Annotated in this window: 82 protein-coding genes and 6 pseudogenes; 39 read left to right on the forward strand and 49 right to left on the reverse strand. The window is 73.3% G+C overall.

What is annotated here, in order from left to right:
- The 16 genes from ACGFYH_RS26505 to ACGFYH_RS26580 all read right to left on the reverse strand — a co-directional run.
- Positions 1-239, reverse strand: a 239-nt coding sequence (locus ACGFYH_RS26505) for a flavodoxin-dependent (E)-4-hydroxy-3-methylbut-2-enyl-diphosphate synthase (protein ID WP_393805674.1), incomplete at its 3' end; no start/stop codon positions are given.
- Positions 240-243: 4 nt separating this feature from the next.
- Entirely contained in the window at positions 244-1,266 is a 1,023-nt protein-coding gene (hpnH, locus tag ACGFYH_RS26510) for an adenosyl-hopene transferase HpnH (RefSeq protein WP_393805675.1), read from the reverse strand.
- A 6-nt stretch (positions 1,267-1,272) separates the two neighbouring features.
- Positions 1,273-1,914 carry a 1-hydroxy-2-methyl-2-butenyl 4-diphosphate reductase gene (locus ACGFYH_RS26515; protein WP_393805676.1) on the reverse strand — a complete coding sequence of 214 codons (642 nt, stop codon included), beginning with the start codon at positions 1,912-1,914 and terminating at the stop codon, positions 1,273-1,275.
- Positions 1,911-4,016, reverse strand: coding sequence for a squalene--hopene cyclase (gene shc, locus ACGFYH_RS26520; protein WP_393805677.1), 2,106 nt, complete (start codon positions 4,014-4,016; stop codon positions 1,911-1,913). Before shc ends, ACGFYH_RS26515 begins: the two co-directional genes overlap by 4 nt.
- Before the next feature lie 118 nt (positions 4,017-4,134).
- The gene (locus ACGFYH_RS26525; RefSeq protein WP_393805749.1) at positions 4,135-5,199 is read right to left on the reverse strand and encodes a polyprenyl synthetase family protein; all 1,065 of its coding nucleotides are present in this window, start codon (positions 5,197-5,199) and stop codon (positions 4,135-4,137) included.
- A gap of 68 nt (positions 5,200-5,267) precedes the next feature.
- Positions 5,268-6,704, reverse strand: coding sequence for a hydroxysqualene dehydroxylase HpnE (hpnE, locus tag ACGFYH_RS26530; RefSeq protein ID WP_393805678.1), 1,437 nt, complete (start codon positions 6,702-6,704; stop codon positions 5,268-5,270).
- On the reverse strand, positions 6,701-6,859 hold the full coding sequence (locus ACGFYH_RS26535; protein ID WP_393805679.1) for a DUF6380 family protein: 159 nt from the start codon (positions 6,857-6,859) through the stop codon (positions 6,701-6,703). Before ACGFYH_RS26535 ends, hpnE begins: the two co-directional genes overlap by 4 nt.
- Positions 6,859-7,809 (reverse strand): presqualene diphosphate synthase HpnD, encoded by a 951-nt coding sequence (gene hpnD / locus ACGFYH_RS26540; RefSeq protein WP_393805680.1) that lies wholly within the window; start codon positions 7,807-7,809, stop codon positions 6,859-6,861. Before hpnD ends, ACGFYH_RS26535 begins: the two co-directional genes overlap by 1 nt.
- The gene (hpnC, locus tag ACGFYH_RS26545) at positions 7,806-8,708 is read right to left on the reverse strand and encodes a squalene synthase HpnC (protein WP_393805681.1); all 903 of its coding nucleotides are present in this window, start codon (positions 8,706-8,708) and stop codon (positions 7,806-7,808) included. The genes hpnD and hpnC overlap by 4 nt, the downstream gene beginning before the upstream one ends.
- 358 nt (positions 8,709-9,066) lie before the next feature.
- The gene (locus ACGFYH_RS26550; protein WP_393805682.1) at positions 9,067-9,855 is read right to left on the reverse strand and encodes an ABC transporter ATP-binding protein; all 789 of its coding nucleotides are present in this window, start codon (positions 9,853-9,855) and stop codon (positions 9,067-9,069) included.
- The gene (locus ACGFYH_RS26555) at positions 9,848-10,777 is read right to left on the reverse strand and encodes an ABC transporter permease (protein ID WP_393805683.1); all 930 of its coding nucleotides are present in this window, start codon (positions 10,775-10,777) and stop codon (positions 9,848-9,850) included. Before ACGFYH_RS26555 ends, ACGFYH_RS26550 begins: the two co-directional genes overlap by 8 nt.
- 95 nt (positions 10,778-10,872) lie before the next feature.
- A complete protein-coding gene (locus ACGFYH_RS26560) occupies positions 10,873-11,745 on the reverse strand; it encodes a glycosyltransferase family 2 protein (protein ID WP_393805684.1) in 873 nt (290 codons plus the stop codon).
- Between the two features lie 8 nt (positions 11,746-11,753).
- Positions 11,754-12,533: a CDP-alcohol phosphatidyltransferase family protein gene (locus ACGFYH_RS26565; protein ID WP_393805685.1), complete on the reverse strand. Its 780-nt coding sequence runs from the start codon at positions 12,531-12,533 to the stop codon at positions 11,754-11,756.
- Complete coding sequence (locus tag ACGFYH_RS26570) at positions 12,511-13,572, reverse strand: iron-containing alcohol dehydrogenase family protein (protein WP_393805686.1); 1,062 nt, start codon at positions 13,570-13,572, stop codon at positions 12,511-12,513. The genes ACGFYH_RS26565 and ACGFYH_RS26570 overlap by 23 nt, the downstream gene beginning before the upstream one ends.
- Positions 13,560-14,312: a sugar phosphate nucleotidyltransferase gene (locus ACGFYH_RS26575; protein ID WP_393805687.1), complete on the reverse strand. Its 753-nt coding sequence runs from the start codon at positions 14,310-14,312 to the stop codon at positions 13,560-13,562. Before ACGFYH_RS26575 ends, ACGFYH_RS26570 begins: the two co-directional genes overlap by 13 nt.
- On the reverse strand, positions 14,309-16,195 hold the full coding sequence (locus tag ACGFYH_RS26580) for a DUF5941 domain-containing protein (RefSeq protein WP_393805688.1): 1,887 nt from the start codon (positions 16,193-16,195) through the stop codon (positions 14,309-14,311). Before ACGFYH_RS26580 ends, ACGFYH_RS26575 begins: the two co-directional genes overlap by 4 nt.
- Positions 16,196-16,671: 476 nt before the next feature.
- Here ACGFYH_RS26580 and ACGFYH_RS26585 point away from each other — a divergent pair, with 476 nt between their 5' ends.
- Together ACGFYH_RS26585 and idi are read left to right on the forward strand one after the other, a co-directional pair.
- The gene (locus tag ACGFYH_RS26585) at positions 16,672-17,610 is read left to right on the forward strand and encodes a cation diffusion facilitator family transporter (protein WP_393805689.1); all 939 of its coding nucleotides are present in this window, start codon (positions 16,672-16,674) and stop codon (positions 17,608-17,610) included.
- A gap of 409 nt (positions 17,611-18,019) precedes the next feature.
- On the forward strand, positions 18,020-18,613 hold the full coding sequence (gene idi / locus ACGFYH_RS26590) for an isopentenyl-diphosphate Delta-isomerase (RefSeq protein ID WP_393805690.1): 594 nt from the start codon (positions 18,020-18,022) through the stop codon (positions 18,611-18,613).
- Positions 18,614-18,622: 9 nt separating this feature from the next.
- On the opposite strand, the gene ACGFYH_RS26595 is transcribed toward idi, so the two are convergent.
- The gene (locus tag ACGFYH_RS26595) at positions 18,623-19,075 is read right to left on the reverse strand and encodes an ATP-binding protein (RefSeq protein WP_393805750.1); all 453 of its coding nucleotides are present in this window, start codon (positions 19,073-19,075) and stop codon (positions 18,623-18,625) included.
- Between the two features lie 204 nt (positions 19,076-19,279).
- On the opposite strand from ACGFYH_RS26595, the gene ACGFYH_RS26600 reads away from it, so the two are divergent.
- The gene (locus tag ACGFYH_RS26600; RefSeq protein WP_393805691.1) at positions 19,280-20,035 is read left to right on the forward strand and encodes an enoyl-CoA hydratase/isomerase family protein; all 756 of its coding nucleotides are present in this window, start codon (positions 19,280-19,282) and stop codon (positions 20,033-20,035) included.
- Here the strand turns inward: ACGFYH_RS26600 and ACGFYH_RS26605 are convergent.
- A pseudogene (locus tag ACGFYH_RS26605) lies at positions 20,025-20,171 on the reverse strand (DJ-1/PfpI family protein); the annotation flags it as partial. The gene ACGFYH_RS26600 and the pseudogene ACGFYH_RS26605 sit on opposite strands and share 11 nt — an antisense overlap.
- 65 nt (positions 20,172-20,236) lie before the next feature.
- On the opposite strand from ACGFYH_RS26605, the gene ACGFYH_RS26610 reads away from it, so the two are divergent.
- The 3 genes from ACGFYH_RS26610 to ACGFYH_RS26620 all read left to right on the forward strand — a co-directional run bounded on the left by ACGFYH_RS26610 (position 20,237) and on the right by ACGFYH_RS26620 (position 23,870).
- Complete coding sequence (locus ACGFYH_RS26610; RefSeq protein WP_393805692.1) at positions 20,237-21,106, forward strand: hypothetical protein; 870 nt, start codon at positions 20,237-20,239, stop codon at positions 21,104-21,106.
- 120 nt (positions 21,107-21,226) lie between these two features.
- Complete coding sequence (locus ACGFYH_RS26615; RefSeq protein ID WP_393805693.1) at positions 21,227-21,358, forward strand: LPFR motif small protein; 132 nt, start codon at positions 21,227-21,229, stop codon at positions 21,356-21,358.
- 145 nt (positions 21,359-21,503) lie between these two features.
- Complete coding sequence (locus tag ACGFYH_RS26620) at positions 21,504-23,870, forward strand: Tex family protein (protein ID WP_393805694.1); 2,367 nt, start codon at positions 21,504-21,506, stop codon at positions 23,868-23,870.
- Between the two features lie 147 nt (positions 23,871-24,017).
- On the opposite strand, the gene ACGFYH_RS26625 is transcribed toward ACGFYH_RS26620, so the two are convergent.
- Complete coding sequence (locus ACGFYH_RS26625) at positions 24,018-25,664, reverse strand: ABC-F family ATP-binding cassette domain-containing protein (RefSeq protein WP_393805695.1); 1,647 nt, start codon at positions 25,662-25,664, stop codon at positions 24,018-24,020.
- 877 nt (positions 25,665-26,541) lie between these two features.
- Here ACGFYH_RS26625 and ACGFYH_RS26630 point away from each other — a divergent pair.
- A complete protein-coding gene (locus ACGFYH_RS26630; RefSeq protein ID WP_393805696.1) occupies positions 26,542-27,492 on the forward strand; it encodes an FAD-dependent oxidoreductase in 951 nt (316 codons plus the stop codon).
- Between the two features lie 30 nt (positions 27,493-27,522).
- On the opposite strand, the gene ACGFYH_RS26635 is transcribed toward ACGFYH_RS26630, so the two are convergent.
- Positions 27,523-29,256, reverse strand: a complete 1,734-nt coding sequence (locus tag ACGFYH_RS26635) for a BCCT family transporter (RefSeq protein WP_393805697.1) — start codon at positions 29,254-29,256, stop codon at positions 27,523-27,525.
- Positions 29,257-29,335: 79 nt separating this feature from the next.
- A pseudogene (locus tag ACGFYH_RS26640) lies at positions 29,336-29,957 on the reverse strand (carboxypeptidase); the annotation flags it as partial.
- Between the two features lie 181 nt (positions 29,958-30,138).
- Here ACGFYH_RS26640 and ACGFYH_RS26645 point away from each other — a divergent pair.
- Positions 30,139-30,861, forward strand: a complete 723-nt coding sequence (locus ACGFYH_RS26645; RefSeq protein ID WP_393805698.1) for a MerR family transcriptional regulator — start codon at positions 30,139-30,141, stop codon at positions 30,859-30,861.
- Between the two features lie 75 nt (positions 30,862-30,936).
- On the opposite strand, the gene ACGFYH_RS26650 is transcribed toward ACGFYH_RS26645, so the two are convergent.
- From ACGFYH_RS26650 to ACGFYH_RS26660, 3 genes are read right to left on the reverse strand one after another with little or no spacing between them, the layout of a single operon-like run.
- Positions 30,937-33,117 carry a 3-hydroxyacyl-CoA dehydrogenase NAD-binding domain-containing protein gene (locus ACGFYH_RS26650; protein WP_393805699.1) on the reverse strand — a complete coding sequence of 727 codons (2,181 nt, stop codon included), beginning with the start codon at positions 33,115-33,117 and terminating at the stop codon, positions 30,937-30,939.
- A gap of 34 nt (positions 33,118-33,151) precedes the next feature.
- Positions 33,152-34,366 carry an acetyl-CoA C-acetyltransferase gene (locus tag ACGFYH_RS26655; protein WP_393805700.1) on the reverse strand — a complete coding sequence of 405 codons (1,215 nt, stop codon included), beginning with the start codon at positions 34,364-34,366 and terminating at the stop codon, positions 33,152-33,154.
- A gap of 11 nt (positions 34,367-34,377) precedes the next feature.
- A complete protein-coding gene (locus tag ACGFYH_RS26660; RefSeq protein WP_393805701.1) occupies positions 34,378-35,541 on the reverse strand; it encodes a CaiB/BaiF CoA transferase family protein in 1,164 nt (387 codons plus the stop codon).
- A 228-nt stretch (positions 35,542-35,769) separates the two neighbouring features.
- On the opposite strand from ACGFYH_RS26660, the gene ACGFYH_RS26665 reads away from it, so the two are divergent.
- Complete coding sequence (locus ACGFYH_RS26665; RefSeq protein WP_393805702.1) at positions 35,770-36,948, forward strand: saccharopine dehydrogenase family protein; 1,179 nt, start codon at positions 35,770-35,772, stop codon at positions 36,946-36,948.
- A gap of 227 nt (positions 36,949-37,175) precedes the next feature.
- Entirely contained in the window at positions 37,176-37,370 is a 195-nt protein-coding gene (locus ACGFYH_RS26670; RefSeq protein ID WP_393805703.1) for a hypothetical protein, read from the forward strand.
- A gap of 7 nt (positions 37,371-37,377) precedes the next feature.
- On the opposite strand, the gene ACGFYH_RS26675 is transcribed toward ACGFYH_RS26670, so the two are convergent.
- A complete protein-coding gene (locus ACGFYH_RS26675; protein WP_393805704.1) occupies positions 37,378-38,076 on the reverse strand; it encodes an endonuclease V in 699 nt (232 codons plus the stop codon).
- Between ACGFYH_RS26675 and ACGFYH_RS26680 the strand changes: the two genes are divergently transcribed.
- The gene (locus ACGFYH_RS26680) at positions 38,075-38,365 is read left to right on the forward strand and encodes a YciI family protein (RefSeq protein ID WP_393805705.1); all 291 of its coding nucleotides are present in this window, start codon (positions 38,075-38,077) and stop codon (positions 38,363-38,365) included. The two genes, ACGFYH_RS26675 and ACGFYH_RS26680, sit on opposite strands and share 2 nt — an antisense overlap.
- 322 nt (positions 38,366-38,687) lie before the next feature.
- Positions 38,688-39,104 carry an SsgA family sporulation/cell division regulator gene (locus ACGFYH_RS26685; protein ID WP_393805706.1) on the forward strand — a complete coding sequence of 139 codons (417 nt, stop codon included), beginning with the start codon at positions 38,688-38,690 and terminating at the stop codon, positions 39,102-39,104.
- A gap of 32 nt (positions 39,105-39,136) precedes the next feature.
- Here ACGFYH_RS26685 and ACGFYH_RS26690 read toward each other — a convergent pair whose 3' ends face one another.
- Positions 39,137-39,805, reverse strand: a complete 669-nt coding sequence (locus ACGFYH_RS26690; RefSeq protein WP_393805707.1) for a GPP34 family phosphoprotein — start codon at positions 39,803-39,805, stop codon at positions 39,137-39,139.
- Between the two features lie 370 nt (positions 39,806-40,175).
- Between ACGFYH_RS26690 and ACGFYH_RS26695 the strand changes: the two genes are divergently transcribed.
- The 5 genes and pseudogenes from ACGFYH_RS26695 to ACGFYH_RS26715 all read left to right on the forward strand — a co-directional run bounded on the left by ACGFYH_RS26695 (position 40,176) and on the right by ACGFYH_RS26715 (position 44,407).
- On the forward strand, positions 40,176-41,801 hold the full coding sequence (locus ACGFYH_RS26695; RefSeq protein WP_393805708.1) for an ABC-F family ATP-binding cassette domain-containing protein: 1,626 nt from the start codon (positions 40,176-40,178) through the stop codon (positions 41,799-41,801).
- 10 nt (positions 41,802-41,811) lie between these two features.
- Positions 41,812-42,088: pseudogene (locus ACGFYH_RS26700) on the forward strand (excinuclease ABC subunit UvrA); the annotation flags it as partial.
- A gap of 17 nt (positions 42,089-42,105) precedes the next feature.
- Entirely contained in the window at positions 42,106-42,369 is a 264-nt protein-coding gene (locus ACGFYH_RS26705; protein ID WP_393805754.1) for a hypothetical protein, read from the forward strand.
- 80 nt (positions 42,370-42,449) lie between these two features.
- Complete coding sequence (gene ddaH / locus ACGFYH_RS26710; RefSeq protein WP_393805709.1) at positions 42,450-43,226, forward strand: dimethylargininase; 777 nt, start codon at positions 42,450-42,452, stop codon at positions 43,224-43,226.
- A 206-nt stretch (positions 43,227-43,432) separates the two neighbouring features.
- On the forward strand, positions 43,433-44,407 hold the full coding sequence (locus ACGFYH_RS26715) for an acyl-ACP desaturase (protein ID WP_393805710.1): 975 nt from the start codon (positions 43,433-43,435) through the stop codon (positions 44,405-44,407).
- Between the two features lie 656 nt (positions 44,408-45,063).
- Here ACGFYH_RS26715 and ACGFYH_RS26720 read toward each other — a convergent pair.
- Complete coding sequence (locus ACGFYH_RS26720) at positions 45,064-45,309, reverse strand: WhiB family transcriptional regulator (protein ID WP_393805711.1); 246 nt, start codon at positions 45,307-45,309, stop codon at positions 45,064-45,066.
- 204 nt (positions 45,310-45,513) lie between these two features.
- Here ACGFYH_RS26720 and ACGFYH_RS26725 point away from each other — a divergent pair, with 204 nt between their 5' ends.
- Positions 45,514-46,299 (forward strand): VOC family protein, encoded by a 786-nt coding sequence (locus tag ACGFYH_RS26725; RefSeq protein ID WP_393805712.1) that lies wholly within the window; start codon positions 45,514-45,516, stop codon positions 46,297-46,299.
- 392 nt (positions 46,300-46,691) lie between these two features.
- On the opposite strand, the gene ACGFYH_RS26730 is transcribed toward ACGFYH_RS26725, so the two are convergent.
- Together ACGFYH_RS26730 and ACGFYH_RS26735 are read right to left on the reverse strand one after the other, a co-directional pair.
- Positions 46,692-47,759, reverse strand: a complete 1,068-nt coding sequence (locus ACGFYH_RS26730) for a LacI family DNA-binding transcriptional regulator (protein WP_393805713.1) — start codon at positions 47,757-47,759, stop codon at positions 46,692-46,694.
- 253 nt (positions 47,760-48,012) lie between these two features.
- A complete protein-coding gene (locus ACGFYH_RS26735) occupies positions 48,013-49,029 on the reverse strand; it encodes a multicopper oxidase domain-containing protein (RefSeq protein WP_393805714.1) in 1,017 nt (338 codons plus the stop codon).
- A 200-nt stretch (positions 49,030-49,229) separates the two neighbouring features.
- Here ACGFYH_RS26735 and ACGFYH_RS26740 point away from each other — a divergent pair, with 200 nt between their 5' ends.
- The gene (locus tag ACGFYH_RS26740) at positions 49,230-51,707 is read left to right on the forward strand and encodes a ThuA domain-containing protein (protein WP_393805715.1); all 2,478 of its coding nucleotides are present in this window, start codon (positions 49,230-49,232) and stop codon (positions 51,705-51,707) included.
- A gap of 14 nt (positions 51,708-51,721) precedes the next feature.
- Entirely contained in the window at positions 51,722-53,908 is a 2,187-nt protein-coding gene (locus ACGFYH_RS26745) for an OmpL47-type beta-barrel domain-containing protein (RefSeq protein WP_393805751.1), read from the forward strand.
- A 40-nt stretch (positions 53,909-53,948) separates the two neighbouring features.
- Here ACGFYH_RS26745 and ligD read toward each other — a convergent pair whose 3' ends face one another.
- Positions 53,949-54,974: a non-homologous end-joining DNA ligase gene (gene ligD, locus ACGFYH_RS26750; RefSeq protein ID WP_393805716.1), complete on the reverse strand. Its 1,026-nt coding sequence runs from the start codon at positions 54,972-54,974 to the stop codon at positions 53,949-53,951.
- A gap of 255 nt (positions 54,975-55,229) precedes the next feature.
- Between ligD and ACGFYH_RS26755 the strand changes: the two genes are divergently transcribed.
- Positions 55,230-56,297 carry an ATP-dependent DNA ligase gene (locus ACGFYH_RS26755; RefSeq protein WP_393805717.1) on the forward strand — a complete coding sequence of 356 codons (1,068 nt, stop codon included), beginning with the start codon at positions 55,230-55,232 and terminating at the stop codon, positions 56,295-56,297.
- Positions 56,298-56,318: 21 nt separating this feature from the next.
- Here the strand turns inward: ACGFYH_RS26755 and ACGFYH_RS26760 are convergent, their stop codons facing one another.
- Complete coding sequence (locus ACGFYH_RS26760) at positions 56,319-57,509, reverse strand: zinc-dependent alcohol dehydrogenase (RefSeq protein WP_393805718.1); 1,191 nt, start codon at positions 57,507-57,509, stop codon at positions 56,319-56,321.
- 202 nt (positions 57,510-57,711) lie between these two features.
- On the opposite strand from ACGFYH_RS26760, the gene ACGFYH_RS26765 reads away from it, so the two are divergent.
- Positions 57,712-58,704, forward strand: coding sequence for a DUF3048 domain-containing protein (locus tag ACGFYH_RS26765; RefSeq protein ID WP_393805719.1), 993 nt, complete (start codon positions 57,712-57,714; stop codon positions 58,702-58,704).
- Positions 58,705-58,920: 216 nt separating this feature from the next.
- On the opposite strand, the gene ACGFYH_RS26770 is transcribed toward ACGFYH_RS26765, so the two are convergent.
- The gene (locus tag ACGFYH_RS26770; protein WP_393805720.1) at positions 58,921-59,385 is read right to left on the reverse strand and encodes a MarR family winged helix-turn-helix transcriptional regulator; all 465 of its coding nucleotides are present in this window, start codon (positions 59,383-59,385) and stop codon (positions 58,921-58,923) included.
- 247 nt (positions 59,386-59,632) lie between these two features.
- Between ACGFYH_RS26770 and ACGFYH_RS26775 the strand changes: the two genes are divergently transcribed.
- The 7 genes and pseudogenes from ACGFYH_RS26775 to pcaD all read left to right on the forward strand — a co-directional run bounded on the left by ACGFYH_RS26775 (position 59,633) and on the right by pcaD (position 65,214).
- Entirely contained in the window at positions 59,633-60,415 is a 783-nt protein-coding gene (locus ACGFYH_RS26775; RefSeq protein WP_393805721.1) for a CoA transferase subunit A, read from the forward strand.
- The gene (locus ACGFYH_RS26780; RefSeq protein ID WP_393805722.1) at positions 60,415-61,074 is read left to right on the forward strand and encodes a CoA transferase subunit B; all 660 of its coding nucleotides are present in this window, start codon (positions 60,415-60,417) and stop codon (positions 61,072-61,074) included. Before ACGFYH_RS26775 ends, ACGFYH_RS26780 begins: the two co-directional genes overlap by 1 nt.
- Positions 61,071-61,277: pseudogene (locus ACGFYH_RS26785) on the forward strand (3-oxoadipyl-CoA thiolase); the annotation flags it as partial. The gene ACGFYH_RS26780 and the pseudogene ACGFYH_RS26785, both read left to right, overlap by 4 nt.
- 93 nt (positions 61,278-61,370) lie before the next feature.
- Positions 61,371-62,144 carry a protocatechuate 3,4-dioxygenase subunit beta gene (pcaH, locus tag ACGFYH_RS26790; RefSeq protein ID WP_393805723.1) on the forward strand — a complete coding sequence of 258 codons (774 nt, stop codon included), beginning with the start codon at positions 61,371-61,373 and terminating at the stop codon, positions 62,142-62,144.
- A 6-nt stretch (positions 62,145-62,150) separates the two neighbouring features.
- Positions 62,151-62,756, forward strand: a complete 606-nt coding sequence (gene pcaG, locus ACGFYH_RS26795) for a protocatechuate 3,4-dioxygenase subunit alpha (RefSeq protein WP_393805724.1) — start codon at positions 62,151-62,153, stop codon at positions 62,754-62,756.
- Entirely contained in the window at positions 62,753-64,096 is a 1,344-nt protein-coding gene (pcaB, locus tag ACGFYH_RS26800) for a 3-carboxy-cis,cis-muconate cycloisomerase (RefSeq protein WP_393805725.1), read from the forward strand. The genes pcaG and pcaB overlap by 4 nt, the downstream gene beginning before the upstream one ends.
- A 2-nt stretch (positions 64,097-64,098) precedes the next feature.
- Entirely contained in the window at positions 64,099-65,214 is a 1,116-nt protein-coding gene (gene pcaD / locus ACGFYH_RS26805; RefSeq protein ID WP_393805726.1) for a 3-oxoadipate enol-lactonase, read from the forward strand.
- A gap of 222 nt (positions 65,215-65,436) precedes the next feature.
- Here pcaD and ACGFYH_RS26810 read toward each other — a convergent pair whose 3' ends face one another.
- Positions 65,437-68,115 (reverse strand): ATP-binding protein, encoded by a 2,679-nt coding sequence (locus ACGFYH_RS26810; protein WP_393805727.1) that lies wholly within the window; start codon positions 68,113-68,115, stop codon positions 65,437-65,439.
- Between the two features lie 265 nt (positions 68,116-68,380).
- Here ACGFYH_RS26810 and ACGFYH_RS26815 point away from each other — a divergent pair, with 265 nt between their 5' ends.
- On the forward strand, positions 68,381-69,415 hold the full coding sequence (locus tag ACGFYH_RS26815) for a DUF2510 domain-containing protein (protein WP_393805728.1): 1,035 nt from the start codon (positions 68,381-68,383) through the stop codon (positions 69,413-69,415).
- Between the two features lie 281 nt (positions 69,416-69,696).
- Here the strand turns inward: ACGFYH_RS26815 and ACGFYH_RS26820 are convergent, their stop codons facing one another.
- A complete protein-coding gene (locus ACGFYH_RS26820; protein ID WP_393805729.1) occupies positions 69,697-70,311 on the reverse strand; it encodes a TetR/AcrR family transcriptional regulator C-terminal ligand-binding domain-containing protein in 615 nt (204 codons plus the stop codon).
- Positions 70,312-70,517: 206 nt separating this feature from the next.
- Here ACGFYH_RS26820 and ACGFYH_RS26825 point away from each other — a divergent pair, with 206 nt between their 5' ends.
- Both ACGFYH_RS26825 and ACGFYH_RS26830 read left to right on the forward strand, forming a co-directional pair.
- Positions 70,518-71,324 carry a phosphatase PAP2 family protein gene (locus ACGFYH_RS26825; protein WP_393805730.1) on the forward strand — a complete coding sequence of 269 codons (807 nt, stop codon included), beginning with the start codon at positions 70,518-70,520 and terminating at the stop codon, positions 71,322-71,324.
- Entirely contained in the window at positions 71,321-72,295 is a 975-nt protein-coding gene (locus tag ACGFYH_RS26830) for a hypothetical protein (RefSeq protein WP_393805731.1), read from the forward strand. The genes ACGFYH_RS26825 and ACGFYH_RS26830 overlap by 4 nt, the downstream gene beginning before the upstream one ends.
- 10 nt (positions 72,296-72,305) lie before the next feature.
- Here ACGFYH_RS26830 and ACGFYH_RS26835 read toward each other — a convergent pair whose 3' ends face one another.
- Together ACGFYH_RS26835 and ACGFYH_RS26840 are read right to left on the reverse strand one after the other, a co-directional pair.
- Positions 72,306-74,360 carry a phosphocholine-specific phospholipase C gene (locus tag ACGFYH_RS26835; RefSeq protein ID WP_393805732.1) on the reverse strand — a complete coding sequence of 685 codons (2,055 nt, stop codon included), beginning with the start codon at positions 74,358-74,360 and terminating at the stop codon, positions 72,306-72,308.
- A 195-nt stretch (positions 74,361-74,555) separates the two neighbouring features.
- Complete coding sequence (locus ACGFYH_RS26840; protein ID WP_393805733.1) at positions 74,556-75,347, reverse strand: hypothetical protein; 792 nt, start codon at positions 75,345-75,347, stop codon at positions 74,556-74,558.
- A gap of 424 nt (positions 75,348-75,771) precedes the next feature.
- Here ACGFYH_RS26840 and ACGFYH_RS26845 point away from each other — a divergent pair, with 424 nt between their 5' ends.
- Complete coding sequence (locus ACGFYH_RS26845; RefSeq protein ID WP_393805734.1) at positions 75,772-76,377, forward strand: LuxR C-terminal-related transcriptional regulator; 606 nt, start codon at positions 75,772-75,774, stop codon at positions 76,375-76,377.
- 55 nt (positions 76,378-76,432) lie between these two features.
- Here ACGFYH_RS26845 and ACGFYH_RS26850 read toward each other — a convergent pair whose 3' ends face one another.
- The 4 genes from ACGFYH_RS26850 to lanKC all read right to left on the reverse strand — a co-directional run bounded on the left by ACGFYH_RS26850 (position 76,433) and on the right by lanKC (position 83,131).
- Entirely contained in the window at positions 76,433-78,274 is a 1,842-nt protein-coding gene (locus ACGFYH_RS26850; RefSeq protein ID WP_393805752.1) for an ATP-binding cassette domain-containing protein, read from the reverse strand.
- Between the two features lie 143 nt (positions 78,275-78,417).
- Positions 78,418-80,193 (reverse strand): ATP-binding cassette domain-containing protein, encoded by a 1,776-nt coding sequence (locus tag ACGFYH_RS26855; RefSeq protein ID WP_393805735.1) that lies wholly within the window; start codon positions 80,191-80,193, stop codon positions 78,418-78,420.
- Positions 80,194-80,357: 164 nt separating this feature from the next.
- On the reverse strand, positions 80,358-80,486 hold the full coding sequence (locus ACGFYH_RS26860; RefSeq protein WP_006130296.1) for a SapB/AmfS family lanthipeptide: 129 nt from the start codon (positions 80,484-80,486) through the stop codon (positions 80,358-80,360).
- Between the two features lie 38 nt (positions 80,487-80,524).
- On the reverse strand, positions 80,525-83,131 hold the full coding sequence (lanKC, locus tag ACGFYH_RS26865; RefSeq protein ID WP_393805736.1) for a class III lanthionine synthetase LanKC: 2,607 nt from the start codon (positions 83,129-83,131) through the stop codon (positions 80,525-80,527).
- Positions 83,132-83,382: 251 nt separating this feature from the next.
- Between lanKC and ACGFYH_RS26870 the strand changes: the two are divergent.
- A pseudogene (locus ACGFYH_RS26870) lies at positions 83,383-83,705 on the forward strand (oxidoreductase); the annotation flags it as partial.
- Positions 83,696-83,914: pseudogene (locus ACGFYH_RS26875) on the forward strand (ABC transporter ATP-binding protein); the annotation flags it as partial. The pseudogenes ACGFYH_RS26870 and ACGFYH_RS26875, both read left to right, overlap by 10 nt.
- On the opposite strand, the gene ACGFYH_RS26880 reads toward ACGFYH_RS26875, so the two are convergent.
- The 7 genes from ACGFYH_RS26880 to ACGFYH_RS26910 form a co-directional block, all read right to left on the reverse strand.
- Positions 83,895-84,596, reverse strand: coding sequence for a GntR family transcriptional regulator (locus tag ACGFYH_RS26880; protein ID WP_393805737.1), 702 nt, complete (start codon positions 84,594-84,596; stop codon positions 83,895-83,897). The pseudogene ACGFYH_RS26875 and the gene ACGFYH_RS26880 sit on opposite strands and share 20 nt — an antisense overlap.
- Positions 84,593-85,594: a proline racemase family protein gene (locus ACGFYH_RS26885; RefSeq protein WP_393805738.1), complete on the reverse strand. Its 1,002-nt coding sequence runs from the start codon at positions 85,592-85,594 to the stop codon at positions 84,593-84,595. The genes ACGFYH_RS26880 and ACGFYH_RS26885 overlap by 4 nt, the downstream gene beginning before the upstream one ends.
- 10 nt (positions 85,595-85,604) lie before the next feature.
- Positions 85,605-86,495 carry a dihydrodipicolinate synthase family protein gene (locus tag ACGFYH_RS26890; RefSeq protein ID WP_393805739.1) on the reverse strand — a complete coding sequence of 297 codons (891 nt, stop codon included), beginning with the start codon at positions 86,493-86,495 and terminating at the stop codon, positions 85,605-85,607.
- Entirely contained in the window at positions 86,492-87,874 is a 1,383-nt protein-coding gene (locus tag ACGFYH_RS26895) for an FAD-dependent oxidoreductase (RefSeq protein ID WP_393805740.1), read from the reverse strand. Before ACGFYH_RS26895 ends, ACGFYH_RS26890 begins: the two co-directional genes overlap by 4 nt.
- A complete protein-coding gene (locus tag ACGFYH_RS26900; RefSeq protein ID WP_393805741.1) occupies positions 87,864-88,163 on the reverse strand; it encodes a (2Fe-2S)-binding protein in 300 nt (99 codons plus the stop codon). Before ACGFYH_RS26900 ends, ACGFYH_RS26895 begins: the two co-directional genes overlap by 11 nt.
- Positions 88,160-89,311 (reverse strand): NAD(P)/FAD-dependent oxidoreductase, encoded by a 1,152-nt coding sequence (locus tag ACGFYH_RS26905; protein ID WP_393805742.1) that lies wholly within the window; start codon positions 89,309-89,311, stop codon positions 88,160-88,162. Before ACGFYH_RS26905 ends, ACGFYH_RS26900 begins: the two co-directional genes overlap by 4 nt.
- A gap of 79 nt (positions 89,312-89,390) precedes the next feature.
- Complete coding sequence (locus ACGFYH_RS26910; RefSeq protein WP_393805743.1) at positions 89,391-90,050, reverse strand: hypothetical protein; 660 nt, start codon at positions 90,048-90,050, stop codon at positions 89,391-89,393.
- A gap of 232 nt (positions 90,051-90,282) precedes the next feature.
- Here ACGFYH_RS26910 and ACGFYH_RS26915 point away from each other — a divergent pair, with 232 nt between their 5' ends.
- The 3 genes from ACGFYH_RS26915 (at position 90,283) to ACGFYH_RS26925 (ending at position 91,896) form a co-directional block, all read left to right on the forward strand.
- Positions 90,283-90,939: a helix-turn-helix domain-containing protein gene (locus ACGFYH_RS26915; protein WP_393805744.1), complete on the forward strand. Its 657-nt coding sequence runs from the start codon at positions 90,283-90,285 to the stop codon at positions 90,937-90,939.
- A 43-nt stretch (positions 90,940-90,982) separates the two neighbouring features.
- On the forward strand, positions 90,983-91,522 hold the full coding sequence (locus ACGFYH_RS26920) for a toxin-antitoxin system, toxin component (protein ID WP_393805753.1): 540 nt from the start codon (positions 90,983-90,985) through the stop codon (positions 91,520-91,522).
- A gap of 137 nt (positions 91,523-91,659) precedes the next feature.
- Positions 91,660-91,896: a hypothetical protein gene (locus ACGFYH_RS26925; protein ID WP_393805745.1), complete on the forward strand. Its 237-nt coding sequence runs from the start codon at positions 91,660-91,662 to the stop codon at positions 91,894-91,896.
- 100 nt (positions 91,897-91,996) lie between these two features.
- Here the strand turns inward: ACGFYH_RS26925 and ACGFYH_RS26930 are convergent, their stop codons facing one another.
- Complete coding sequence (locus ACGFYH_RS26930; protein WP_393805746.1) at positions 91,997-92,677, reverse strand: 4'-phosphopantetheinyl transferase; 681 nt, start codon at positions 92,675-92,677, stop codon at positions 91,997-91,999.
- Positions 92,674-93,543: a metallophosphoesterase family protein gene (locus tag ACGFYH_RS26935; RefSeq protein ID WP_393805747.1), complete on the reverse strand. Its 870-nt coding sequence runs from the start codon at positions 93,541-93,543 to the stop codon at positions 92,674-92,676. Before ACGFYH_RS26935 ends, ACGFYH_RS26930 begins: the two co-directional genes overlap by 4 nt.
- Positions 93,544-93,827: 284 nt before the next feature.
- On the opposite strand from ACGFYH_RS26935, the gene ACGFYH_RS26940 reads away from it, so the two are divergent.
- Positions 93,828-95,027, forward strand: a complete 1,200-nt coding sequence (locus ACGFYH_RS26940; RefSeq protein ID WP_393805748.1) for an ATP-grasp domain-containing protein — start codon at positions 93,828-93,830, stop codon at positions 95,025-95,027.
- Positions 95,028-95,053: the final 26 nt, after the last annotated feature.

The raw sequence follows: 95,053 nt of genomic DNA on the forward strand, positions 1-95,053 counted from the left end.
TCGGCGTCGTCCTGCGTGGGACAGGCCACCCGGACGATCTGGCAGCCGGACGCCGTCAGCTCGGCGATCTGCTGGAGCGTCGCCCCGATGTCGGACGTACGGGTGGTCGTCATGGACTGCACCGACACCGGGGCGTCGCCGCCCACCGCCACCGGCCCGACCTGGATCCGCCGCGACACGCGCCGCTCGGCGATCGGCCGGGCCGGTACCTCGGGCAGGCCCAGCCGGATGGCGGTCATGCCGTCACCCCCGGTTCGAGGAGACGGTCTCGCGCATGGCCCGCAGGGACTCCTTGAGCGAACCCATGGTGGCCAGGACAGCGGTGGGCTCGTAGCCGCAGTGCGCCATGCAGTTGGCGCAGCGCGGGTCCTTGCCGCGGCCGTACTTGTCCCAGTCGGTGTCCTCGATCAGCTCCCGGTAGGTCGGGACGTACCCGTCGCTCATCAGGTAGCAGGGGCGCTGCCAGCCGAAGAGGGAGTAGTTCGGGATAGCCCACGCGGTGCACGGGAAGTCGACCTTGCCCTCGAGGAAGTCGAGGAACAGCGGGGAGTGGTTGAGCCGCCAGCGGGCCCGGTTGCCGCCCGAGAATGCCTTCTTGAACAGCTCGCGGGTCTGCTCCACGCCCAGGAAGTGCTCCTGGTCGGGCGCTTTCTCGTAGGCGTAGGCGGGCGAGATCATCATCTCGTCGACCTGGAGGTCGTCGTTGAGGAAGTTGAGGACCTCGACGATGGTCTGCGGGGTGTCGGTGTTGAAGAAGGTCGAGTTGGTGGTCACCCGGAAGCCGCGCCGCTTGGCCTCCTTGATGGCCTCCACGGCCTCGTCGAACACTCCCTCCTTCGCCACCGACTCGTCGTGCCGCTCGCGCAGCCCGTCGATGTGCACCGCGAAGGCGAAGTACGGCGAAGGCTTGAACTTGTCCATCTTCTTGCGCATGAGCAGCGCGTTGGTGCAGAGGAAGACGTACTTCCGCTTGGCCACCAGCTGCCGCACGATCTCGTCGATCTGCGGGTGCATCAGGGGCTCGCCGCCCGCGATGGAGACCATCGGCGCACCGGATTCCAGCACCGCTCCCACGGCCTGCGCGACCGGCATGCGCTGCTTGAGCACCCCGGCCGGGTGCTGGATCTTGCCGCACCCCTCACACTTCAGGTTGCAGGCGAAGAGCGGCTCCAGCTCCACGATGAGCGGGAACTTGTCCCGTCGGCGAATCTTCTGTTCGGCCAGGTATGTAGCGACCTTGATGGACTGGCGCAGCGGCATGGCCATCTGGACTCACCTCCGGGGGAGCAACAAAGAACGGTGCCATTCGAAAAATGCGGGAAGAACGGATCGAAGGACGCGGAAAGCCGATATTCCACCGCGCACCGTACCGATCCGGACGAGTTCGTGTTCTGGAGCGTCCACGACCACCCGGACGGCCGCAACCGGGCGCGGGCCCCCGCGGACGGCGCTCAGGAGCGTGGCCGCGGACTCCATGTCCACGGCGATCGCGCCGGTGGCGAGCAGGTCGGCCCGTTCGGGGCCGCGGACGACGTGGTCCGAGCCGGTCAGCGGCCCGGTGTGGACGGTGCGCCCCGGGACGGCTCGCGCGAGTTCTTCGACGAGCCGGCCGGTCGCCACGCATGCGACGGTGCAGCGCGGATCCCGGGTCTCCTCGGCGACGACCAGGTCGCCGGGGTGCATGCCGGGGGCGAGTCCCGCGCAGAAGCCCGTGGCGAGCACGGCGGCGGTGTCGAGCTCCGGGTCCGCGAGGACCCGGGCGACCGAGCGCTCGGCCGCCTTCGGGCCCATTCCGGTGCGCAGGACGGTGACCGGCCCGCCGGCGCCACCGCGGTCGCCGGTGCGCAGGGCGAGGTGCTCGATGCCGAGCGCGCAGGCGATCAGCAGCGGCGTCGGGCCGGTCTGCGGGTTCATCGGCCGCCCTTCACCTCCGTCACGGAAGCCTCGGCCACGGAAGATTCGGCCGCGGCAGGGGCGGTGGCGACCGGGGCGGTGGCGGGCCGCTCGGTGGGGGGCTTCGCCGCCCGGGACCTGTCGGCGAAGGGTTCTCCGTGGAGGTACCGGCCGAGGGCGGTGAGCGGGAACACCTGGCGGTAGAGGTGGTAGTTGATGGAGAAGTCCCACGGGAAGCCGGTGCCCGTGAAGTACGGCTCGTCCCAGGAGCCGTCCTCCCGCTGAGTGGCCGCGAGCCACCCGATGCCGCGCTCCACGGCCTTGGACTCCCGCTCCCCCGCCGCCAGCAGGGCCATCAGCGCCCAGCCCGTCTGCGAGGCGGTCGAGGCGCCCCGGCCGCTCCACTCCCGGACGTACCGGTAGGAACGCAGGTCCTCGCCCCAGCCGCCGTCCTCGTTCTGGACGGACTCCAGCCAGGTCACCGCGCGGCGGATGGCCGGGTGCGAGGTGGGAAGACCGGCGGCGGTCAGGGCGGGGATCACGGACCCGGTGCCGTAGACGTAGTTGACGCCCCAGCGGCCGAACCACGAGCCGTCCGCCTCCTGCGCGTCGAGCAGCCACCGGATGCCGCGCCGGGTGCGCGGGTCGTGGGCGAGGCCCTCGACGGCGAGCATCTCGACGACGTGCGCGGTGACGTCCGCGGACGGCGGGTCGATGACCTCGCCGAAGTCGCAGAACGGCAGCCGGTTGGGGAAGGCGCTGGTGTTGTCGGCGTCGAACGCGCCCCAGGCGCCGTTCTTCGACTGCATGCCGAGGTTCCAGCGCACCCCGCGGCCGATCGCCTTCTCCACCCGCTCCGGGTCGTGGTGCTTGACGCGGCGCAGGGCGAGGACCACCTCGGCGGTGTCGTCGATGTCCGGGTAGTTGTCGTTGTGGAACTCGAACGCCCAGCCGCCGGGCGGGAGTCCGGGGCGCTTCACCGACCAGTCGCCGGGGCGCACGATCTGTTCGCCGAGCATCCAGTCCGAGGCCTTCACCAGCTGCGGGTGGTCCTCGGGCACTCCTGCGTCGGCCAGCGCGATGGTGGCCAGGCAGGTGTCCCACACCGGGGACTGGCAGGCCTCGATCATCCGGGCCCCGTCCTCGCGCCACACGGCGAAACGGTCCAGCGACTCCAGGCCCGCGCGCATCACGGGGTGTTCGAGGTCGTAGCCGAGCAGGTAGAGGGCGATGACGGAGTAGACGGCCGGGGGCTGGATGCCGCCCCAGCAGCCGTCGTTCTCCTGCCGCTCGATGATCCAGCGGGCGGCGCTGTTCATCGCGGCCCGGCGCAGCCGGCGCGGGGCGACCTTGCGGTAGGTGTGCAGGGCCCTGTCGATGCGCTGGAAGGCACCGTCCCAGCTGGCCGCCGGTGCCAGGGGGCGCTGGGGGTTGGGCCGGGCCGGGTCGGTGTGCAGTTCGTCCAGCGGGAAGGGCGCGGGACGCACCGGCCGCTTCGCGGAGACGATGGTGAGCGGCACGATGGTCTGCCGGGCCCAGCAGCCGAAGTCGTAGATGTTGAGCGGGAACCAGGTGGGGAAGTAGATGAGCTCCGGCGGGAGTTCGGGCAGGTCGTCCCATTTCCACCAGCCGAAGAGGGCCAGCCAGATCCGGGTGAAGACCCGGGCGGAGGCGATTCCGCCGCGGGACCTGATCCACTCGGAGGCCCGCGCCATGTGCGGCGCGTCGGGCGTGTCACCGGCCAGGCGGAGGGCGACGTAGGCCTCGACGGTGGCGGACAGTTCGCCGGGCCCGCCGTAGAAGGTGGCCCAGGTGCCGTCCTCGCGCTGCTCGCCGCGGATGAACAGGGCGGCGGCGCGGGTGGTCTCCTCGTCCTGGATGCCGAGGAACTGACGCAGGAGCAGGTCCTCGGCGTCCATCGTGACGTTGGTCTCCAGGTCGCCCTTCCACCAGCCTTCCGCGTCCTGCCTGGAGAGGAGGAAGTCGGTGGCACGCCGGGTGGCCCGTGCGGCGGCTTCGGGTACCCCGGCCGCCGCGGCGGGGATCGTGATGTCGGTGTCGCTGGCCGAGGGCGCCAGGGGCCGCAGGGAGGCCCCGGTGCTTCCGTCGGTCGTCGCTGTCATGGCTTCCCCTTCGTGCAGTGTGCATACGGTGCGTCTGCTGTGGGTCCGCCGTCGGCCGGTGCTCGTGCGTTCACGACACCGGCCGGCGACTACGCGAGGGCTATTCGACCGATAATGATCATCTCTTTCGTACGACGACGAAGTCCGCGAGCGCCGTGAACCGGTCCCGCACCCGGTCGGGCATGTCGACGGCGTCGAGGGCTTCGATGGCGATGGTGTGCTGGCGGCGCGCCTCGTCGGCGGTCCACTCCCGCCCGCCCGCTTCCTCGATGAGGGCGGCGCGGGCCGCGAACTCCTCCTCCGAGAAGTTCGCGAAGTCGCTGGCCTTGGCGTCGGCGGCGAGGATCTCGCCGAGCCGCTCCGAGGCGGGCCCGCCGGCCGCGAGGGCGGCCACGACCGGCAGCGACTTCTTGCGCTGGCGCAGGTCGCTCCAGGTCTGCTTTCCGGTGGCGTCCGGGTCGCCCCAGACGCCCAGCAGGTCGTCGACGGCCTGGAAGGCGAGGCCGAGGTGGTAGCCGTACTTCTCAAGGGTGTCGGCGGTGTGCTCGTCGGCGCCGCCGAGCACCGCGCCGATGGAGCTGGCGCAGGCGAGCAGTGCGCCGGTCTTGTTGCCCTCCATCTCCAGGCACTCCTCGACGCTGACGCGGTCGCGGTGCTCGTAGGAGATGTCCTGGGCCTGACCGTCGATCAGGGAGCGGCTGGCCTTGGTCAGCCGGCGGGTGGCGCGGCCGGCCTCGGCGGTGCCCAGTTCGAGGAGCACCTCGTTGGCGAGGGCGAACAGGGCGTCGCCGACCAGGATGGCCTGGGCGGGGCCGTGCACCTTCCAGACGGTGTCGCGGTGGCGGCGCTGCTCGTCGCCGTCCATCAGGTCGTCGTGCAGGAGGGAGAAGTTGTGCACCAGTTCCACGGCCACCGCGCCGGGTACGCCGGCCTCGGGCGCGGCGCCCGTGACCTCGGCGGAGAGCACGGCGAGGGCGGGGCGGACGGCCTTGCCGCCGTCGCCGTCCGCGGGGTTGCCCTGGGCGTCGATCCAGCCGAAGTGGTAGGCGGCGACGGTGTCCATGGGAGGGGCCAGCCGGTCGACTGCAGCCCGCAGGACCGGCGTGGCCAGGGTCCGGCCGCGCTCCAGAAGCGCGGTCACGTCCACCGTGGTCCGTCGGTCGGCCTTCGGGGCCGGGGGCACAGTGGGCACAGTCTTTCCTCCAGTTGCGGTACCGGGAGTGCGGGAGTCGGCCCCCCGCGGATCGGCTCTCACGCCGCCTCCTCGAAGAAGTCGGGGAGGAGGCCGCGGGACCGGCCCAGGGCACCGAGCGCGGCGGCCGCCGCCCCGACGCCGCTGCGAACCGCACTCTCCATGGTCGCGGGCCACCCGGTGGCGGTCCACGCTCCGGCCAGGTAGAGGCCGGGTGCCTTGGTGCGGGCGCCGGGCCGGAGGCGGCCGACGCCGGGGGCGGGGGCGAACGTCGCGGTGCGCTCCCTGGTCACGAAGAAGTCCCTCACCTCGGCGCCCCGGGTGCGGGGCAGCAGCCGCTCCAGTTCGGGCAGGTACCGCTCGCGCAACGCGGCCACGGGCTCGTCGATCTCGTGCTGCGCGGTCGACTGGGACAGCGCCAGGTACTGACCCTCCTTCAGTCCGGAGGCCTCGGTACGGTCGAACACCCACTGCACCGGGGTGCCGAGGGCCGTGAGGAACGGCGTGGCGAGCACCTTGCGGTCGTAGATCACGTGGATGTTGAGGATCGGCGCGGTGCCGATCCGCAGAAGACGGTCGGGGGCGTCGAGCGCGCCGTCCGGCAGCAGGTCGTGCGCCTCGCGCTGGGGCACGGCGAGGACGACCGCGTCCGCGTCGAGCGCCTCCCCGGGAACCTGAACGCTCCAGCCGCCGTTCTCGTTCATACGGAGGGAGGTGACGCGTGTACGGACCTCGGTACGCACGCCCGCGGAGTCGAGCGCCTTGCGGGCCAGCCGGTCGTGCAGTTCACCCAGCGGGACCCGGGCCCAGCCGATGTCGGCCGCGCCCGGGTCGGAGAGCAGACCGGTCTTGAACACCATCGCGGCGAGCCCCAGCGAGGCGTCGCCCGCGACCGCGTTGAGGGTGGCGACCCCGACCAGGTCCCACAGGGCCTCGATGGCACGCGCGGACTGGCCGTGCGCGGTCAGCCAGCTGCCGAAGTCCTGGGTGTCCAGGGTCGGGTCGGCGAGGTCGAGCCCCTTGAGCGCGAGCGCGGCCCGCCCCACCGAGGCGCGTTCGGCGAGGGAGAGGTGCGGGTAGACCGCCAGGCTGCGCCCCAGGTGCAGGGGCACGGGCAGCGCGTCGCGCCGCAGCCTGCCGAGCCGGCGTCCCTCCGGCCGGGCCAGGTCGAGTACGGGCACGTCGAGACGGTCCTGCACCGGCGCGAGTGCCGCTGCACCGATCCGGTCGAGGAACCAGCGGTAGGCGGTGCAGCAGCGCAGGTAGACGTGCTGGCCGTTGTCGACGGTGAGGTCACCGCGCTGGAAGGAGAAGGCGAGTCCGCCCAGCCGCGGGCGTCCTTCGAGCAGGGTGACGCGCACCCCGGCGCCGGCGAGCGCGAGCGCGGTGGTGACCCCGGCGAGTCCGCCGCCGACCACGACGGCGTGCCCGCCGGGCCGGAGGGCCGAGACGTCGGCGAGCCGCCCGCCGTCGCGCGTGCCGTTGCCCTGCGTCATGGTGCGCCCTTCCCTGTCCGGTCGCCGTGGTGTGTGAACGGCGTACGGCCGACCGTCTCAGTCAGGGACGCCGACCGCCACCGCAGGGTTGCCCGTCGTTCCGCGCCGGTGCTCTTGTGCGAATCCGGTCTGTCGAGTGTGCCGGGTGTGTCCATCAGGCGCGCCTCCTGACGGTCCGCCGGGTGACGTGCCGGGTGTCGAGGCCGGACAGGCCACGCACGGCGACGTACGCCTTCTCGTGTCCGGGCAGGGAGACCCGGCCGCGCAGCACGGCCTCCGGATCGCGCTCGATGCGGTCCAGGAGACGGCGGTAGATGCCGGCCATGGCCGCCACGCAGGCGCCGCTGCGCCGGTCGAGCATGGGCAGCAGCCGGTAGCCCTCGGCGAAAAGGGCGCGGGCCCGACGCACTTCGAAGTGCACGAGGCCCGCGAAGTCGGATCCCTCGGGTGGTGTCGGCCCGTTGAACCCGGTCGAGCAGCCGAACTTGGCGAGGTCGTCGGCGGGCAGGTAGGTGCGGCCGCCCTGGGCGTCCTCCCGGACGTCGCGCAGGATGTTGGTGAGCTGCAGTGCGAGTCCGAGCGTGTCGGCGTACTCCGGCGCGCGCTCGGCGCCGCGCGGCCCCGGTTCGGTGCCGAACACGCCGAGCGAGAGACGGCCGATGGCGCCCGCCACGCAGCGGCAGTAGACCTTCAGATCGTCCCAGGTCTCGTAGGTCTCGCCGCGCAGGTCCATCTGAACGCCGTCGATCAGCTCGTCGAGGCCGCCGAGCGGGATCGGGAACTGCCGGGCAGCGTGGGCGAGGGCGACGGCGACCGGGTCGGTGTCGTCCTCGTCGACCTCACCGTCGTGGATCCGGGCGAGCACCGCCCGGGTGTCGTCCAGCCGGGCGACCTTGACGTCGTCCGCCAGCACGCCGTCGCCGATGTCGTCGACACGGCGCGAGAACGCGTACAGCGCCGACATCGCCCGCCGCTTGGGCGTGGGCAGCAGCCGGATGCCGTAGGCGAAGTTGCGTGCCTGCCGACCGGTGACGGCCTCGCAGTAGCTGTAGGCGGCGAGCACCGGTGCCGGCATGTTCGCTGACGACTCCACGGACCCGATCACCCCTCTCCTCGCAGGACCACGCCCGCCTCGCGCAGCAACTGGACCTTGCCGGGCTTGGGCGGGCCGGGAAGTACGTCGTGATCCGCCGCGGCGATCGCCCGGAGCGCCGCCCTTCCCCCCGCCACGAACCCCGCCAGCAGCAGCCGCAGCCTGCCGCGGACGCTACCCACCAGGGGGGCGCCCTGGTTCAGCAGGTCGCGGGCGCGCTCCGCCTCGTACGCGATCAGCGCGCGTACGGACGCGTTCGCGGTGGGCGCGGCAAGGTCCGTCCGACGGACGTGGAAACGCCTCATGTCCTCGGCGGGCAGATAGATCCGGTCCCGGCCCAGGTCCTCGGCGACGTCCTGCAGGTGCTCGACGATCTGCAGGGCGGTGCAGATCTCGTCGGAGCGGCGGATCCGTTCGGGGGTCGAGGTGCCGGTGACGCCGAGCACGAGCCGGCCGACCGGGTTGGCGGACAGTTCGCAGTAGGCGAGGAGGTCGTCGTAGGTCTCGTACCGCGTGACCAGTTGGTCCTGGCGGTTGGCGGCGATCAGGCCGAGGAACGGCTCGGGGGTCAGCGAGCGGCGGCGCACGGTGGGGCGGAGGCGGCGCAGCAGCGGGTGGCGGGGCGTGCCGTCGAAGACCCTGCGCAGGTCCTCCTCGAAGGCGTCCAGCATCAGCAGCCGGTCGCCGGCGTGGTCCGAGGGGACACCGAGGAGGCGGGCGTCCGCGCCGCCGGGGGCGAGGTCGCCGTCGCCGATGTCGTCGACGAGACGGGCGAAGCCGTACACGGCCATGAGGTCGGTGCGCCAGTCGCGGGGCAGGAAGAACGGCGCGACGGGGAAGTTCTCGTCCGCGGCCTTGGCGAGGGTGCCGCGCTCCGGATCGGCGGCCCGCGCCGCGTCGGTGACCGTCATCGCGGGCTGCCCTGGGCGGGGACGGCGCATGCTTCGCGGAGCCGGGGAGTTTCCGTAGCCATTGCCGTCACATCTCCCGTTCTACACTGCCGACCCAATACACACTATTTCGGACACGCCGCTTCGCCACCCGCGCGGCAGCCGTGCTCAAGGGTGTCGGGCATTATCGCCCCATGTGCCGCGTTTCGGGACCGGTACAGCTTACGTTGTACAACCAACGGCCGTCCGTCGGGGTGCACCGCGCATCACAACAACACACCGATTGAGTTCAAGATTCCTGAGAACGCCAGGAGTTGACGTTTCCTTTGCAGACGCGGGGCCTCGCCGGGCCGGTTCCGGCGAGGCCCCGCGGGCCGGGTCACTTGCCCGTGAACTTCTCGTACTCCTTGAGCACCTCGTCCGTCGGGCCGTCCATGCGCAGCTCACCGCGCTCCAGCCACAGGACCCTGTTGCAGGTGTCGCGGATGGACTTGTTGTTGTGGCTGACCAGGAAGACGGTACCGGCCTCCTTGCGCAGTTCCCGGATGCGCTCCTCGGAGCGGGTCTGGAACTTGCGGTCGCCGGTGGCCAGCGCCTCGTCGATCATCAGGACGTCGTGGTCCTTGGCGGCGGCGATGGAGAAACGCAGCCGGGCGGCCATGCCGGAGGAGTAGGTGCGCATCGGCAGGGTGATGAAGTCGCCCTTCTCGTTGATGCCCGAGAAGTCGACGATGTCCTGGTAGCGCTCCTTGATCTGTTCGCGGGTCATCCCCATGGCCAGGCCGCCGAGGATGACGTTCCGCTCGCCGGTCAGGTCGTTCATCAGGGCCGCGTTCACACCGAGCAGGGAGGGCTGGCCGTCGGTGTAGACCTTGCCGCGCTCGGCGGGCAGCAGGCCGGCGATGGCCCGCAGCAGGGTCGACTTGCCGGAGCCGTTGGAACCGATCAGGCCGATGGCCTCGCCCCGGTAGGCGGTGAAGGAGACGCCGCGCACGGCGTGCACCTTGCGCACGCCCCGTGCCGCGTCGTCGGAGCCCCGCTTGATCATCCGGCTCAGGGCGGCGGTGGCACTGCCCTTGCCGGTCCTGGTGCCGTTGACGCGGTAGACGATGTGCAGCTCGTCCGCGATGACCGTCGGCACCCGCTGGTCCTGCTGCTGTTCAGCCACGGCCGTACCTCTCCTCCGCCTTCCAGAAGTACACGAAGCCGCCCGCGGCGAGGAGCACGGCCCAGCCGAGCGCGACCGCCCACACGTGCGGCGGCAGGTTCTCGGAGCCGTACCCGTCGATCAGCGCGAAGCGCACCAGGTCCATGTAGACGGCGGCGGGGTTCCACTGGAGCACGTCGGCGAGCCAGGCGGGCTTGTCCTTCAGCATGACCGGGATGGAGAACATGACGCCCGACGCGTACATCCAGGTGCGCATGATGAACGGCATCAGCTGGGCCAGGTCCGGTGTCTTGGCCCCCATCCGGGCCACGATCAGTGACAGCCCCACGTTGAAGAGGAACTGCAGGACGAGCACCGGGACGACCAGCAGCCAGGACAGCGAGGGATAGCTGCCGAAGCCGATGACCACCGCGAACATGACGATCATCGAGGCCAGCAGTTGCTGGAGCTGCTGGAGCGCGAACGAGACCGGCAGCGAGGCGCGCGGGAAGTGCAGCGCCCGCACCAGTCCGAGGTTGCCGGCGATGGCCCGCACGCCCGCCATCGCGGAGGACTGGGTGAAGGTGAAGACGAACACACCCGTCACCAGGAACGGGATGTACACGTCCTTGGACATGCCCCGGCCCGCGTTCAGGATCAGACCGAAGATCAGGAAGTAGACGCACGCGTTCAGCAGCGGGGTGGCCACCTGCCACAGCTGGCCGAGCTTGGCCTGGCTGTACTGGGCGGTCAGCTTCGCCTGGGAGAAGGCGAGGATGAAGTGCCGCCGTCCCCAGAGCTGACGGACGTACTCCATGAGGGACGGCCTGGCACCGCTCACGGTCAGCCCGTACTTGGCGGCGAGCCGGGCCGGTGTGAGGCCCTCGTCGGGCGACACGGGCTTGGTCATGGCGACCGTGCCGTCGTGCGTTGTCTCACTCACTGGTGGAAACTTTCGTCTTCGGAATGCTCGGCCGCGTGGGCCTGGCACGGACCTTTGACCCCGGACGGGGCCCGAACGCTCTCGGTACGAGCTTGTCAGATCACCGGGGGGCGGCCCAGCCGGGTCAGGCGCCACACCGTACGCCACCTCATGGGCCGACGTGGGCCACAGGAAGTGGCCCAGCCCTCCCGGAACCCGCCGAACCAGGCCTTCAGCGCCGGTCGCGACGGGCGGCGCAGCAGGGTGAGCAGCATCCAGACGCCGAGGTAGACCGGGACCAGGAGCGCGGGGAGGTTGCGGCGGGCGAGCCAGACGCGGTTGCGGGCGACCATGCGGTGGTAGACCGCGTGCCGGGACGGCGCGGTCGTGGGGTGGTTCAGCACCATGTCGGACCGGTAGTCGATCATCCAGCCCGCGTCGAGTGCCCGCCAGGCCAGGTCGGTCTCCTCGTGGGCGTAGAAGAAGGCGTCCGGCAGACCGCCGACCTGGGCGAGGACGCGGGTGCGGACGGCGTTGGCCCCGCCGAGGAAGGTCGTCACCCGGGAGGAGCGCATCGGGTCCGAGGCGCGCAGCCGCGGGACGTGCCGCCGCTGGGTCTCGCCGGTGTCCGGGTCGGCGATGCGGAAGCTGATGATGCCCAGCTCGTCGTCGGCCGCGAACGCCTCGCGGCACAGCTCGGCGGTGTCGGTGCGGGCGAGCAGGCCGTCGTCGTCGAGGAAGAGCAGGATGTCGACGTCCCGGCCGCCGGGACCGAAGGCCTCGATGCCGACGTTGCGGCCGCCGGGGATGCCCAGGTTCTCGGGCAGCTCGACGGTGCGCACGCCCTGCGGCACCTCCGGAACGGGCGAGCCGTTGCCGACCACGACCACCTCGACCGGGTCGCCGTCCTGCCCCGCCACCGAGTCGAGCAGGGCGCGCAGCTCGTCGGGGCGGTTGCCCATCGTGATGACGACGGCGCCGACCTTCATGGCCGCGCTCACCTCAGCCTGCTGGAGGCGAGGATGGACACCAGGTGCAGCAGGGTCTGCAGCAGCGCGATGCCGGCGAGTACGGCGGTGCCGAGGCGGGTGAAGAACAGGTCGCCGCGGCTCTCGTCGACGATCGCGAGGACGAGGATCAGCAACGACGCCTCGATGCCGAGGATCAGCCGGTGGAACTTGAGCGCCCCGGCGGCCCGGCGGGCCAGCGCCATGCCGGAGGAGCGCGGCTCGGAGGCCGCCTCCTTGACCGGCGCCAGTCCGGTCTGGTGCCGGGCGACACCCACCAGGTCGGTCTCGGCCTTGATCAGGATGGCGCCGAGGGCGGCCAGGGTGCCGAGGAAGGCCCACAGCCAGTCGATCCGCCCGGTGCCGAACACGTCGGCCGCGCGCAGACCGAGGCCGACCAGGACCGCGGCGTCGGTCAGGTAGGCGCCGACCCGGTCCAGGTAGACGCCGGCGAGCGAGTACTGCTTGCGCCAGCGGGCGATCTCGCCGTCGACGCAGTCCAGCAGCAGGTACAGCTGGACGGCGACCACGCCGAGTACGGCGCCCGGGATGCCCGGCACGAGCAGCGCCGGGGCCGCGAGCACGCCGCAGACGGTCATCAGGTACGTGAGCTGGTTGGGCGAGATCCTGGTGTTCACCAGGTAGCGGTCGATCCGCAGCGAGACCTCGCGCATGTAGAGGCGTCCCGCCCAGTGCTCGCCGCTGCGCCGGTCCTTGACCCCCGCGGGATGGACGACCGGGCGTAGTTCAGCTACCGATGGCCTTGACATAGTCGGCGTACAGGTCCTTGATCTGGTCGGGGTTGAGGGCGAGGTGCTCGAGGATCGTGTAGCGGCCGGGCCGCGTCTGGGGGGCGAACTCCACGGCCCGGAAGAACTCCTCGGGCGTGAACCCGATCTCCTCGGGCAGCACCGGCAGCCCGTGCCGGCGCAGGACCCCGGCCATGTGGGCGGACTCCTCGTGGGCGCCGCGCAGGTACATCGCGAAGGCCGCGCCCAGGCCGCACTGCTCGCCGTGGGCGGCCGCGCGCTCGGGGAAGAGCAGGTCGAAGGCGTGGTTGATCTCGTGGCAGGCGCCCGAGGACGGCCGTGAGTCGCCGGAGACCGACATGGCGATGCCGCTGAGCACCAGCGCCTCGGCCAGGACCTGGAGGAACTCGTTGTCGCCGATGCCGCCCGGGTGCCGGAGCACGGCCTCGCCGGCCTGGCGGGCCATCGCGGCGGCCAGGCCGTCGATCCGCTCGCCCTTGACCCGGTTGGCCAGCTCCCAGTCCGCGATCGCGGAGACGTTGGAGACGGCGTCGCCGATGCCGGCGCGCACGAAGCGGGCCGGTGCCGCGCGGATGACGTCCAGGTCGATGACGACGGCGATCGGGTTCGGCACACCGTAGGAGCCGCGGCCGGCGTCGTTGTCGAGGGTGGCGACCGGGGAGCACAGTCCGTCGTGCGCGAGGTTCGTGGGCACGGCGACCAGCGGAAGGCCGATGCGGGCCGCGGCGAACTTGGCGCAGTCGATGATCTTGCCGCCGCCGAGTCCGACGACCGCGTCGTAGTGGCCGCCCTTCATGGCGCCGGCCAGCTTGATCGCGTCGTCCAGGGTGCCGCCGCCGACCTCGAACCAGTCGGCGCCGGGCAGGGACGGGGCGACACGCTCGCGCAGCCGGGCGCCGGAGCCGCCGCTGACGGCGACGGCCAGCTTGCCCGAGTGGGAGATGCGCTCGTCGGCGAGCACACACCCCAGGTCGTCGAGAGCACCCGCGCGGATGTCCACGACGACCGGCGACGGGATGAGCCTCGTCAGTACTGGCACGCGATCTCCCTGCCCCTGGCGAGGTCGTCGTGGTTGTCGATCTCGACCCACTTGACGTCGCCGATCGGCGCCACGTCGACCTTGAAACCGCGGTTGACGAGTTCCTGGTAGCCGTCCTCGTAGTACAGCTGCGGGTCGCGCTCGAAGGTGGTCTTCAGCGCGTCGGCCAGGTCGGCGGCGGCCTCGCCCTCGATGAGGGTGACGCCGATGTACTCGCCGGTCGCCTCGGCCGGGTCCATCAGCTTGGTGATGCGCTGGACGCCCTTGTCGGGGTCGACGACGACCTTCATCTCCTCCTCGGCGAGGTTCTTCACCGTGTCGAGGGCCAGGATGATCTTCTTGCCGTCGCCGCGGGCGGCGAGCAGGGTCTTCTCGACGGAGACCGGGTGGACGGTGTCGCCGTTGGCGAGGATCACCCCGTCGTCGAGGGCGTCACGGCCGCACCACAGGGAGTAGGCGTTGTTCCACTCCTCGGCCTTGTCGTTGTCGATGAGGGTGAGCTTGACGCCGTACTTGCGTTCCAGCTCGTCCTTGCGGTCGTACACGGCCTCCTTGCGGTAGCCGACGATGATCCCGACCTCGGTCAGGCCGACCTCGGCGAAGTTCGCCAGCGTCAGGTCAAGGACCGTGATGCTGTCCTCCGCGCCCTCGGGGCCGACCGGGACCAGTGCCTTGGGCAGGGTGTCGGTGTAGGGGCGCAGACGGCGTCCGGCGCCGGCCGCCAGCACGAGGCCGATCATGCGGGTTCTCCTTCGTCGTGTACGGCGGGTGCGCCGACCTGATGGGCGGCGACCCAGAAGCGGATGCTCTCGACGAGCACCACGAGTGCCACAGCCACGGCGAGGACCGTGAGCGCGACCTTGAACTGCGGGGCGGTGAGCAGCACGGCGAGCACGGTGATCACCAGGGTGCGGCCCTCGTGCCCCCCGATCGTCCGCACCAGCCACCGGGGCGGCGTGCCCGCGCCGCCGCGGATGCGGTAGACCGTGTCGTAGTGATGGTAGGCGACCGCGGCAACCAGCCCGAAAGCCGCCGGAAGGGCCCCGTTCACGTCGGCTTCCGCCGCCAGTACCAGGACGGTGAGGTACTCGGCGGCACGGAAGAACGGCGGGACCAGCCAGTCGAGGGCGCCTTTGAGGGGGCGGGCGACGGCGAGGGCGGAGGTCAGCACGTGGACGATGGCGGCGACGAGCGGCCACGGACCGCCGAAGCCGGTGAGCGCGGCCGTGGCGACGACGGCCGCGCCGCCGAGGAGGGCGACGGCGGGGGCGGTGAAGCCGGGCATCCGGAGGGCGGTGTTCCGCAGGCCCTCGGCCGCGGCCTCGGCGAGCGGACCTGAGTCGGCGAGGTCGGCCAGCGCCGTCGCCGCCCGGTCGGTCCGGGTGGCCCGGCGGGTCAGCGAGCGCAGGACGCGGCCGGCGGTGGTGTACGTCGCGGCGAACGCGCAGCCGACCAGCAGCGCGTAGAAGGTGACGCGGGGCGTGGTGAGCGCGGTCAGGACGGCGATCATGGCCCAGCGTTCACCGATGGGCAGCACGATCATGCGGCGCACCCAGACCGTCCAGCCGACGCTGTCGAGCCGGTCGGAGAGGGCGGCGGTGGGGCTGGTGTCGGCCGCGGCGGCCGTGCTGTCGACGTTGGCCTCGTTGAAGGAGAAGTCGACGACGTGCCGGCAGGTCTGGAGGACCATCGCGCCGAGGGCGAGGGCCCATACGTCGTCCCCGCCGCGGGCGGCGCCGAGGGCGAGGCCCGCGTAGTAGGCGTACTCCTTGGCGCGGTCGAAGGTGGCGTCGAGCCAGGCGCCGAGCGTGGAGTACTGCAGGGAGTACCGCGCGAGCTGTCCGTCGGTGCAGTCGAGGACGAAGGAGGCGACGAGCAGGACGCCGGCGGCGACGAAGCCGCCGCGGGTGCCGGTGGCGGCGCAGCCCGCCGCTATGAGCGCGGTGACGAGCGAGGCGGTGGTGACCTGGTTGGGGGTCAGGCCGCGGCGCGCGCACCAGCGGGCGATGTAGCGGGAGTAGGGGCTGACGAGGTGGGTGGTGACGAAGCCGTCGCGGGCCTTGACCGCCGACTTCAGGCGTACGGCCTCGTCGTCGACGGCGGCGACGGCCTGCCGTGCCTCGTTGCGGGCCTGCGGGTCGGCGGGAACGGCTGCGACGAGGCTGCCGAGTTCGGGGAGGTGCACGTCGGCGCCGTCGGCGCCGAGGGCGGCGGTGATCCGGTCGGCGAGGCCGTCGGCGTCCGCCACGCTCGGCATCGCGCGCGAGGACGCGCCCGCACCGCCCTGCGCGATGCCGCCGCCCTGCGTGATGCCGCCGCCGACGGAGTTCTCGCGGGCCATCGCGCGGGTCAGCGCCTGGCGGGCGGCGGGCTGGGCGGTCACGGCGCCCGGGATCGCGGCCAGCGGGAAGCGGGGGTCGGTGAGGCCGAGGCGCAGGGCGTGCGGGTGGCCCACGAAGCGGGCGTCGACGACGGCGACCCGCTCCTCGCCCGGGACCCGGGCGAGGAGGGTCCCGGTGTCGGCGGCGCCGGAGGCGAGGTGCACGTCGAAGCCCAGGGACCGCAGCTCGCTCTCGATCGACGAACCGGGGACCGGCTGACCGGTGAGGATGGCGGTCGGCAACCGAACTCACTCCCTGGTGCCGACGCCTGGACGCCGGGCCTGTGCATGGTGGAGCGCCCGTGCCTGGGGCACCCGGGCGGTATGTCGGCAGAGGCTATCGGATACCTGGAACGCCGTGTTCACCGCCCGTTTCACGGTCGGTCGACGCCGCTTGCACCCGCCTTTGCCGCGATCATCATCGTGGATGCGGGGCCCGCCTCACAAACCGCGCTCGCAGACCGGGCATCGCGGACATCGCGCACCACCCCCGGACGCCGGCACAGGGTCGGCGCGGCCCTCGGCGGCCTCGTACCCCACTTGGCGGAGGCAGCGCTTCCGGATGCCTTCCAGCGCTCTGACCTGCATAACGTTTCCGCAGGTCAGGGCATACGACAACGGTGTTCAGTGCCGCGTTGCCGGGTACCCCCTGCCCGTAGTTGACTGTCAACCGGGCGCCGGGCACCGGACGCCGGAACACACAGGGAGGCGGCTTTCTCATGGGGGCTGGGCACGATCACGGGCACACGCACGGGGCGCACGCCGGCGGGACGGCGACCGCCGCGTACCGCGGCACGCTCCGGGTGGCGCTGGCGATCACCCTCACCGTCATGGTCGTCGAGATCGTCGGCGGCCTGGTCGCCGACTCGCTCGCCCTGATCGCCGACGCCGCGCACATGGCGACGGACGCCCTGGGGCTCGGCATGGCGCTGCTGGCCGTCCACTTCGCGAGCCGCCCGCCGAGCGACCGCCGCACCTTCGGCTACGCCCGCGCCGAGATCCTCGCCGCCCTGGCCAACTGTCTGCTGCTGCTCGGGGTCGGCGGCTACGTCCTGTACGAGGCGGTCGAGCGGTTCGTCACGCCGGCCGACACCGCGGGCGGTACGACCGTCGTCTTCGGCGCGATCGGCCTGGTGGCGAACATGGTGTCGCTGACGCTGCTGATGCGCGGCCAGAAGGAGAGCCTGAACGTGCGGGGCGCCTTCCTGGAAGTGGCGGCGGACGCGCTGGGGTCCCTGGCGGTGATCGTCTCGGCGCTGGTGATCCTGGCCACCGGCTGGCAGTCGGCCGACCCGATCGCGTCCCTGCTCATCGGTCTGATGATCGTGCCGCGTACCTGGCGACTGCTGCGCGAGACCCTGGACGTGCTGCTGGAAGCGGCTCCCAAGGGCGTGGACATCGCCGAGGTGCGGGCCCACATACTGGCGCTGGACGGGGTCGAGGACGTGCACGATCTGCACGCCTGGACCATCACCTCGGGCATGCCCGTGCTGTCGGCGCACGTGGTGGTGAACGGCGAGGCGCTGAGCGCGATCGGCCACGAGAAGATGCTCCACGAGCTGCAGGGCTGCCTGGGCGACCACTTCGACGTGGAGCACTGCACCTTCCAGCTGGAACCCAGCGGTCACGCGGAGCACGAGGCGCGACTGTGCCACTGAGTCGCTGAACGCGGTGGACGCGGTGAACGCGGTGAACACGGTGGACGCGGTGGACGACCGGGGACGCGCCGACGCTCGCGAACGGTCCCGGGGTGCGTACGCACCCGAACACGCGGGGGGCGCGTACGCACCCGAACAGCAGGGGACGGACACGCACCGGAACGCGCCGCCGTCCGCCGCGTGTCCGTCCCCTTCCACCACGGCGCCCCTGCCGGGCCCGGCCCGCGAACGGACGGTTCCCGGCGGGCGGCGGCGGGCACGATCACCAATCGGACCCCTCCTCGGTGTCCGACCGGTCGTACCCGGGCGTCCGCGCGGGAACGCAGGACATGCGGTGTGCCGGGAAGTGCCGAGAGTGCCGGGTCAGTACGGCACACTTGGGGCGCGAGGACCGATGTGAAGGATGGGTATGCCGATCACTCCTGCCACCGCGACGCCCAGCTCGTCGAACGGCACCGCAGACGCGATTTTGCTGGAACTGGTCGACGAGGACGGCGTGACGATCGGCACCGCGGAGAAGCTTGCCGCGCACCAGCCGCCGGGGCGGCTGCACCGCGCCTTCTCCGTGTTCCTCTTCGACGAGCGGGGGCGGCTGCTGATCCAGCAGCGGGCTCTGGGCAAGTACCACTCCCCCGGTGTGTGGTCCAACACCTGCTGCGGTCACCCCTACCCCGGTGAGGCTCCGTTCGCGGCGGCGGCCAGGCGGACGTACGAGGAGCTGGGGGTGTCGCCCTCCCTGCTCGCCGAGGCGGGCACGGTGCGCTACAACCACCCCGACCCGGCCTCGGGCCTGGTCGAGCAGGAGTACAACCACCTCTTCGTCGGTCTGGTGCAGGCCGAACCCCGTCCTGCGCCGGAGGAAGTGGCCGGGACGGCCTTCGTGTCCCCGGCCGAGCTGGCCGAACGGCACGCGAAGGACGCCTTCTCCGCGTGGTTCATGACGGTGCTGGACGCGGCCCGGCCGGCCGTCCGCGAGCTGACGGGCTCGTCCACGGGCTGGTGAGCGGGCGCCCTACCGCAGGGCGTGCTTGAGCGGCAGGGCGGCCCAGATCACCTTGCCGCCGCTCGCGGTGTGGGCCACGTCGCAGGCGCCGCCCGTCTCCCGGGTGATCTCGCGGACCAGGAGCAGGCCCCGCCCTCCGGTGCGGCCGTGGTCGGTCTCCAGGGCGGTCGGCCGGTAGGGGTGGTCGTCCTCCACGGCCACCCGCACCCACTCGGGCCCGACGGCGACCTCCACGGCGAGCGTGGGCGAGAGCACCGCCGCGTGCCGGACCGCGTTCGTGACCAGCTCCGAGACGATCAGCAGGAGGGCCTGCGTGACGTCGTCGGAGACCGGCACGCCCTGGCGTGTCAGCAGGTCGCGCACGGCATGCCGGGCCTGCGGGACCGACGCGTCCACGGCGGGGGCGGTGAACCGCCAGACGCCTTCGTACGGCAGCGGCCCGGCGGGCCCGGTCTCGTCCATCGTCCGGTCGCCACCCCTGGGCTCGATTGTCACCACACCTCGAGTGTTGGTAACGCGCCGCTCCACTCCGGAGAACTGAACACAAGTCAGCAGGTATCGAGCGGTTTCTGATCGTTGGCGGAAGACACAGTCAATTGTGGGACCGTTCCTGTCCTGCTTACCCGTCCACTCGAAGGAAGGGGGCCGGTGGATAGCATCCGGTCCATGGAGCCGCAGCTGCTGCACCGGGTCGCCGACTCGGTCGCCACCGTCGTCGTCCACCACCCGGCCAAGCGCAACGCCATGACGACCGCGATGTGGCGGGCGCTGCCCGGGCTGCTCGACGCCCTGGCCCGGGACCCCGGGGTGCGGGCGCTGGTGCTCACCGGCGAGGGGGCGACCTTCTGCGCCGGGGCCGACATCTCGACCCTGCGGGAGTCTGCCGAGCAGGCGCAGCGACTGGCGGTACGGGCCGAGGAGGCACTCGCCGCGTTCCCCAAGCCGACACTCGCGGCGATCCGGGGGCACTGTGTGGGAGGCGGGGCGCAGTTGGCGGCGGCGTGCGACCTGCGGTTCGCCGACGAGTCGGCGCTGTTCGGGGTGACCCCGGCCAAGCTGGGGGTCGTGTATCCGGCGTCCGCGACCCGGCGGCTGGTGGCGTTGACAGGGCCGGCCACCGCGAAGTACCTGCTGTTCGGCGGGGAGCTGATCGATGCTGCGCGGGCGCTGCGCACGGGTCTGGTGGACGAGGTGCTGCCGGAGGGCGAACTCGGCGGGCGGGTGGCGGAGTTCACCCGGTTGCTGACGTCCCGCTCACAGCTGACGCAGGCCGCGGCGAAGGAGTTCGCGGACGGGCGTACGGACCGGGACGCCCACTGGGCGGCGCAGGCACGCGGCAGCGGCGACACCGCGGAGGGGGTCGCCGCCTTCCTGGAACGCAGACAGCCGCGTTTCGGCTGGAGTGTGCCCACGTCAGGATGAACCGGCCCCCGGCACGGAACTCCTCGACGAGGTGCGCGGGCGCCTCGGCCGGGGATCCGGCGCCGTAGGGCGGCTGCGAGCCGTACTCGGTCAGCGGCTGGACCGCCCCGGGGTGGTCGTCCCCGGCGATCCGGCCGCCCTTTCCTGGCATGCGGTACTCACGCCTGGAGGACGTACTGAGCGGTTGGTAACGTGCGTGGCATGACAACTGCCGCCGCCGGCGCCCGCTCGGGCCGCCGCTGCCACAACGCGCTCAACTCGCTGCACTCGACGCACTACTTCTCGCCCGATCTGGGCCGGGAACTGGCCGCCCTCGGGGTCACCGACGCCCGGGCCGTCAACTTCGCGGTGCGCGCCGCCGCGCTGGGGCCGGTCGGGGCGGGTGCCGTGACGGCGGCTTTCTACAACTACAAGCACGACCTCGTCGCCCGGCACGTGCCCGCCGTGTGGAGGACGGTCACGCCGGAGCAGGCGCTGGCGGCACGCGCGCGCGCCGTCGACGCGACGCTGCGGCGTCTGCTGGGCGAGGAGACCCTCGCGTCGGCCGAGATGTCGGAGGCCGCCGGCCTGGCCCTGCGCGCCGCCGAGGGCTGCACGCGCAGCGCCCGCCCGCTCTACTCGGCCCATGCCGACCTGCCCGTTCCCGACGCGCCGCACCTGGCGTACTGGCACGCGGCGACACTGCTGCGCGAGCACCGGGGCGACGGCCACCTCGCCGCGCTCATGACCGCGGGGCTGGACGGCCTGGAGGCGCTGGTGACGCACACCGCGACCGGCAAGGGCATGGCGCCGAAGTGGATCTTCACCACCCGGGGCTGGACCCGGGAGGAGTGGGACGCGGCCACCGGGCGGCTGCGCGACCGCGGGCTGATCGACGCGGCCGGTGGGCTGACCGAGGAGGGCACCGCGCTGCGCGAGAGGATCGAACGGGAGACGGACCGGCTGGACGCGGCGCCCTACGCGCACCTGGGAGCGGAGGGCGTGGCCCGCCTGACGGAGCTCGCAACAGCCTTCGCGCGTACGGCACTCGGCGCGGGCGCCTTCCCCGCGGACCTGCTCGCCGGGCGCTGAGGACGCGCCCGAAGGTACGACCCGGCATACGAACAGACACGCGAGGGGGCGTGCGGGGCCGATTCGGAGGTACCCGTAAGGCTCCCGGCCGGAGGGGCCGGGATAGGAAAGGGGCTCCTCGTGTTCCGTGCCATCGCAGACGTGCTGCGCCAGATCGGTGGCGCGATCGCCACCGTGGTGACGCTTCCCTTCCGGGCCCTGGCCCGGCTCTTCGGCGGGGCCTCGTCCTCGACGCGGGGCCACAGGAGCTGACCCCGGTCCCGGTTTCGGTCGCGGTCCCGGCTTCGGTCCCGGTCCCCGTCGCGTCCGACCGGCCGGGGCGGCGCCCAGATCCCCGATTGTCGGTGTCACCTGCCACAATTGCCGCGCAACCTCAGTGAGAAGGCGGTAAGGGATCGTGACGACACCCGGGCCCAGCACGTCCATCGACGTGAGGTCCATCGAAAGCAGGATCGCCGACGAGCTCGGCGTGCGGGAACGGCAGGTGAAGGCCGCCGTGGAGCTGCTCGACGGCGGCTCGACGGTGCCTTTCATCGCCCGCTACCGCAAGGAAGCGACCGAGATGCTCGACGACGCGCAGCTGCGCACGCTCGAGGAACGGCTGCGTTATCTGCGGGAGCTGGAGGAGCGGCGCACGGCGATCCTCGACTCGGTGCGCGAGCAGGGCAGGCTCACCGAGGAGCTGGAGGCGCGCATCCGCGCGGCGGAGACGAAGGCGCGCCTGGAGGACATCTACCTGCCGTTCAAGCCGAAGCGGCGGACGAAAGCGCAGATCGCGCGCGAGGCGGGGCTGGAGCCACTGGCCGAGGCCCTGCTCGCCGACGCGTCGGTGGACCCGCTCACCGCGGCGGCCGCGTTCGTCGACGCCGACAGGGGGGTGGCCGATCCGCAGGCCGCCCTGGACGGCGCGCGCTCGATCCTCACGGAGAAGTTCTCGGAGGACGCCGACCTGATCGGCGAGCTGCGTGAGCGGATGTGGGCCCGCGGGAGGCTCGTCGCCAGGGTCAAGGACGGCAAGGAGGAGGCCGGCGCCAAGTTCGCCGACTACTTCGACTTCGCCGAGCCGTTCACCCAGCTGCCCTCGCATCGCGTCCTCGCGATGCTGCGCGGCGAGAAGGAGGACGTGCTCGACCTCGTCCTGCAGCCCGAGGAGGCCACCGAGGGCCCGTCGTCGTACGAGGCGACCGTGGCGAGCCGGTTCGGGATCGCCGACCGCGGCCGGCCCGCGGACAAGTGGCTGGGGGACACCGTCCGCTGGGCCTGGCGGACCCGCATCCTGGTGCACCTCGGCATCGACCTCAGGCTGCGGCTGCGCACCGCCGCCGAGGACGAGGCGGTCGACGTCTTCGCCGCCAACCTGCGCGATCTGCTGCTTGCCGCCCCGGCGGGCACCCGGGCGACGCTCGGCCTCGACCCCGGTTTCCGTACCGGCGTGAAGGTCGCCGTGGTCGACGCGACCGGCAAGGTCGTGGCCACGGACGTGATCCATCCGCATGTCCCCGCCAACCGCTGGGACGAGGCGATCGCCAAGCTGGTGCGGCTGGCGAAGGAGCACACGGTCGACCTGATCGCCATCGGCAACGGCACTGCCTCCCGCGAGACCGACAAACTCGCCGGGGAACTCATCGCCAAGCACCCGGAGCTGAAGCTCACGAAGGTGATGGTCTCCGAGGCGGGCGCCTCCGTGTACTCGGCCTCCGCCTTCGCCTCCCAGGAACTGCCGGACATGGACGTCTCGCTGCGCGGCGCGGTCTCGATCGCCCGGCGGCTGCAGGATCCGCTGGCCGAGCTGGTGAAGATCGACCCGAAGTCGATCGGCGTCGGTCAGTACCAGCACGACCTGTCCGAGGTGAAGCTGTCGCGCTCGCTTGACGCGGTGGTCGAGGACTGTGTGAACGGCGTGGGTGTGGACGTCAACACGGCCTCCGCGCCGCTGCTCGCCCGGGTCTCCGGCATCACCTCCGGGCTCGCCGAGAACATCGTGGCGCACCGCGACGCGAACGGCCCGTTCACCTCGCGCACCGCGCTGAAGAAGGTGCCGCGGCTCGGCCCCAAGGCGTACGAGCAGTGCGCGGGCTTCCTGCGGATCCGGGGCGGCGACGACCCGCTCGACGCGTCCAGCGTGCACCCCGAGGCGTACCCGGTGGTGCGCCGGATGGTGAAGACCGCGGGGCAGGAGGTGGCTGGGCTGATCGGCAACACGTCGGTGCTGCGGTCGCTCGAACCGGCGGAGTTCGTGAACGAGACGTTCGGTCTGCCGACGGTCACGGACATCCTGCGGGAGCTGGAGAAGCCGGGGCGCGACCCGCGGCCCGCCTTCAGGGCGGCCACCTTCAAGGAGGGCGTGGAGAAGATCTCCGACCTGTCGTCCGGGATGGTGCTGGAGGGCGTCGTCACGAATGTCGCCGCCTTCGGGGCGTTCGTGGACGTCGGTGTGCATCAGGACGGGCTCGTGCACGTGTCCGCGATGTCGAAGACGTTCGTGAAGGACCCGCGGGACGTGGTGAAGCCCGGGGACATCGTGAAGGTGAAGGTGATGGACGTCGACATCCCGCGGAAGCGGATCTCGTTGACGTTGCGGTTGGACGACGAGGCTGCCCCGCGGGACGCGCAGGGGGAGCAGAAGCGGGAGCGGGGCGGGAAGCCGCCTCGGCAGCGGCAGCAGCGGTCGGCCTCCGGCGGGGGCAGGGGGCGGCCGTCCGCAGCGCCCGCTCCGGCCGACGGGGCGATGGCCGAGGCGCTGCGGCGGGCCGGACTGGCATAGGCGCGGGGTGGGGCAGGCGCGGGGTGGAGTGCGCGCCCGGCGCCTGCCGGGGCCGCCGGGCCCACCCGTGCCGCCCAGCGCCAGGACTGCCCGCAGCCGGGGGCCCCGCACCACGGCCCGTGGTCGCGGCGGCGCGTCCGGCCGCGGCTAGGTGCGGCTCTCCGCCACCTTGCCGTCCGTCACCTCCAGGCGGCGGGTGACCTTCACCGCGTTCAGCATGCGGCGGTCGTGCGTGACCAGGAGGAGGGTGCCCCGGTAGGTGTCGAGGGCCGACTCCAGCTGTTCGATGGCCGGTAGGTCGAGGTGGTTGGTCGGCTCGTCCAGGACCAGGAGGTTGACGCCGCTGCCCTGGAGGAGGGCGAGGGCGGCCCTCGTGCGTTCGCCCGGGGAGAGGGTGGAGGCCGGGCGCGTGACGTGGTCCGCCCTGAGGGCGAACTTGGCCAGGAGGGTGCGGATCTCCGCCGGTTCCATGCCGGGGACGGCGGCACGGAAGGCGTCGAGCAGACCCTCGGGGCCGTGGAACAGCTTGCGGGCCTGGTCGACCTCGCCGAGCAGGACCCCGGAGCCGAGCATCGCGTGTCCGGCGTCGAGCGGGACGCGGCCCAGGAGGGCGCCGAGGAGGGTGGACTTGCCCGCGCCGTTGGCTCCCGTCACCGCCACCCGGTCCGCCCAGTCGATCTGGAGGGAGACCGGGCCGAGCGTGAAGTCGCCGCGCCGGACCTCGGCGTCGCGCAGCGTGGCGACCACCGCGCCGGAGCGCGGCGCCGACGCGATCTCCATGCGCAGGTCCCACTCCTTGCGCGGTTCCTCGACGACCTCCAGGCGCTCGATCATGCGCTGGGTCTGGCGGGCCTTGGCGGCCTGCTTCTCGCTGGCCTCGCTGCGGAACTTGCGGCCGATCTTGTCGTTGTCGTTGCCCGCCTTGCGCCGGGCGTTCTTGACGCCCTTGTCCATCCAGGTGCGCTGCGTCTGGGCCCGGTCCTGGAGGGAGGACCGCTTGTCGGCATACTCCTCGAAGTCGTCGCGGGCGTGCCGGCGGGCCACCTCGCGTTCCTCCAGGTACGCCTCGTAGCCGCCGCCGTAGAGGTTGATCTGCCGCTGGGCGAGGTCGAGTTCGAGGACCTTGGTGACGGTGCGGGTGAGGAACTCGCGGTCGTGGCTGACGACGACGGTGCCGGCGCGCAGGCCGGTCACGAACCGTTCGAGGCGCTCCAGGCCGTCCAGGTCGAGGTCGTTGGTCGGCTCGTCGAGCAGGAAGACGTCGTAACGGGACAGGAGGAGGGAGGCGAGACCGGCGCGGGCTGCCTGGCCGCCGGACAGCGAGGTCATGGGCTGGTCCAGGTCGACCGTCAGGCCCAGCGCGTCGGCGGTCTCCCCCGCCCGGTCGTCGAGGTCGGCGCCGCCCAGGGCCAGCCAGCGCTCCAGGCCGGTCGCGTACGCGTCGTCGGCGCCGGGGGCGCCGTCGACCAGGGCCTGGGTGGCCTCGTCCATGGCGCGCTGGGCGTCGGCGACGCCGGTGCGGCGGGCCAGGAACTCCCGGACGGTCTCGCCGGGGCGGCGCTCCGGCTCCTGCGGGAGGTGGCCGACGGCGGCGGCCGGCGGGGACAGGCGCAGCTCGCCCTGTTCCAGGGCGGTCAGCCCGGCGAGCATCCGCAGGAGGGTGGACTTGCCCGCGCCGTTGGCCCCGACGAGGCCGACGACGTCGCCGGGCGCGACGACGAGGTCGAGCCCGGTGAACAGGGAGCGGTCTCCGTGGCCGGCGGCGAGGTTCTTGGCGACGAGGGTGGCAGTCATCAGACCGTCGATCCTAGCGGCGCTCCGGCGTCCGCTCAGCCGGGTCTCCCCGGCCCCGGCCGGTCTCCCCGGCCCGCCCGGGTCTCCCCGCGTCACCGACGCCACCAGCACGCTTCCGGTGTCCCGGCCACGACGCAGGCCTCCCCTCCACCGCGACCGCCTCCCGGGCGGCGCGGTGGCCGCCCGGCCCGGGCACGCCGTCGAAGACCCCGTGGGCGTGGGTCCGGCGGAGGCGGACGAGGCGGCACGCGGCGAGCCGCACCCGGCACGACGAGGTGACCTCGCCGGCCGCGGCGGCGGCATTCGCCGTCGGGCGGATCCGGCGGCGGCGTGCGGCCGGACCGCGGTCCGGGCGTGTTCGATCCGGGCGCCGGGCAGCGGGACGACCGGGGCGAGGCCGTCGCCATGGGCCGGGCCCACCCCGGCGTCCGCGAAGACCCGGCGTACGGACGCGCGCCCCCCTCGGTGACCGCGCGGCCGAAGGCGACGGCCCCGGGGACCCGCAGCTCGTCGGCCGGCACCCCGCGGGCGTCGTGGGCGATGCCGGCGCCGACGCCGACGCCGACGCCGAGACCGAGGGTGCGCAGTGCCCCGGCGAGCCGACGGGCAGGGCGACGCGGGCACCGACGGGCAGGGCCCGGCGGCGGAAGTGCGCAGGGAGCCGACGGGCAGGGCGGCGGGGGTGCGCACAGAGCCGACGGCCAGGGCGACTCGGGCACCGACGGGCAGGACCCGGCAGCGGAAGTGCGCGCGGAGCCGACGGCAGGGCGGCGGGGGCCGTGCGGTACTCGGCGCCGGGGAACCGGTACGGCCGATGCCGCGATGGGCGGTCCCGCGACCGGGGCGTGATCCGCCGGGCAGGCCCTATCGTCCTGGTGTGGAAACCGAACTGGATGGCGAAGTCGTCGTGGTCGGCGGCGGGGTGATCGGGCTGACGACGGCCGTCGTCCTCGCCGAGCGGGGCAGGCGGGTGCGGCTGTGGACGCGGGAGCCCGTCGAGGAGACCACCTCGGTGGTCGCGGGGGGACTGTGGTGGCCGTACCGGATCGAGCCGGTGGAACTGGCGCGCACGTGGGCGCTGCGTTCCCTGGACGTGTACGAGGAGCTGGCGGCGCGGCCCGACGTGACCGGCGTGCGCATGCGCGAAGGGGTGCTCGGCGAGACCGGCCCGGAGGAGGTGGGCGCGTGGGCCGCGGCCCGGCTGCCGGGGCTGCGTGCGGCGACCGCCGCGGAGTACGCCGGGCCGGGACTGTGGGCACGGCTGCCGCTCATCGACATGTCGACTCATCTGCCCTGGCTGCGGGGGCGGCTGACGGCGGCCGGCGGCACGGTGGAGGCCCGTGCGGTGACCGACCTGGCCGAGGCGGACGCGCCGGTCGTGGTCAACTGCACGGGCCTGGGAGCCCGTGACCTCGTGCCGGACGCGGCCGTGCGTCCGGTGCGCGGGCAGCTGGTCGTCGTGGAGAACCCGGGCATCCGGACGTGGCTGGTCTCCACCGATCCCGTCTCCGGTGAGCTGACGTACTTCCTTCCGCAGCCGGGCCGGCTGCTGCTGGGCGGCACGGCCGAGGAGGACGTCTGGTCGGCCGAGCCGGACCCGGCGGTCGCGGAGGCCGTCGTGCGCCGGTGCGCGGCCCTGCGGCCCGAGATCGCCGGGGCCAGGGTGCTCGCGCACCTGGTGGGCCTGCGGCCGGCCCGGGACGCGGTGCGCCTGGAGCGCGGGACACTTCCGGACGGGCGGCCACTGGTGCACAACTACGGTCACGGCGGCGCGGGCGTGACCGTGGCCTGGGGCTGCGCTCAGGAGGCGGCCCGGCTCGCCTGCTGACGCCGTCGTTCCGGCCGGCCGGCCCGGGGGTCAGCCGTGGTGCTTGCCGATCGGGTCGCCCTCCACCTCCGTGCCGGGGCCGGGCCCGATGCGGATCTCGAAGTCGCCCTCGTACTGCTTGTGGCCCTCGATGACGGCCAGACCGACCGCCTCGGAGGCCATCTCGCCGCGCACGATGAGGGGGTCACGGCGCAGGTCGCGCATGAGGGCGACGCACATGAAGATCATCACGATGACGAAGGGCGCCGCCGCGAGGATCGTCAGGTTCTGCAGACCGGTGAGCGCGTCCGCCTCGCCGCTGCCGATCAGGAGCATGATGGCCGCGACCGCGCCGGTCACCACACCCCAGAAGACCACCACCCAGCGGCTGGGTTCGAGCGCGCCCTTCTGCGAGAGGGTGCCCATCACGATGGAGGCCGCGTCGGCTCCCGACACGAAGAAGATGCCGACGAGGATCATCACCAGCAGGCTGGTGGCGGTGGCGATGGGGTACTCCTGCAGCACGGCGAAGAGCCGGCCCTCGGGGGTCGTGTCGTCGCCCAAGCGGTGCTGCTCCTGCAAGCGCATCGCCGAGCCGCCGAAGATCGCGAACCAGATCAGGCTGACCGTGCTGGGCACCAGGATGACGCCGCCGATGAACTGGCGGATGGTCCGGCCCCGGCTGATGCGGGCGATGAACATGCCGACGAAGGGCGTCCAGGAGATCCACCACGCCCAGTAGAAGACGGTCCAGCTGCTCAGCCAGTCCGCGACGCCCTTGCCGCCGCTGATCTCGGTGCGGCCGGCCATTTCGGGCAGGTCGCCGAGATAGGCGAAGACCGAGGTCGGCAGCAGGTCGAGGATGAGGATCGTCGGGCCCGCGACGAAGACGAACACGGCGAGCAGGAGCGCCAGCACCATGTTGGTGTTGGACAGCCACTGGATGCCCTTCTCGACACCGGAGATCGCGGAGGCCACGAAAGCCACCGTCAGCACCGCGATGATGCCGACGAGCAGCCCGGTGCTGACCTTGTCCATCCAGTCGAGCTTCTCCATGCCGGAGCCGATCTGCAGCGCGCCGAGGCCCAGGGAGGCCGCGGATCCGAAGACCGTCGCGATGATGGCCAGGATGTCGATGACCCGGCCGCCGACGCCGTTGGCGTGCCTCTCGCCGATGAGCGGGGTGAACACGGCGCTTATGGTCTGCCTGCGGCGCCTGCGGAAGGTGCTGTAGGCGATGCCGAGACCGACCACCGCGTAGATCGCCCACGGGTGGAGCGTCCAGTGGAACAGGGTGGTGGCCATGGCCGTCGCCATGCGGTCGCCGGAGTCGGCCGGGCTGGTGCCGGGCGGGGGCGTGGTGTAGTGCGCCAGCGGCTCGCTCACGCCGTAGAACATCAGACCGATGCCCATGCCGGCGCTGAACATCATGGCGACCCAGGACACGGTCCGGAACTCGGGTTCCTCGCCCTCGGCCCCCAGGTGGATACGGCCGTAGCGGCTGGCCGCGAGCCAGAGGGCGAAGACCACGAACCCGGAGGCGGCCAGCATGAACCCCCAGCCGCCGTTGTGGATGAGGCCGCCGAGCATGGTACTGGAGACGTCCTCCAGCGAGTCGGTGGCGGCGGCGCCCCAGATGACGAACGCCAGGGTCAGGGCGGCCGTGACGCCGAAGACGACGCGGTCGGTCCGGGGCTTGTGCTCCTGCCCCGGCAGGCCCGTTTCCGAACCCGGAAGCGCGCTCCCCTCGTGCTCTTCCATGTCGCTTGGTCGGTCCTGCGTCACAGGCGGCACCTTTCAGGTCGATGAGGCCGAAAATACTCCTCCGCTACGCCCCTACCACGCACGACGCGGAACTCACCTCTCAGCAGTCGGTGTCAGGCTCACCCACCGTCAGGTGGTACGTCGCACGCTCGTCCAGGAGCAGCGGCACCAGGGCGCGCTGCGACTGGCGCAACGGTACGTAGGCGCCCTCCTCCCCGGCCGGGCGCGCTTGTACACCGTGCAGGGCGAGTTCATCCTGGATGTCGGCGTACCGGGCGGGTGTCAGCCGGCGGCCGCAGGCCGGGACCCGGACGACCTCGGACGCCCTCGGCCGGGTCGTTGTCCGCGCCGCCCGGGTACACGGGCCCGGTGTCGGCCAGGCCCGCCCGGGGCGCGGCACCGGTGGCCGCCCCGACCCGCCCGACCCGCCCGCACCGCCGGTCCGCGAAGCGGGACATGCCGTCCAGGGCGGCGAGCCGGGAGTCCGCCCGGCGCCGGGGGTTGAGGGCCGGGTCCTCCCGCTCGGCGTCCGTGAGGGCGTCGACGCGGCTCTCGACGAGCAGGCCGACCGCGTGCTTCACGCCCGGCACGTTGCGCGGGATGCGTTCCTGGCCGTCGCCGGCGGTCTGCCCGCCCGGGTCGCCGGTGACGGGGCCGGTCCAGGTCCCGTAGGTGCCGGCCGGGTACCCGGCGCGCTCGGCGGCGGGGCGGACGTGTGTCCCGGGCCCGCACCGCTCCTCGACGGCAGGGACGACACGGCACCTGCCCAGGCTCTGCGTGGCTTTGGGGTGGCTCATGCCACCCAGCGCGTCTTCGCACAAAGATCAGCCGACGGCCCGCACGGGGCGGGCAAGGGGGGGCGGGAGCTTTCACAGCACTGGTGGGACAGCGATACTGCTGCACATGACGACGACCGACACCGAGGAGCCGACCCTCACGATCGACGAGCTGGCCGCGCGGGCCGGTGTCACGGTGCGCACGGTCCGCTTCTACGGCACCAGAGGGCTCCTGCCGCCGCCGGTGCTCGGTCCGCGCCGGGTGGGGCACTACGGCCGGGAGCACCTGGCCCGCCTCGCGCTGATCGAGGAGTTGCAGCACCAGGGCATGACGCTGGCCGCGATCGAGCGGTACCTGAAGCGGCTCCCGGACGACCTGAGCCCCCACGACCTGGCGCTGCACCGCGCGGTGGTGGCCTCCTGGGCGCCGGAGACGGTGGAGCGCGTCACGCGCGAGGAACTGGGCCGGCGAGCGGGCCGGCCGCTGACCGACGAGGAGGTGGAGCGGCTGACGGCGATGGACGTCGTCACCCGGTACGCGGACGCCCCGGACGGCGGTGCCTACCGGGTCGACGCGGGTCTGCTCCGGCTCGGCGTCGAGCTGCTCGACGTCCCCTTCTCCCCCGAGACGGTCCTCGCCGCCCGTACGGCCCTGCTCGAGCACTCCCGCGCCGCCGCCCGCGACCTGTCGCGGCTGCTGCGCGACGCGGTCGCCGAACGCGACACGCCGGACGTGCGGTCGCTGTCGGCGCACATGCACCCGCTCGTGGTGCAGGCGCTGCTGACCACGTTCCAGCGGTCGCTGCGCGAGGAACTGCGCGAGTGGCTCGACGGGGGCGGCGAGGGCTGAGGCGTCCCCGACCGAGGCGGCGCCTCGGCTGAGGCGGCGCCTCGGCCGGGGCGGCGCCTCGGCCGGGGCGGCGCCTCAGCGGCCGTCGGTGAAGATCTCCCCCTTGTCCGCCTTCTCCACCAGGAGCGCGGGCGGCGTGAAGCGCTCGCCGTAGCGGTCGGCCAGCTCACGAGCGCGGGCGACGAAGCCCGGCAGGCCGCCCTCGTAGCCGTTGACGTACTGGAGGACGCCACCGGTCCAGCCGGGGAAGCCGATGCCGAAGATCGAGCCGATGTTGGCGTCGGCGACGGAGGTCAGCACGCCCTCCTCCAGGAGCTTGACCGAGTCGAGCGCTTCCGCGAAGAGCATGCGCTCCTGCATGTCCGCGAAGGGGATCTCGCACCCGGGCCTGGTGAAGTGCTCGCGCAGGCCCGGCCAGAGTCCCGCCCGCCTGCCGTCGTCCCCGTACTCGTAGAACCCGGCGCCGCCGCTGCGGCCGGGGCGCCGGAACTCGTCGACCATGCGGTCGATGACGGACTCGGCGGGGTGGGCGGTCCAGGTGCCGCCCGCCTCCTCCACGGCGCGCTTCGTCTCGTTGCGGATCTTTCGCGGGAGGGTGAGGGTCAGCTCGTCCATCAGGGACAGGACCTTGGCCGGGTAGCCCGCCTGGGCCGCCGCCTGTTCGACGGAGGCGGGCTCGACGCCCTCACCGACCATCGCCACCCCCTCGTTGATGAAGTGGCCGATGACCCGGGAGGTGAAGAAGCCACGCGAGTCGTTGACGACGATCGGCGTCTTCTTGATCTGGCGGACCAGGTCGAAGGCCCGCGCCAGCGCCTCCTCCCCGGTCCGCCCGCCCTTGATGATCTCGACGAGCGGCATCCTGTCGACCGGCGAGAAGAAGTGCAGCCCGATGAAGTCCGCCTGGCGCTCGACGCCCTCGGCCAGCGCCGTGATGGGCAGCGTCGAGGTGTTGGAACACAGCAGCGCGTCCGGGGCGACGACGTGCTCGATCTCCTGGAACACCTTGTGCTTGAGCGAGGTGTCCTCGAAGACCGCCTCGATCACCGCGTCGCAGCCCGCCAGGTCGGCCGCCTCGGCGGTCGGCGTGATGCGGGCGAGGAGCGCGCCGGCCTTCTCCCGACTGGTACGGCCCTTGGCGACGGCCTTGGCGCACAGCGCCTCGGAGTAGGCCTTGCCCTTGAGCGCCGCCTCCGGCGAGACGTCCTTCAGGACGACGTCGATGCCCGCGCGGGCGCACGAGTACGCGATGCCCGCACCCATCATCCCGGCGCCGAGGACGGCCACCTTGGTGACCTCGCGGGGTTCGACGCCCTTGGGGCGGTTGGCGCCGGAGTTCACCGCCTGGAGGTCGAAGAAGAACGCCTGGATCATGTTCTTGGAGATCTGCCCGGCGGCCAGCTCGACGAAGTAGCGGGCCTCGACGACCTGGGCGGTCTCGAAGTCGACCTGGGAACCCTCGACGGCGGCGGCCATGATGCTGCGCGGCGCCGGATAGGGGGCGCCGTTGGTCTGCTTGCGCAGGTTGGCGGGGAAGGCGGGCAGGTTGGCCGCGAACTTCGGGTGGGAGGGCGTACCGCCGGGGATGCGGTAGCCCGGCCGGTCCCAGGGCTGCGCGGATTCGGGGTGGGCGTCGATGAAGGTGCGGGCCTTGGCGAGCATGTCCTCGCGGGTGTCGGCGACCTCGTCGACCAGGCCGTTCTCCTGGGCGCGGCGCGGGGAGTACTGGGTGCCCTGGAGGAGCACCTTCAGCAGGGCGTCGGTGATGCCGAGCATGCGGACGGTGCGGACGACGCCGCCGCCTCCGGGAAGCAGGCCGAGGGTGACCTCGGGGCAGCCGATCTTGGAACCGGGGGCGTCGAGGGCGACGCGGTGGTGGCAGGCGAGGGCGATCTCGTAACCGCCGCCGAGGGCCGCGCCGTTCACCGCGGCCACGACGGGCCTGCCGAGGGTCTCGATGCGGCGCAGGTTCCGCTTGATGGCCATGCCGCCGTCGAAGAGGTCCTGGGCCGTCCCGGGCGTGACGCGGATCAGGTCGCGCAGGTCGCCGCCGGCGAAGAAGGTCTTCTTGGCGGAGGTGACGATGACGCCGCGGATCGAGTCCTTCTCGGCCTCCAGGCGGTCGGTGATCGCCGCGAGGGACTCGCGGAACGCCCGGTTCATGGTGTTCGCGGACTGGTCGGGGTCGTCGAGGACGAGGGTGACGATTCCGGTGTCGTCCTGTTCCCAGCGGATGGTGGTGGGCTCGGTGCTCATGAGGGTGTGCTCCAGGGAATCCGTCGGGAGGGGGTCAGATGCGTTCGACGATCGTGGCGATGCCCATGCCGCCGCCCACGCACAGGGTGGCGAGGCCGTACCGCTTGTCCTGGCGCTCCAGTTCGTCGACGAGCGTGCCGAGGATCATGGCGCCGGTGGCGCCGAGCGGGTGGCCGAGGGCGATCGCGCCGCCGTTGACGTTGACCTTGTCCAGGGTCAGGCCCATGTCCTTGACGAAGCGCAGGACGACCGCCGCGAACGCCTCGTTGATCTCGACCAGGTCGATGTCGTCGATGGTCAGCCCGGCCTTGGCGAGCGCCTTCCGGGTGGCCGGGGCGGGGCCGGTGAGCATGATGGTGGGCTCGGAGCCGGAGACTGCGGCGGAGACGATCCGGGCGCGCGGGGCGAGGCCGTAGCGGTCGCCGACCTCCTTGGTGCCGATGGCGACCAGGGAGGCGCCGTCCACGATGCCGGAGGAGTTGCCCGCGTGGTGGACGTGGTCGATCCTCTCGACCCAGTGGTACTTCTGCAGCGCCACGGCGTCGAAGCCGCCCAGCTCGCCGATGTCGGCGAAGGACGGCTTGAGCCCGGCGAGGGAGTCGGCGGTGGTGCCGGGGCGCGGGTGCTCGTCGTGGTCGAGCACGGTGAGTCCGGCGCGGTCCCGCACGGGGACCACGGAGCGCTCGAAGCGTCCGTCCTTCCAGGCGGCGGCCGCGCGTTCCTGGGAGAGGGCCGCGTACTCGTCGACGTCGCGGCGCGAGAAGCCCTCGATGGTGGCGATCAGGTCGGCGCCGATGCCCTGGGGGACGAAGTTGGTGGCGAGGTTGGTCATCGGGTCGTTGAACCAGGCGCCGCCGTCCGAGGCCATCGGCACCCGGGACATGGACTCGACGCCGCCCGCGAGCACCAGGTCCTCCCAGCCCGAACGCACTTTGGCGGCGGCCAGGTTGACGGCCTCCAGGCCCGAGGCGCAGAAGCGGTTCTCCTGGACACCGGCCACGGTGTCCGGCAGTCCGGCGGCGACGGCGGCGATGCGGGCGATGTCGGAGCCCTGGTCGCCGACGGGGCCCACCACGCCGAGCACGATGTCGTCGACGGCGGCCGGGTCCAGGCCGGGGAAGCGGGCGCGGATCTCGTGGATGAGGCCGACGACCAGGTCGACGGGCTTCGTGCCGTGCAGGGCGCCGCTCGCCTTGCCGCGTCCGCGCGGGGTGCGGATCGCGTCGTACACGTACGCTTCGGTGGTCACTGGCAGGCCTTTCACTGGGGGTTGTGCACTGCGGGGTTCGGGAGGGACGCCGGAGGCAGGTCCCAGTCGCGGGCCACGGCCTCGGCGTCGGCGCCCGGCAGGGCGGGCCCGGTGCGTACGGCGGTGGGGGTCGCGGAGAAGCGGGGCGCGGGGGCGGGCTGGGTGATGCCGCCGTGGTCGGTGAAGGTGCCGCGGGCGGCGAGGTGCGGGTGGTGCGGGGCCTCGCGCAGCGACAGCACCGGGACGGTGCAGGCGTCGGAGTCCTCGAAGACGGCCGTCCACGCGTCGCGGGTACGGGACCTGAACCGGGCGGCGACGGCCGCGCGCAGCTCGGGCCAGCGGGCCGTGTCGTCGCGCGCCGGTGCCTGGCCGGGGATGCCGAGGAGTTCCATGAACTCGGCGTAGAACCGCGGCTCCAGGGCGCCGACCGCCATGTACCGGCCGTCGGCGGTCTCGTAGGTGCCGTAGAAGGGGCAGCCGCCGTCGAGGAGGTTGGCGCCGCGCCGGTCCTGCCAGGCGCCCGCGGCGAGCATGCCGTGGATCATCGAGGAGAGGTGGGCGGTGCCGTCGACGATGGCGGCGTCCACGACCTGACCGGTGCCGCTCGCGCGCACGTGGTGCAGGGCGGCGAGGACACCGACGACCAGGTAGAGGGAACCGCCCGCGTAGTCGCCGAGAAGGTTGGCGGGGACGGCCGGTGGCTCGTCGGGGCTGCCGATCATGCCGAGGGTGCCGGTGAGCGCGATGTACCCGATGTCGTGCCCGGCGCGCTGGGCGAGCGGGCCCTGCTGCCCCCAGCCGGTCATGCGGCCGTAGACGAGGCGCGGATTGCGGGCGTGGCAGGGCGTGGGGCCGACGCCGAGCCGTTCGGCGACACCGGGGCGGTAGCCCTCGATCAGGACGTCGGCGCGTTCGGCGAGGTCGAGGACCCGGGCGGGGCCGTCCGGTGCCTTGAGGTCGACGACCACGGAGCGCTTGTTGCGGTGGGTGACGTCGCTCGCGGGGTCGATTCCGAGGCCGGGCCCGCCGGGGCGGTCGACGCGGACGACGTCGGCGCCCAGATCGGCCAGGAGCATGGCGGCGAAGGGCCCGGGCCCGATGCCGGCCAGCTCGATCACGCGCACACCGGCGAGCGGGCCCTCGGCGCCCGGCGTCCGCGTCTTCGCTTCCGACATCCAGCCCCCAGCTCCGTGACACAACCGATGTAACACCAGTGATGCTAAGAACGTGTTCCACTGGGCACAAGGCCCGGGCGAGCAAGCGCTTAGCCAATTATGGTGCAGGCTCCTCTCCGGCTTCGCGGTCCTCACGCTAGCCTCGGCCACCGGCGACGGCGCGTGCTGCGGACCCAGGGGCTGCCGACGGGTGACGAGGGGTCGCCGGGTGAGCGGGAAAGGGATGTCATGAACAGGCTGAAAAGGGCCGACCGGCCGTACGACGTCGTGCTCTTCGGGGCGACGGGGTTCGTCGGCGAGCTCACCGCGCGGTATCTCGCGGCACACGCGCCCGACGGGCTGCGCTGGGCAATCGCCGGCCGCAGCGAGGAGAAGCTGCGCCGGCTGCGCGAACGGCTGCCCGGCGCGGCCGACGCCGGTGTGCTGCTCGCGGACGTGTCCGATCCGGCCTCGCTGCGGGAACTCGCCGAGCACGCGCGCGTGGTGGCCACGACGGTCGGTCCCTACGTCCAGTACGGTGACGCGCTCGTCGCCGCCTGCGCGGACGCCGGCGCGGACTACCTCGACCTCACCGGTGAACCCGAGTTCGTGGACCTGACGTACGTCCGCCATGACGCCCGCGCGCGCGAGACCGGCGCCCGCCTGGTGCACGCGTGCGGCTTCGACTCCGTCCCGCACGACCTCGGCGTGCACTTCACCGTGCGGCAACTGCCCGAGGACGTGCCGCTGGCCGTGGACGGTTTCGTGACCGTCGGCGCCACCTTCTCGGGCGGGACCTTCGCCTCGGCGCTGGGTCAGTTCGCGCGCGGGCGGCAACTGCGGGCCGCCGCACAGGAGCGCCGCCGGTGCGAGCCCCGCCTGGTGGGCCGCCGCGTGGTGACACCGGCGGGGGCGCCCCGGTTCGCCTGGGAGGTGGGAGCCTGGGCGCTGCCACTGCCGACCATCGACGCGCAGATCGTGCGGCGCTCCGCGAGGGGCCTGGACCGCTACGGCCCCGACTTCCGCTACCGCCACTACGCGGCCGTACGGCGCCTGCCCGTCGCGGTGGGCGGGGCGGCGGCCGTGGGCGCCCTGGTGGCGGCGGCCCAGGTGCCGCCCGCGAGGCGCTGGCTGTCCGGCCGGCTCAAGCCGGGCGACGGGCCGGGCCCCGAGAGGCGGGCGGAGAGCTGGTTCTCGGTCCGCTTCGTCGGCGAGGGCGGTGGCAAGAAGGTGTTCACCGAGGTCGCGGGTGGCGACCCCGGGTACGACGAGACGGCCAAGATGTTCGCCGAGGCGGCACTCTGTCTCGCCCTCGACGCCCTGCCGCCGACGGCCGGGCAGGTCACGACGGCCGTGGCGATGGGCGACGCGCTGACCGAGCGGCTGCGGGCGGCGGGCATCGGCTTCCGGGTGGCCGCGACCCGCTGACGGGCCGCCCCGGGCCCGGTCGGACCGACGAGCCGGTCGGACCAACGGGCCCGGTCCCGGCCACCCGGCGCTCCTGCGCATCATCCCGCCGGTGCGGGCAGTCCCGCGACCACCGCCGCCACCAGCCCCGCGACCGCGATTGGGGACTTGCACGCCCTTGTGTCGGCACCACCGGGAGCGGGGCTCGGAAAAGTACCAACAAGGAGTTCAATGAAACCCTTGAAGGTATGAAGTTCCTTCTCGAAGTGACCATGGACGAGGGCGCGCTCGCCGAGGACCCCACCGGCGAGCTGCAGCGGATCCTGCGGTACTGGGGCGGCAACCTGAAGCACTACGGACTGCGGCCCGGCGACGGTTCGGAGATCTACGACTCGGCGTACCGGGAGGTGGGCCGCTGGAGCATCGAGGGCCGGGCCGGTTAGGCGGCGGTCAGGCGGCCGCCCGCAGGGCCTTCCGGCACAGGGCGTCGGCCCTGCGGGTGGTCTCCGGCAGCCGGTAGGCGGGAGCGAGGGCAGGCGTGTGGGCGCAGGCGTTGCCGAGGCTCACCCGGTGCCCGACGGAGACGAAGACCGGCTTCACGGCGTCGCGGGTACGCACCGCACGACCGACCTCCTCGGCGCCGGCGAGCAGCGGGGAGGTACTGCCGCGCGGGGTGTCCGGGTCCTCGTACGTGAAGGCGAACGGGTTCTTGGCCACGCCGATCGTGGGCAGGCCGGTGAGCACGCCCAGGTGGCTCGCGAGGCCGAAGCGGCGCGGGTGGGCCAGGCCGTAGCCGTCGCACACGACCAGACCGGGCGGGCAGGGCAGCGCCTCCAGGGCGGCGAGCACGGTCGGGATCTCCCGGAAGGCGAGCAGACCGGGCACGTAGGGGAAGGAGATCCGCCCGACGGCCGTGGCCCCGGCGACGACGGCGAGGGCGAGGGTCGCGGCGTCCAGCACGACGGCCGCCGCCGCGACGACGTCGCGTTCGTCGTCGTAGGCGACGTCCACGCCGGTCACCCGGCCGGTGCCGGACGGCGGGCCGGGCTCGTCGAGCACCACGCGGGCGCGCAGTTCGTCCTGGACCGCGCTGGCCCGCTCCCCGGTCGCGGACCAGTCGGCGGGGATCCGCACGGTCACGGTCGTCATGATGGCCGCAAGCCTGCGGGAGCCCGGGAGTAGGCTCGCGATCAAGTTCGTACTGGAGCTGTCCTACACCGCCCCGCTCGAAGCCGTGGACGCCGTGCTGGAAGACCATGTGGCCTGGCTCGACGGACTGTACGAGCAGGGGGTGGTCCTGGCGTCCGGGAGCAACGAGCCCCGCGACGGCGGAGTGATCCTCGCCATCGCGGGGGACCGCCCGGGCGCGGGATCCGGTCCACGTTGTCGTACGACCCGGTGTCGACCGTCCGCCCGGTGCGGCAGCCGTCCGTGGTGAGGTCGGTGCCGGTGGGCCGGCGCGAGGGACGTCGCCCGCCTCCGTCTGCTTCGCCTGCCTTGTCTTTCAGTGCGGCCGCTGGTGCGCCTGCGCGGGGGTGACCGCCGTCCAGCGGGCCGCGGCCGCCACGCGCGCGAGCGCCGCGAGTGCACCGCGGCGCTCGCGGCCCACGCGAGGAGAGCCGCGTCACTCCCGCGCATGAACGCGGTGACAGAGGTCACTCGCTTCTCGTGTGCACGGATTGGCTGATTCCGTCGTCTCTTCCAGTGCCCGGCCCGCACCACCCCCGAAGCCCGTCCAGCCGTCACGAGGGAGCAAGGCGTTGTCAACCGTCATCGAGCAGCCCGTCGAGGCGCGTCTCGTCGCCGCCGCACCGCGTATGCCGAGCATTCCCGCCACCCTGCACTACGACCGCTGCGACCCGTTCGCCGTCCGCATGACCTTCCCGGCCCCGGCCACCCTGGAGGGCGTGGAGGTCTGCTGGACCTTCTCCCGCGAGCTGCTCATCGCCGGGATGCGGGAGCCGGACGGTCACGGTGACGTCCGGGTGCGCCCGTACGGGTACGACCGCACCGTCCTGGAGTTCCACGCGCCCGAGGGCACCGCGGTGGTCCACGTGCGCTCGGGCGAGCTGCGCCGTTTCCTGCAGGCCACCGGCGAGCTGGTGCCGGTGGGCCTTGAGCACCTCCAGCTGGACCTGGACCACGAGCTGGCGGAGCTGATGCGCGGGAGCTGCTGACCCCCGGGGGTTCCGCGGTGGCGGGCGGCCGCTCAGCGGCCCGCGGAGGCCGGTGCCCGGGCGGTCTCGGCGCTCACCGCGCCCCACACCTCGCCCACGATCTTCCGCATCCCGGGCTCCGCCGCGCCGCACCGCCCGGTCAGCTCCGTGATCCGGTCCCGCCCGCGCGCCCCGCTCCCCGCTCCCTCCGTGACCCCCAGTCCGGCGGCGGCCGCCAGTGCGGCCAGGGCAGCGTCCCGCACGGAGACTTCCCCGGCCGGCCGCGGCCCCTCCAGGACGTACCGCGTCTCCTCGCGGAGGGCCTGCGCCACGGCGACCCGCTCGAGTACGTGGTCCACGGACGGGAAGACACCGAGCACACGCTTCTTCTCGGCCCGCAGGTACCCCTCGGCCACCAGCTGCTCCCGGACGGCGTCGAAGGTCACCCGGGCGTGCCGCCGCACCCAGGTGCGCCACCGGTGCGGCAGCGACTCCCGGACGAGCTCCAGCAGCCCGTCGAGCACGGCGTCCCCGGTACGGGAGTCCAGGTCGACGGGGGTCGCGATGCCCTCGTCGTCGGTGAGCAGACCGCGCTGGGCCAGTTCGGTGAGCGCGCCGGCGCGCACCAGGTGGTGGACCCGGGCGGTGTCGGCCGTGGACCGCGCGGGGTCCCAGGCCAGCAGGCAGAGCCGGGCCGGCAGTGAGAGCGATCCGTCGGGCACGGGGCCTCCTCGGGGCCGTGGGACCGGGGCCGGGTCCGCGTTAACGCGTTGACACGCCGACCGGTCTCTCTTAGGTTCTGTATCGCTTCTGTTGCCGCCGATCGGAGAAGGACGTTGCTCGTCTGAGGTCCTGAGACACCGCGTCACACGTATCTCACGTGTGTACGCCGCGTGCGACCTCGGCGTTCGAGCCGTCCCTTGCGGAGCAGGGCCCTTTTCGTGCCCGGCCCTCCGGCACCCCAGAACCCCCGGCACTCCCGGGGCCTGCCCTCGGGACGTTTCCTCCCCTCGTCCGACGGCGGCCGACCGCTTCGCGGTGTCTCGATACGCGTTTGCCCCTGACCGCTTCGAGCAACCGCGGAGACCCCGTATGTCCACTTCCCTCACCTGTACGTCCCTGTCCTTCGCCTGGCCCGACGGCACCGCCGTGTTCGAGGGGCTCGACGCCGCCTTCGGACCCGGCAGGAGCGGACTCGTCGGCGCCAACGGGGCGGGGAAATCCACCCTGTTGAAGCTGCTCGCCGGCCGGCTCACCCCGGCCGACGGCACCGTCGAAGTGGCCGGCGAGATGGGGTACCTGCCGCAGAGCGTCACACTCGGCACCGCCCTGCGGGTCGACGAGGCGCTCGGCATCGCCGGACGGCGCGCCGCGCTGCACGCCATCGAGGCGGGTGACGTGAGCGACGAGCACTTCGAGACCGTCGGCGACGACTGGGACGTGGAGGAGCGTGCCCTCGCCGCGCTCGGCGAACTGGGGCTGGGCCACGTCGGGCTCGACCGCACCGTCGGCGAGGTCTCGGGCGGCGAGTCGGTACTGCTGCACCTGGCCGCGCTGCTGCTGCGCCGGCCCGACGTCCTGCTCCTGGACGAGCCCACCAACAACCTCGACGTGTACGCGCGCAGGCGGCTGTACTCGGCCGTGTCCTCCTGGCCGGGCCTGGTGGTCGTGGTCAGCCACGACCGCGAGCTGCTGGAACTGGTCGACCAGATCGCCGACCTGCGTTCCGGCTCGCTCACCTGGTACGGCGGGAACCTCTCGGCGTACGAGAAGGCGCTGGCCGTGGAGCAGGAGGCGGCCGAGCGCATGGTGCGGGCCGCCGAGTCGGACCTGCGCAAGCAGAAACGCGAACTGGCCGACGCCAAGGTCGTTCTGGCCCGGCGCAAGCGGTACGGGCAGAAGATGTACGACACCAAGCGCGAGCCGCGGGCGGTGATGAAGCTGCGTGCGCGCTCGGCCCAGCAGTCCGCCGGCAAGTACCGCGTCATGCACGAGAAGAAACTCGCCGAGGCGAAGGGGCGCCTCGACGACGCCGTGGAGGCCGTGCGCGACGACGACGAGATCCGCGTCGACCTGCCGTACACGGCCGTGCCGCACGGCCGGGCGGTGCTCACCCTGCGGGACCTGGAGCTGGTCCACGGCGCCCGCGTGAAGAACGGCTTCGATCTGCACGGCCCCGAACGGATCGCGCTCATCGGGCGCAACGGCGCGGGCAAGACCACGCTGCTGCGCACGGTCGCCGGGGAGCTGGAGCCGGTGGCGGGCGAGGCGACCGCACACGTGCCGCTGCGGTTCCTGCCGCAGCGCCTGGACGTCCTCGACGGCGAGCTGAGCGTCGCGGAGAACGTGGCCAGGTTCGCGCCGGGCGCCACCGGCAACCGGATCCGCGCGCGCCTGGCGCGCTTCCTGTTCCGGGGTGCCCGCGCCGACCAGCGGGCGGCGACGCTGTCCGGCGGCGAACGCTTCCGGGCGGCACTGGCCGCGCTGATGCTGGCCGAACCCGCGCCGCAGCTGCTGATGCTGGACGAGCCGACCAACAACCTGGACATGGCCAGCGTGCGGCAGCTCACCAGCGCGCTCGACGCGTACGAGGGGGCGCTGATCGTGGCCGGCCACGACATACCGTTCCTGAAGTCGCTCGGCATCACCCGCTGGCTGCTGTTCGAGGAGGGGGAGCTGAGGGAAACCACGCCGGAAGAAGTCGGGTGTCCCGCCTGACGTCCCCGTCGTGAGCGGGTTCCTCAGCGTCACCGGGGCCTGGGACAACAACCTCCAGGGCGTCACGCTCCGCATCCCGAGGGGCCGGCTGACGTGTCACCGGCGTCTCGGGGCCGGGGAAGCCGTCGGTCGTGTCCGACACGGTCGCGGTGGAGTCGCGGCGGCAGCCGAACGAGACGTCCACCCGGCTCGTGCGCAACCGGCCGCCCCCGTACGAGCGGCACCACGCCGACGCCCTGGAGGGCCTCACCCCGGCGATCGTCGTCGCCCAGCGGCCGGTGGGCGGCCCGCCGAGCGCGCGGTCGTGCTGCGCGGGCGGCCCGGCAACACGGTCGTGGTCGTGGTCGTGGTCGTGGTCGTGGTCGTGGAGCACAGCCTGGACGCGGTCGCGCACACCGACCGGGTGGTCGGCCTCGGGCCGGACGGGGGGCGGGGCGGCGGCCGGGTGATCTTCGAGGGCACCCCGCGCGAACTGCTCACCGCCCGGCCGCCCCAGCACCGCGGAGCGTCTCAGGAGGGCTACGAGGGGCTGACGGGGGTTCCGTCCGCGCAGGGGCCCGCTGCATGATGGCGAACCGGCGCCTTGTCACGGGCGCCGGAAAGCCCGAGCCGCTGCGCGCCGATCCGCGCCGATCCGAAAGGCCCCGCGTGCCCAGCAAGAAGGCCCTCGTCCGCCGACCCAGTCCCCGGCTCGCCGAAGGGCTGGTGACGCACATCGAGCGGGAACGGGTCGATCACGACCTGGCCGTCGAGCAGTGGGACGCCTACGTCGAGGCCCTGGGGGCACACGGCTGGGAGACCCTGGAGGTGAACCCGGCCGACGACTGTCCGGACTCGGTCTTCGTCGAGGACACGGTCGTCATGTACCGGAACGTCGCGCTGATCACACGGCCCGGCGCCGAGTCGCGGCGCGCGGAGACGTCCGGCGTCGAGGAGGCCGTGGCCCGGCTCGGCTGCTCGGTCAACTGGGTCTGGGAGCCGGGCACCCTGGACGGCGGCGACGTCCTCAAGATCGGCGACACGATCTACGTGGGCCGCGGCGGGCGCACCAACGCGGCCGGCGTCCAGCAGCTGCGGGCCGTCTTCGAGCCGCTGGGCGCCCGGGTCGTCGCCGTGCCCGTGAGCAAGGTGCTGCACCTGAAGTCGGCGGTCACCGCGCTGCCGGACGGGACGGTGATCGGACACATCCCGATGACGGACGTGCCGTCGCTGTTCCCCCGGTTCCTGCCGGTGCCGGAGGAGTCGGGGGCCCACGTGGTGCTGCTCGGCGGCGGCAAGCTGCTGATGGCGGCGAGCGCGCCGAAGACGGCGGAACTGCTCGCCGACCTCGGGCACGAACCGGTGCCCGTCGACATCGGTGAGTTCGAGAAGCTCGAAGGCTGTGTGACGTGCCTCTCGGTGCGGCTGCGGGAGCTGTACGCCTGAACACGGGCGCGGACGACCCCCCGTCCCGCCCCGGACCTGCGGGTCTCGGCGCCTCGCCGTACCCCCCGAACGGCTGCTGATCAGCGACCTTTACAGTGCATTTAACCTACGCTCTCGTAACCTACGGTTTCGTAGCCTACGATCCCGTAGGTTCCCGGCTTCGCTCGCCGGCTGCTCGTTCTGTCGCACGTCCCCTGGAGTTCTCCGTGACGATCGTCTCCCCGCACCTCGGCACCTCCGCCGACTGGACCGACGCCCGGCTGCTGTACGCGCTGGAGGAAGTGGTCGAGAACGAACTCAACCGCCATCTGACGGTCGCCAAGGACTGGATGCCGCACGAGTACGTGCCGTGGACCGACGGGCGGAACTTCCCGGGAATCTTCGAGGACGGCGAGGCCTGGGAGAAGGGGCAGTCCAAGGTCACCGAGATCGGCCGGATCGCCCTCGTGGTGAACCTGCTGACGGAGGACAACCTCCCCAGCTACCACCACGAGATCGCCAGCCTCTTCGGCCGCGACGGCGCCTGGGGCACCTGGGTGCACCGCTGGACCGCCGAGGAGGGCCGGCACGGCATCGTGATGCGCGACTACCTGCTCGCCTCGCGCGCCGTCGACCCGGACCAGCTGGAGCAGTTCCGCATGGCCCACATGAGCGAGGGCTTCGAGTCGGACAACCGGCACTCCATGCTCCACTCGGTGGCCTACGTCGCCTTCCAGGAGCTGGCCACCCGCATCTCGCACCGCAACACGGGCCACCAGTCCGGCGACCCGGTCTGCGACCGCATGCTGGCGCGCATCGCGACCGACGAGAACCTGCACATGGTCTTCTACCGGAACCTGCTCAAGGCGGCCTTCGACCTGGCGCCCGACCCGACGATGCAGGCGGTCCGGGACGTGGTCGTCAACTTCCGGATGCCGGGGCACGGCATGCCCGGCTTCGAGCGGGCCGCAGCGCAGATGGCGATCGGCGAGGTCTACAACCTGCGCATCCACCACGACGACGTGATCCAGCCCGTGCTGCGCTTCCTGAAGATCATGGAGATCGACGGCCTCGGCCCCGAGGGGCAGCAGGCGCAGGAGGAACTGGGGCTGTACATGGGCGGGCTGGACGCCGAGGCCGCCAAGTTCGACGAGAAGCTCGCGGCGCGCAAGGCGCGGATGGCGGCCCGGAAGGCGGGCTGACCGCCCACCGGGGCCCGCGCGCGGTCCGACCGGGCCCTTGTGCCCGCACCCGGCGCTCCATGGGCGTCACTCGTGGACGGTCGTCTCCTCCAGTGCCGCGTCGCCGCACGTCGGGGACCGGGTGGCGACGCAGGGCGCGCGGCAGTTCACGCCAGGCTGCGGGCCGGTCCTCGCGCCCCCCGAGCGCACCGGTGACGGCGGCGGCCATGAGTCCCTGGGCATGGCCGCCGTGCTCGGCCAGCGTCATGGCCCCGGTCGGCAGCGCCTCGGCGTGGCCCGGCGCCTCCCGGCCCCCGCAGGCGCTCGCCGACTGACCGGCGATCCGCGCGGCGGGTGCCAGGCGGTCGGGTCCGGCACGGGCGGCCATCCCGCCGAGGCGCTGCGGTACGGCGGTCAGGTCGTTCCAGCTCGGCGAGCGAGGGCCGCGGGTCGGGCGATTCCCGGGTGCGCGCCGGAGTTCCCGCATGCGCCGCGGATGAGCGAGCGGTTCGCGGATGAGCGAGCGGTTCGCGGGTGTGCGGCAGGCTCTCGGCCTCGTGCCGTGCGGCGGTTCGGGACATGCGGGGGCGCGTCCGCCTGGGCGGGCGCGGCACAGCGGATCACGGGCGCGGGCGGGCCGCCGGTCACCGACGCGGGCGGCGGGCCGGCAGTCGCGCTCAGGGCGTGGTGCGCCGCAGTGCCAGCCGCTCCTTCTCGGACAGTCCGCCCCAGACGCCGAAGCGTTCGTCGTTGCTCAGCGCGAACTCGAGACAGGCCGAGCGGATGGGGCACAGGGCGCAGATCCGCTTTGCGTCCCGTACGGAGCTGCCGGGCTCGGGGAAGAAGAAGTCTCCCCCGGTCTGTGCGCACAACGCCTCCTCCTGCCAGCTGAGGTCGGGCGTCGCGGTCGTCTCGGTGTGCATGGACAGGAGCGTGCCGGGACGTGAAAAACGTTCGATCAACGTGCCATCAACGCCGCGCGTTTGACACCCCCGGCCGATCAGACCATCCGATCGGATGGTCCTGCGCCTCGCACGGCGGCGCACGGCGGCGCGCGGAAGCGGTGGTCAGCGGTCGGTGGAAGACTCGGCAGTCCAGGCAGCGGGACCCTTCCGAGGAGGGCGATCATGCTCACCACCCGTTTCGTCACCGGCGCTCCCAACTGGCTCGACGTCGGCACCGTCGACCTCGACGGCGCCGCGTTCTTCTACGGTGGCCTCTTCGGCTGGCGGTTCCGGTCGGCGGGACCGGAGGCCGGCGGCTACGGCTTCTTCGAGCTGGACGGCCGGATCGCGGCCGGGGGCATGCGCACGACCGAGGACCAGGGCCCGCCGTCCTGGACCGTGTACTTCCGCGTCCCGGACGCGGGGGCCGCCGCGCAGGCCTCGGAGCAGGCCCGCGGCGGTGTCCTCGTGCAGCCGGCGGAGGTCATGGACCAGGGCACCGTGGCGGTCCTCGCCGACCGGGCCGGGCTGCCGTTCGGCATCTGGCAGCCGGGGCTGCGCAGCGGCCTGGACGTGGCCGGCGAGACCGGCGCGCTGTGCTGGGTCGAACTGCACACGGCGGACATCGCGGCCGCCGCCGCGTACTACCGGGCGGTGCTGGGTCTTGAGACGTCCGCCGTCTCCTTCCCCGGCGGCTCCTACACCTGTGTCAATCCGGCCGGCGAGGGTGAGGACGCCATGTTCGGCGGCTTCGTCCCGCTCGCCGAGGACCCGGCGGACACGGACGCCGGGTGGCTGCCGTACTTCGCGGTCGCCGACGCGGACGCCGCGGTCGCCCGGACCACGGAGCTGGGCGGCACGGTGCGGATGCCCGCGACGGACATCGAGGGCGTCGGCCGCGTCGCCCGGCTCGCGGACCCGTACGGCGCCCGGTTCGCCGTGCTCAGGCCGGCGCCTCGCCAGGGGTAGGGCGCCGGGGCGTGTCCGGCGTTCGCGCACACGCCGGAAATCCGGCCCCCGCGCCCCCGCCCACGTCAGCGTCCGGCCCCCGCGACCGCGCCCACCTCGGAGGTCCGGCACCCCCGCGCCCGTGCGGCGGCGAGCCCGGCGTCGGGGCTCGCGCAGTGACACGTCCCGCATCGGGCCCGGCCCGGCGACCCGCACCCGGGCCCCGGGCTCCGCACCCCGCACCCCGCACCCCGCACCCCGCACCCCGCACCCCGCACCCCGCACCCAAGGGACGGTGCCAGGCGTCCGCACTCGGCCCGGGTTCCGGCGCGGTTACTCACGCGACAGCGCACCCGGCAGCCGTGCCCGGCCCGGCACCCGGGCTCACCCGGCGACGCGCCCGGCACCCGGGCTCACGCGGTGGCGCGGCGGACCAGGGTGGTCGGCAGGACCACGCCGGACGGGGTGGCCGCCGGAGGCGCCGAGCCGTCGGCGTCGTCCTCCCGGCCGTCGTCGGCCGTCCCGCGGTCCAGGCCGCGCAGCAGCAGACGGGCCATCAGCCGGCCCATCTCCTCGATGTCCTGGCGGACCGTGGTCAGCGGCGGGTCGGTCTGCTCGGCGACGGGCAGCATGTCGTCGAAGCCCACCACGGCCACGTCGTCCGGCACCCGGCGCCCGCGCTCGCGCAGCACCCGCAGGGCGCCCGCCGCGGTGAGGTCGTTGGCCGCGAACACGGCGTCCAGGCCGGGGCACCGGTCGAGCAGTTCGCGCATCGCCCGCTCCCCGCCGCCCGACGTGAAGTCCCCCCGCGCGACCAGCCCGGGATCGGCTCCGGCCCGGACGTCCCGGAAGCCCGCGAGCCGGTCGGCCGCGGAGGTCTGGTCGAGTGGGCCGGTGATGTGGGCGATGCGGGCGCGGCCGAGCGCGGCCAGGTGGTCGACGGCCGCACGGGCGCCGCCGCGGTTGTCGCTGTCCACGTAGACCACGTCGTCCCGCCCGTCGTCCCAGTCGGGGCGCCCCCCGAAGACGGTCGGCACGCCGGCGCTGCGCACGAGCCCGGGCAGCGGGTCGTGCAGGTGCAGGGAGAAGACGAGAGCACCGTCGACGTGGCCGCCGGCCAGATAGCGGCCGACCCTGGCGTGGTCCTCACGGCCCTCGGTGAGCAGCAGGACGAGCTGGTTGTCGTGTGCCGTCAGCTCCTTGCTGATGCCGCGCAGTTGCTGGGCGAAGTAGGGGTCGGCGAAGACCCGCGTCTCCGGTTCGGCGGCGACGACGGCGACGGCCTGGTGCCGTCTGGTCACCAGGGAGCGGGCGGCCTGGTTGGGCACGTATCCGAGTTCCTCCACCGCGCGCCTGACCCGCTCGGCCAGCGCGTCCCGCACCCCGTGCGCCCCGTTGACCACGCGGGACGCGGTGGCCCGCGAGACCCCGGCGCGTTCGGCCACGGCCTCGAGGGTGGGACGCGGCGCGGTCTCGGTCACGGGCGCTCCTCCTCGGCGGCTGCCGCTCAGGATAGCGGCAGGCCGTGGGGCGGGAGGAGCGCTCTCCGGGTGGCGACCTCCATGTGCGGGGGTGGGCGCCGCGCCACCATGGACGCATGTGCCCATGAAGGACCCACGACGGCTGGCCGGGAACCCGGGCCGGGCCCGGCGGGTGCCGTGGCACCCGCCCCGCGTCCGGAACCGGCCCGGCACCGCGGGGGCACCGCACGGTTTCGGCGAGGCCGGAGCCCGCTCAGTGCTCGTGCCCGGTGGCCTCTCCGGAGCCCGCACCGGCGGCCTCGCCCGCCGCGCCGTGCTCGTGCGGTTCGTACCCGGGGATCGTGCCGTCCGGCTTCTTCACCAGGAACAGGCCCGCCATCCCCATGTCGGAGTGGCTCTGCACGTGGCAGTGGTACATCCACGCCCCGGCGCCCACGCCCTCCCCCGCGATGACCTGGAAACCGAAGGAGTCGGCCGGGCCGGTGATCTTGTTGTCGACGACCCGGGTCGGGTCGTCGGGGCCGGTGAGCACACCGGTGCGGTTGTCCGCCCAGCGGTGACCGTGCATGTGGAAGGTGTGGTAGTACTCGCCGTGCGTGATCATGACGATCTCCACACGATCGCCCACAGTGGCCTCGAAGTCGGGTCCGGTGTGAGGAGCACGGTTGTTGATGGTCATGTCGTTGAAGACGATCGTGTGCGTGGCGTCGGGCAGCACGTCGCCCTTGCGGCGCACGATCACCGGACCGTACAGGCCTTTACGGATGCCGCCGGTGCCGTGTTCGGTGCCCACGACGTGGTCGTGGTAGTGCCAGTAGCCCGCGCTGCCCGGCCGCCAGGTGCCGTCGGTCCGCCGTCCGGGTCTGTGGGTGCGCCAGGTGTAGGTGCGGGTGCCGCCGGGCTCGACGTCGCTCCTGTTCATCGCCGTGCCGTCGCTGGAGATCTCGTAGTCCAGGCCGTGGACGTGCAGACTGGCCCGCACATCCATCGTGTTCGTGAACTCGATGTGGAGCGTGTCGCCCTCGTTGAGTTCGATCAGCGGGCCCGGGACGGATGCCTTGCCCTTCTCGAAGCCGTAGCCCATGCGGCCGTCCGGCAGCTTCTCGGCGTACATCTTGAGGTGCCTCACCTCGCCCCCGGCCGGCGCCGTCTTCGCGGTGACGCCCTTCGCCGCGGCTGCCGCGCCCGCGGCCTCCGGGGCGATGGACAACGATGTCGCGGCGGCCGCGCCGCCCAGCAGCACGCGTCGGTTGAAGCCTCGCCTGTCCATGCCGAACTCCCCACGCCGATACGGAATATGCGCAGACTCGTGGCCTGATTGGCTGTGACGAACCTGTGGGACCGTACCGGTTGCCGCCATGTTTATCCACAGCCAGGACAAAGTTCGTCGGATCCCGGTCATACCTATTGGCGAGCCACGAAAAGAGGTCTAGCTTCCTTGGCGCTGCTGCCGTGACCGAGGAGGTGCCCATGCACTTACGAGGGTTGAGCACGAGAAGGAAAGGCTGGGCGGCGTTCGCGACCGCCGGATTCGTGGCCGCCGGACTGCTGGCGGGCCCTGCCGCCAGTGCGCGGCCGGCGCCGGACCCATCCCTGACAACGATGTCGATCAAGTCGCCCCCGGGCGGCTCCAACGTACGTGTGCTGATCTTCTACGGGTCCGCCGCGGCCGGGGACGAATCACCGGTCGTGAACGCCGGGATCGCGGCCATCGAGCGGATCGGGCTGTCCGGCCCGGCCAAGGAGCGCTTCAAGGCCGAGGCCACGGACAACGCCGGCGTCTTCACCAACGAGAAGAGGCTCGGCCGCTTCAACGCGATCGTGTTCATGACCGGGGGCGGCGATGTCCTCGACCCGGCCCAGGAGGCGGGCCTGGAGGCGTACATGGAGGCCGGCGGCGGGTTCGTCGGCGTCCACGACGCGGCCCGCGCGGAGCCGTACTCGGACTGGTTCACCGGTCTGGTCGGCGCCCGCCCGGCCGCCGACAGTCCGGCGAAGGTCCAGCGCGCCACCGTGGAGGTCGGTGACCGGCGCCATCCGGCCACCAAGGACCTGCCGATGGAGTGGAAGCGGCCGGACCAGTGGCTGAACTGGCGGAAGAACCCGTCCGGTGACGTCCACACCGTGGCCCGGGTGCGCGAGTCGACGTACGCGCCCGGAGCGAGCGCCAACGGGGCGGACCACCCGGTCAGCTGGTGCCGTGACTACGACGGCGGCCGGTCCTTCTACACCGGCATGGGCGGCACGGTGTCGTCGTACGACGAGACCGACTTCCGCACCCATCTCCGCGGCGCCCTGCTGTGGACGACCCGGCTGTCGCAGGCCGACTGCAAGGCGACCATCGACGGCAACTACAAGGCCGAGCGGCTCACCGAGCCCAACCAGCCCGGCCAGAACGACCAGATCGGCGAACCGCACGGCCTGGTCACCGCTCCCGACGGCCGCGTCCTCTACATCGGCCGCGGCGGCGCGGACTCCTCCCAGCCCGTGGTGACCGACTGGAACGACCCGGACGTCGGCAAGGGCAAGGGCCAGATCCACGTCTGGGACCCGGAGACCGACAAGGTCACGCTCGCCGGTGAACTGACCGTCTTCGGCAACAAGGGCGGCGGCGACGAGCTGACCAAGGTCGAGGAGGGCCTGCTCGGCATCGAGCTGGACCCGGGGTTCGAGGAGAACGGCTGGGTGTACCTGCACTACACGCCGCACTCCGGGATCAACCGGGACACCCACATGGCCGAGCGGCGGGTCTCCCGCTTCACGCTCGACCGGGCGAGCAACAAACTGGACCTCGGCAGCGAGAAGGTGCTGCTGAAGTGGCCGGTACAGATCCACAGCTGCTGCCACGCCGGCGGCGGGATGGCCTGGGACTCCAAGGGGAACCTGTACATCGCCACCGGTGACAACAACTCCAGCGGCTTCAGCGGTGGTTACTCGGGCAACAACCCGGAGCCCGACTTCAAGGGCGTGTCCTTCGCCGACGCGCGCCGCACCGCCGGCAACACCAACAACCTCAACGGCAAGATCCTGCGCATCCACCCGGAGCCGGACGGGACGTACACGCTCCCCGAGGGCAACCTCTTCACCGGCGAGGAGACCGCCGAGGGCGGTGGCAAGACACGCGGCGAGATCTACGTGATGGGCGTGCGCAACCCGGCGCGCATCTCCGTCGACAAGAAGACCGACATCCTGTACGCGGGCTGGGTCGGCCCGGACGCCGGCGCTCCGTCGCCGACGTGGGGTCCGGCCAAGTACGACACGTTCGCCACCATCACCAAGGCGAGCAACCGGGGATGGCCGTACTGCATGGGCAACAAGCAGCCGTACCGGGACCGGAACCTGCCGGACCCGTCGAAGCCGCTGGGCTGGTACGACTGCGACCACCCGAAGAACGAGTCGCCGAACAACGACGGCCTGGTCAACCTGCCGCCGGTGACCGGCAACAACATCTGGTACTCGCCGCAGGGCGGCGGCCCCGACTACCCGCGCGACGAGAACGGCATCCCGTCCTACGAGCAGGACGAGGCCACCTACAGGCTGCCCTGGCTCAAGGGCGGCGGCCAGGCCGCGATGAACGGCCCGGTCTACCGCTACGACGCCGACAGCACCAGCGCGACCAAGTGGCCCGCGTACTGGGACGGCAAGTGGTTCGTCGGTGACTTCTACGACGCCGACCAGCCGCGCAACGCGGTGCTGATGGACCCGAAGACGCAGGGCGACGGCGGTCTGCCGGTGCACTCGGAGTCCCTGAAGAAGATCGTGCCGGTCGGCAACGACGGCATCAAGAACCTGATGGGCTGGAAGTTCGGCCCGGACGGCGCGCTGTACGTACTCGACTACGGCCGCGGCTTCTTCACCTCGGACTCCAAGTCGGCCCTGTGGCGGGTCACCTACGAGGGCGGCGGCCCGACGCCGGCCGCCGGACAGCTGGCGAGGAGGACCGAGTGATACGCCAACGAAGAATGTGGGCCGCGCTGCTGGCCGGCCTGCTGATGGTGCTCGGCCTGCAGGCGACGTCCGCCTCCGGGCAGCCCGCGGCGCCCACCGCGGCGGCCGCCGACCAGGTGCTGACCTGGACCGCGGGCGACGACATCACGCACTACACGTCCACGCCCGAGACGGCGGTGGCCGGTCCGGCCACGATCGTCTTCGAGAACAGTGAGGCCACCGGCAACACGACCGGTATGCCGCACACGCTGACGTTCGTGACCAGCGATCCCGAGTACAACCAGGACGTGCAGCTCAACATCCTGGCCAACCCCTTCGACGACCAGGGCGGCAAGCACACCGCCGAGGTCACCCTCACCCCCGGCCGCTACATGTACCACTGCACGATCCCCGGCCACGGCCAGATGACGGGCGTGCTCGTGGTGACCGAGGGCGGCGGTGGCGAGGACACCACCGCGCCCGCGACCTCGGCCGAGGTGGCCGGCACGCAGAACACCGACGGCGCGTACGTGGGTTCCGCGACCGTGTCGCTCGCCGCCACCGACGAGGGCGGCTCCGGTGTCGAGCGGATCGAGTACGCCATCGGTGCCGACGGCGCCTGGCAGCCGTACACCACGCCGGTCGTCGTCGACCAGGTCGGCGAGCACACGGTGCGCTACCGGGCGTTCGACAAGGCGGGCAACACCGCCGAGGAGAAGAGCGTCACGTTCGCCGTGGCCGCCCCCGACACCGACGACACGACCGCGCCGGAGACCTCGGCGACGGTCAGCGGTCAGAAGAACACCGACGGCGCGTACATCGACATGGCGACGGTGACCGTCACCGCCTCCGACACCGGTTCCGGCGTCAACACCATCGAGTACGCGGTCGGTGACGGCGCGTGGACGGCGTACACGGCGCCGGTCATGGTGCACGAGGTCGGCGAGCACACCGTCCGTTACCGGGCCACCGACAAGGCGGGCAACGTCGCGGCGGAGAAGAGCGTCGGCTTCACCGTGGCCGCCGCTCCCCCGCAGGACACCACCCCGCCGGTGACCGGCGCGACCGTGGACGGCACCAAGGACTCCGACGGCGCCTACGTCGGCAGCGCGAAGGTGACCGTGAACGCCGCGGACGAGGGCGGTTCCGGCGTCGCCGGGGTGGAGTACTCACTCGACGCCGGGCCCTATCTGGCGTACACCGACCCCGTGGTCGTCGACCGGGTGGGCCGGCACACGGTGGCGTACCGGGCGAGCGACAAGGCGGGCAACACCTCCGAGCCGCTGACCGTGAGCTTCACGGTGGTGGCCGGCGGAGTCCCGGCGCCGCCCTGCCCGGAGTACGACGAGCGGCTGACGGTGATCGTCGGCACGGTCGACTCGGGGGTGCCGAACCGGGTCACCGACAACCGGTGCCGGATCAACGAGATGATCGAGGACGAGAAGGAGTGGACGTCCCAGGCGCTCTTCCTCAAGCACGTCCGTGAGGTCATGGACGGCCTCCTGGACGAGGGTGTCGTCGACAGGCGGGAGTACCGGGCGATCAACAAGGCCGCCCGGCAGTCGAAGATCGGCAAGCCCGGTCAGACCGAGGGCTACCGCGCGATCCTCGACGGCACCCAGGCGTCCTTCGCCAAGTGGGAGCAGGTGGGCGGCGGTTCGTTCGGGCTGAACGCGGACGGGTCGATCACCTCCAGCACCAGCACGCCGGGCATGGGCATGCTGTGGTTCCCCGAGCGCAAGTACGGGGACTTCTCGCTGAAGCTCCAGTGGCGTGACGACGCGCCGGGCACCGCGAACACCAACGGCGGCGTCTTCGTACGCTTCCCGCAGGTGCACGACCACCCGGAGGAGTCGCGTCCGGAGTGGGTCGCCATCAAGTACGGGCACGAGGTGCAGGTGTTCGACGGCCCGACCGGCGACATGTACAAGTCCGGCTCCCTCTACGGCTTCGACCGGGTCGGCCTCGCCGGCGCGGGTGTGACGGAGAAGGGCACCTGGAACGACTACGAGATCCGGGTGGTGGACCAGCACTACTCGGTCTACCGCAACGGTGTGCTGATCAACGAGTTCGACAACTTCGGCGGCCAGACCTTCTACCCCGAGCGCTCGGACGACCCGGGCACCGACGGGCGGCGGTTCGCCTCCGGCTACATCGGGCTCCAGGTGCACAGCACGTCGGACGTGGTCTCGTACCGGGACGTCCGGATCAAGGAGTTGTAGGAACGGGAGAGCGGCGGAGACCAGATCCGGGAGTTGTGGCTCAGTCCGGGTCAGGAGCCTGTTTCCTGGCCCGGCTGGGCTGTACCCGGCTCGGCTCACCGGGCATCTTCGGATACTCGGGCGGGTAAGGGAGGTCACCGAGCCCGTGGTCGTGCTCGTCCTTCGTCGCCAGCTCCAGCAGCGCGTCGAGGGAGTACCGCTCGTCGTCCATGCCCGCGTGCACGTCGCCGAGTTCGGCGAAGCGCGCGGGCATGGTCGTGATGTCGAAGTCCTGCGGGTGCGCGACGCCCACCTCGTCCCAGCCGAGCGGGGCGGAGACCGGCGCGTTCGGGCGGGGTCGCACGGAGTAGGCGGAGGCGATGGTGCGGTCGCGGGCCGTCTGGTTGTAGTCGATGAAGATGCGCTCGCCACGCTCCTCCTTCCACCACTTGATGGTGACCCGCTCGGGCATCCGCCGTTCCATCTCGCGGCCGACGGCGATGGCGGCGCGCCGCACCTGGGTGAAGGTCCAGCGCGGCTCGATCGGCACGAAGACGTGGATGCCGCGCCCGCCGGAGGTCTTGGGCCACCCGCGCAGCCCGCCGAACTCCTCCAGCACCGCGCGCAGTTCGTGTGCGGCGCGGGCGGCGTCGTCGTAGTCGGTGCCGGGCTGCGGGTCGAGGTCGACGCGCAGCTCGTCGGGGTGGTCGACGTCGTCGCGGCGCACCGGCCAGGGGTGGAAGGTGAGGGTGCCGTACTGGGCGGCCCACAGCACCGCCGCCTCCTCGGTGGGACACATCTCGTCGGCGCTGCGTCCGCTGGGGAAGGTGATGTGCGCGGTCGGGATCCAGTCGGGCATGCTCTTGGGCGCCCGCTTCTGGTAGAACCACTCCCCGGTGACACCGTCCGGGTAGCGCTGGAGGGTGGTGGGCCGGTCGCGCAGGGCGCGCAGGATGCCGGGAGCGACGGCCTGGTAGTACCGGGCCACGTCGAGCTTGGTGTAGCCGCACTCCGGGAAGAAGACCTTGCCCGGGCTGGACAGCCGCACGGTCCGGCCGCCCGCCTCCAGTTCCACCGCTTCCGCCATGCGAGCCACGCTAGGCGCAGCGCGCCTGCTTCGCATATCAGGCCCCGGGGACGGCCACGGTGTGCGCACATCCCGGTTCGCCGGGCTCCTGCCGGCCGACGGTGATCGTTCCGTTGTCGGGGAGCGCGGTGTGCGGCGACGGTGACGATCAACGGGACCATGAGCGATCCGGGTCATCCCATCGGGTGTTGACCTGCACTTCTTGTGCGTCGCGCCCGACAGGCGGACGCCGTCGACCGCTCATAGAGTCGGATCATGGATCTCCCCGTCATGCCGCCCGTGAAGCCGATGCTCGCCAAGTCCGTGGCGAAGATCCCGCCGGGCATGCACTACGAGGCGAAGTGGGACGGTTTCCGGGCCATCGTGTTTCGCGACGGCGCGGAGGTGGAGCTGGGCAGCCGTACGGGTAAGCCGCTGACCAGGTACTTTCCGGAGCTGGTGGCGGCGGTGCGGGAGCGTCTGCCCGAGCGGTGCGTGGTGGACGGGGAGATCGTGATCGCGCGGGAGGGGCACCTGGACTTCGACGCGCTGTCCGAGCGGATCCATCCGGCCGACTCGCGGGTGCGGACGCTGGCGGAGCGGACGCCGGCCTCGCTGGTGGCCTTCGACCTGCTGGCCCTGGCCGACGAGTCCCTGCTCGACGTGGGGCTGGAAGACCGGCGGGCGCTGCTGGTGCGGGCGCTGTCGGGGGTCACGCCGCCGGTGCACGTGGCGCCGGCGACGGACGACATCGAGGTGGCCCGGCAGTGGTTCGAGCAGTACGAGGGGGCGGGGCTGGACGGCGTCGTCGCCAAGCCGCTCGACCTGCGCTACCGGCAGGACGAGCGGGCCATGTACAAGATCAAGCACGAGCGTACGGCGGACGTGGTCGTCGCCGGTTACCGCTTCCACAAGAGCGGCCCCGTGGTCGGCTCGCTGCTGCTCGGCCTGTACGACGACCGGGGCGCCCTCCAGCACGTCGGTGTGAGCGCGGCCTTCACCATGAAGCGGCGGGCCGAGCTGGTGGAGGAGCTGGAGCCGCTGCGTATGGACGACGCGCGGGGCCATCCGTGGGCCGGATGGGCCGAGGAGGCCGCCCACGAGTCGGCCCGGCTGCCCGGCGCCCCCAGCCGCTGGTCGAGCAAGAAGGACCTGTCCTGGGTGCCGCTCAGGCCGGAGCGGGTGGTCGAGGTGGCGTACGACCACATGGAGAACGGGGCGCGCTTCCGGCACACGGCCCGCTTCCGCCGCTGGCGCCCGGACCGGACCCCGCAGAGCTGCACCTACGCGCAGCTGGAGGAGCCGGCCCGGTACGACCTGACGGAGATCCTCGGCGGGCCGTGAGGCTCCCCGGGGCCCGGGGGCCTACGGCTTCATCAGCACCTTGATCGCGCCGTCCTGCTTCTTCTGGAACATCTCGTAGGCGTGCGGCGCGTCGGCCAGCGGCACCCGGTGGGTGGCGAAGTCGTCGACGCCGAGCGGGTCCTCGTCGGTCAGGTACGGGACGATGTCGTCGCTCCAGCGGCGCACGTTGGCCTGGCCCATCCGCAGCTGGATCTGCTTGTCGAACATGGTGAGCATCGGCATCGGGTCGGCCATGCCGCCGTACACGCCGGAGAGCGAGATGGTGCCGCCGCGGCGCACCAGGTCGATCGCGGTGTAGAGGGCGGCGAGCCGGTCGACGCTGAACCGCTCCGCCAGGGGGCCGCCGACGGCCCGGGGCATCACCGCGGCGGTCTGCTGCACCAGCTTGGCCACGGCGCCACCGTGCGCCTCGGTGCCGACCGCGTCGATCACCGCATCGGGGCCGCGGCCGCCCGTCCGGTCCTGGATCGCGGCGACGAGATCCTTCTCCTTGTCGAAGGACCGCAGGTCGAACGTCTCCACGCCCCGTGCGCGGGCCCGCTCCAGCCGCTCCGGCACCAGATCGACGCCGAACACCTGGTCGATCCCCTTGAGCCGGGCGATCCGGCAGGCCATGTCGCCGATCGGGCCGAGGCCCAGCACGGCGAGGCTGCCGCCCTGCGGGACGGCGGCGTACTCGACCGCCTGCCAGGCGGTGGGCAGGACGTCGGAGAGGTAGACGAAGCGGTCGTCGGACGGTCCCTCGGGCACCTTGATCGGGCCGTACTGGGCCTGCGGCACGCGCAGGTACTCGGCCTGGCCGCCGGGCACCGCCCCGTACAGACGCGTGTAGCCGAACAGCGGGGCGCCCATGCCCTCGCCGGTGACCTGGGTGGTCTCGCACTGGGTCGGCAGTCCGGTGCCGCACATGTGACAGTGCCCGCACGCGATCTGGAACGGCACCACGACCCGGTCGCCCGCCTTCAGGCCGGTCACCTCGGGTCCGACCTCCTCGACGATGCCCATCGGCTCGTGGCCGAGGATGTCGCCGGGTGTCATGAACGGCGTAAGCACCTCGTAGAGGTGCAGGTCGGAGCCGCACAACCCCGAGGAGGTGACGCGGATGACCGCGTCGGTCGGTTCCTCGATCCTCGGGTCCGGCACGTCCTCGACCCGCACGTCCCGCTTGCCCTGCCATGTCACTGCCTTCATCGCCCCGCGCTCCCTCCGTCGCCGTGCTCGTCGGTTCTGCGTGGCGGCCGGGTACCCCTGGGCCCCCGCCGCCGAACCCGGCACTCGTTTCGGCCGAACAGCGGATTATCGGCACCGTTCCGTGTGCCGTATCGAAATCAGTCAGGTATGGCACTAAATGCTTCAAGAAGCGCACAATCATTGACACGGGATGGGTGGACGGATGGCCGGAACACGACGAGGGACGCGCAGAGGGCGGTGTGCCGCACTGCTGACCACGGCGGTGGCGGTCGCGCTGGCCGCGGGCTGCACGGCGGGGCCCGGCGCGAAGGACGACGCACGGTCGCCGAAGCAGGAGCGGTCGCCGAAGCAGGAGCGTTCGCACAGCGCGGCCCCGGCCGCCGGGCCGGTGCTCGCCGTGAAGGTCGACAACGTGCGCGCGGCCCGGCCGCAGACGGGCCTGGAGGCCGCGGACGTCGTCTACGCCGAACCGGTGGAGGCCGGCCTGAGCCGGCTGATGGCGATCTACGCCACCGGACTGCCCGAGGCGGTGGGACCGGTGCGCAGCGCCCGCGAGTCCGACCTGGAGCTGCTCGGGCAGTTCGACCGGCCGGTGCTGGCGTTCTCCGGCGCCCAGAGCAAGCTGCTGCCGCTCATCGACGAGGCCCCCGTGCGCGCGGAGCCGCCGGGCGAGGACTCCGGGGCGTACGTCCGCCACGAGGACCGGCGGGCCCCGCACAACCTTTACCTGCGGCCCGGCCGACTCCTCCAGGAGCCCTCGGGCGCCGCGGCCCTCACCACCGGGTTCACCTACGGCAAGGCTCCCGCGGGCGGGCGGGCGGAGTCCTCGCACACGGTGCGCTATCCGTCGGCGAGCTTCACCTTCACCTGGTCCGGAAGCCGGGACCGGTGGCTGGTCGCCATGGACGGCACACCGGCCCGCACCGCCGACGGCGGGCGCCTGGCGCCGGCCACGGTCGTCGTCCAGCACGTGACGGTGCGCGAGTCGGCCTTCCGCGACTTCCGCGGCAGCAACTCGCCCTACGTGGAGTCGGTGGGCTCCGGACGCGCGGAGGTCCTGCGCGACGGGCAGAGCTATGACGCGACCTGGAAACGCGGGGCGGCCGCGGAGGGCACGTCCTTCACCGCCGAGGACGGCACCCCGCTGAACTTCGCCGAGGGCCAGGTGTGGGTGGTCTTCACCGGCGACGCCTGAGCGGCCCCGCACCCGGACGAACCGGTGCCGGTCGGCCCGAAGCCGGTCGGCCCGAGACCGGTCGGCGCAATGCCGGTCGGCCCGGTGCCGGTCAGCCCGATACGAGTCGGCCCGGTTCCATACGAGTCGGCCCGGTGCCGGTCGGCCCGAAGCCAGTGAGCTGGAAGCCAGTCGGCCCGGTGCCGGTCAGCCCATCGCCGGTCGGCCCCCTGCCGGTCACCCCCTTGCCGCCGTCGGCTCGGCCGGGTTGCGGAGCCCTTCCGCGGCGTCCGCGACCCGGATGACGAGGTCGAAGAACACCGCCTGCTCGTCGGGGGCGAGCGGAGCGAGGAAGACCTGGTTCATGCGGGCGATGCGCACGCCCAGCCTGCGGTGGACGCGCAGCCCCTCGTCGGTCGGCCGCAGCAGCGACCGGCGGCCGTCCTGCGGGTCGCGGACCTTGTCGAGCAGTCCGCGGCGGCCCATCCGGCTGACCACCTCCGCGATGGTGGACCGGTCCAGGCCCACCCGCTCCCCCACCGTGCGCTGGTCCAGGCCCGGCTCGGCGACGAGGGCGTTCAGAACGGCGTACTGCGGCGAAGTGGTCTCCTCGGAGACCATCGTGTTCCACAGCAGATAGTGCGCCTGCTGCAGCCGCCGGGCCAGATGGCCGGGGTGGGTGGTCAGATCGACCGCTGCCATGCGCGCTCCCGTGGTCGCTTCCGTGGTCACTTCCGTGGTCACTTCCGTTGGTGCACTGACGATACATGGAGCAGACGGCAGCCAGCCGATAGCACCGCGCACGCTTCATCACCCCGTACTCTGCGGGCCTTGACGCCCCGACCGTCCGGTGGCAGCGCGTGGGACACCTCGCTGCAATACTCAGTGCCCTGACTATCTCGCGATCCGTTCGCGCTCCGGGGCGCGCGGAGGAGATGGGGCTCCTCGGATGGACAAGGTGGTGGCCACGGCCGGTGCGGCGGTGGCCGACGTGCCCGACGGCGCGTCGCTCGCGGTGGGCGGTTTCGGGCTGAGCGGTGTGCCGAACGTACTGATCCAGGCGCTGTACGAGCGCGGGACCGGCGGGCTGTCGGTGGTCTCCAACAACTGCGGTGCGATGGAGTCCGGGCTGGCCGTCCTGCTGGCCGCCGGGCGCATCGCCCGCGTGACCGGGTCCTACATCGGCGCGAACAAGGAGTTCGCACGCCAGTACCTCGGCGGGGAGCTGGAAGTGGAGATGATCCCGCAGGGCACCCTCGCCGAGCGGCTGCGGGCGGGCGGCGCGGGGATCCCCGCCTTCTACACCCCGGCGGGGGTCGGCACCCAGGTGGCCGACGGCGGGCTGCCGTGGCGGTACGACGGCTCCGGCGGCGTCGCGCTGGCGTCGCCGCCGAAGGAGGTCCGCGAGTTCGACGGGGTCCCGTACGTCCTCGAGCGCGGGATCCGCACCGACTTCGCGCTGGTCCGGGCGGCGAAGGGCGACCGGCACGGGAACCTGGTGTTCGCCAAGTCGTCGCGCAACTTCAATCCGCTGGCGGCGATGGCCGGGCGCGTGACGGTCGCCGAGGTGGAGGAGCTGGTGGAGCCCGGCGGGATCGACCCGGACGCGGTGCACCTGCCGGGGATCTTCGTGCGGCGGGTGGTGGCGCTGACGCCGGAACAGGCCGCCGACAAGAAGATCGAACGGCGCACGGTTACCGCTCCCGCGGCCCGAGGGACGGTGACTGCCTGATGTCCTGGACGCGTGAACAGGTGGCCGCGCGGGCCGCGCTGGAGCTCGAGGACGGCCAGTACGTCAACCTCGGCATCGGTCTGCCCACGCTGATCCCGAACCACCTCCCCGAGGGCGTGGAGGTCACCCTGGAGTCCGAGAACGGCATCCTGGGCACCGGCCGCTATCCGACCGAGGCCGAGGTGGACCCCGACCTGATCAACGCGGGCAAGGAGACGGTGACGGTCCGGCCGGGTGCCGCCTTCTTCGACTCGGCCCTGTCCTTCGGCATGATCCGGGGCGGTCACATCGACGTCGCCGTGCTGGGGGCCATGCAGGTCTCCGCCGCCGGTGACCTCGCCAACTGGGCCGTCCCAGGCAAGATGATCACCGGGATCGGCGGCGCGATGGACCTCGTGCACGGCGCCCGTACCGTGATCGTGGTCATGACCCACACCGCCAAGGACGGTTCCCCCAAGATTCTGGCGAAGTGCGCGCTGCCGCTCACCGGCAAGGCGTGCGTGGACCGGGTCATCACCGACCTCGGCGTCCTGGACGTCACCGACGGCGGCCTGGTCCTGGTGGAGACCGCACCGGGCGTGGGCGTCGACGAGGTCGTCGCCAGGACCGGCGCCGAACTCGTCATCGCGGAGGACCTGAAGGCGGAGGACCCGAAATGAGGGACGTCCACGTCGTCGACGCCGTACGCGCCCCGTTCGGCGAGTACGACGGCGGCCTGGCGGGTGTACGCCCGGACGAACCGGCCGCACACGCCATCCGGGAACTCCTGGGCCGTACCCCGTACCTGGACCCGTCCCGGATCGACGACGTGTACTTCGGCAACGCCAACGGCGCCGGCGAGGAGAACCGCGACGTCGCCCGCAGGGGCGGCGGCACCGCCATCGCCACCCTCCGCACCGGCGTCGGCCAGGGGCTCGCCCTGGTCCTCGGCCGCTAGTCACCCACGGGACCGTCCATGACTCTCACCCAGCACGACATCGACGCGGAGATCGCGGCCGAGCACGCCGCCTACGAGAGGCGGGTCGTTGAGGGCGCGCCCGTCGAGCACCACCCGCGCCGTGACTACGCCCCGTACCGCTCCTCGGTGCTGCGCCACCCGAAGCAGCCGCCGATCGCCATCGACGTCACCAAGGACCCCGAGCTGGTCGAGCTGGCCTCCCCCGCCTTCGGGGAACGGGACATCACCGAGACCGACAGCGACCTGACCCGGCAGCACACCGGCGAGCCGGTCGGCGAGCGCATCACCGTCTCCGGCCGCCTCCTCGACCGGAACGGCAAGCCCGTGCCGGGCCAGCTCGTGGAGATCTGGCAGGCCAACTCGGCCGGGCGGTACGCGCACCAGCGCGAGCAGCACGACGCGCCGCTCGACCCGAACTTCACGGGCGTGGGCCGTGCCCTCTCCGGCGAGGACGGCTTCTACCGCTTCACCACCGTGCAGCCCGGCCCCTACCCGTGGCGCAACCACGTCAACGCCTGGCGACCGGCACACATCCATTTCTCGGTGTTCGGTTCGGCGTTCACGCAGCGGCTGGTGACGCAGATGTACTTCCCGAACGACCCGCTGTTCCCGTACGACCCGATCCTGCAGTCGGTGACGGACGACGCCGCGCGGCGGCGGCTGATCGCGACGTACGACCACAGCCTGTCCGTGCCGGAGTTCTCACTCGGCTACCACTGGGACATCGTGCTCGACGGCCCGAACGCCACCTGGATCGAAGAAGGACGCTGACCCGCCATGACGAAGACCGACACCAGCCGCCCGGAGCACGTGCTGCCCACCCCGTCGCACACGGTCGGCCCCTTCTACGGGTACGCCCTGCCCTTCCGCGGCGGTGAGGAGATCACGCCCGCGGGGCACCCGGACACCGTCACCGTGCACGGGTACGTGTACGACGGCGGGGGCGACCCGCTGCCCGACGCCCTGCTGGAGCTGTGGGGGCCGGACACCGAGGGCGAGGTGCCGACGGCCGACGGCTCGATGCGGCGCGACCCGGCCTCCGGCGGCTTCCTGGGCCGCAACGGCGTGGAGTTCACCGGATTCGGACGCCTCCAGACCGACGCGAACGGCCACTGGTACGCGCGGACGCTGCGACCCGGGGCACGTGGGGCCGGCGCGCCGTACGTGAGCGTGTGCGTATTCGCGCGCGGGCTGCTCGTGCACCTGTTCACCCGGATCTACCTTCCGGGCGACGCGACGGTGCTCGCCGCCGACCCGCTGCTGTCCCGGGTGCCGGCCGAGCGCCGCGACACGCTGATCGCGGCCGACGAGGGCCGCGGGACGTACCGTTTCGACATCCGCCTTCAGGGCGAGGGCGAGACGGTCTTCCTGGAGTTCCAGTGACATCAGCTGCCGACGCCGACACGAGCCTGCTCGCCCCCGGGTGGGCGGGGTCGCCCGCCGCGTCCACGACCGGTGACCGCGCGTACCTGCGGGCCCTGCTCGACGCGGAGGCGGCACTGACCCGTGCCCAGGCCGCGCTGGGCCTCGCCCCCGCCGAGGCGGCGGACGCGGTGAGCCGGGCCGCCGACCCGGCCGCCCTCGACCTGCGCTCACTGGCCGAGCGTGCCCGCGGCGGCGGGAATCCGGTCATCCCCCTGGTGGCCGACCTGACGAAGGCGGTCGGCGAGCCGTACGGCCCGTACGTGCACCGGGGCGCGACCAGCCAGGACATCATGGACACGGCGACGATGCTGGTCTCCGCCCGCACCCTGGACCTGCTGCTGCCCGATCTCACGCGTACGGAACAAGCACTGGCCCGGCTGGCGGCCGAGCACCGGGACACGGCGATGCCGGGCCGGACGCTCACCCAGCACGCCGTGCCGACGACCTTCGGGCTGAAGGCGGCCGGGTGGCGCACGCTGGTGCTGGACGCTCGGGACCGGATCAGCGCGGTGCGTGACACGCTGCCCGCCCAACTCGGCGGGGCGGCCGGCACCCTGGCCGCCTTCGAGGCGTACGGCGCGACGGACCCGGTCGCGCTGCCCCCGGCGTATGCCCGTGAACTCGGGCTGCGGGCACCCGCGTTGCCGTGGCACGCCCTGCGCACCCCGGTCGCCGACCTGGCGGGCTGTCTGGCCTTCACGGCCGGAGCGCTCGGAAAGGTCGCCGCGGACGTGCTGACGCTGTCCCGCACCGAGATCGGCGAGGTCGCCGAGGCCGCCGAGGCCGCCGGCGGCGGTTCGTCGGCGATGCCGCACAAGGCCAACCCCGTACGGTCCACGCTGATCGCGGCCGCCGCCCGGCGTGCGCCGCAGCTCGCCGCCACGCTGTACGGCTCGCTGGTCGCCGAGGACGAGCGCCCGGCCGGAGCCTGGCACGCCGAGTGGGAGCCGTTGCGGGACCTGCTGCGCCTGACCGGCGGCGCAGCACGTGACGCCGCCGAACTGGCCGAGGGGCTGCGGGTGCGTCCGGACGTGATGCGCGCGCACCTCGGTCTCACGCACGGGCTCATCGTGTCCGAGCGGCTCTCCGCCGAACTGGCGCCGGTGCTCGGGCGGGCCCGCGCCGGGGAGCTGCTCACCGAGCTGGCGGCGCGTGCCTACGCCGAGGACCGGAGCCTGGGGGAACTGCTGGGCGAAGTACCGGAGTTGCGGGGCCTCGACCTCGGCTCACCGACCGATCCCGTCGGCTGCACCGGCTCCGCGGGAGCCCTGACCGACCGTGCTCTGGAGCGACGTTGACCATGCTCGACCACCTGACCGAAGGCCCCGCCTCCGCTCCCCCACTGCTGCTCGGGCCCTCGCTCGGCACCTCGCACGCCGTGTGGGCATCGGTGGCACCCGAGCTGTCCACAGGGCACCGGGTGATCCGCTGGGACCTGCCGGGGCACGGTGGTTCGGCAGCGGGCCTGATCGGGCCGGGCGCCACCGTCGGTGATCTCGCCGCCCTGGTACTGGCGCTCGCCGACTCGCTCGGGCTGGAGCGGTTCGCGTACGCCGGGGTGTCCCTGGGCGGCGCGGTGGGCCTGTATCTGGCCGTGCGCCATCCGGAGCGGGTGTCGTCCCTGGCGGTCGTCTGCTCGTCGGCGCACTTCGACGGCGCGAAGCCGTGGGAGGAGCGGGCCGCGCGGGTGCGCGCGGAGGGCCTGCAGAATCTGGCGGCAAGCGCGGACGCGCGGTGGTTCACGCTCGGGTTCACCGTGCCGCGGCTGGTCCGGGACCACCGGGAGGCGGATCCGGGCGCGTACGCCGCCTGCTGCGACGCGCTGGCCGCCTTCGACCTGCGGGACCGGCTCGGGGACATCTCCGTGCCGACGCTGCTGATCGCCGGACGCGAGGACCCGGCCACGCCGCCCGCGCATCTGCGGGAGATCGCCGACGCGGTGCCGGGCGCGGCACTGACCGAGATTCCGGGGGCCTCGCATCTGGCGCCGGCGGAGCGGCCGGAGAAGGTGCTGACCGCTCTGCGGGCGCACTTCGACGGCGGGGCCGGGCGGGGCATGGCGGTGCGGCGCGAGGTGCTGGGCGACGCGCACGTGGACCGGGCGCAGAGGCGGCAGTCGCCGTTCACCGCCCGTTTCCAGGACTTCATCTCCCGCTACGCGTGGGGCGAGATCTGGACCGACGAGACGCTTTCGCGCCGCGAGCGCAGCATGGTCACGCTGACGGCACTGGTCGCGCACGGCCACTACGAGGAGCTGGCCATGCATGTGCGGGCGGCGCGGCGCAACGGGCTGACGGCGGACGAGATCGGGGCGGTGCTGCTGCAGACGGCGGTGTACTGCGGGGTGCCCGCGGCGAACTCGGCGTTCGCGACGGCCCAGCGGGTACTGGCCGAGGAGGGCGACACCCGCCAGTAAGGCGCCCCCGGGCGGGACAACGCGGAGCGCGGTGTCCCGGAGCGCGACGTTCCAGGGCACGGCGTCCCGCGGAGCGCGGCGCCCTGGAACGCGGCGTCCAGGAACGCGGCATCCCAAAGCACGACACCCCAGAACGCGATGCCCCAAAGCACGGCGTCCCGGAGCACGACACCCCAGAACGCGGCGTCCCGGAGCGCGGCACCGCGGGGGCCGTGGCGCCGCTCAGCCCGGGTGGTCCAGCGCCAGGGCCTGACGGGCCCGCGCCACCAGTCCGTCGGCGCCGCACGAGTCGGCCAGCGCCAGACCCCTGTTCAGCTCGGCCGCCGAGCGGGCCGCGATGCCGTACTCCACGCGGGCGGCGGCGTGTTCGTACTGGCAGGGCGAGGCCTCCAGGTAGGTGACGGCCTGGGCGGCGAGCCGGACGGCGCGCTGGCCGGTCTCCAGTGCGGCGGCACAGCGCAGGGCCTCTCCTATCGCCGTGTCCGTGCCGAAGCGTTCGGCCTGGCGGCGCGCGTCGGTGGCCAGCCGGGCGGCGCGGGCGGGGTCCTCGGTGGCCAGTGCCCGGGCCAGCTCGGTCGCCCAGGGCACCACCACCGGGTTGTGCCGGCCACGCGCGGCCGCCGCCTTCTCGGCCGCCTCCAGCTCGTTGACGCCCTCCTTGGTACGGCCGGTGGCGAGCAGCAGCCGTCCGCGCACCGAGCGGGGGTCGGGCAGCACGATCGTCGACGGATACGGCGGTGCGAAGCCGTACTGGTCGGCGAGGGCCCGGGCCTCCTTGACATGGCCGCGGGCGAGCAGGGTGTCGATCAGATTGCAGATCGCCGACCAGTACAGCGGCAGCCCGCGGCCGACCCGTTCGGCGATGCGCAGGGACGCGCGCAGGGACTGCTCGGCCTCCTTGAGGCGGCCCCGCCTGCGGTGGCCGAGACCCACGTAGGCATGCGCGAGGGAGAGGTGGCCGCCGCTCCAGCCGGCGCTCTCGTATGCGCGCAGGGCCTCGGTGAACAGTGCCTCGGCGCGGTCGAGACGGTCGGCGTAGGCGTAGGAACTGGCCAGCATCATCGGCAGTTCCAGGCCCCACTCGGTGTCGGTCCAGCCGAGTCCGGGTGCGAGGCGGCCGTTGACGAGGGCGCGGTCGCACAGTTCGACGACCTCTTCGGCGCTCTCGCCGTGGGTCATGGCGTCGAAGCCGCGCAGGATGAGCAGGGCGCGCTCGGCGTTGTCGCGGCCGGTGCAGGTGGCGGCGAGTTCTGTGAGACGGGCGGAGCGGCGGGGCGAGGACGTCTCACCCGCGTGGATGCCCTCCCACATGTACTGGGCGGCCTCCAGCCGCAGTCGCGCGGAGGGGTCGGGGTTGCGTGCGGCCTCCGCCTCGACGGTACGGACGGCCTCCTCCAGCTGGTCGTTGTGGAGCAGGGCCTGGGAGAGCCGGAAGACGGCGTCGACGCGCTGCTCGCCGTCCAGGCCGGGCATGGCGAGCGCGGTGCGCAGGTGGCCGATGGTCGTGGCGGGCGCGGTGAGGAGGGTGGCGCAGCCCAGCTCGAACAGCACCCGTGCGTGGGATTCGGGCAACGGCGGTTCCCGCAGCGCCCGTTCCAGGCAGCGGCGGGCGGCGTCGGGCGCTCCGACGGCGAGGTGCTCGCGGGCGGCCTCGCGCAGCTGCTCCACGACTTCCTGGTCGTCGTCGGGATACACCTTGAGCAGGTGACGGGAGGCGGCCGCGGCGCCGAGACCGGAGTCGGTGACGAGCTGGGCCGCTATGCCGTGCATCGCCGTGCGCAGGGCGTCGGGGATGGAGTTGTAGACGGCGGTGGCGATCAGCGGGTGCACGAACTCCAGCTCGCCCGCGCCCGGTTGACCGGTGGTCGAGTCCGGTACGGTCAGGATCCGGGCGCCTCGGAGCAGTTCGGCGCAGCGGGCGGCGTCGGCGCGGTCCAGGGTGGCGAGCCTGGCCACCATGTCGACGGTGATGCCGCCCCCGAGGATGGCGGCGGCCCAGGCGAACCGGGTTGAGTCGACGCCGAGTTGCTCCAGGCGGGCGACGACGCCGCCGCCGCGGGCCGAGCGGTTCAGCGCGCGCAGCTCGGCGGCCTCCCCCTCGACCGGTTGCAGTTCACTGTCCTGGATCTTGGCGAGGAGTTCGACGGTCTCGTAGGGGTTGCCGCCGGTGACGGCCCACACCTCGCGGCAGAACGCGGCGTCGGCGTGGCCGCCCAGCGTGGCACGGGTGAGTCCGGCCGTCGCGTCGGGGGTGAGGGCGTTCAGCGGGGCGATGGGCCGGCCCACGGCGGTGGCCGTCTCCAGGTGGCGGGCGCTGTCGCCGCTGACGTCGCCGGGGCGGCGGGCGATCACGACCAGGACGGAGGTCTCGTCGAGCCGTTCGGCGAGCGCCGCGAGCCAGCGCAGGGTCTCCTGGTCCGCCCAGTGGGCGTCGTCGATCAGCAGCACCAGCGGCCACTCCCGACGGGCGAGCCGGCGCACGGCGGCGACCAGGCCGTCGCACACGCCCTGCGGGTCGGCCTGCCGCTCACCGGGGTCCACTATGCCGAGGGCGGGACCGGCGATGTCGTACCAGTCGCCGAGGTACTCGCGTGCCTCCTCCGGGAGCATGGACACCAGTGCGGGCTGCAGCAGTTGGCGCACCACGTTGAAGGGGACGGACCTGAGGGTCTCGCCGCCGCGTGCCGACCAGACGGTGCAGCGCCGGGCCTCGGCGATGCGGCGGGCCTCCGCGAGCAGCGCCGTCTTGCCGACCCCGGCCTCGCCGCGGGCCTCCAGCAGGGTGCCGGGGGACGAGCGGTCCGCGCACAGGATGTCGACCGCACGCGTGATGGTGGCGACTTCCTCGTCGCGCTCCCAGAGAGAGGCCGAGGCGGCTCCCGTCCGCCGAACCTCCGTCATCCCGCTACCTCCCCGAGTCGCCCGAATGACGTACCGAGCCTGAGCCTAGCCTTCCGATCGCGCGAGTGGTGAGCGCTCCGCGGACCAGTTGCCGTGACGGGTGACATGCGGTAAAGCGTGAACGACGCACCGGGCCCGCCATCTGCGGCGGTGCGGGACGGCGTCCGTCAACCCGTCGCGCCGCGAGGGGCGGTGGCCCGGCCGGAACGGGGTGTGCGACCGGGCCTCTCATCCGGCTTTCACCGACGCCTCATACGGTGGACGCATGACGCAGGCGACTCCCCCCGGGTGGTACCCGGACCCCGGACAGAAGAATGACGGTCCCGCCACCGAGCGCTGGTGGGACGGCAAGGCGTGGACCGACCAGGTCCGCCCCGCGGGGCAGGCCGCCGCGTGGGCTCCTCCCGGCCGGCCTCCCGCGCAGCCGCCGGTGCAGCCGCCGGTGCAGGAAGCGACGCCCGGGCCGTATCCCGTGCACCCCGGGTATCCGGGCGTTCCGGTCCAGCCGCCGTCCGCGCGACGGCGACGGCTGCTTACCGGCATAGCCGTCGCGGTGGCCGTGGCAGTGCTGGCCGGCATCGGGGTCGGCGTGTACGCGCTGACCGACGACGGCTCGGGCGGCAGCGGCGCGGGCGGCTGGCAGCAGGACCGGCGCGGCCCCGGCGGCCGGGACGAGCCCTTCGGCGACTCGGGCGGCGGTAACGGCGGCGGTGAGGACGGCCGGTCGCCGGCGCCGGACTCCCCGGGCGAGTCGGAGCCGCCCACGGTCGACAGCGGGTCGGTGACGGACCCGGTCGGCGGGATCAGCCTGCCCATCCCGGACGGCTGGTCCGGGCAGCAGTTGCAGGTCGGTGCGTCGGTGACGTCGGACGACGGTTACCAGTGTCCCGGCGACGCCTCCGCGACCTGCACCAAGGGCGGCGCCTACTCGGCTCCGGCGGTGGTGCTGGGCACCAAGGGCGGCACCGCCGAGGCGGTCGCGAAGGCCGACATCGAGGCGAACGCAGAGGAGTCCTACGGCGGCAAGTCCTACGGCGGGATCACCTCGCACGACGAGCTGGCCTCCAAGGCGGTCACGGTCGCCGGGCGGAAGGGCTACCTGGTCCGCTGGAAGGCGGTCACCGCCAAGGGCTCCGACGGCTATGTCGAGTCGCTCGCGTTCCCCTCGCCCGCCGACCCCCGGCGCATCGTCGTCGTCCGCTTCGGCGTCGACGTCGGGGAGCAGCAGTCGGTGATCGACGAGATCACCAGGGGCATCGAGGCGGACACCTCCGGCGGCGGCAGCGGACAGGACGTCTGACCGGGGCCCGGAAGGCTGCCGAGGACCGGGCCGGAAGGCGGCCGAGGACCGGGCCGGAGGGCGGCCGAGGGCCCGGCGGAAAGGCGGCCGAGGACCCGGCGGGAGTATGGCCCGGTACGCACCGGGAACTGGCCGGGTACGGCCGGAAAATGATCGGCCGGGTGGGGCGCCCCTCCGCTCAAAGGGTGCCCCACCCGGCCGGGGGTGCGCGCCGCCCCCGTCCCCACGGTGCGGCGCGGGCAGGCCACCGTCCAGTCATCCCGTGGACGGCGACCTGGGTCTCAGGGGAGGCCGAGCGCCGGCAGCACGACGGCCTCCACGAACCGTACGAGGTACTCCGCGTCGGCCTGCTCGCCCTCGAGGACGGGCCGCATCCGCAGCATGCCGAAGAGCTGTGCGGGCACGTACTCCAGCGCCGGGTGTCCGGCGGGGACCTCTCCCCGTGCCACACCGCGCGCGAGGATCTCCCGGAGCGCGGCGATCTCCGGCTCGACGAGCGCCTCGCGCAGCGCGCCCTTGAGCTCCGGGTCCTCCATGACCGCGTGGCCGAGCGCCTGGAGCAGCCCGGTGTCCTTGCCCGCGCCCTCGCCCGCGGCCGCGGCCGCCCGGCGCAGGTCCTCGGCGAGCGACCCGGTGTCGATGTCGGTGAAGCGCACCCGCCGGCTGGAGCGCAGTGCGGCGGCCACGAACTGGGGCTTGGTCTTCCACTGCCGGTAGAGCGTGGACTTGCTGCACCGGGTGCTGGCGGCGATCCCCTCCATGGTGACGGCGTCGTAGCCGCAGGAGCGGAGCTGGTCGAGCACGGCGTCGAAGAACTCCTGCTCACGCTCGGGCGTGAGCTTGGAGCGGCGCGAGGTGCCGGCCGTCTCCGGTCGGTCCGCGTCCTGCGACGTCATCGGCCCCGCTCCTCATCGCTCGTGCTCCGGGACCCGTGCCCGGCCCCGCACTCCAGTGTGTCGTACGTCCACCGATACGCCAGTGTACCGGTACACGGTCGTATCGGTACACTGGCGTATCGGAACGAGGTCGTATCGATGAAAGCCGTCACGCGCCCCCGTGCCCGATGACCCACACGCACCACCGTCAGCGAAGGGGCCCGGGGATGAAAACCCGCAGCGAGCCCGCAGAAGCGGGGCCGGCCGCGCCCGCGCGCCCACCGCTCGTCCGTGAGCTCCTGCTCGTGGCCGGGCTCTTCCTCGTGTACGAGCTCGGCCGCCGGCTGGCGACCGGGCACACCGCCGGGGCGTTCCGCAACGCCCGCCACGTCCGGGACTGGGAGCACGTGGTCCGACTGCCCGACGAGAGCACGGTGCAGTCCCTCCTCCTGCACGGCGACACGCTGATCCACGCGGCGAACACCTACTACGCCGCCGTCCACTTCCCCGCCACGCTGGCCTTCCTGGTCTGGCTCTACCTGCGACGGCCCGCGCACTACGTGTGGGCCCGCCGGACACTGGCCGCGGTGACCGGCGCCGCGCTGGTGCTGCACCTCCTCTTTCCGCTCGCCCCGCCGCGCATGCTGCATGCCACCGGTCTGATCGACACGGCCCGGGTCTTCGGTCCCTCGGTGTACGGTCCGCCGCGCACCGGCCAGTTGTCGAACCAGTTCGCGGCGATGCCCTCGCTGCACTTCGGCTGGGCCCTGATGCTGGCGATCGGCCTGATCGTCGCGACGCGGTCGCGCCGGCGGTGGCTGTGGCTGCTGCATCCGCTGGCGACGCTGCTGGTCATCGTGGGCACCGCGAACCACTACTGGCTCGACGTGATCGTGGCCGCGGCGCTCCTCGGCCTCGCGCTCACCGTGATCCGGGTGCCGCACCGGCCGCGGTACGCCCTGCCCCATCGGCGTCCCGAGGTCCGCCGTCGCGCGGCGGCGAAGCCGCACGAGCCGGTCGGGGCGGGCCGGTGAGCGCCGCTCTCGTCGCCGTGGTGCTGTCCCTGGTCTCCGCCTGCGCCTACGCCGCCGCGGCCGTGGCCCAGGAACGGCTGGCCTCGCGCGGTCCCGGCGGCGGCGCGCCGCGGCTGCTGGCCTCCGGCGCCTGGTGGTGGACGGTCGCGCTCAACGCCTCGGCCGCGCTGCTGCACGTCGTGGCGCTCAAGTACGGTCCTCTCACCGTGGTCCAGCCGCTCGGTGCGCTCACCCTGGTCGCGGCGGTGCCCCTGGGGGCGCGGCTGGCGGGCCGGCGGGTGAGCGCGGTCGAGTGGCGGGGCACCGGACTGACGCTGTCGGGGCTGGGCGCGCTGCTGCTCGCCGCGTCGGGACCCGCACCCGACGACGCGCTGAGCGTGCCCGAGGCGCTGACGGTGTCCGGTGCGACGGCGGCGCTGATCGGCATGCTGTCGCGGCCCGGCACCCGGCCGGGACTGCGGCACGCGACGGCGTCCGGCATCGCCTCCGGCGTCGCCTCGGCGCTCACCCAGACCGTCACGGTCGCCGTCACCGACCGCTCGGGCCCGCTGCTGAGCGCCCGGGTGATCGGCGTGGCCGTGCTGGTGGCCGCCTTCGCGGCGGGCGGCCTGCTGCTGTCCCAGACGGCGTACCGGGGCGGGCTCGGAGCCCCGCTGGCGGTCGTGACGCTGGCCAATCCGCTGGCCGCCGCCGTGATCGGGCTGTCCCTGCTCGGGGAACGGCTCAGGGGCGGCGCGGGCGGCGTGCTGCTCGCGCTGACCGGTGCGGCGCTGGCCGCCTGGGGAGTGCTCCAGCTGAGCCGGGCGACCCCGCCGCGGCCCGAGCGTGCCGGTCCGGTGGCCCCCGGCTCCGAGCCGGCACCCGACCCGCGGGGATCGACGCGGACGGGGCCGGGCCCGGAGGGTCCGGGACGGGCGGGCCCCGTGCTGGTGCCCCGGCAGCCGGGGCCGGGGCACCTCACACGGCTTTAGGCCTCGCGCCTCAGTCCGTGATGATCGCCGGGTCACTGACCCCCGGCCTGCCGTTCTCCACGTGCCCGGCGAAGCGCCGCAGGAACGCCGGGTCGGTTTCGGAGGTGACCGTCAGGTCGTACCAGCGCCGGCTGTGCGCAAGGTCGACGGTGTGGTGCGCGGTGGCACCGGGGCGCACGGTGACGGTCCGGCCCCGGCCGCCGTAGGCGTCGGTGACGCGCAGCCGGGCGGTGCCGGTCCCTGCGTTGGTGAGGGTCAGCCGGAGGTCGTCGCCGCTGTGCCGTGCGGTGACCTCGGCTCCGGGGGCCCTGCCGCGGCCCCGGAAGACCCGCAGGAAGCCGCCGGGGCCGTGCACCGTCAGGTCGTAGGCGCCTTTGGAGTACGCCGAGTTCCAGGTGTCCGCGATGTTCTTGCCGGCCTCGGTGGTGTATGTCCAGGGGCCGTCGGGGCGGTTGCCGGAGGTGACGAGGAAGGCCGCGCCGGCCCGGGCCCCGGAGGCGAAGGCCAGCGTGAACTTCCCGGCCGCCGTGTCCGCGGCCCCGTCCACGTACGGGTCGTACCGCAGCGGGCGGGTGGGGCGTGCTCCGCGTTCCTGCCGGGGCATGCCGGGGTCCGCGGGCGGCGTCGGACGGTAGTCGGGGTGGCGTTCGCGGTCCGGCGGCTCGTAGACGTCCGTGTCCGGCAGGCGGGCCGGGCGGCTGTCCTTGCGGGAGAAGTCGAAGGCGGAGGTCAGGTCGCCGCAGACGGCACGCCGCCACGGCGAGATGTTCGGCTCGCGGACGCCGAAGCGGCGTTCCATGAAGCGGATGACCGAGGTGTGGTCGAAGGTCTCGGAGCAGACGAAGCCGCCCTTGCTCCAGGGCGAGACCACCAGCATGGGCACGCGCGGGCCCAGCCCGTAGAAGCCCTCGCGGTGGGTGCCGCCGCCCTCGAAGACGTCCAGGGAGACGTCGACGGTGGAGCGGCCCTGTGCGGCGGACTTCGGCGGTAGCGGGGGCACCACGTGGTCGAAGAAGCCGTCGTTCTCGTCGTACGTGATGAACAGGGCGGTCTTCGCCCACACCGCCGGGTTGGACGTGAGCGCGTCCAGGACCTGGGAGATGTACCAGGCGCCGTAGTTCGAGGGCCAGTTGGAGTGCTCGGAGAAGGCCTCCGGGGCGGCCACCCAGGAGATCTCCGGCAGCCGGCCCGCCTTGACGTCGGCGCGCAGCCGGTCGAAGTAGCCCTCGCCGCCCTTCGCGTCGGTGCCGGTGCGGGCCTTGTCGTACAGCGGGTCGCCCGGCTTCGCGTCGCGGTACCTGTTGAAGTACAGCAGGGAGTTGTCGCCGTAGTTGCCGCGGTAGGCGTCGTCGATCCAGCCCCAGTGGCCGGCCGCGTCGAGGCCGTCGCCGATGTCCTGGTAGATCTTCCAGCTGATCCCGGCCGCCTCCAGCCCCTCGGGGTACGTCGTCCAGTCGTAGCCGAGTTCGTCGTTGCCCAGGACCGGGCCGCCGCCCTGGCCGTCGTTGCCCGTGTGACCCGACCACAGGTAGTAGCGGTTGGGGTCGGTGGAGCCGATGAAGGAGCAGTGGTAGGCGTCGCAGACGGTGAAGGTGTCGGCGAGCGCGTAGTGGAAGGGGATGTCCTCGCGGGTCAGGTACGCCATGGTGGTGGTGCCCTTGGCGGGCAGCCACCGGTCGTACTTGGCGTCGTGGTAGGCGTCCTGCCCGTCGGACCAGCCGTGCGGGAGCCCTTCGAGGAACCGCATGCCGAGGTCGTCGGCCTCCGGGTGGAACGGCAGCACCTCCGTGCCGTCTCCCTTGGGCTGGTGCCACACCGGCCTGCCGCTGTCCAGGGTCACCGGGTGCGGGTCGCCGAAGCCGCGGACACCGCGCAGCCTGCCGAAGTAGTGGTCGAACGAACGGTTCTCCTGCACCAGGACGACGATGTGCTCGACGTCCTCGATCGTCCCCGAGCGGTGGTTCGCCGGGAGCGCGGCGGCACGGTCGATACTGGCGGACAGTGCGCTGAACGCCGCTGTGGCGCCCGCGAGTTGGAAGAATCTGCGCCGGTTGACTTCGGCCATGGGGATGGGGGACCTCTCGCCTTGGGGGGTTCAACCGGCCGGACGCTGCCGGATGATGACGGATCGCGCGCGAAAGGAGTGTTCCAGGAGCAGCAAACGTCAGGGAAGGGTTCGGTGGCGCTGGTGTGAAAGTCACCGGTACGCGAGGTGTGGCGGGCCCGCCGCCCGGGGACGGCCGCGGGCGGCGGGCGGAACTCAGCGGCGGCGCCCGCGCGGGCGCGGTACCTCCGGTTCCTCCAGTCGCGGCTCGTCCCCGTCCAGGACACGCTGCCAGGCCTCGCGGTACAGGTCGGCGGCGGGCCGGGGGGGTACGACGACGCCCAGCGCGGGCGCCTCGCCGTCGAGCAGGTCGCACAGCGGCGGCTTCCACCGCTCCGGCGGGAGGTGCGGACCGGCGGGCCGGGTCCACCCGCCGGGCAGGAACAGCGAGCGGCCGGCCTTGGGGCGGGTGCCCTCCGGTACGAGGTCGGTGGCCGCGAGTCCGGCGCGGGCGGCACGGAGCCGGGCGGTCCCCCCGCGCTGTCCGCCCCAGCCGGTCCAGCGCGCGGTGTCGCGGTCGGTGGGGTCAGGCATGGCGAGCAGCGCCAGGTGGAGGACGGCGGCGTCCTCACCGAGGCCGTGCCGCTCGGCCACCTCCGTGACGAGGTCGGGCACCGACCGGCCCGGACCCTGCGGCCACCACCGTCCGTCTCCGTCGCGCCCGCCCGCCACCGGGTTGCCGGGGACGGCGAGCAGCTCGGCTAAGGGCCCGTCGTGCACCAGGCTCAGCGCGGCCTCCTGGGCGTTCGGCCGCTCTCCCGCGCACAGGGCCGCCAGGCGGGGGTCGTTGCCCGTGGCGTCCAGCAGCTCCGGCCGGACGGCGGGCATCGGTTCTGACCCGGCGGTGCCGAACAGGACCGCGCCGTAGCGCTCGAAGCCGTCGCCGGTCTCGGCCGGTTCACCCGCGGCCCGCCCCGCCGACGTCGGCGAAAGACCAGGGGCACCCACCGACAGTCCCGAGCGCCGACGGGAGCGGTGCTTTTCGCGCCAGATTGAGCAGCGGCGGTTTTCGGCCGGGCCCCGGTACCGGTGGACGTCCGGTCCGGCAGGTCCGGGCCCGCGGGCGCGGCCGCCCCCGGGGGGCGGAGACCGCCTTGGCCAGGATGCCAGGGGATGGACCGAGGAGACGACCACCGCGCGCCGGATGTCACACCGGCGGAGGCCGCCCCCGGATTGGTGTGTTATCCGCCCTTCTTCACTCGGGCGCCCGCCTCCTCCCGCCCCCGGGGGAGCGCTCACGACGGCGGATTGACTCCGGTGCGGTTCGCACATGCGTACGTGTCGCGTTCCACCGGAGCGGATGGGGGCACATGGCCCGGTGGCGCGGGGGCGCGTGGAGCCGGCAGCCGGAACGAGGCTGCCGCTGACAAGGGTGGGGGAGATGGTCCGTACTCTCGTGGTGCACGATGAGAAACTGCTGCGCTCGGCGCTGGTACAGCTGCTCAGATCGGACGACACACTGGACGTCTCCTCGCTGTGCCCCGACTCCGAGGTGCCGGACCGTGACGCCTTGCCGGCTGACGTCTGTGTCGTGGACGGCGAGTGTCTGACGGGACCGGACGAGGAGCGCGGTGAGCGCCTGCGGGCCCGGTACGGAGACCGGCTCGTCGTCCTGACGACCGCCAAGCGGCCGGGGGTGCTGCGCCGGGCGTTCGACGGGGGTGCCCTCGGGCTGGTCGACAAGAACGCCCCGGCCGACCGGCTGATCACCGCGGTCCACACGGTCGCCAAGGGTGAGCGCTTCCTGGACGAATCGCTCACCGTGGCCCTGCTGAAGGGCGCGGAGATGCCGCTGACCACCCGCGAACTGGGCGTCCTGGCCCTGGCCTCCCAGGGGGCGCCGATCGCCGAGATCGCGGCGCGCCTGCACCTGTCCCGGGGAACGGTCCGCAACTACATGGCCACGGCGATCCGCAAGGTGGGCGCCCGCAACCGGGTCGACGCGATACGCATCGTCCAGAGCGCCGGCTGGACGTGACGCGCTCCCGGCCACGACCGCAGCCTCCGCGGCACCGCCGAGCGGCGGGCCGCGGTCACGGGTGTCGATGCGGTCCCGAGTGCCAGTGGCCCGTCAGGTCACGGTAGAGGGGCGAACGGTCCAGCAGTTCGTCGTGTGTGCCGCACTCCGCCCGCACACCGTCCAGCACCAGTATCCGGTCGGCACGGACCGCCGAGGACAGCCGGTGCGCCACCACCAACAGCGTTCCGGGCCGCTGCGCGAGGGCCTCCTCCGCGCGGGCCTCGGACGCCGGGTCGAGATGGCAGGTGGCCTCGTCGAGCAGCAGCAGGGGAGCGGGCGACAGATACGCGCGGGCCAGCGCGATCAACTGCCGCTCGCCCGGCGACAGTTCGGCGGGGCGCACCGGACCGTCGAGCCCGCCCAGCCGCTCGACCAGCGGCCGCAGGCCGAGGGTCCGGACGGCGGCGTCGAGTTCCCCCCGGCACGCGTCGGTGCGCAGGTACGCGAGGTTGTCGCCCACGGTGCCGGAGAACACGTAGGCCTCCTGCGGGACCAGCACCCGCAGCGCGGCGAGTTCGGCGGCGGCGCGTTGCGTCACCACGCGTCCGGACACGCGCACCTCGCCGCCGCTCGGCGCGAGCGTCCCCGCGACCAGGCGGGTGAGGGTCGACTTGCCGATGCCGCTTGGCCCGACGACGGCAAGGTGTTCGCCCGGGGCGACGCGCAGGTCGAGCGAGTCGAGAACGGGCTCGGCGCGGGCGCCGTAGGACAGGGTGACGGAGCGCAGTTCCACCGCCGGGACCGCCGTGCCGGACCCCGGGCACGCACCCTCGGCCGACGACCGGGCACCGGCGCCGGTGCCGTGGTCGTCGGCGCCCGTGCCGTGGTCGTCGGCGGCGGGGCCCGCCGCGGGAGCGGCCGCCCCCGAGGGGCGCGTGCCGCTCGGTGCCGGATCCGGTGCCTGGTGGGGCGCCGGGCCCAGCACCCGGTCGAGGACGACCAGCAGCCGGGCCCCGGCCGCGCCCAGCGCGGTCATCAGCGTGTGCAGAGCGGGCAGCAGGGACTGGACGAGGTAGGTGAACGCGCCGAGCAGCGCGCCGGCGCTCACTCCTCGTCCGCGCAGCCACGGCACCGCCATCAGCAGCGCGAGCACGGGCAGGTGGCCCGCGACGCCGAGCGCCGCCGTACGCACCGCCGCCCATCCAGCCAGGGTCCGGGCCTGCGCGGCGGCATCGGCGACCAGGTCAGCGCCACGCCGCTCCGTCTTCGGCCCGGTCCCGCAGGCGGTGAGGTCCCGCAACGCCGCACGGGACCGCGCCGCGTGGTCGCCCAGTGCCTCGTCGGCCGCCAGAGCCCTGCGCTGGGCCGCCGCCATGGGACGCAGCGTGAACAGGAACAGCGCGAGGCCGCCCGCCAGCGGTGGCAGGACCACCACGAGCAGGGCCGGGTCGAGGGACAGCAGGCCGAGCAGTGCGCCGGCGGCGGTGAAGACGAAGGAACGCAGGGTGAGGACGAGACCGGCGAAGCTGTCCCGGGCGATCTCGACCTGGTTCGTCAGCCGGGAGACGGCCGCCCGGTCCGTCCCGCCGGGCCCGCCCAGGGCCGCCCGGGCCATGGAACGGTCGACCGCGCGCCGTACCAGACCGTCGCGCAGCGGCTCCGTCAGTCCGGCGAGCTGTACGAACACCCCCCGGACGACCGGGGCGCCGGAGAGTACGGCGGCCAGGGCGAGGGCGAGCCACAGCAGTCCCCGGCGCGGGTCACCGGCGAGAAAGCCCTCGTCGACGGAGCGGGCGACCCCGTAGCCCACCAGGAACGCCTGCCCCGACTCGGCCAGCGACCAGAGCGCGAGCCGCGCCAGCACGCCTTTGCGGCGGGCGAGGAAGCGGCGGGCCGGCGGCGCGAGGCGGCGCAGCGCACCGGCCCCGTCGTCCCGGGACCCGTCGTCCCGGAGCCCGTCGTCCCGGAGCCCGTCGTCCCGGGACCCGTCGTCCCGGAGCCCGTCGTCCCGGGGCCCGTCGTCGTCCGGGGTCCGCGCGGGGCGGTGGGCGGCGGATGTCACGGCCGCACCTCTTGGGGCTCGTGGCGGCGTGCGGGCCCGTCGCCGTGCGCCGCGGTCCCGGTGGCACCGACACCGAAGACCGCCCGGTAGCCCGCCGTGTTCCACAGTTCGCGGTGCGTCCCGACGGCGCGCACTTCCCCGTCCTCCAGCCAGAGCACCAGATCCGCCCGGTCCGCGACCGAGGGGCGGTGCGCGACCACGAGTCTGGTCCCGGGGCGCACCGAGCGGCGCAGCGCCTGGTTCACCTCGTGCTCCGTGGCGGTGTCCAGACTGGAGGTCGCGTCGTCCATGACCAGCAACCGTCCGGCGTGCGCGAACGCCCGCGCCAGTCCGAGGCGCTGGTGCTCCCCGCCCGAGAGCGGCGCCATCGTCAGCGGCGTGTCGTAACCGTGCGGCAACCGGCGTACGAAGCCGTCGGCACCGGCCGCGCGGGCCGCCCGGAGTACCTGCCCGGGGGACGGCTGCCGCGCCCCGGTGGCGACCGCCTCGGCGACCGTGCCCTCACCCAGTGCCGGGCGTTCGAAGGCGTAGGCCACCTCGGTACGCAGCGCCTCGCGCGTCAGCCGGTCGAGCCGGACGCCGTCCAGCAGTACGTGTCCCTCGTCCGGGTCGAGCAGCCGTCCCGCCACGGCCGCCAGGACGGACTTGCCCGCTCCGCTGCGGCCGACCACCGCGACCGTGCTGCCGCCCGGCACTCGTACGCGGTCGGCGCGCAGCACCTGCCTGCCGTCGCGCACCACGCGCACCCCGCGCAGTTCGAGCTCCCCCGGGCCGTCCGGAGGCAGCCGCCGTGTTCCGTACGCCAACGCGGGCATCCGTTCCAGCTCCAGGGTGCGGTGCCGTGCCTCGCGGGCGCGTACGAGTGCGCCGAGCAGTGACGCGGCACCGCCGACGCCGGCGGTGAGCTGCGCGTACCGGCCGGCGGCGAGCAGGTCCCCCACGCTCAGCTCGCCGGCCGCCAGACGCAGTCCGCCGACGGCGGTGGCGACCAGCGTCAGCAGCGGTACCAGGACCGCGCTTCTGCCGAGCGCCCGCCCGTGCAGCGCCCACATGTGCCGGCCCTGGGCGGCCAGTTCCGCCAACGGTGCCAGCACGCGGGCGCGCTCCCGGTCGCCGGTCCCCGCGGCGCCGATGGTGGCCGTCCCCTCCAGGGCTTCCAGCAGCCGCGACGCGATCAGGGACTGGGTGCCCTGGTAGGCGGCGACCGAGGCGCCCGTGTCGCGGGCGAAGGCCCGCAGTACCAGCGCCAGGGCGGGCAGACCGGTCAGCACGCAGGCCGCCACCCACACGTCGACGAGGGCCAGCGCCACGAGGGCGCCCAGCGGGGTGATCAGTGAGGCCCCGAGCGCCGCCCGGGCCGCCGGGGCGCCGCCCGCGTCCGTGGCATTGAGGGTGAGGCGGGTACCGACGTCTCCCGGCGGGTGGGGCCGCGCGCGGTCGGGTACGGCGCGCAGCAGTCCGCGCAGGGCACGGGAGCGTACGGACGCCGTCCAGGTGGCGTTGCAGCGGCCCGTGAACAGTGAGGTCAGGCTGTCCAGCAGCAGTTCGCCCAGGAGCAGTCCGGCACTCAGCGGGAGCCAGCCGCCCGCGTCGCCGTCACGCAGCAGCAGGTCCAGTGTGCGGCCGAGGACGAAGGGCTGGGCCACCGCGGCGACGGCCGCCGCGACCGAGCACAGCAGCACCAGCGCCTCCAGCGCGCGCCCGGGCTCCCGGGTGTCGGTCCCGTCCCGCCTCCCGGACGCCTGCCGCGCCCGGGGCCTGCTCGTTCGCACCAGCGAAACCTCCGTCCGTCCCCCGGGGGAAACCGGTCGCGGACCCGGCGGCCCGCCCGGCCGTGGTGACGGCGCGGACAGGCCTCGGCGCCCCGGGGCGAAGCCCGGGGCGCCAGTGCCCGGCGACATGGCTCACCACGTCGCCGCGACCGTCAGCTACGGCGTCAGTTGCAGGTCGTGACGCTCAGGCTGCTGTCGCCGCACAGCAGGAGGCTCGCGCGGCTACCGGTCTCGACGTCCCCCATGGCCTCTTCCTTGGGGGTCTCCATCGACTGCAGGTCGAAAAGGTTCATGACGTCTTCCTTTCGTAGGGCAACAGGTGTGCCTTTTTTCACGACCCCGGGTGGGGCCGAGTCGGTGGGCCGCCGTTTGAACGCGGCGGCGGCAGGAACGGCAGCCCGGCGGGCGTGTCGCCGAGGACGGAGGCGACCGCCAGGAGGCATCCGGCCGTTCCGGTGGAGAGGTCCATGGACAGGCGCATCATCTGCTCACCGGGGAAGGCGAGCCGGTCGCGGTAGGACATGGCGTGCCAGGACAGCGCGTCGAGCTGGCGCCTGACGGCCTGCGGGCCCGTACCGGGCGCCGGGGCCGTGGTGCGGCCGAGGTACAGCACCATTCCGGCCACGCCCCGGTAGAGACCCGGCTGGGCGTAGAACATCGCCTGGGCCGCGGCCACGATCTCGTTCCTGGCCCCCGCGAACTCCTCGTCCTCCCGGTGCGCCAGGTAGTCGTCCAGCACCATGCCGATGCCCACGCTGCCGGCGCCCAGGTAGGGCATGGTGCGCCACCCCTCGTCGACCTGCAGCGCGCCGCCCGCGCCACGGACGCAGCGGGCGAGGTCCTGGCGCAGCGCGTCGCGGGCGAGGTCGAGGAGGGCGGCGTCCCCGGTGCGTTCGTAGCGCCGCAGGAAGAGCAGCGCGCGTCCCGCGGCACCGTGCAGCAGTCCCCCGCGGGCTCGGCCGGGCCTCTCCCGTCCGGCCGGCGGGCCGTCGGCAGCCAGCTCGACGCAGCGCACGGCCGCCGCGTGCAGCGCGGCCTCTTGGGTGGTGGCGGCCAGCGAGTCCAGGGCCAGTCCCAGCCCGGCGGTGCCGCTGTGCAGGTCCGGGCCCAGCTGGTCGAAGGGCTGGTCGAGAAGCAGTTCGGTGAGGTCGAGAGCGCGGTCGCGGTGGCCGAGCCGGTCGAGGGTCCAGGCGATTCCGGCGAGCCCGTCGTGGAAACCGAGCGGCATGCCCGAGGGCGGTTGCTTGGTCCGCTCCAGCAGCCACTGCTCGCCGTCCTCGTCCCGTCCCGCTCCGCTCTCGGCCAGGGCGTACAGCACTCCGGCGGCGCCGTGGGCGAAGGCCAGCCCGCCGCCGGCCGTGGCGAACTGCGCGATGTCACCGGGAAAGAGGCGGTCGGTGCGGGACGGTGTCGCGGAGGCGCGGACGGCCTCGGCCATGGAGTCCCGGCTGTGCGGCCAGTCGTCCGGTCGCACCGGCGCCACCGGCCCGGCAGGCCGTGGCGCCGCGGGGGCGCCGTCGACGCGCGTGATCTCGTCGACCGCGGCGTCCAGGAAGGCCCGGTCCACCGGGAAGTGATCCGCCACCACGTCGGCGAGGTGTGCCGCCTTGCGCCGGTCGACGGCCAGCAGACTGGTGAGCGGGAGGAAGAGCGCGAGCCGCAGACACGCCAGCGCGTACCGGTCCACCGCCACGCCCCGCCGGTCGGAAGGTGCCACGAAGCCGGGGTTCGCCACGGTCTGGCGGCCCGGTTCGTCGACGCGGTGGGCGGCCTCGAAGTCCAGGAGGGCGACGCTGTCGTCGTCGCGGATCATGATGTTGAACAGGTGCAGGTCGTTGAAGACCACTCCGCGGGCGTGGACGTCCTCGACGGCGCGTTCCACCCGCGCGTGGACGTCGAGGGCCCAGGCGGTGTACTCGGCCAGTCTTCGCTCTCCCGGGTCGGCCTCGATGAGCGGATGACGCCGGGCGAAGAACGTGTTGAGCGGCTTGCCGTCGATGTACTCCAGGACGAGGAAGTGGTGTTCCCCGAGGGTGAGGTGGTCGAGCGCCTCGGGCGTGCAGTCGAGGCCCGACAGCTGCTCCAGCGCCCGGCGTTCGCGGTGCAGCCTGGTCACGGCGTCGGCGCCGTCGGCGGCCAGCCCGGCGTGCGGACGGGCCTCCTTGAGGACGACCCGCTCGCCGGTACGGCTGTCACGGGCGAGGTAGACGCCACCGCCGTTGGAGAAGTGCAGCGCCGACTCGATGGTGTAGGGCAGGCCCGTCACGGTCACCGCGGAGCGGGCGTCGAGGTGCGGGCGCAGGAAGGCGGGCGGGCTCACCCAGTCGGGCACGCGGAAGACCGGGCCGCGCAGGTCGGGCACGAGCACGCCGTCGGGGCCGGTCACGGCCGGCCGCAGTTCCCCGTCCGCGTCGTAGCAGTTGCGGCGGGTGAAGCCGCCGTACCGCACGTGCACGGGGCCGTCGCCGATTCTCAGGTCGCTCAGGATGTGCGGTCCGGGCTCGCCGGCCAGCAGGCCGGACAACTCCCCCGCGAGCCGTTCGAACTCCGCCTCGTCCGCCGGGTACACGGTGATGAACTTGCCGCTGCCCGCCCGGTCCGCGTACTTGGCGTTGCGCTGGTGCAGCAGGTACCGGCTGGGCACGAACTTGAAGGCCGTACCGCCGGCGACGCAGTGCCGCCATACGCGGTCGAGCACGGACTCCGCGTTGTCGAGGCAGGCGGAGACGTGGATCTTCCATCCCTGAGCGGGCAGGTCGGCGTCGACCGGGCGCAGGGCGAGCCAGTCCCCGCTCTCGTTGCGCTGCCATCCCTGCGGCAGGGGTGCGGACGCCGCGGCGTACCGGGAGCGCCCGGCCCCGGCCCGGGAAGCCGTGCGGTGCGGAGCGTCGTAGAAGGACGGGTCCGCGTCGCAGTACACGGCATAACCCTTGTTCACGCCTTCTCCCTCCCACCGGTCGCTGACGGAGACGACGCTGTCACGGGGCGTACCGCCTCGAACAGTTGCCTCTGTCATCACTCCGATGTGCGGAACGCACGGGTAACTTCGCGGGGCGGGGCCGCCGGGGCGGGGCGATCTTGCCGGGCGGAGGTCTGCTTGCCTGGCCCGGACGGCTTGCCGGTGGTGCGACCACGCGGCGTCGAGGACGAGGGCCGCGCACGAGGACACGACCTCCGGAGGAGCGGCTCATGACCCTGCACGAGGCCGAACGCGTCGTCGAACGGCGGGAGTCGGCGGCCGACGACGTGCTTCTCCTCGCCCTGCGCCATCCGCTGGGTGGACCGACCACTGCCCGCCTGGAGGCCCGGCGCCCACGCGATGTCGTCCTCGGCCGGGCACGGAGCGCCGGTACTCACTGTGCGGTGACGCGGCCGGCCGGGCGGTGCGGCGGATCGCGGTGCTGCGCGAAGCCGACGGAAGGGGCGTTTCCGTCCGAGTCCACGGGGAGTCGCGCACCGGCGACAAGGTCCGGGTGCGCGGCCCGCGCGACAACTTCCGGCTGACAGCGGCGAGGCCGTCTACCCGGGCGAACGGGTGGTCGTCCTGTCCGCCTCCCCCACCGTCGTGCGGGAGCAGCTCGACGTCGGCCTGCCGGCCGGGCGGGACCGGGTGCACACACGCGTGGCCCCGCGCTTCGCCGAGCTGCGCACCCCTGTGTACGAGCAGGTCCCGGCGGCGGGACGCGGAGCCCGTCCGCTGCTCAGGCCGGACGCCCCGCCCTCTCGCCGCCCCCGGCCGCCCACAGCCCGCGTACGTGCCCCAGGTGCCGTGCCATCACCGCGCGCACGGCCTCCTCGTCGCGGGTCAGCAGCGCGTCGAGGATCTCCAGGTGCTCCTCCGCCGAGGCCTGGAGCCGCCCCTGCTCGACGAGCGCCTTCAGCCCGTACAGCCGGGAGCGCCGGCGCAGGTCGCGTACGACCTCCACCAGGTGGCCGTTGCCCGCGAGTCGCAGCAGTCCCAGGTGGAAACGCAGGTCGGCCTCGACGTACGCGATGAGGTCGCCGGCCGCGGCGGAGGTGACGATCTCCTCGGCGACGGGGCGCAGCGCCTCCAGGGCGACGGGGTCGGCGGTGGTGGCGAGTGAGGCGGTGGTGGGGATCTCGATGAGCGACCGGATCCGGGTGTACTCGTCGAGCTGCCGTTCGGAGACGGCGGTGACCCGGAAGCCCTTGTTGGGCACGGTGTCGACCAGCCCCTCCTTGGCCAGGTCGAGCATGGCCTCGCGGACCGGGGTGGCGGAGACACCGAAGCGGGCGGCGAGACCGGGGGCCGAGTAGACCTCGCCGGGACGCAGTTCGCCCGCGATCAGGGCGGCGCGCAGTGCCTCGGCGACCCGCTCGCGGTGGCTGGGCTTCCGGCTGCCGAGGACGGGCAGGACGGGACCGGTGGCGTTGACGTTCACAGGACGAACCCCGCGGGGAAGGGGTCCTCGGGGTCCAGCAGGTACTGGGCGGTGCCGGTGATCCAGGCGCGGCCGGTGATGCTGGGCAGGACGGCGGGCCGGCCGCCGACCTCGGTGGTGCCGAGCAGCCGGCCCGTGAACCGGGTGCCGATGAAGGACTCGTTCACGAACTCGGTGTGCAGCGGGAGTTCGCCCCGGGCGTGCAGCTGGGCCATGCGGGCGCTGGTGCCGGTGCCGCAGGGCGAGCGGTCGAACCAGCCGGGGTGGATCACCATGGCGTGCCGGGAGTGGCGGGCGGTGGAGTCGGGTGCGGTCACCTGGACATGGTGGCAGCCGTGGATGGACGGGTCCTCGGGGTGGACCGGCTCCTCCTCGTCGTTGACGGCCGCCATCAGGGACAGTCCGGCCGCGAGGATGTCGTCCTTGCGGGACCGGTCGAAGGGCAGCCCGAGCCGCTCCAGGGGCAGGACGGCGTAGAAGTTGCCGCCGTAGGCGAGGTCGTACGTCACCGTCCGGCCGCCGGGCAGGGTGACCTCGCGGTCGAGGCCGACGGCGAAGGAGGGCACGTTGCGCAGGGTCACCGTCCGGGCGGCGCCGTTCTCCACCGCCACTTCGGCGACGACGACCCCGGCGGGGGTGTCGAGGCGGATGGTGGTGACCGGTTCGGTCACCTCGACCATGCCGGTCTCCACGAGGACGGTGGCCACGCCGATCGTGCCGTGGCCGCACACGGGCAGGTAGCCGGAGACCTCGATGTAGACGACACCCCAGTCGCAGTCGGGCCGGGTGGGCGGCTGGAGGATCGCCCCGCTCATGGCGGCGTGGCCGCGCGGCTCGTTCATGAGCAACCGCTTGACGTCGTCGCGGTGTTCGCGGAAGTACAGCCGCCGTTCGTTCATGGTGGTGCCGGGGATGGTACCGATGCCGCCGGTGATCACGCGGGTGGGCATGCCCTCGGTGTGCGAGTCGACGGCGTGCAGGACGAGCTTGCTGCGCATGCCGGTCCCCCTACGCCAGTCCGGCCGCGAAGGCCTTCTCGGTGGCGGCGCGGACGGCGGCCTCCTGGGCGGGCAGCAGCGGCACGCGGGGCGGGCGGCAGGACCCGCCGGGCCGGCCGGCGAGGTCCATGGACAGCTTGATGGCCTGCACGAACTCGACCTTGGAGTCCCAGCGCAGCAGCGGGTGCAGCTGCCGGTACAGCGGCTCGGCCGTGGCCAGGTCACCGGCGGCGGCCGCGCGGTACAGCGCGACGCAGGCGGCGGGCAGCGCGTTGGGGTATCCGGCGACCCAGCCCTTGGCGCCCGCGAGCGCCAGCTCCAGCAGGACGTCGTCGGCACCGACGAGGAGGTCGAGTCCGGGGGCGAGTTCGGCGATGCGGTAGGCGCGGCGGACGTCGCCGGAGAACTCCTTCACGCCCTGGACGTGGCCCTCGCCGTGCAGCCGGGCGAGCAGTTCGGGCACCAGGTCGACCTTGGTGTCGACGGGGTTGTTGTACGCGACGACCGGAAGACCCGCCCGGGCGACCTCGGCGTAGTGGGCGAGGACGGAACGCTCGTCGGCGCGGTAGGCGTTGGGCGGCAGCAGCATCACCGCCCCGCAGCCCGCCTCGCCCGCCTGCTCGGCCCAGCGGCGCGCCTCGGCGGACCCGTAGGCGGCGACGCCTGGCATGACGCGCCGCCCGCCGACGGCGGCCACGGCGGTCTCGACGACGCGGGTGCGTTCCCCGGGGGTGAGTACCTGGTACTCGCCGAGGGAGCCGTTGGGGACGACTCCGTCGCAGCCGTTCGCCACCAGCCAGGCGCAGTGCTCGGCGTAGGCGTCGTAGTCGACGGAGAGGTCGTCGCGCAGCGGAAGGGCGGTGGCGACGAGGACGCCGCGCCAGGGACGGTGGTCGGTCATGAGGGTCCTTCCTCGGAGTGGTCGAGCGGGGACTGGGCCAGGACGCCGAGCGGTACCGGGCGGGCGAGGGGCCGACGGGACGGAGCGGGCGCGCATCCGGCGAGGCCGGCGACGGCGGCGGCGCACATCCGGCCCTGGCACCAGCCCATCCCGGCCCGGGTCAGCAGTTTCACGGTGCGGACGTCGCCCGCGCCGAGTCCGTCGACGGCCTCGCGGACCGTCCCGGCGGTGACCTCCTCGCAGCGGCAGACGACGGTGTCGTCACCGACCAGGTCGCTCCAGTGGGCGGGCGGCGCGAAGGCGGAGGCGAGGGCCCCGGCGGTCGTCCGCAGCGTCCTGCGGGTCCGCGCGGCCGGTGCCCAGCTCTCCGGGTCGGGCTCGGTGCCCCGCAGCCGGGCCGCGATCGAGTGTCCGGCGAGGTGCCCCTCGGCGAGCGCGAGGGCGGCGCCGCCGATGCCGGTGGCCTCCCCGGCCGCCCAGACCCCGGGGACGCTGGTGCGCTGCTCGGCGTCGACGGCCACCGTCGGCCCGGCCGGGCGGCAGCCGAGGCCGTCGGCGAGGTCGGTGTGCGGGAGCATGCCGTGGCCGACGGCCAGGGTGTCACAGGGCAGGTACCGGCCGGTGCCGCGCCGGACGCGCCCGTCGACGTCGAGGGCGGCGACGGTGACGCCGGTGAGGCGGTCGTCGCCATGGGCGCGGACGACGGTGTGCCGGGTGAGGGGGCGCACACGGTGCCGCAGGAGCCGGGCGGCGTGGCCGGCGCCCTCGGGGAGCTTGCCCGCCAGGGCGCGGGCGTGGCGGGCGACCTGCTTCGGGTCGGCCGACTCCACGAGCGCGGCCACCCGGGTCCCGGCGGCCGCCAGCCCGGTCGCCACGGGCAGCAGCAGTGGGCCGGTCCCGGCGACGACCGCGGTCCGGCCGGGCACCACGAGGCCGCCCTTGAGCATGGCCTGGGCGCCTCCGGCGGTGACGACGCCGGGCAGGGTCCAGCCGGGGAAGGGCAGGACGTGCTCGTAGCCGCCGGTGGCGAGCAGCACGGCGCGGGCGTGCACGGTGGCCTGTCGGTCCTGCGCCGGTCCGAGCAGGGCGTGCACGGTGAAGCCGTCGTCGAGCGCCTCGACGAACCACACGTGATGGCCTGTCAGGACGCGCACGCGGCCGGCGGCGAGCCCGTCCCTCAGTCGCTTCCAGGTGCGCCACCGGTGGTGCAGGGCCTGTGGTCGCCGGGCGTTCAGCTCGGCGGCGGGCTGCCGGTAGAACTGTCCGCCGGGCCGGTCCGCCGCGTCCACGAGCGTGACCCGCACCCCGCGGGCGGCCGCCGCCAGCGCCGCCGCGAGTCCGGCCGGACCCGCCCCGACGACCGCCAGATCAGTCCTCATGGCCGGTCCCCTCCTGGGTGCGGATCACGTCGCCGGGCCGGACGGCGACCAGGCAGGCGCGCTGGTTGGGGTGGTCGTTGACGGTGACCAGGCAGTCGAAGCAGACGCCGATCCCGCAGAACACGCCGCGTGGGCGGCCGCTCCCCCGGGTGCTGCGCCAGGAGGTGATGCCGGCCGCCCACAGCGCGGCGGCGGCCGTCCGGCCGGGCAGCGTCTCGACGGCCCGGCCGTCGACGGTGACCGTGAAGGCCGGCGCGGGCCTCGCGCGTACCAGTCGCAGCGGGTTCACCGGTCCTCCTCGATGAAGCGGTCGGGGCGGAAGGGGGCGGGGTCGAGGTCGGGCCGCTCGCCGGCCAGCAGCCGGGCGATCAGATGTCCGGTGCCGGTGGACAGGCCGATGCCGGCCCCCTCGTGCCCACAGGCGTGGAAGAGTCCGGGCGCCCTGGGGTCGGGGCCGATGGCGGGCAGGTGGTCGGGCAGATACGGCCGGAAGCCGGCGTAGGCGCGCAGGGCCCGCACCCGCGTGAGGAAGGGGAACAGCCGGGTCGCTCCCGCCGCCAGTGCGCGCAGCGCCGGCAGCGACACCGTGCGGTCGAAGCCGACCCGCTCCCGGCTGGCGCCGATGAGGACCGGTCCGGCGGCGGTCCCCTCCACGACAGGGGAGGTCTGCAAAGCCGCCGAGTCGCTGGCGACGTCGGCGACGTAGTCGGCGGCGTACACCTTGTGCCGTACCCGGGGCGGCAGTGGTTCGGTGACGAGGACGTAGCCGCGCCGGGGCAGCACCGGGAGCCGTACGCCGGCCAGGGCGGCCAGTTCGCCGCCCCACGGGCCTGCGGCGTTGACGACCGCGGGCGCGTGCACGTCGCCCCGGTCCGTGCGCACTCCGCGCACGGCGCCGCCGGGGTCGCGCAGCACGCCGGTCACCGTGCGGCCGGTGCACAGGCGGGCGCCGGACGCGCGCAGCAGGTGGGCGGCGGCCAGCGCGGGCATGACCTGGGCGTCCTGCGGGTAGAGCACGGCGCCCGCGAGGCCGGGCGCGAGATGGGGCTCGAGTTCGTGGAGCCGGTCCGCCGGGACGGCCTCCGCCACCACTCCGGCGGTCCGCTGACCGGCGGCGAGGGTCTCCAGACCGGCCAGTGCCCCGGCGGTCCCGGCGACGACGACCCCGCCCTTGGGTTCGTACTCGACGGCGCGTCCGAGTTCCCCGGCGAGCGAGGTCCACAGGCGGGCGGACAGCAGTGCGAGGTCCAGCTCGGGGCCGGGTGACTTGTCGGAGACCAGGAGGTTGCCCTCCCCCGCTCCGGTGGTGCCGCCGGCCACATGGCCGCGGTCCACCACGATGACGTCGAACCCTTCGCGGGCGGCGTACAGCGCACAGGCCGCGCCCACCATTCCGGCACCCACCACTACGACTTCGCAGGTCAGCGACTCGGTCACGGCAGTACTATGTCACACACCACTGCAAAGGGGAATGCCCCGCGAGCGTGCGGACAAGGTGGCTCGCGCGGGGGGCCGGTCACTCGGGGGCGGGGACCACTCTCAGGTGGGCGGGGGTGCGGCGGGAGCGCGGCGACCGCGGCGCGGTGCGGGGCGGCTCCCGCAGGACCAGCGTCAACCGGGTGTAGCCCAGCTCCTCCAGCGCCCTGGGCGTCTCGACCACGACCCGGCACTCGGTGGTGCCCCGGCGCGGGTCGGGGTGGTGCAGCGGCCGCACGGCACCGTCGTGTTCGACGGCCCGCGCGCCGACGGCGCGGACCCAGTGCGGCAGTCCCTGGCGGTAGGCGGCTTCCATGATCGGGTCCTGGGCGATGTCCCGGCGGACGGCCTGCAGGCCGGGGTCGTGCCCGTACCGCTCCAGGGTGGCGGCGAAGTGCGCCAGCATGGGCAGGCACCAGCTCGACTCGTGCTCGCCGAGGACCGCGGAGGCGTCCGGGTGGAAGAGGACGAACCTGAGGAAGTTGTCGTCCGGCATGGCCGTCGGATGCGGTCCGGCACCCTGGAAGAGTGTCCGGAAGGCGCCGTTGGCCAGCACCACGTCCCAGCGGTGGTCGACGACGAGAGAGGGGAAGGGGACGGCCTCCAGGAGTGCGGTGTAGTCCTGGAGATAGGCCTGGGCCTCGGGCGTCGCGGGGGCGGGCCGCGGCACCGGCCGCTGCCCTCCTGCCTGAAATGCCATCGGGAGGTCACCCCTCTTGCCTATGCGGCCTTCTCGCGGCGTCCCGCATCCTGGCGCCCCGACGCGAGGCGTGTCAACTATCGTGGCATTTCGTGCCTGTTGACGGCTGAAATAGGCCACAGTTGTGGCGATACCTGGATGTGAGTTCGAGCGGCAGGCTACTCTCCGGGAGTTCACGGCAACCGCTTGTGAGAAGCCTGTGAGGCCTGTGAGAGACGTAGGGGAGCGGTCGGTGACGGGTGGCTTCGAAGGTCCGGGTGCCATGCCGACCACCACGCTGGCCGCCGTCGTCGCCCGGGTCACCGCACTCGCCGACCGGCTCGGCGTGCCGCACACCGAGGTCTTCGACGTCGGCCGGCTGTCCGCCGCCTCCGGTGTCCCCGAACGCGTCGTCGGCGCCCTGCTCGGCGGCGGGCAGGCGGGTGAACCCGATGTCCAGACCAGGTTCGTGCAGCGCCTGGACCTGCTGCGCCGCACCCGGCTGAAACCGAACGGCCGCAGGTACACCCAGCAGGAGATAGCCGACGGCGCCGGTATGTCCCGGCAGCAGGCGGGCGCGCTCATCAACGGCGACCGGCGCCCCACCATGGAGCACTGCGACGCCATTCAGCGCTTCTTCCGCGTGCACGCCGGATTCCTCACCGCGGAGGACCCCGAGGCACTCTCAAGCACCCTCCAGCGCACCGAGCAGGAACTGCTCCAGCAGCTCGCCGACCGGGAGCGGGAGGCGGATGCGGCCGCCGACGACCCGCTGGAGCGACTGCTGCAGGACCACGGAGTGCGCGGCATCGCCTGGCGGGCCGCGCAACTGCCCACCGACCAGCACCGCGACAAGGTCGCCGAGTGGCTGGACATGCTCCTGGAGAGCGTCAGGCGGCCGGAGTCGTGAGCGTGTCGTGAGCCTGGGGAGAGACGTGGCCATCGCCAAGGAGATGCGCCGCCTGTGCGGCGAGCTGGTCGGGGAACTGACGCTCCCCGCACCGGCGCGGCCCGCCGAGCTGTACGGGGCGCTGTGCGAGACGATGAGCCGGCGGCGCGGCCGTCCGGTGCTGTTCCGCATGGCCGCCTTCCCGCCCGGGACGGCCAGCGGGCTGTGGCTCGACATGACCGACCGGGACCTGGTCGTCGTCGAGGAACGCACCGCCCCCGGCCATCAGTTGGTGATCCTGGGTCACGAGCTGTGGCACATGCAGGCCGGACACGGCGGACATGACGTCGAGGGAACCACGGTCGCGGCCCGGCTGCCGGCCGGAGCCGGCACGGATCGGGACGAGGAGGCGCTGCGCGCCACCGTGCGCGCGGTGGCCGCGCGTTCCCGCTTCGATCTCGCGGACGAGCGGGAGGCGGAGGCCTTCGGACTGCTGCTGGCGAGCAAGTGCCGTACCTGGCTGGGGGGTTCCTCACTGCGCGGGCCGGTGCAGCGGGACCACCTGGCGGGACGGATCGAGGCGTCGCTGGGCTACCTGGGCTGACGGCCCGAACGGACCGGTCGGAACACGGGCCGGGGCACGGCGGGCCGGGACTGTCAGTGGTGGACGGCAAGCTGGGAGGGTGCCGCCGCCGTGCGGGGGCGCGTGACCGCTGACGTCGTTGTGGGGAGAGCCGACCGATGACCACCGCCGTACTGACCGACCACGAGCGCACCGCCGTTCAGGCCTACCTGCGGCTCCTGCACACCGTGCGGGCCGGTTTCGACACCGGGCCGGGTCCGGGCGGCCTTCCCCGGCCGCCGGTCGTCCCGCCCTCCGTGCTGGCCGAGGCGGAGCGGGCCCTGGAGGCCGCGGGACTGACCGGGAACGAGGAGGCGTTCTTCCGGCTGCTGCGGAGCTGGTCTCCGCGCCCGTGACGCCGGGCCGGGTGCCGCTTCGCCGTCCGCCCCGGGGGTCCCGCTGACGCCGGGCCGGGATGCCGCTTCACCGTCCGCCCCAGGGGTCCCGCTCGGCCGTTCACCCTCGCGGGACCGTGACCGCCGTGGCGACCAGGCCGTCCCGGGCGGTCCAGCGACCGTCGAAGTGGGTCAGACGTCGGCCGTCCACGGTCGGTCCCGGCACCAGGAGCGCGGCGTGCAGGGTACCGCGGCGCGGGTCGGCCGGGTCCACGGAGATCACGATGTCCGCCTCCGAGAAGTCGAGCCACAGCCCGGTGAGCGGGAACCATGCCTTGTAGACGGACTCCTTGGCACTGAACAGCAGCCGGTCCCAGTGGATGCCGGGACGCGTCTCGTCCAGTCGCCGCAGCCGCGCCGCCTCGACGGGCAGCGAGACACCGCGCAGCACGCCGTCCGGGAGCGGCCCGTCGGGTTCGGCGTCGATGCCGAGTGAGGCCAGGTCCGTGAGGCGGACCAGGGCGGCGGCGCAGTAGCCGTCGCAGTGGGTCATGCTGCCCGCCAGGCCGGCCGGCCAGCGCGGAGCCCCGCGTTCACCCGTCAGCACGGGCCGCGCGGGTACGCCGAGCTTCTCCATGGCCCGGCGGGCACAGGACCGTACGACGGTGAACTCCCGGCGCCGCTTGGCGACCGCCCGCGCGACGATCTCCTCCTCCTCCGGGTAGAGGGGCAGGTGCCCGGCGTCGCCGTGGCCGTGTGCCTCCACGCTGACGACGGTGTCGGGCAGCAGTTCCTCGATCAACGGGTCACCTCCCGGCGCGAGGGCGAAGGCAGGATGCGGCGCAGCCGTCCGGGCGGCCCCGGCCGCTTGCGCCACTCGCGCGGGTAGCCCACCGACACCTCCTCGAAGCGGACCCCCTCGTGCCAGGTCGTACGCGGGATGTGCAGATGGCCGTAGACCATGGTGTCGACCCGGAATCTGCGATGCCAGTCGGCGGTCAGCGCGGTACCGCACCACATGGCGAACTCGGGGTACCACAGGACGTCGGTGGGGTGCCGGTCCAGCGGGTAGTGATTGACGAGGATCGTCGGCAGGTCCGCGGGGAGCGCGGCGAGTCTGCGCCCGGTCTCGGCGACGCGCGCCCGGCACCAGGCCTCGCGGCTCGGGTGCGGGTCGGGGTGCAGCAGGAACTCGTCGTTGCACACGACGCCGGTGCCGTGGGCGTACTCCAGTCCCTCGTCCTTGGTCGCGCATCCCGCGGGCAGGAACGAGTAGTCGTAGAGCAGGAAGAGCGGTGCGACGACCGCCGGGCCGCCCTCGCCCTCCCAGACCGGGTAGGGGTCCTCGGGCGTGGTCACGCCCAGCTCGCGGCACATCCCGACGAGGTACTCGTAGCGGGCGACGCCGCGCAGGGCGACCTGGTCCCTGGGGTGCGTCCACAGCTCGTGGTTGCCGGGGACCCAGACGACCCGGCGGAAGCGGTCCGCGAGGATGCCGAGCGCCCAGCGGATGTCGGCGACGGTCTCCGCCACGTCGCCCGCCACCAGAAGCCAGTCGTCGCCCGACTCGGGGTGGGTCCGCTCCACCAGGGCCCGGTTCTCCCCGTAACCGACGTGCAGATCGCTGATGGCCCACAGCTGTCCCGGAACACCGGCCGCCGACGTCATCTCCCACCCCTTCCGGACGCGCGCTCGGCGCCACGAGATCACACCCCCGACCCGGTCACAAGAGCGGCCCGGCCCCGCCGCGACGGGGCGCGGGGACCGGCGCGGGGTCGGCTCGGCGCGTCCGTGTGACGCTCGTTGCGCTCCGGGGCGCGCGTACCCCTATGATCGCCCCAACACCACCACCACGACTCTGCTCTCACGCAGAGCGGCTCGGTGTCCCTTCACACCCCCTGGCCGGGCACGGCCCGCTTCGGCCTGCCCGCGAACCCCGGAAGGCGGCTTGCATGGTTTCTCCCGTACGCGTCTGGCTCAACCGCACGTACGCGGAGAACGTCTTCTTCATGGATCAGCTTCGGAGAAATCCCGCCGACCGGTCCGTCGAGATCCATGCCACGCACGGCGACCCGGACTCCCCCGTGCTGGCCGCCGCGGACACCGCCGACCTGGAGCCGGAGGGCCTGTCCCCGGCGGGTTACGTCGAGTACGCGCTGGACCATTGCGCGCGGCGCGCCATCGACGTGTTCGTGCCCCGGCTGCACCAGTCGGCGATCGTGGCCCACCGCGCCGAGTTCGAGGCGGCCGGTACGGCACTGCTCGCGCCGCCGCCCGAGGCGGTGGCCCTCTTCCACGACAAGGTGATCGCCTACGAGGCGGTCCGGGCGATCGGCGTGCCGGTGCCGCCGTGGTGGCGGGTCCGCACGGCCGACGAACTCGTCCTCGCGGTGGAGGAACTGGAGGAGAACGGCCACCGGGCGTGCTTCAAACCGGCGTCCGGCGCGGGTGGCGTGGGCTTCCGGATGGTCACCCGGGACCCCTTCTCGATCGCTCACCTGGACGGCTTCCCGAGCCCGTCCGTGCCGCTGCCCCTGGTCGTCGAGGCGCTGCGGACGGCCGAGGAGCCGGTGGACTGGCTGGTGATGCCGCGCCTCGAACAGCCGGAGGTGTCGGTGGACTGCCTCACCGGGCCCGACAACCGGGTCCGGCTCGCCGTGGGCCGCACCAAGAACGGCCGCCGCCGGGGGTTCACCCTCCACGAGCAGTGGCTGACGCCGGCACGTCGGATCGCCGAGGCGTTCGGGCTGCACCATCTGTCCAACGTGCAGTTCCGGATGTACGGAGACCGGCCCGTCCTGATGGACGTCAACACCCGCCCGGCCGGCGGACTGCACCAGCTGGCGCTGTGCGGGATCAACGTGCCGTGGGCGGCGGTCCGGCTGGCCCTCGGTGACGACCCGGGCGAGCTGGAGCCGCCCTTCCTCGGCCAGGACTACACGGTGGTGTCCGGACCGCGTCCCCTGCGCCCGGTGTCCCTGCCCCACCAGCGTCCCGACCTCGCCACCGTCCCGCTGCCCCCTTCGGCGACGGCGGCGGGGGCGGGCCCCGGGGCGGGCGCCCCCCCCCCCCCCCCGCGGGGGGGGGGCCCCCCCGGGGCCCCCCCGGGCGGGGCGCCCGCGGTGGGCACGGCGCCCCCGCCCCCCCGGTGACCCCCGATACCCCCGCCCCGGGGGCC

The organism is Streptomyces sp. NPDC048392 (assembly GCF_043200575.1).
GTDB lineage: Bacteria > Actinomycetota > Actinomycetes > Streptomycetales > Streptomycetaceae > Streptomyces.

Bases quoted from the DNA above. Each gene is read 5' to 3' on its own strand.
- hpnH (WP_393805675.1), bottom strand. From the start codon at position 1,266: ATGGCCATGCCGCTGCGCCAGTCCATCAAGGTCGCTACATACCTGGCC.
- ACGFYH_RS26515 (WP_393805676.1), bottom strand. From the start codon at position 1,914: ATGAACCCGCAGACCGGCCCGACGCCGCTGCTGATCGCCTGCGCGCTC.
- shc (WP_393805677.1), bottom strand. From the start codon at position 4,016: ATGACAGCGACGACCGACGGAAGCACCGGGGCCTCCCTGCGGCCCCTG.
- hpnE (WP_393805678.1), bottom strand. From the start codon at position 6,704: ATGACGCAGGGCAACGGCACGCGCGACGGCGGGCGGCTCGCCGACGTC.
- ACGFYH_RS26535 (WP_393805679.1), bottom strand. From the start codon at position 6,859: ATGGACACACCCGGCACACTCGACAGACCGGATTCGCACAAGAGCACC.
- hpnC (WP_393805681.1), bottom strand. From the start codon at position 8,708: ATGACGGTCACCGACGCGGCGCGGGCCGCCGATCCGGAGCGCGGCACC.
- ACGFYH_RS26560 (WP_393805684.1), bottom strand. From the start codon at position 11,745: ATGAAGGTCGGCGCCGTCGTCATCACGATGGGCAACCGCCCCGACGAG.
- ACGFYH_RS26565 (WP_393805685.1), bottom strand. From the start codon at position 12,533: ATGTCAAGGCCATCGGTAGCTGAACTACGCCCGGTCGTCCATCCCGCG.
- ACGFYH_RS26575 (WP_393805687.1), bottom strand. From the start codon at position 14,312: ATGATCGGCCTCGTGCTGGCGGCCGGCGCCGGACGCCGTCTGCGCCCC.
- ACGFYH_RS26585 (WP_393805689.1), top strand. From the start codon at position 16,672: ATGGGGGCTGGGCACGATCACGGGCACACGCACGGGGCGCACGCCGGC.
- idi (WP_393805690.1), top strand. From the start codon at position 18,020: ATGCCGATCACTCCTGCCACCGCGACGCCCAGCTCGTCGAACGGCACC.
- ACGFYH_RS26595 (WP_393805750.1), bottom strand. From the start codon at position 19,075: ATGGACGAGACCGGGCCCGCCGGGCCGCTGCCGTACGAAGGCGTCTGG.
- ACGFYH_RS26600 (WP_393805691.1), top strand. From the start codon at position 19,280: ATGGAGCCGCAGCTGCTGCACCGGGTCGCCGACTCGGTCGCCACCGTC.
- ACGFYH_RS26610 (WP_393805692.1), top strand. From the start codon at position 20,237: ATGACAACTGCCGCCGCCGGCGCCCGCTCGGGCCGCCGCTGCCACAAC.
- ACGFYH_RS26625 (WP_393805695.1), bottom strand. From the start codon at position 25,664: ATGACTGCCACCCTCGTCGCCAAGAACCTCGCCGCCGGCCACGGAGAC.
- ACGFYH_RS26645 (WP_393805698.1), top strand. From the start codon at position 30,139: ATGACGACGACCGACACCGAGGAGCCGACCCTCACGATCGACGAGCTG.
- ACGFYH_RS26650 (WP_393805699.1), bottom strand. From the start codon at position 33,117: ATGAGCACCGAGCCCACCACCATCCGCTGGGAACAGGACGACACCGGA.
- ACGFYH_RS26660 (WP_393805701.1), bottom strand. From the start codon at position 35,541: ATGTCGGAAGCGAAGACGCGGACGCCGGGCGCCGAGGGCCCGCTCGCC.
- ACGFYH_RS26665 (WP_393805702.1), top strand. From the start codon at position 35,770: ATGAACAGGCTGAAAAGGGCCGACCGGCCGTACGACGTCGTGCTCTTC.
- ACGFYH_RS26670 (WP_393805703.1), top strand. From the start codon at position 37,176: ATGAAGTTCCTTCTCGAAGTGACCATGGACGAGGGCGCGCTCGCCGAG.
- ACGFYH_RS26680 (WP_393805705.1), top strand. From the start codon at position 38,075: ATGATGGCCGCAAGCCTGCGGGAGCCCGGGAGTAGGCTCGCGATCAAG.
- ACGFYH_RS26675 (WP_393805704.1), bottom strand. From the start codon at position 38,076: ATGACGACCGTGACCGTGCGGATCCCCGCCGACTGGTCCGCGACCGGG.
- ACGFYH_RS26695 (WP_393805708.1), top strand. From the start codon at position 40,176: ATGTCCACTTCCCTCACCTGTACGTCCCTGTCCTTCGCCTGGCCCGAC.
- ACGFYH_RS26720 (WP_393805711.1), bottom strand. From the start codon at position 45,309: ATGCACACCGAGACGACCGCGACGCCCGACCTCAGCTGGCAGGAGGAG.
- ACGFYH_RS26725 (WP_393805712.1), top strand. From the start codon at position 45,514: ATGCTCACCACCCGTTTCGTCACCGGCGCTCCCAACTGGCTCGACGTC.
- ACGFYH_RS26735 (WP_393805714.1), bottom strand. From the start codon at position 49,029: ATGGACAGGCGAGGCTTCAACCGACGCGTGCTGCTGGGCGGCGCGGCC.
- ACGFYH_RS26740 (WP_393805715.1), top strand. From the start codon at position 49,230: ATGCACTTACGAGGGTTGAGCACGAGAAGGAAAGGCTGGGCGGCGTTC.
- ACGFYH_RS26745 (WP_393805751.1), top strand. From the start codon at position 51,722: ATGTGGGCCGCGCTGCTGGCCGGCCTGCTGATGGTGCTCGGCCTGCAG.
- ligD (WP_393805716.1), bottom strand. From the start codon at position 54,974: ATGGCGGAAGCGGTGGAACTGGAGGCGGGCGGCCGGACCGTGCGGCTG.
- ACGFYH_RS26755 (WP_393805717.1), top strand. From the start codon at position 55,230: ATGGATCTCCCCGTCATGCCGCCCGTGAAGCCGATGCTCGCCAAGTCC.
- ACGFYH_RS26760 (WP_393805718.1), bottom strand. From the start codon at position 57,509: ATGAAGGCAGTGACATGGCAGGGCAAGCGGGACGTGCGGGTCGAGGAC.
- ACGFYH_RS26765 (WP_393805719.1), top strand. From the start codon at position 57,712: ATGGCCGGAACACGACGAGGGACGCGCAGAGGGCGGTGTGCCGCACTG.
- ACGFYH_RS26770 (WP_393805720.1), bottom strand. From the start codon at position 59,385: ATGGCAGCGGTCGATCTGACCACCCACCCCGGCCATCTGGCCCGGCGG.
- ACGFYH_RS26775 (WP_393805721.1), top strand. From the start codon at position 59,633: ATGGACAAGGTGGTGGCCACGGCCGGTGCGGCGGTGGCCGACGTGCCC.
- ACGFYH_RS26780 (WP_393805722.1), top strand. From the start codon at position 60,415: ATGTCCTGGACGCGTGAACAGGTGGCCGCGCGGGCCGCGCTGGAGCTC.
- pcaH (WP_393805723.1), top strand. From the start codon at position 61,371: ATGACTCTCACCCAGCACGACATCGACGCGGAGATCGCGGCCGAGCAC.
- pcaG (WP_393805724.1), top strand. From the start codon at position 62,151: ATGACGAAGACCGACACCAGCCGCCCGGAGCACGTGCTGCCCACCCCG.
- pcaD (WP_393805726.1), top strand. From the start codon at position 64,099: ATGCTCGACCACCTGACCGAAGGCCCCGCCTCCGCTCCCCCACTGCTG.
- ACGFYH_RS26810 (WP_393805727.1), bottom strand. From the start codon at position 68,115: ATGACGGAGGTTCGGCGGACGGGAGCCGCCTCGGCCTCTCTCTGGGAG.
- ACGFYH_RS26815 (WP_393805728.1), top strand. From the start codon at position 68,381: ATGACGCAGGCGACTCCCCCCGGGTGGTACCCGGACCCCGGACAGAAG.
- ACGFYH_RS26820 (WP_393805729.1), bottom strand. From the start codon at position 70,311: ATGACGTCGCAGGACGCGGACCGACCGGAGACGGCCGGCACCTCGCGC.
- ACGFYH_RS26825 (WP_393805730.1), top strand. From the start codon at position 70,518: ATGAAAACCCGCAGCGAGCCCGCAGAAGCGGGGCCGGCCGCGCCCGCG.
- ACGFYH_RS26835 (WP_393805732.1), bottom strand. From the start codon at position 74,360: ATGGCCGAAGTCAACCGGCGCAGATTCTTCCAACTCGCGGGCGCCACA.
- ACGFYH_RS26860 (WP_006130296.1), bottom strand. From the start codon at position 80,486: ATGAACCTTTTCGACCTGCAGTCGATGGAGACCCCCAAGGAAGAGGCC.
- ACGFYH_RS26885 (WP_393805738.1), bottom strand. From the start codon at position 85,594: ATGCGCAGCAAGCTCGTCCTGCACGCCGTCGACTCGCACACCGAGGGC.
- ACGFYH_RS26890 (WP_393805739.1), bottom strand. From the start codon at position 86,495: ATGACCGACCACCGTCCCTGGCGCGGCGTCCTCGTCGCCACCGCCCTT.
- ACGFYH_RS26895 (WP_393805740.1), bottom strand. From the start codon at position 87,874: ATGAGGACTGATCTGGCGGTCGTCGGGGCGGGTCCGGCCGGACTCGCG.
- ACGFYH_RS26910 (WP_393805743.1), bottom strand. From the start codon at position 90,050: ATGGCATTTCAGGCAGGAGGGCAGCGGCCGGTGCCGCGGCCCGCCCCC.
- ACGFYH_RS26920 (WP_393805753.1), top strand. From the start codon at position 90,983: ATGCGCCGCCTGTGCGGCGAGCTGGTCGGGGAACTGACGCTCCCCGCA.
- ACGFYH_RS26925 (WP_393805745.1), top strand. From the start codon at position 91,660: ATGACCACCGCCGTACTGACCGACCACGAGCGCACCGCCGTTCAGGCC.
- ACGFYH_RS26935 (WP_393805747.1), bottom strand. From the start codon at position 93,543: ATGACGTCGGCGGCCGGTGTTCCGGGACAGCTGTGGGCCATCAGCGAT.
- ACGFYH_RS26940 (WP_393805748.1), top strand. From the start codon at position 93,828: ATGGTTTCTCCCGTACGCGTCTGGCTCAACCGCACGTACGCGGAGAAC.